This window comes from Uliginosibacterium gangwonense DSM 18521, assembly GCF_000373965.1.
Taxonomy (GTDB): domain Bacteria; phylum Pseudomonadota; class Gammaproteobacteria; order Burkholderiales; family Rhodocyclaceae; genus Uliginosibacterium; species Uliginosibacterium gangwonense.
Genome location: NZ_KB892864.1, coordinates 173,015 through 264,169, shown reverse-complemented (window position 1 = coordinate 264,169; position 91,155 = coordinate 173,015). Strand labels below are relative to the sequence as shown.

Sequence of the window (91,155 nt, the reverse complement as noted above, 5' to 3'; positions counted from 1 at the left end):
GCAGATTGATACAGCCCCTTGAGGGTGAGAAATACACTGGTGCCGTAGCTCGCCAAAGTGGTGTTTGATGTTGTCATAGTCTTTCAATCCCAAAGATTGACCGTTGCCGCCGTCGTGGTCGTATTGCTTCCCGTTGTAGAGGTGGCCGGGTCAGGCATCACCACCTGGGTGCCGTGAGGGAGAAACGGCCCCAAGGCAGCCATGCCGGGGTTATCCACTAAAATCTGTTCGACATAACCAGCCGTGGCGCCATACATGCGCCAGCACAGAGCGTCCAGTGTTTCGCCTTGGCGGGCCGTGGCAATCATGTTTTTAGACTCATCTGATCCATCAAATTAACTCCACCGTGGTACGCCCACGGCCTTGGATATCTGCGAGCGCCCAGGCCGCATCGCGGCGCAGATCCTCAATCGGGGACTCCACCAGTTCCGCATGCCGGGCACCGGCCCCGGTGGCATCAAAGCCCCGGTAACGTTCCGCGAGGTTGGCAGCGGCCATGCAATGCACAGCGCGCAAGAAGCGATGCACATGAATGGATTCGCCATCCACCTGGGGGGCAGGCACTTGGGCCAGCGCGGTGAAGCCTTCAGCAAGGCAGGCAAACTTCCAGTCGGAAAGCGTTTCAATGGCCGATATCGCCGCTTCCACCAAAGCCGCCCGCAAGCGTTCTTCCAGTACCGTGCCATCCAGGCGCATGGCCAGACGTGCCTTGCGTGGATCAACGACAGGCCAGAAGGGGCCGGTATCAATGACGCCACCGGATACCCCCGCAGGGTCTGCGCCCACACTGACGACGGGGCTTGAGCCGAAGGGATTTGTATTCATGCCAAGAGGATTTACTGTTGTCATATCCGTTCAGCCTTTCTTGTTGTGTGCTGGCAGTGGGGTGTGAGTGGGGTGTCTATGGGGGGCGGTGGTCAGGGCAGAAGATTTTGACAATGGCAAGCCATGTCTCCACCTTCGCCCTGAGCCGCCCAGGTGCGGGGTGCGCCCGGTGTGGGAGACTCAGGCGGTCAGCCTGAGCCTTCCAGGTTCTTCAATTCGCGTTCAATGCGCTCAATGTCCTTTTTCACGCCCACGCGCTCATAGAGTTGCAAGGCACGCTGTAGCCACGCGAGACACTGCCGCAATCGATCCGGGGTGACTCGCTTCTGCGCCAGCATGGCATAGGCCGCTGCCTTGTGCAGCGTGGCGCGCACCTCATCGGGCATGTCTTCATGGGCGGTCAAGGCCATGCAGTCCGCCAAGCATTCGGCATAGTTGGCCTGATCGACTGTGTTAGCCCGTAAGGTGGTCTCGGCCATTTCTTCGGCGATCAGGCAAGCCACCGTGCGCTTGAAGCGATCCGGCATCACGAGCTTGTAGGTGAGCGCATAGCGGGCGAGCGTCAGGGCAGAAGCGAAGTCGGCCACATCGATGTGCCAGAGCATCACCATCATGAACACATCATCTTGCACCCCGGATTTTCCGGCGAGCACCCCTTCCACCCACGCGGCATACTCGGGCAAGAGTTCGCGCTTGACTGCGATTTTGCGTTGGGTGGATTGAATCTGATGCAGGCGCCGCCGGTCTTCATCCAGCTTGGCCAACATCAACTCGTAACCGGTCGCGTGGTGGCGGGCGTTGGCCACGCCCTGCTTGGCCGCCAGGGCGGCCAAGCAGCGCTCCATATGGGCTTTGGCGTGGTTGATCATCAGGCACCCGTTGTAGCGGTACTGGCCGGGGCGGTCGCAGCATTCCCCTGTGACGCCGGATCTTCGATGATCTGGATGTTTTCAGCGGCGGCGATGCATTCGTAATTCTCGATCACGTAGGCATCATTGCTCGACTCATAGTTGGCGATGCGGTCGCGCTTGGGCTCATCGAGCACGGCACGGCGACGCCCACCTTCCTGATAGTAGATCGACAGATTATCCAGGCGTGTGACCAGCAAGGTGTTTTCAGGGAAGAAGGGCACGGTCACCGCCTGCAGGCCGCCCACACGCTTCTGGCTCATGATCACATCCGTGGCGAGCACATCGGTGGCGCGTTGATCCCGATTGACCAGGGGGAAGTATTTGTCTTCCAGCAGGCCGCGCCCCATGATCACCACCAGCCCCGGGTCTTCACGGTGCCAGGGTTTGATGTTGTTGCTGACCAAGTGCATGACCAGGGCATCCAGATTCTTGTAGCCATCATACTTGTCTACGCTGTTGCCGATTTTGACTGTACCGGAACCGGCCTTCGCCTCTGTCATGAAGAGCGCGCCATTGCTGTATTCACGGATGAGCTGCAGCCAGCCCTTGTTCACGTCCTGCAGGAGCGGGTTTTTCGTCAGATCGGTTTCCACCGCAGCACGGACGCCGTTCCAGCCGATCATGATGCGGTCCAGTGCCTGACGCGTGACGATCAGATCACGGATGCGGGTCTGGAAATCCGGGAACTTGGCCCAGGCATCGAGCTTGGCGTAGGTCAGGTGCGTGTCATAGTTGGTCTGCACGCATTGGTAGCCGCGTTCATCCATCGTGGTGATGTCGCGCGTGCTGCGTTCCTTCTGCGTGGTGTCCGTCCGGGAAGCAATCGGCCCGCCCACTCCCAGGCCCAGGATCTGGCCGGATTGTTCAGTCACCCCCATGATGTTGATCTTTTGCAGGAAGGCGCTGCTCTCCTGCATTTTGGTTTCCAGCTTCTGCTGCACGGTGGGCGTGACGGCAAATTTTTCAGCCGCATTGGGCACACCATTCAAGGTGGCTACCTGGGCGGTGAAGGCATTAAAGACTTTGCGGGTTTCGTTACGCATGGCGGTGTTTCTCCATTGTCATTTTTGGGTGTCTGTCGGGGTTGGCGGTGTCGGCTTGGGGTTTCAGCAATCGGTCTGAATTGCACCCGTGCCACCGGTGGCGTGCGGACGTTCAGGGCTGCCTTGCTGGCCTGAGAGTTGCACCTTGAGCGCGGCAAACTCCTGAGCGAGCTTTTCATGGGCGGCGGCAAGCACTTCGACCTTGGCCACCCCGGCCCCGCATTGAGAAAGCCTGGTTTCCACTTCCACCACCTGGGTGGCAATGGTTTCCACCGCGCCGTGCACATCGGCAAAGCGGGCGTCATCCCCTTGTTCGCGCCGGGCAAACATTGTCTTGATGCGCTCCACCAGACCGGGAATCGTGGTGACGTCTTCAAACTCCATCACGGTTTCAGCGGCAGAGCTAAAGAGGTTATGCGGGTGGGTTTTACGGACGGCCAGCGGATTGACTGTTGCTTGAGCCGAGAATTGCAGCATTTCAGTCCCCAGGCTTGCCGGGTTGTCGGTCACGGCCAGCCCCACCAGATAGGCTTCCCCGGTTTCGGCAAAGTTCGTGTTGATCTCGCAGGAGGTATACACCTTCTGGCGCGCCTTATTCAGTGTGACCAGATCATCCGTGGGGGAGATTTGCGCCAGCAGACGCAACTTGCCGTCCGCTTCTTCCGTACTCAAGGCCAGCACATCGCCATAGGCACCAAAGGGGGAGCCGGGCAGTGGCATCACCCCCTTGATGTGTTCCAGATTCACACGGGCGCCATACGTTTGCGGGTTGTAGTTCTTGGCCATCTGCTCGATCCAGGCGCGCTCAATCGTGCGCCCATCGGTGGTGGCCCCTTCGGTGGCGATACGGAAATACTTGGATTGCTTCTTTGCTTGCCCGGCCATGTCGGTGTCCTGTGTGCGTGATGTTTGCGATGGACACAGTGTCGGCCAGCAAGGCTTTTGCCTCAATGAAACCCTGTTGTAAAACAGGCGTTATACGTTTTGCATTGATGGTACAGGGGCGGCGAGACAGGCACATTGGGGCGATGGATAAGACCAATACTTCCCCCTTCAGTGATCACCATGCCGCTGCTGCTGCAACTCCTGACATGGCCCAGGCCGCAGCGACTGATGACACGCTCCAGGCACGGGCGCGTGACCTGTACTACCAGGGCTACCGGGTTTCAGAGATTGCCCGGCGTCTTCAGGTGCGCGCTTCTACTGTGCACAGTTGGAAGCGTCGTGGCAAGTGGGATGAAACCGACGCGCTTACCCGCATTGAATATGTCACGGAAGCCCGCTTGAATCTCCTGATTGCCAAGGACGCAAAATCCAATTCAGATTACAAGGAGATCGATGCCCTGGGCCGACTCTTGGAGTGCCAAGCCCGCATCAAACGCTATCAGGGCACAGGTCGAGAAGGCGACTTGAACCCGGCGATTGCCGAACGCAATAAGGGCAGCACACGCAAGCCGCCCGAGCGCAATGCGATCAGCGAAGAACAACAGCGGAGGATGGAAGACGCCTTCATGGATGGCCTGTTTGGATACCAAAAGCATTGGTACAGGGCTGGGCAGCAGGAGCGCATCCGCAATCTGTTGAAGTCTCGCCAGATCGGCGCAACTTTCTACTTTGCGCGTGAGGCGCTGATTGATGCCCTGAAGACCGGGCGCAATCAAATCTTCCTGTCTGCCAGCAAAGCCCAGGCGCACCAGTTCAAAAGCTACATTCAGGAGTTCGCCCGCACGACCGCTGACGTGGACTTGCGCGGCGAAAAAATCCTCTTGCCCAATGAGGCGGAATTGATCTTCCTGGGCACGAATAGCCGCACGGCGCAGAGCTACCACGGCAATTTGTACCTTGATGAGTATTTCTGGATTCCGAAATTCCGCGATCTTCGCAAGGTGGCCAGCGGCATGGCCAGCCAGAAGCGCTGGCGCCAGACCTACTTTTCTACACCGTCGACTCTCACGCATGAGGCGTACCCGTTTTGGGCGGGGACACTTTTCAACAAGGGGCGGCCCAAGTCTGAGCACATCGAGCTGGATGTCCGCCATGAAGCCTTGGCCGGTGGGCGGCATTGCGAGGATGGCCAATGGCGCCAGATTGTCACGATTCTGGATGCTGCGGCCAGCGGTTGTGATCTTTTCGATATCCAGCAATTGCGCTTGGAGTACTCGCCGGAAGAGTTCCTGCAGCTTTTCATGTGCCAGTTCATTGACGATGGCAAAAGCGTTTTTCCGCTCTCGCTGCTGCAACGCTGCATGGTGGATTCCTGGGAGGTGTGGGAAGACTTCCGCCCCTTCCATGCCCGGCCCTTTGCCGATCGCCCGGTCTGGATCGGTTACGACCCCAGCCACACGGGGGATTCTGCCGGGCTGGTCGTGGTCGCGCCCCCGATGGCCCCTGGGGGCAAGTTTCGCGTGCTCGACCGGATGCAGTTCCAGGGGCTGGATTTTGAGGAACAGGCCAAGCGCATCGAGATGCTGACCCACACCTACAACGTGCAGCACATCGCCATTGATACCACCGGCCTGGGGCAGGGCGTCTATCAGTTGGTGCGCCAGTTCTTCCCCATGGCCGTGGGTCTCAACTACTCGCCAGACCTGAAAGTCAGGATGGTGTTGAAGGCTTTGAACATCATTGAGCGCGGGCGCCTTGAGTTTGACGCGGGCTGGACAGACTTGGCCGCCGCCTTCATGGCCATCAAGAAGACCACCACCGCCAGCGGGCGACAAATCACCTTTGAAGCCGGGCGCAGTGAAGAGACGAGCCACGCCGATCTGGCCTGGGCCTGCCTGCATGCACTACTGAACGAACCCCTTGAAGGGGCCACGACCACCAACACCGGATTTATGGAGATTTTTGGATGAGCCGCAAGACACGAAACAAGACTGAACACCTGAGCACCAATGGCCTGCCGGACTCACGCCCGCTATCTTCTGGCGAGTGGGGCGCCTTCAGCTTTGGCGATCCGCTCCCCGTGCTGGATCGGCGCGAACTGTTTGATTATCTGGAATGCGTCGGCAATGGCAAATGGTATGAGCCGCCCATTTCCATGCATGCACTGGCCCAGGTTTTCCGGGCCACGGTGCATCACGCCAGCCCCATGTACGTGAAGCGCAATATCCTTGTCAGCACGTTTCAACCGCACAAACTCTTGAGCCGGGCAGAGTTCAGCCGCTTTGTGCTGGATTACCTGACCTTTGGTAATGCCTACATGGAGCGAGTCAGTAATCGCCTGGGTGGCACGCTGCAACTCAAGACGAGCTTGGCCAAATACACCCGGCGTGGGCTGGATCTGCAGACCTACTACTTCCTGCGCGCGGGCCAACTGGATCATGAGTTCGCCCCTGGGGAAGTGTTTCACCTCATGGAGCCGGATATCAACCAGGAGGTTTATGGTTTGCCGGAATACCTCGCGGCCATGAGTAGTGTATTGCTCAACGAATCGGCCACACTTTTTAGGCGCAAGTATTACCTCAACGGAAGCCACGCCGGGTTCATCTTCTACATGACCGACCCCGCGCATAACCAGAAAGATGTCGACAACTTGAGAGATGCCCTACGCAACTCCAAGGGGCCGGGCAACTTCAGGAACCTGTTCATGTACGCCCCAGGCGGCAAGAAAGACGGGCTGCAACTACTGCCAGTCAGCGAGGTGGCCGCCAAAGACGAATTCCTGCACATCAAGAACGTGACACGGGATGACCAACTGGCCGCCCACCGCGTACCGCCGCAACTGCTAGGCATCATCCCGCACAACACCGGGGGATTTGGCGATGCCGCCCAGGCCGCCGCCGTGTTTGCCGCCAATGAAGTGGCCCCGCTGCAATCCCGCATGCTTGAAATCAATGATTGGCTGGGGGAGGAGGTCGTGAGCTTCACGCCTTATGCCTTGGCCATCAATGCAACACCATAAGTCTAAACAAGAGAAACGCCTATGAAAAAACAAATCAATGCAAACATGAACAGCAGCCCGATCATCCCTTGGATCGGCGGCAAACGACGGCTGGCCAAACACATCCTGCCTCTGTTTCCAGAACACACCTGCTATGTGGAACCCTTCTGCGGGGCTGCGGCCCTGTTCTTCATGAAGGATGCCAGCAAGGTGGAAGTGATCAACGATATCAATGGCGAACTGGTCAATCTGTACCGGGTGGTGCGCCACCATCTGGAAGAACTGATCCGTCAGTTCAAATGGGCACTGAGCAGTCGCCAGATCTACAAATGGATGCAGGCGACCCCCGAAGAAACCCTGACCGATATCCAGCGGGCGGCGCGCTTCTTCTACATCCAGAAATTGGGGTTTGGTGGCAAGGTAGAAGGGCGCAGCTTCGGGACGGCCACGACAACGGCCCCCAGGCTTAATCTGCTGCGACTGGAAGAGGATCTATCCTCCGCCCATCTGCGCTTGAGCCATACCTATATCGAGAATCTGCCCTGGGCGGATTGCATTGAACGCTACGACCGCGCCCACACGCTGGTGTACTGTGATCCACCCTACTATGGCACGGAAGGTTACGGGGTGCCCTTTGACTTGGCTGAATACGACCGCATGGCCGAACGGGCCCGAACGATGAAGGGCCGGATGGTAATCTCGGTCAATGACATTCCCGCCATGCGAAAGGCATTCAAGGGTCTGACCTTCCGAGAGGTGGCGATCAACTACAGCGTAGGTGGGGGAGGGAACAGCATGACCAAAGCAAAAGAGCTGATCATTACCAACTTCTAGCCCTGGCTGGATGAGAAGAAATGACAAAGCCGCCCGAGGGCGGCTTTTTGATGATGGGGTGTTGAGGGGCGAGATCGACCCGATTCGGTCGGTGGAGACAACCGAAACAGCCATAACGGGGAGGCACGCAAAATTGAAAGCGGTCGGCTAGACCGGAAATCAACTAAATCAACCGAGACGATTATCCACAGGCGATGATGGTCATTGGAATCGCCTGTCTAGCCTTCCGCCCTCTGCAAGAAAGGGGGACAATTCTCAGCTTTGGTGGTTGTTCAGGCTTTTTAGGATATTTTGAATTTTATAATCACTCAGCAAGAGCGTATGCCCCTAAACAACTATTTCACTTCCATGAACACTGGAACAACATTCTTCCCCTCGAGCATGGCATCAATCTGATCCAGATGGGAGAAAAACTCTTTGGGACCAACCTTTGAGTAACTCCATGCTGAGAAGACTCTCTGAGGAATCCTCCTCATAGACTCTCGTGCTCTTAAAATGCAAGATTTTGCTTTTTCGACGTTGCCGAGAATTGTATATGCTATAGCCATGCACTGAAGATAGTTAATGCTCGGATCATTGCTGAGCGTACCTTCTCGATCCTCAATTTGAGCTACAGTCTTAAAATGCTCGATACTTGGTTGGCGATCCATTCCCCACGTCGCCATAGCAAGATTAAATGCATCAGCTATAGCAAGAGTCTCTTCTGGCACTCCTTCTGATCTTAGTAGATCAGCAGCTGCCGCAAAATCACCCGCACCAATGCTCGCCAGAGCAAGCTCATGCGCAAGATAGCTGTCAGAAGCAACTCCAGATTCTGTATCTATAGCGTCCTCTGGATACTTTCTAAGGTGCTTCAAAATCTCTGCATTGGCTCGAAGTTGGTTCTTATTTCCCTCAGACTGAGTAACGAAGAACAATCTATCCTTGGCCGTTAGCGACAAGAATGCCTTTGACGTTGGCAAAGAACTATAAAGATCAGGGGCTACCTGATCTATGATAGGAGCAGTTTCAAGAAATGACTCTAGGTCAATATTAGTGGAATCAAGCATCGACCTAAGATCTTCAATTGCGTCGTCTATGTTCCCGAGTTTGTGATTTATGCCTGCGCGAGCAGCAAACATCGAACCCGTGGCATAACCATTCTGTACGGCCTCGGACGACAATAGACTTAAAGCATCTTTGCTACTGCCGATTTGCTCCTGAAGTCTTGCTAGGAAATAGCATACTTCACCGTCTTGGCCGAAATTATCTTGAATCAGGTTTATTCGCTTCAATAACTCCCTTGGACCAATTGAGTTTAGTGTGTCTGAAATATCACGGTGAGCATCCTTTAAAAATGCTAGTACAGCATCTCTATCCTCATTGTTACGACTTCGAATGGCGGTTGTTAGTTTTCTATACTCTGTTGTTAATCGACTATTGGGGCGGTTTAAGGAAAATATTTCTTGGGTAAGCAGTGACAAGCTGTTGTAATGATGTATCTCAGACGAAAGATTTATGTATCCTAATTCTTCGCTAAAACGTTGTAATGTGCTACTAAGAATATGATCCTCGTCATCGAGATCAGGAACATTAGAAACGGCAAAATGAAGGCTTATAGGCTTTGTGGTTGAATCTATTCTATAAGACCGGATATTTGAAACAATCCGTTTTAACCCTTGGAGGTTTTGCTCATTTGGGAAGAACAGAAGACAGACTGCATCTGGCAGTTGTCGTGTACATACTCCTTCCACATCACTGTGTCCTGTCCTTGAGTCAATGAGAACATAGTCAGGAGCAAGCGTATTTTTCCATTGAACCTTCAAGTCTTCGAAAAAAAGATAGCCCGATTGCTCCCCATAAAGCTTTCGCCAATCAATTGAGTTGAGCCGTTGTGAATATGTACTGTTTTGAAGTCCTGCCGGCATTACCCAAAGGCCACCACGTTCAAACTGTTCTGATTTATATATGTACTTCGCTACATCAGGAGATTCTCCAGTGGTTATGTACTGTGTTACGTACTCAACGACCCCAGAAGCGTCGCCCTCCGGTTTGGATAAATTGAAAGTGGGCAAACCAGGCGCTTCAAGATCAAAATCCACCAATAAAACCCTACGACCTGCTTGCGCAAGTTGAATGCCGACATTAACAAGCGACATGGACCTGCCTACGCCGCCCTTAAAGGAATAAAACGTAACAACGTACATATTTACCCAATCATTGCTTCAGGGAACAACTCAAACCGCTCGGCTTCACGCTGCATGCGATCTATGTCAGTTTGCGGAAGAGCTCTAAACCTGGGACGAAATGGCACTACATTTTTCGTCAAAGAATTTGAATGATCAGTTTGAATTCGCCGCCTTTCTCTTAAACGAGTGACGTTATCGCAGAAAGTCAGTAGGAATAAAAGGTTATCATTGGCTTGGTTTTGAATGAGCACCCCGCTCTCCCAGCGCGCCAAAGATGCTTTGCCAATTTTTGACAGTTCAGAAAATTCACCTTGGCTCAACCCATAGTGCTCTCGCACACTGCGCACTTCATTTGGCGTCATAACTCCTAGGTGTCGGCACACTGCATCATGCTTTAACTCACTGGCTTCCTCGGTAGTGAACGAGAAACCGCACGATGCACAGTGATGAACACGAATCGAAACAGAGAGTGTTGGTGCATCGTACTTGTCACCATATTGAAAATTTTCAACTTCGCTCGTCGCCGAGATATTGCTTGCCCCACATGAAGGGCATTCCAAGCAAGACTGGCCTGGCATGTTATCCATCTGATTTTTCATGAAGTAACATAGTCCTTAATAACGGTCGCTGTAATGAAAGCTTCGTCCAATCGCCATGTTTCCTTTTCCAATTTGGAGCTTGATATATAGAAGCGGGTCGTCCGGGGTGACTTTAACCTCCATTACCAAAGCTAAGGCTCCAGCGGGGTTATCTAAGACGATTTCCGTGAACGGATGGTTGGCTTGAAGCTGGTCTGCAATAAATTCCCATGCACCTGCCTCCGTGAAATAGAAATCTCTGATTTCGGGATGCCTTATGCGACTTGGATTCCAATCCCTTGGAAAGCCAAGCGTGCGCCGATCTTTACGGCGACAACTAGCAATTAACTGCTTAAGCGCTTCGGAGTTCACCGTTGCCAACTCCGAAGATAAAGAATCCATCCTGTACTATTGATATCATATGGATCGAATTAATCATAAGTCAACAAAAAAATAGGGCCATGAACTCATATGATTCCATGTTGTTTTCATGGTTATAGGCGGTTGAGCCGCAATATGTTACTCCGTGGTCGGGTCAGTTGCTGACCGATTACAGAAAAACGCGGGCGGCTCCAAAATTATTGATCACAACCTTAAGTATGGTGATTGTGGCTGCACAAGGGGACTCCATACCATCTTCTAAGCCATAGCGGCCAAGTTTGCAAATGGAGTATCTAGAAGAATAGCCCCCTAGTTCCTTAGCCGGCATAAGTCCGTCGCAGCTGTAAGGGAAGGACTACGTGGTGTTGCCGGTGATGGCTGCCCTTAAGGTTTTTCTGCACAATGCCATGGTGGAGAAGGGCTGGCGCAAGGTGGATCTGGCACGGGCTACAGGTTGGACAAACACGATGGTGGAGCGTGCGCTTGACCCACGGTATCAGTCCAAGGTGCCCGCCTTGGAAAAGGCACTCCACAAGTTGGGTAAGGTGGTGGTGGGGCGCACGGTGGATATCTGATTGCCCCCTGTTGCCCGGCATTCAGGCCCGCCATGTGCGGGCCTTTTTCTTGGTGCCAAGCCACGGCGCGGCCATGCCCCTGTAAGTCTCTATATGGGCGTTTGAGAGCGCCACCCCGCAGGCGACCTTGCGCCTGTCCGTTACACGTTCTCGTTTCCAGCGCCCATTGCCACCCCTTGGCGCCCCGATTTGCGGCAAAGACAGGGAGGGCCGGGCTGCCGTTTTAGCCCTCCGCGCGCGGTCGTACCCCCGCCACGCCCGCCCGGTAAAAGGGGCGCTTTTTATGCACTCATGCACCCAGGCCAAAGCCGCCCGGTGGCTGGGCTGAAGGCCATTTTTCAGGATGTGAAAAAACTTGCACTTTTACGCGTTTTTGTGCGTTTTTATGCACTGAAAAATGGGGTGCCAGTCAAGCTGGGGTTTCGATGAGCTTAGCCATACACGTAGTGAATGGCTTGTTTATACCCAAACTCCCCGATGGTGAATGGATAGCTCGCTACATCGAGCATTCTGTGGAGGCCAGTAGAGTGGTTTGCTTCTTCGTAATGTACTTGGCACGAAGCGCCATCGAAGAAGGCTCGTAGCTTCTCTCTGACGATGGATACAATCTCTACAGAACAACCGACAGAGAAAGTTACGATGTCCATTTGGTCAGTGAGGTCACGATACATATCGATCGCAAAGACATTCTTGCTGCCTGGAGCTGGCTGAAATACAAAAACATCACCGGCCCCTATTTTGGTTTCTTCGAAGTAGGTTCGGTATAACTCCGTAAGACTTTTCGAAACACCAAGAGTACTGAGCAAAGCCTGTAAATTTTGTTCTGGAATAGGAGTCTCGTTTCCATCGTCCGGCCAAGTGACGACATCATCCATGGAAACGGCAAGATGGAAATCGCAAGCAGGGATAGCTCTCATGACGATTAACAGTTATTCAGACGCAAAAACGTTCGGGTGATTGCTAATAATATGGACACGGCCGAATAGTCCGCAAGCCAATGAATGACATGTAATAGTGTTCTGAATTCCCCGGGCACTATCGGCTGGCCTGAAAATTAAACGGAATTGGGTCAAAAAATGTTGACCAAAATGTTGACCAAACAGCCTCAAAAAACCCAAAAAAATGGCCATCTTTCGATAGCCGTTTTTGTCTAACCTGTTGATTTTACTGCGTATTGGTGGTGGAGGCGGCGGGAATCGAACCCGCGTCCGAAAGTTCTCTACAACTGGATCTACATACTTAGCCGCTCTATTTTAATTTAACCCTGCGCTTAGCCGACCGGCAGGCCGACGCGGGGCGAGTCACCTTGGTTTTAGCTCCGTAACAAGTAACCCGTTACGGCACGAGTCTCTGTGAATGACGCTGCTGTGGGTTGCCCCACCTGGCCCAGAGACCTACCAGTGCAGCGGCTTAGGCCTTAAGCGGCCAGAGCGAATTGCTCGTCGTTGGCGAGTATAAATTTCCAGCTTATTTACGAGGTGACTGGGCCTCGGTATGCACCAAGCTGCTTCGCAACCCCCGTCGAAACCAGGTCGCCCCCACATCTGATGAGTTTTGATTGTAACCCGCCTGGGGCGTGCCGTCTATGAACACCGCAGATATAAAAAACGCCCGTTGTTGGCAACGGGCGTTTTTGGGTTGTGCGCTGCGATCTGTTAGAACACGGGGTGTCCGTTGATCACTGAGGGCAGCCAGGTGGAGAACGAGGGGACGTAGGTCACCAGGTTGATGGCGGTCCAGATGGCGAGGTAGTAGGGCCACACGGTTTTCATGACTTGGCCGATAGGTACTTCGCCGATGGCGCAGCCAACGAACTGCACGGTTCCGACGGGTGGGTGGACCAGGCCGAGTGCGCAGTTGAGGAGCAGCATGACGCCGAATTGCACCGGGCCGACGCCCATCTTGATGGCCAGCGGCAGGAACAGCGGTGCCGTGATCAGGATGTGGGCGGCCATGTCCAGGAAGATGCCCAGGAAGATCTGGATGAGGTTGATGTACAACAGCATGATCCAGGGAGTCTGGGTAGCAGCCAGCAGCATGCTTTCCATCGCCTCAGGGATTTCCAGCCAGGTCATCTGGAAGCGCAGCATGTTGGATACGCCGATCAGCAGCAGGATGACGCCCGTGGTTTTGGAGGCGCGGGCCAGTGCTTTGAACAGCTTTTCCTTGTTCAGCGTGCGGTAGATGATGCCTGTCAGGACCAGTGAGTAGGTCACGGCCACGGCTGCGGATTCCGTTGCGGTGGCAACCCCCTTCATCACCGCGATCAGGATGATGGCGATGATGAGCAGTCCTGGCACGGCAGCTACCATTGAGCGCAGCACGGCATTCCAGCCCGGGAACGGGGTGATCATGGATTTGCCGTCGGCACTCTTGGGGAAACCGTACTTGACGGCTTGGTAGTAAGCGGCGCAGAGGCAGCAGGTCATGATCCAGAAGCAGGGAACCAGACCGGAGAACATCAGGTCGCCAATCGACACGCCCTTGATGACGGTGTCCCCGATCATGCCGGATGCCGTGGAGGCTGCAAAGGCATAGATGATCATGTTGTGGGAGGTGGGCATCAGTGCGCCAGACAGTGAGGCGTGGGTCGTGACGTTGACCGCGTAGTCTGCGCTATAGCCTTCCCTCTTCATGATTGGGATGAGCACGCCGCCCATGGCGGAGGTATCTGCCACCGGGGAGCCGGAAACGCCACCGAACATGGTACATGCCACCACGTTGGCCAGACCTAGACCGCCACGCCAGTGACCGACGAGGTTACGGGCGAAGGTGACGATCTTGTCGGCGATGCCGCCGTGGAGCATGAGCTCACCCGAAAAGATGAAGAATGGGATCGCCAGGAAGGAGAAGATGTTCATCCCAGAGATCATGGTCTGGAATGCACCTGCTGCGGTGGACATGACTGCGTCACCAAAGGTTTGGTGCAGCAGGATGGCCTTTTCGGCGCCTTCTATGCCGTAGGCAATCAGGCAGCTCATGCCGATGGAGAAGGCGACCGGGACTCCCAGCAGGATGAATAGGATGAAGCTGATACAAAGAAGTGTCAGTGCCATGACGAAACCACCTTTTCATTCTTGAACATGGCAATCAGGTGCTCGATCGAGAAAGATGTAATGAGCACGCCGGCGATGATGGGGGGGATATAACGGAAAGCCTCTGAAATACCGAGTGTCGGAATGGTGTGTTCAAAGGTTTCACGCACCATGACACTGCAACCAATCAGCAGGCAGACGGCGAACAACCCCGTCAGGCTGCCTGCAGTGACGCCAATCCAGAAACGCAGCTTTTCCGGCAGCAAGGCCACCAGGGAATCCACACCGATGTGGCCAGCATCGCGCACGCCGGCAGAGGCGCCGAACATGGCCACGCAAATGCTCAACAAGAGAGCGACTTCTTCCATGAAGGGTGGTGCTTGATGGAATGCATAACGCATGACGACACCGTAGTCGACGTCAACCACGAGCCCCAGCACGCACGCACTGGCCGCCCACATGGCCCAGCGCGATAGCCTGGAATTAATAGCTGTAAGCCATTGCATTGATCTACTCCTAAAGTTGGCTCGCTGCGAAATGCACGCGCCGCGAGCCAGGGTGCTACATGGACCGAGGCCCCAGCTTATTTGGCGTTAACGATGTCTTGAACCAGTGCCTTGAGTTCAGGCGTGTTGGCGAACTTGTCCCACACCGGCTTTTCAGCGGCCACGAAGCCCTTGTGGTCAATTTCAGCGGCCGGAACAATCTTGGCGCCGCCCTTGATCACTGCTGCCTTGGATTCTTTTTCCTTGGCTTCCCACAGCTTCACGTAGTAGGGGATGGAGTCCTTGGCTGCCTTGCGCAGAGAAGCTTGTTCTTCCTTGGTCAGGGTGTCCCAGACCTTCTTGGAGAACACGACGACTTCCGGTGACATCACGTGCATGGTTTCGCTATACACGGGAGCCGATTCGTAGTGCTTGGCTTCGTCATAGGACGGGTAGTTGTTTTCTGCTGCATCGACCAGACCCGTCTTCAGGCCGGTGTACACTTCAGCCATCGGCATCGGGGTGGGGCTGGCACCCAGGGCGCTCACCAAGCTGACCCACAGGTCGGATTGTTGCACGCGGATCTTCAGGCCCTTCATGTCAGCCACAGTCTTGATGGGCTTCTTGGCGTACACAGAGCGGGCGCCGGATTCATACATACAGAGGGCCACGAAACCAGCCTTGTCGAAGGCGGCCAGGATCTTGTCGCCTTGCGGACCGTACATGGTCTTGCGGAAGTGGCTGATGTCGCGGAACAGGAAGGGCAGGGAGGGGATCATCGATTCGGGCACGATGCCGTGGAAGGCAGCGGTGCTGACGCGAACCATGTCCATGGTGCCGATTTTGACCTGTTCAACGGTATCCTTTTCGGAACCCAGCATGCTGTCGCCGAATACCTTGATGGTGTCCTTGCCACCGGTGGCCTTGGACAATTGGTCACCCATGTAGGCGACTGCCATATTGGTGGGATAGTCCTTGGCGTGCACGTCGGCAGAGCGGAATTGGCGTGCAAATGCGCCGGTGCTCGGTACCGCCATCACTGTGGCAACTGCAACCAGAGTAACCAGTTTGTTGAGCTTGAACTTCATAACTTCTCCTCCAAAAAGGATGGAATGACGATGAGTCTTCCAAGGAATGCGCTGCACTCCACATGGATGGCAGCAGGCAAATCTATATTGGGCAGGCAGGCAAATTAGTCACTATGTCTGACTTTTGGGCATATTCGCCCCCTTGTACTGCGAAATCGGTTAAGCGTGATTAGGCGTGAATAGGGCCTTCGAACAGACGTCGTCGGGCGTTGGCAAGATGGAAACGCATGGCTTCTGCTGCATCAACAGAAGATCCTTTTTCAATGGCGGCCATGATGTCGCGGTGTTCAACCTGTACCAACTCACGCCATACGCGTTCGCGCTCCAGCGAGAGGTTCAGGGCTAGACGCATGCCCACCCGCATCTGTTCAATGATCATTTCCAGCGAGGTCACGAAAAATACGTTTTGTGAGGCACGGGCAAGTGCCAGGTGGAACTGTAGATCGTGGTCGACGAAAGCAACATTTTCATCACGCGTGCGTGCTTCTTCCATCAGGTCGTAAGCGCGTGCAATCTCGTCAAGGTCACGGCTGGTGCGGTATTCCGCAGCAAGTCCGGCAGAGGTGGATTCGATGGCGATACGGAAGGCAAAGCATCGTTGCACGTCGGCAATGCTCTCAATCGGCGCAAAACGTTTGATGTTGCGATCCGGGCGACGCAGCATGTAACTGCCAGAGCCACGCCGGGATGCGATCAGGCCATCCAGGCGCAGGCGGGAGAGCGCTTCACGCACAGTGGGGCGGGAGACTCCGTATTTTTGGGCAAGCTCGGTCTCTGTCGGCAGGCGTCCGTTTTCTGGATATTCGCCGTTTGACATGGCCTCAATGATGCCCGCGTAGACAACATCAACCCGATTGGTGCCGGGTACGCGAGCAGGTTGCTTGTCATTCATTTACTTATGTCCCCTTCCATATTTCTTATATTTTGCCTTACATATTCGAAGAGTTGTTAATGTTTTCTTTGCAACCTTGTTAAAAAGAGCAAGAGTTTGATTTAAAGTGAATTTGTACAGGTTTCTACTTACTATAACGCGGATCGGCGTTCTCCGCATAAGCAATTCGGGTGGTTGAATACTGGACCACATAAGTCGGTTTGGCTTGGAGGCGAAGGGGGATTTCTCCAGGGGGCCGTGCCTTGTCTTTTAAAGGACATGCAGGGCACTTCACCAAATGGAATCGCCCGAATGGGCCGTTATTCATAGATAGACGGCGCACTCGGGCGAGCATTGGAGGAGGCGGGAATCAGCTTTGGGTGATGGCCCGATGCATGCGCTGGAGGGCTTCGCTCAGAAGTGCCCGGCTGCAACCAAAGTTCAGGCGTACATAACCTTCCAGCCCAAAGTCTTTACCATTCGACAGACCCACCCCGGCTTGCTCAAAGAAGCGTTGCGGGTGGGTTTGGCCCAGTTCCTTGCAGTTGATCCAGGCCAGATAGGTGGCTTCTATCGGTGTGGTGCGTAGCCCCGGTATGTTGTTTACGCTTTGGGCAAGCAGGCTGGCATTACCACGCAGGTATTCAAGCATGGCCTGGCGCCATGTGTCGCCGTGGCGATAGGCGGCTTCGGCGGCAACGAGTCCGAGTACATTGGGGCTGGCAACCAGGCCTAGTGCAGCGTGTTGATATTGCTGACGCAACTGTGCATTGGGGATGATTGCGAACGCGGCTTGCAATGCCGGGATGTTCCATGTCTTGGAAGGCGCCATCAGGGTGATGGTGCGCTGCGCCAAGGATTCATCCAGCGAGGCAATGGGGCGGTAGGGGGTGGCCGGGTTGAGCACCAGGCCGCAGTGGATGTCGTCCGAGCAGATCAACCAGTCATTGTGTTCAGCATAGCGGGCCAGGCGAACCAATTCTTCTTGCGTCCACACGCGGCCAACCGGGTTGTGTGGGTTGCAAAGCAGCAGCATGCGGATGGCTTTGTGATCCAGTGCGGCGAGATGATCCCAGTCGATGCCCCAGCGGTTGTCGGTTTCAACCAGATCACTGCGCACCAGACGTCGGTCGTTGTTGGCGGCAGCATGGAGCATTGGCGGGTAGACGGGCGGAAAAGCCAGCACCCCTGCACCGGGGTCGCCCGCAAGACGGCAGGCAAGGTTGAAGCCGGGCACAACACCGGGCAGCCAGACGATCCAGTCCGCCTCAATCTGCCAGTTGTGATCACGTGCAATGCCTTCGACCACGGCTTCATTCAAGGACGGCCAAGGGTCGGCGTAGCCAAATACCGGGTGTTGCAGACGGGTCTGAAGGGCTTCCAGCACGGGAGGCGGGGCGGCGAAGTCCATGTCGGCCACCCACAGGGGGAGTACATCGCTATCTTGATAGCGGCGCCATTTGATGCTGTCCGTGTGGCGGCGTTCCGGGGGAGTATCGAAGAGTTCGTTCATGATGTGTTCTGCGCAATGTTCAAAAATCGGGTCTAGCGTTTGTAAGAAGCCGGTCATGGTGCCATGGCAAAGTGAGCGTGTGAAATGGCTCCTGACGTGCTTGGTTCTAGCACCCGTGCCAATGCCCGTGCGGCGTAATAGCGCTATCTTGCCAAAAATGGCGACTTTGTGCTGCGGAAGAATAGGTGCCCGCGCCTGAGATGCCGCTCGCGCCGTCCATTCAGGGACGCAGGTTGGCAGGGGGCGTGCCACTCATCTGCGTAGCTTGGCTTTTGGGGAAAGCTCTGCTGTACTAAGCGGATGGCCGGTTGGCTGCTGGTTGTTGCTTTAGGCATGACAAACAGGCAGCATGCCGAAATCGTTTTGGGCAGGGGGACGCATGTTTGCCAGGAGCCTATTACGATTCGTTGATGTGCATTTTTAGGAGATATTACAGTGGCAAACGAAATTTCTGCAGAAAGCAAACAACTCGCGCTGTTGATTTGGGTGGGTTCTATCATTTTCGGCTTCATTCCCAGTCTGATTTTGTTCCTGACCAAGAAGGATGATGAATTCGTTCTTGATCAGTCCAAAGAAGCACTGAACTGGACAATTGTGGTTGCCATTGCACTCGTTGTGCTGTCGGTTGTTGCCCGTATCATTCCTTTTGTCGGGCTGCTTTCACTTTTGGTTTGGGGCGCCAGCGTGGTCTTCTGCATCATGGGTGCCGTTGCAGTGAATAAGGGTGAAAAGTATCGCCTGCCGTTCTCGATTACCATCATCAAGTAATTTTTTGAGTAGTATTTTGTCGGCTGGATTGAGAGCGACACAATACTCCAATTGAGTAAAAAAGGCGCCCAAAGCGCCTTTTTTGTTGAATGCCATTTGATTTTTATGGTTTTGCGATCTTCTGCCTCTCAGATCAAACGGCCAGATGTTCGTACAGGGCAGTTGATAGGTAGCGCTCACCAAAGCTGGGAACAATCGCCACGGTGGTCTTGCCCTTGTTTTCAGGGCGACGGGCAACTTCCAGCGCAGCCCAGATTGCGGCGCCCGAAGAGATTCCGACCAGCAGACCTTCTTCGGTTGCAGCCCGGCGGGCCGTGTCGAAAGTATCTGCATTGCCTACGCGTATGATTTCATCATAGATTCCCGTGTTCAGCACGCTGGGGATAAAGCCCGCCCCGATGCCCTGGATGGGGTGAGGGCCCCGTGGGCTGCCGGAGAGCACCGCGCTGGCATCCGGCTCTACGGCGAACACTTTCAGGCTTGGTTTGTAGGCTTTGAGCACTTCGCCGACCCCCGTAATCGTGCCACCCGTGCCAACCCCGGCAACGAACAGGTCAACGGTGCCGTCGGTATCGCGCCAGATTTCTTCCGCCGTTGTCTTGCGGTGGATTTCCGGGTTGGCCGGGTTGTCGAATTGCTGCGGGATAAAGTAGCGCGAATCGCTGGCGGCCAATTCCTGTGCGCGGCGGATGGCGCCGGGCATGCCTTCCGACCCAGGGGTGAGGATCAGTTCCGCGCCATAGGCCTTGAGCAGCAGGCGACGCTCACGGCTCATGGTTTCCGGCATTACGAACGCGGCTTTGTAGCCTTTGGCTGCACAGACCATGGCCAAGCCAATCCCGGTGTTGCCCGAGGTCGGCTCCAGGATGATGGTGTCGGGGCCGATCTTGCCTGCTTTTTCGGCGGCCTCGATCATGGAGGCTGCAATCCGGTCTTTCACGCTATGGCCGGGGTTGAAGTATTCCAGCTTGACCAGAACCTGCCCATCGATACCCGCAGCCAGTCGATTGAGGCGAACGAGAGGGGTGTTGCCGATCAGTTCGGTGACGTTGTTGGCGATACGCATGTCGAATTTCTCCTGATGGGGTAGATGGAACTATTCTATTCTATGAAAAATGAAATAAGGAAAGAACCAAAACTCAGAAACAAGCATAAGCAAAAAGGGGCCGCAGCCCCTTTGTTTGAATCATTGCTGAAGCGTATTCTCAGGCCCCGCTTTCGGGTTTTTTCATTCCGTCCCGAATCAGATTGCCCAGCAATACATCCACCAGGGTGCCGCCACTGCCACTCCCGCCGCCCGCAACAATATCCGGCACCAGCTTCACGCCTGCCTTGGCCAATGCTTCAGCCACCTGCACCATGGCATAGTTACCTGATTCCATCGAAGCAATCTTGAGCTTGATGACCTGTGCTTCCGCGCCACCCACTGCCTGAGTTTTGGCAGCTTCCGCCTCACCCACGGTGCGCAGCACGTTGGCATCGGCTTCGGCGTTGATCTTTTTGGCCTGGGCCTGACCTTCAGCAGATTTCACTGTAGCCTTGGCGTTGAATTCTGCAATGGTCACCTGCCGTTCCGCGTCCACCACGCGGGCCTGGGTGGCAGCCAAGGCTGTAGCCTGTTCGAGTTGCTGCTTGATGTCTTGCGCCTGACGCTGGGTATCGTAGGTCACGCGCTCCTGTTCCGCGATCTTGCGATCCGTGAGTGTCTTCATCAATTCGTCCGGCGGCACGATGTCACCAATCAGCGTGTCGACCGCACCTACGTTGTATTCCTTGAGCGCGGTGGCAATCGCTTCGCGTGCCTCATCCTGCCGCTTGGAGCGGTTTTTGAGGAAGTCGATCACATCCGAACTTTGCGCCGCGTTGCGGAAGTAGTTGCCAATGGTTGGCTCTAGCACCTGTGTGACCAGGGCCGACATGCTGCCGAAGCGGGCGATCACCTTGGGGGCGTCGTTGCGTGGAATATGGATGATCTGAGAGACATCCAGGTCGAACTTGAAGCCGTCGGCCGAGCGCACCGTGATGGTCGACAGGTTCGCATCTAGGTTGTGTGCTTCGGTCTTGCCGGTGGCCCAGTTGAGCACGACGTTGGCAGTGGGAACGTTGCTGACCTTGTGGGTGTAGGGGTTGATGGGGTATTTGCCAGGGTCGAGCGGATCGACCCACACCCCTTTTTCGCCTTTGCTGACTAGATTGCCGTGGCGGAACGATTCTCCGGTGACGTCATGACCTTCTCGGCCAACGTAGGCAATGACCACGCCAACATGGGCAATGGGTACCTCGGCCATATCTACGACTTCAACCGTGGCAAAGCGCGGGTTGATAAAGTAGCGCCCTGCCAACAGAACTTGTTCCTGCAGCCCCTTGCAGCCACCGTTGTCGACGAAGGATTGCGGGTTCTGGAACATGTTGTGACCATCAATCTCGGCCCCGGCAATCTCGCCTGTGGCGAGTGGTTTGCCTTCCTTGGTGGTGACGATGCCGACCTTGTTTTCGGGGATGTCGACGGCCTCCGCAAGCTGTACCTTGAAGAGCATCGGGTTGATGCGATAGGTCCCCGGTGTGATTAAGCCCATTTGTGGGCCACGTTCGCCACCGGCAGAGAGGAAGATGTTGCCATCCTGATAGGCGTTGCATTCAACTTGGCGGGCGATGATGCGTCCAGAGGGGAGCGCTTTGCCATCCAGCGCCTCGACCACGCCAATTTTGCCTTGTGGGATACTGGTTGCGTCGTTCAGCGTTACGCTGAACAACAGGGGGTTGATCCGATAGGTTCCTGGGGGGATGACCGCCATCTGCGGGCCGCGTTCGCCACTGTTTTGCAGGAAGGCGCGGGCATCCTGATAGGTGTCGCAATCGACCTGGCGGGCGATGATGTGACCGGAGGGCAGGGGCTGACCATCGCAGGATTCAACGACACCAATCTTGTTGGGTGGCACGGTGAAGAATTTCACCAGTTCCACAGTGTACTGCCACGGCCACAATGCCATGTGCAGCCCAGGGGGCAGGGTATCGGCCTGGAAACCCGCTTCGCCATTTAAGGCGATGATGCGGCCATCGGGCAGGTTCTTGTGGGCACCGAACAGCACGAATTTTTTGGTGACGACGCCCAGACTGTCATCGGGGACGATGATGACGCCAAACAACCAGAACACCCATTTGTAGCTAACCAGCAAGATCACCACGACAAGCGCGATGAGTACGGCATTCAAGTGCGCAAAAATGAAGTCCACGGCATACCTTTCTATAATTGTTGCGTTGCAATAAAACGCAGGAATGCGGGGAGGATTCTACGCGGATTGAATGGCGGGGCCAGAAAAGGCGATTGGCGGGGAGTGCGCCCCGCCAGGAGTGATGCTTTTTTGCTACAAGGCTCAGAATCTGTTCATGATCTTACTGCGAGGCTGTGATCGGGGCTCATGCGCTGCTCGAAATCCTCATTTATCAAACATAAACTCCGGTTTCTGCGCTGCTCTTCGCGCCGCTGACAGCCTCTCGCTACAGATCCTAAACAGGTTCTCAGAGCGCGCGGATCTTGCCCAAAAGCGCCGTGGTGGAGCGATCCACTTCAAAGGGGATGGAGTGCACACTGCCCCCCCAGCCGAGTACCTCTGTATACCCGACGATCTTCTCCACGGGCCAGTCTCCCCCTTTGACCAGGATATTGGGCTGGCATTCCAGGATGCGGGCGATGGGCGTGTCTTCATCAAACCAGGTAACCAAGTCGACACAACCCAAGGCTGCCATCACCGCAGCGCGGTCTTCCAAGGTGTTGATGGGGCGGTCATCCCCTTTGCCTTGACGGCGCACCGAGGCATCGGTGTTCAAGGCCACCACCATGGCAGCCCCCAGTGCCCGCGCCTGCCCCAGATAGGTGACGTGACCACGGTGCAGGATGTCAAAACAGCCATTGGTAAATACCAAGGGGCGCGGCAATGCAGCCAAACGGCTGGCGAGTTGCTCGGGAGGGCAGATCTTGCTTTCAGAAAGCGGGCGTGGGTATTTCATGCCGGAAACCAGTCAGATTCAAAACAGGTCTCTATATTAACCTGCATGGCGAAGTGCTTGCGATCAGTGGTTATGGTGCCGAGCTGCCTATGCGTGCAGTAGGGGTGATAGCCTGAGACTGTTGGCTTGATTTGTTGACCTATATCAAATGCGGGGCTATGTTAGCACCTGACTACTCTTCAAGGCCTGTCCCTCCCCCCTTGATATATCTGGAGAAAAAATAATGAATGCTCCTGAAAAGCTTCACCTGCCGGACGTCCAGTCTTCGGCAGACCTACGACAGCTTGCCATCCAGCGTGTGGGCGTCAAAGGGCTGCGCTACCCGCTCAATATCCGTACCGCTGAAGGTGAAGTTCATGCCTCCGTGGCCACGCTGGCCATGTATGTTGCCCTGCCTGCCGAGGTCAAGGGTACGCATATGTCGCGTTTTGTCGAGGTGCTGGAGCAGGACCGCGAGGCGTTGGATCTGGGCGGAATGCGCCAGATGCTCACCCAGATGCTGGCTCGGCTGGAAGCCGAGGCTGGGCGGATTGAGGTGAAATTCCCCTATTTCATCAAGAAGCATGCTCCTGTCTCGGGTGTGGCCAGCCTGCTGGATATTGATGTGGAACTGCTGGTGGAAAAGCTGGCAGGGGCAGCGGTTGAAGCAACGCTCAAGGTGGTGGTGCCTGTGACCAGCCTGTGCCCGTGCTCCAAGAAGATCTCTCTATATGGTGCACATAACCAGCGCTCCCACATCACCATCACGGCGACTCTGCGCGAAGACGTGCTGATTGAGGAACTGGTGCGTTATGCGGAGGAAGAGGCTTCTTGCGAGGTGTTCGGCCTCCTCAAGCGTCCCGACGAAAAATGGGTGACCGAGCGTGCCTATGACAACCCCAAGTTCGTTGAAGATATTGTCCGCGATGTGGCGCTGCGCTTGAAGGCGGATAGTCGGGTGGCACGCTATGTGGTGGAGTCCGAGAACTTTGAATCCATTCATAACCACTCTGCCTATGCCCTGATTGAGGGTGAGAACGTTCTTTGAGAACCTGGAGTGACCCGGCCATACCGATGATGGGCCGTCATGGCTGATCTGCTTGGGTACCCCAGGGTTTACCAAAATGCCTGATTCCCTGCCGCTTGCTAGAAGCGGCAGACTGCTTCTGCCTGCCAAACCGCTTGCCCTTTAGTCGGGGGCGTGCTGCCTGTCTTGCCTTGTTGCTTGCCCCTGATCGCGGGTGGGCGCAAGAAACATCCAATTCCTGAATGAAATTTCATGCATATGGTATTCGTTTCTTGGCGTAGGGGCTGATATATCACATTGGCGTTAAAAGGCGCACGCCCTCTTCTTGAGCGGCTTTTTCATTGTCAATTGAGTTCATGTTATGCCTTTTGATTATTTTGCCGAAGTGCATAATGTCAGCTCATTCGTCCATCCGGTTGCACCGGGCGTGTGCATGTTTGAAGGGCAGACATGATCATTTGCATCCAGTGCTTTGGCGCGGCAGGGGCGGTCAGGATTGGCATAAATAACGAGTTGGTGATTTGACGCATCCTTACAGCAAAAAATTGGGTTAATCTTCTTCTCGTCCCACCCACTGAGGGGTGTCTGTGGAAGGCGCGCAACCATGAACGTGTTTGCCCGAAATATCCTGTTGGTCGATGATCATTCCTTGTTGCAGCATGCTTTGAAGGCCATACTTGAGCCACTGCTGGCAGGCGGAGAAATCCATTGCGCCTCAACGGCGCAAGACGCAGTATCAGCGCTGCGGTCTGGCAGAATTTTTCATCTCGTTTTGCTGGACCTGAAATTGCCGGATAGCGATGGCATGCGTCTGATGACGCTTTTACGCCGTGAGGCGCCAAATGTCCCTGTGGCAATCTTTTCTGGTCAGGATGCACCTATCTATCGTCAGCTTGCGCGCGAAGCAGATGCCGACGGTTTTCTCGGCAAGTCGATGGACCCGGTGGCCCTGGTCGATGGTGTGCGCACGCTCTTGTCTGGACGCCGCTTCTTTGACGATCAGCAGGAGCGCACCCGTGGCTTGCCGCATGGCGAGGCCCGGCCACGCCCCAAACTCAGCCCGAAGCAGGAGCGCGTGCTGTGCTGCCTGATGGAAGGGCTCTCCAACAAGGAGATTGCCCAGCGGCTTGATCTTTCAGAACGAACCGTCAAGATGCATCTGACATCGGTCTACCATGTGCTGGGGGTAAACACCCGGTCTCAGGCCATCTTGGTTGGTCAGACCCTGAATCTGACCATGCCGCCAGAAGACGGCTAAGTGTCATGACGGAGCATACGGCAAGGCGGCCCTACCGGCTGGCATTCAGCGTGGTGCTGCTGGCCTTGGGCCTGCAGGTGATCTTGCAGGATATCCTCATGCGCGGGGCATGCTTCGCGGTGGGGGGGCTTGCCTTGGCATGGATCGTATGCAGGCAGGGTCGCGGCTGCGAGCAGGCTGATGTGGCACTCCCCGCTTCAGATGTGGTGGAGGACCAAACATCTCAGCGGGATATCCTCTTGGGCGCTGGGCATGATTTGCGTCAGCCGGTGCAAGCCATCTCGCTCTTTGCCGCCAGTCTCGCTGCTTATCCGATGCAGGATGCTCATCGCAAGCTGGTGGCGGGGATTGAGTCTGGGGTGCATTCCCTCTCAGGGATGTTGGAGGCTGTTTTTGGCATTGTCAAACTGCAAGCTGGCCGCATCGCATGCCAGACGCAGATAGTGGTGTTGGAAGACGCCCTGGCGCAAGCCGTGGATGACAAGCTGGATCTTGCCCACGAACGCCAATTGCATTTACGCCATGCCACCACGCGTCGTCAGGTTCAGGCTGACCCAAGCCTGTTGAAGCTGGCGTTGGGTAGCATGCTTGAACATGCTCTGGCACAGACTCCGGGCGAGGGCGGTGTGCTGCTGGGAAGCCGCAGACGGGGCGATGAGGTGTGGATCGAGCTGCGTCATGGTGGCAAGGCAAAGCTTGCCATGCAGCAGGATGTGTTTATCCCGGGGGAAGGGTACTGCGATACGCTCACCGACAAGGGCTATGGTCTGGCATATGCCGAAGGCTTGGCGCGCTTGATGGGGGGGCGGCTTGAGGTATTTGTTATGCCTGAAAAGGGGTGCCTGTTGCGGCTGAGTTTGCAGGCAGCATAAGAGATATTGAAGAATAAAAAAGCCTCCCCGCACGCGTTGGTGCCGGGAGGCTTTTACGTTTACTTGCCGTTGGCATTCGATACCGGGGCGGGTGTTTCTCCCGTCAGGCGTGCGATTTCTGCCGGGCTGACCACTTCCATCACACGTACCACGCGTACGACGTTCTTGGTGGTGCGGGCGATTTCAGTGGCGATGTTGGCCTCGTTCTCGGTGACGATCCCCATCAGGTAGACCACGCCATTCGAGCAGATCACGTCAAAGTGGTTGGCCGAGATTTCCTTGCTGTCGACCAAGCGGGCCTTGACCTGGGTGACGACCCATCTGTCGCTGGTGCGAACGCCGAAAGGCAGCGGATAGCCGATGGCGATTTCGTTGAACACTTCTCGGATGTTGGGCACGTTACGGGCCAGTTGTTCAACGTCGGCCTTGGCTTTTTCATTGTTGGCCCGACCCGTCAGCAGTATCCAGCGGTTGAACGCGTTGGCGGAAACCTGGGTGTTTTCTTCCAGGGCCACCGGGAAGTTGTGATTGAAGCGGCGCTCAATTTCGGAATCCTGGATCTGGACGCCGTAGGAGCGGCGATCCAGCGTCGAGGCCACGCCGGTTGCGCCCACCCCGGCTGCAACCAGGGGTACGCAGGCGGGCAGGGTGGTGCACAAGCTGATTATGGCAAGCAGTGTGTATAAACGACTATGTTTCAAGGTTCTTCCCCCATCAACAAACAGTCTATGCCATCGCATAAACCGTGGATAACCAAAAGGTGGACTTCCTGGATGCGTGCTGTTCTGTCGTGCGGCACGCAGATCTGGATGTCCTCGTCGCGGAGCATGGCGGCAAGTTGCCCGCCCTCCTTGCCAGTCAGGGCGATGATGCGCAAATCCCGCTCCTGTGCGGCTTCAACAGCCGTCAGGACGCTGGAGGAGTTGCCGCTGGCCGAGATCGCCAACAGGATATCGCCTGGTTGCCCCAATGCTCTGACCTGTTTGGCGAACACTTGTTCCCACGCGTAATCGTTGGCGATGGCACTGAGTACCGAACTGTCGGTGGTCAGCGCAATAGCGGCAAGCTCCGGGCGTTCACGCTCGAATCTTCCTTGCAACTTGGCGGCGAGATTTTGCGCGTCTGCGGCAGAACCGCCATTACCGCATGTCAGAATCTTGCCGTTGGACAACAGGCAGCGGACCATTTCTTCGGTCGCTGCGGCAATTGGGTGTGCCAGCATTTCGGCCGCGCTGATGGTGGCCTGGATGTTGTCTTCGAAATGCTGGTTGATACGTGCAATCAGGTCCATGCTCAGGCCGACAGAGAGGTCGATTCATCAAGACCCAGCATGATGTTCATGCACTGGATGGCTGCACCTGAGGCGCCCTTGCCCAGATTGTCGAAGCGGGCGCTGAGCAGGATATGCTCTGCGTTGCCAAACACGAACAATTCGGCGCGGTTGGTGCCATTGCAGGTGGTGGCGGGCAGAAAGCCTGCATCCAGTGTCTCGCCGCCGCCCAAAGGCATGACGCGCACAAAGGTCTCGTTGTCGTAATACTCAGCCAGCTTGGCATGCAGGGTTGCGGCAGTGGGCTTGCCGGGCAGCACACGAGATTGCAGCGGTACGGACACCAGCATGCCCTGTGCGAAGTTGCCGACGATGGGCGTGAACAGCGGCTTGTACTGCAAGCCGCAGATGGCCTGCATTTCGGGCAGGTGCTTGTGCGCCAGGCCCAGTGCGTAGAAACGCGGGCTGAGCATGCTGTCGGGCAGAGACGGGTCGGTTTCGTAGCTGGCAATCATTTCCTTGCCACCGCCCGAATAGCCCGTCACCGAATAGGTGTTGAACGGAAAATCAGCCGGAATCAGCCCCGCAGCCACCAGTGGTTGCACCAGTAGGATGAAGCCGGAGGCATGGCAGCCGGGCACGGCGACCCGTTGCGAGCTGCGGATACGCCCGCGCTGACCATGCAGCTCAGGCAGGCCATAGACCCAGTCCGGGTGGGTCCGGTGTGCCGTACTCGCATCCAGGAAGCGCGTGCGGGTATTATCAGGCGCCAGCAGGGCTACTGACTCGCGTGAGGCAGCATCGGGCAGACACAGGAAAACCACGTCGGCTGCGTTGATGAACTCGGCCTTGACGGCTGTGTCCTTACGCTTATCCTCAGGAATGGTGAGGATTTCGATGTCCTGGCGGCCAGCCAGCCGCTCGTCAATCTTCAGACCGGTAGTACCGTGCCGGCCATCGATGAATACCTTGAAAGTCATGTCTGCCTCGATAGAACTGCAAAACTGCAAGCTTGAGGGCGTGATTGTAGCCGAGAACCCGTCTGTGATCTTGTTGCAAAGCGGTGGGGCGGATTGCCCAGGCCGTTAAAAGAAAACCCCCTCCGGGTGATCGGAGGGGGTTTTCTGGTCAGAACAGGATGAGGACATGCGCGAGGCATGCCCTCACAACAGGTTCTTAGCGGGCTTGCCAGCCACCATCCACATTGATGATGGTGCCGTTCAGGTAGTCCGAAGCGGCGGAAGCCAGGAACACAGCGGTGCCTGCCAGATCTTCCGGCTGGCCCCAACGGCTGGCGGGGATGCGGTCAACGATGGCCTTGTTGCGGGCTTCGTCGGCGCGGATCGGTGCGGTGTTGGCAGTGGCGATGTACCCTGGGGCAATACCGTTACAGTTGATGCCTTGGGAAGCCAGTTCGTTGGCGATCAGCTTGGTGATACCGGCAATACCGTGCTTGGAAGCGGTGTAGCCCGGCACCAGGATGCCGCCTTGGTAAGACAGCATGGAGCAGATGTTGATGATCTTGCCCTTGGCTTTGCGAGCCAGCACGTGGCGGCAGAAGGCTTGGGACAGGTAGACCGGTGCGTACAGGTTGATCTTCATCACGAGATCAAAGTCAGCTTCGGTGTGCTCAATGAACGGAGCGCGGCGGATGGTGCCGGCAACGTTGGCCAGGATGTCGACTTGACCGGCAGCCGCGATGGCTTCATCCAGCACGCGTTGCGGCGCGCCTGGCTCGGTCAGGTTGGCTTGAACGTAGTAGTACTTGCGGCCTGTGGCTTCCAGACCTGCGACGGTTTCGGGCAGCATGGCACCGAAGTCGGCCACAACGATGGTGGCACCAGCTTCAGCCATCTTGATGGCGATTGCAGCGCCAATGCCTTGGGCAGCGCCGGTGATGAGGGCGACCTTGCCGGTCAGATCGAAAGGATTGCTCATTGCAGTTGTTCTCCAGTTTTATATCAATGCCTGCCCTGGCTTGGGGCAGTGTGCTCAGGTGCTCATTCTTCGGCTTTTCCCGCAGGCTGTCCTGTTGCAATAACGACGCCAGGGAAGTGGCTAAAATTGGTCAGGCCACCAAACCTGATTCCTAGAGTTTAACCGCTGTCTGAAAAAAAACAAACTGCTTCTTGCACAAGGCATCCCAAGCCTTCGTTTGGATAGAATTTCTCAATCTTTTCCGGCGCTTGCAGCCAGTGGAGCAAGGATCTCGATCTCCACCCTGCGCCTGGGGTCGGGGGCGTCGCGCAGGTGCCCGATCCGCGCAGACAGAGGCTGTTTGGCATCTAGGGCACGGGCAATGGCACCATTGCGGGTGCGGGGCAGATAGCCCAGTGTCTGCTTGTGCCAATCTACGCGCACGGCTTGCGCATCATAGGGGTTGCTTGTTTCAAGCACCAGTTGCAAGGCGTCTCCTTCACGCAACTGATCCCATACCGTTTGGGCCGCATGGTGGGTGAAGCCTGCCAGCGGGGTACGCTGCACAACCATGCTTTGCGCGATGCACACGTCTGGAGTGGTCAGCGCCAGCCAAGCCAGCAGCCCATACATTTGAAGCCGTTGCATCAGTGCGCTTCCATGAAGGCGGCGCGAATCCATTTGCAGCCTGAGCCTGTGAGGTCGTTGAGCAGCAAGGCATCGAAGCGGCACGGGTGGCGGGCATAGCGGCGGCCCTCACCATGCAGCCAATGGCGGGCGGCCAGTATGATGCGTTTCTGCTTGGGCCGGGTGATGCTGGCGGCAGCGCCGCCAAAATCAGCATTTTGGCGAAGTCTGACTTCTACGAACACAAGCGTTGTGCCCTCCAGCGCGATCAAATCAATCTCGCCACCTTTGCAGCGCACATTGCGGGCAAGGATCGTGAGCCCCTTTTGGCGCAGGAATTTTTCTGCAAGGCGTTCGGCCAACTGGCCATCGGATACCGGTAGCGCTTGCTCTGTGGGCCTACGCAGCAGACAATCCCAAGTCTTGCCTAGCCACTGTTTGAACGCATCCATGTCTGACCTCAATCCGCTCCACGCTTCCGCCGCATTGTATGTGGTTGCCACCCCATTGGGGAATCTGCATGACATTACCTTGCGTGCGCTGGAAATCCTGCGTGTCGTCGATGTGGTCGCTGCCGAAGATACGCGCCACTCCCAGCGCCTGCTGGCGGCGCATGGGCTCAGCCCGCGCATGCTGCCGGTGCATGAGCATAACGAGCAGGAAGGTGCTACCCGCATCATTGCGCTGCTTGAGGCCGGGCAGCATGTCGCCTTGATCACCGATGCAGGCACCCCGGCAGTCTCTGACCCCGGCGCCCGGTTGGTGGCGCGTGTCCAGGCGGCAGGTTTCCCCGTGGTGCCGGTGCCGGGGCCTTGCGCTGCCGTGGCGGCCTTGTCAGTATCCGGGTTGGGCGTCGGGCAGTTCCGTTTCGTGGGTTTTTTGCCGACCAAGCCGACGGCGCGACGTGCTGCCCTGGAGGCTTTGCGCAGTGATGAGGCCACCTTGATCTTCTACGAAGCCCCGCATCGGGTGCTGGAGTGCGTGGAAGATATGGCTGCAACGCTGGAGCCGGAACGTGAGATTGTGTTCTGCCGCGAACTGACCAAACTCTTTGAGCAGATTGAGCGCATGCCTCTTGCGCAAGCGCTGGATTGGATCAAGGCGGATGCCAACCGCCAGCGCGGCGAATTCGTGCTGCTCCTGGCGCCTGCGCCGGTGGCCGAAGGGGTTCCCGCCCAAGCTCGGCATGTGCTGGAACTGTTGCTGGCCGAGGGGCTGCCGGTGAAGTCCGCTGCCAAGCTGGCCGCCGAGATCAGCGGCACAGCGCGCAACCCGCTGTATGATCTCGCATTGGAACTGAAAGCAACCCGCAACTGAAAGATTATGTGACATGAGCATCCAGACCCTGAGCCTGATCCGCCCTGACGATTGGCACCTGCACCTGCGCGATGGCCAAGCTTTGCAAACAACTGTCGCGGATGCGGCGCGCCAATTTGGCCGCGCGTTGATCATGCCCAATCTGCGCCCGCCTGTCACAACGGTTTCACAGGCTTTGGCCTACCGTGAGCGGATTCTGGCGGCGCTGCCCGAAGGTCTCAAGTTTGCGCCCCTGATGACGTTGTATCTGACAGACAACACCCCTGTTGACGAAATCGACCGCGCCAAGGAAAGTGGGGTTGTCCACGCCGTCAAACTCTATCCCGCAGGGGCGACGACGAATTCGGATGCCGGGGTGACTGCAATTGAAAAGGTCTATCCGGTTTTGGAGCGCATGCAGGCGCTTGGTTTGGTGCTTTGTGTTCATGGCGAGGTGACCCATGCTGATGTTGACATGTTCGATCGCGAGTCTGCTTTTATTGACCGCGTACTTGCGCCGCTCGCAACGCAATTCCCGCATCTACGTGCGGTCTTCGAACACATTACAACGGCGGAGGCGGCGCGATTCGTAAGCCAGGGCGGGCATAGCATCGCGGCTACGATCACTGCTCACCACCTGTTGCTCAACCGCAACGCGCTGTTTGTGGGCGGCATACGGCCCCACCACTACTGTCTGCCGGTGCTCAAGCGGGAAACCCATCGTCAGGCGTTGGTGGCGGCTGCTGTTTCCAGCAATCCCCGTTTCTTCCTCGGCACCGATTCCGCGCCCCATGCCAAAAGCACCAAGGAGGCCGCCTGTGGCTGCGCCGGGTGCTACACCGCCCATGCTGCGATTGAGCTGTATGCGGAAGCCTTTGAGCAGGCGGGAGCGCTTGATCAGCTCGAAGCCTTTGCCAGCCTGAATGGCCCCGCCTGGTATGGCGTACCCCCCAATGCTGAGCGCATTACCCTGCGTCGTGAGGCATGGACGGTGCCAGCGACCCAGGATTACCTCCCCGGTGATCCGCTTGTGCCATTGCGGGCTGGAGAAAAGATCAATTGGCGCTTATCCTGAAGGCATCAACAATAACGAAAAGGTAGGGCGTGATGACAAACAGATCCTGGCTGATCCTTGCTGCGTTGAGCCTGAGCTGCCTTGCCGGGTGTGAAAATCAGGCCGCTTCCTACATGGTCGGTGGTGACAAGAACCACTCCATCTCCTTCCTGCGCGAGCAGCGTTGGTTCTGGAGTGGGGAGGTGGAACAGCGCATCGTCGTGGCCCGCTTTCCGGAATGCCAGCGTCGTTATGATCTTGATCTGGGTACAAAGCCCATGGCGGATTTGGAACTCTACGAAGTCCGCCCTATGCTGTATGCCGCACACCAGGGGAATACCTGGTACGCATTGGGTACGGAGCAATGCCAGGTGCAAAAATTTGATCAGGCACCCAACCCCATGCCTGGGGTCTTGCTCGGCCGTTTCAAGCAAAAGGGTGATGCGCTGGCTTTTGAGCCGAATCAGTCGGCCCCAGCCAAGTAGTTTGTCTCTGGCCCTACCGGTGTCTACATCACGGATGCCTGGATGTATTGGATAAAGCGCTGGGTGTCTCGGCCATGCTTGGCCGGGTCTTCGTGTGCAATGATCCGGTCTGCACCGCCGCTGCCCATGGGGCGGGAGAGGTCTAGATCGTAGGGCTCCACGGGGTTCTTTGTCTTGGTGTTGAAGACGATCTTGACGCGGGGCTGCAACAGACTCGTGTCGTTTTGCTCAATCACCACCGCCAGCCGCCCTGACTCCAGCCGTACCAGCGAGCCGACCGGGTAAATCCCCACGCAGCGGATGAATGCCTGCACCAGCACCGGATCAAAGTGGAAGGAACTCCATTCATGCAGTTTGCGTAAGGCATCCGTTGCCGGGATGCCACGGTGGTAGCAGCGATCTGCCGTGATGGCATCGTATACATCAACAATGGAAGACATGCGCACCAGTTGCGGAATCTGTTCGGGCTTCAGTTTGTCCGGGTAGCCGTTGCCATCCATGCGTTCATGGTGGTGCAGCGTGATATCCAGCGGGATAGGGCCGATCTCCGGCGATTTAAGCAGAATCTCGTAGCCATCGCGCGGGTGGCGCTTGATGATCTCAAACTCTTCATCGGTGAGCTTGCCGGGTTTGTTGAGCACCTCATCAGGCACCAGCGCTTTGCCGGTGTCATGCAGCAGCCCGCCGGTCCCAGCCAGCCGGGTGGTTTCCGAATCCAGGTTCAGGGTGCGGCAGAATGCCACTAGCAGGGCGCAAACGCTCACACAGTGCAGGAAGGTGTAATCGTCCTTGTTCTTGATCGTGAGCAGCCCGACGATGGCGCCGCTGTTGCGCAGAATGGATTCGGTGATGCTCTCCACCATGCCGTCGATTTGTTCCATCTCTACCGCACGGCCCAGGCGCGCATCGGCCATCACGTTGCGCACCAGTTGCTGGGCACGGCCCTTGATGGCGCGCGCACGCTGCATCTCTTCTTCGTGGGAAACACGGATGATCCCAGGCGCAGGCGCCGTGGCAATCTCTATGATCTCTTTCTGGAGCGTTTCGCGTACTTCCTCTTCAGTCGGGGCGTCTGGCACGTCCAGGCCACGATCTGTGTCGATATAGACATAGTGGATGCCCGTGTCGAGGATCTTCTGGATCTGTTTGTCAGTGCTGAGCTTGAATTGGTTTTTCAAGAACGGGTGGGTCAGCCAGTCGCAATCAAGCTCGTGGATGAACATGCCCACCTTGAGTTCTGAGGCAGATATTTTCTTGATCATGGGTGTAGATGCGACATGTGCATGACTGCTGCTGCCTATTATCGGCGGAATCGCCCGGAAACTGAATACAGTGTTGGCAATCGGGAACCTTATTTCACAGAACCTGTTCATAATCTTACTGCGAGGCCGTGATCGGGGCTCATGTGCTGCTCGAAATCCTCATTTATCAAACATAAACTCCGGTTTCTGCGCTGCTCTTCACCCCGCTGACGGCCTCTCGTTACAGATTATGAACAGGTTCGCAGAACTACCCGTATAATGGCGTCGGGAAGTTCGTCAGGCAGTCGCGCTGCGCCTTGTGCGCACCGAGGAAAGTCCGGGCCCCGCAGGGCAGGATGCCGGCTAACAGCCGGGCGCTATAAGTCGAAAGACCCAAGGCGACGGAAAGTGCAACAGAAAGCAAACCGCCGATGGCTCCGCAAGGAGATCAGGCAAGGGTGAAACGGTGTGGGTAAGAGCCCACCGCTGTCCTGGTAACAGGGCAGGCACGGCAAACCCCATCCGGGGCAAGGCCAAATAGGGGGGCGTTGATGCGGCCCGCAGAGCCCCCGGGTAGGCTGCTAGAGCTCCATGGTAACGTGGCGCCGAGAGGAATGACTGCCCCGCATCCGCAAGGGTGCGCGACAGAACCCGGCTTATCGACGAGCTTCCCAACTCATTCTTTGTGTCCCTTTGTCCGCCCCATGGCTACGAACGCCTGTTCGTAGCCATGGGGCGTTCTGTTTTCTTACGCCTTGTTCCTGCCCCCAAATTCTGATTAACGCATGCCCTGTCTGAAGGGCGATTGCGTCGTCCACAGACTGTCTGGGCGGTCCGCTCAGTAAGGGTACGCTGGCCTGGGCCGAAAAACATCTGCCCCACCCTTGCCTGTGTTACGGCGAGATGAAAAAGCTTCCGTTTGTCGGGGTATTTGCTAAGTGATTGAGGCTATTTGGTTTTCAGACGAAAGCCTGCTTGACGCACGGAATCTTCTTATCTAGAGTGGTGCAAAGTGGTGGAAAATGGATAATAGTGGGTAAGCGTGGTGTACCGAGTGCGGTGTAGCACTATCGTAATAATTGGGTGGAGGTCGAATGTTCCAGGGCGCTGCGGCGTTGAGTCTCGATGCGAAGGGTCGCTTGGCGATCCCGGCGCGGCATCGTGACGCCCTGGTCAGCCAGTGCGGCGGCAATCTGGTGGTGACGGCTCACCCCCACGGCTGCCTGCTGGTCTACCCCTTGCCCGATTGGGAACCCATCCGTGACCAGGTGCTGGCTGCACCGGGGCTGAATCCGCAATCTGCCGCGCTCAAGCGCCTGCTGGTTGGGAATGCACGTGATGAGGAAATGGACGCAGCCGGGCGGGTGTTGATTGCCCCCGAACTGCGGGAATGGGCAAAGCTGGATAAACAGGTGCGTTTGGTGGGGCAAGGCAAGCATTTCGAATTGTGGTCTGACGCGGCCTGGCTCAAGCAACAGGCAGATGCGGCGGCATTGTTTGCCAGCGGTGAGCTGCCGGCTGGTTTTGAGAATCTGGCGCTGTGAGTGCAAATCTGAATCACATCACAGTGCTGCTGCATGAAGCCGTGGATGCGTTGGCGATCCGTCCAGAGGGCGTCTATGTGGACGCCACTTTTGGCCGGGGTGGGCATAGCCGCCGCATCTTGGCTGCACTGGGGCCGCAGGGCCGCCTGATTGCGTTTGACCGTGATCCGCGTGCCATTGAGGCCGGGCGTGCCTTGCAGGATTCGCGGCTGAGTCTGGTGCACGAGCCTTTTTCGGCCTTTGATGCACAGCTCGATGCGCTGGGGATTGAAACGGTCGACGGGGTGTTGATGGATCTGGGTGTGTCTTCTCCCCAGCTCGACGACCCGGAGCGTGGCATGAGTTTCAGGTTCGATGCGCCGCTGGACATGCGCATGGATACAACGCGGGGGGAATCCGCCGCGCAATGGCTGGCCCGGGCAACCGTGGCTGAAATTTCAACTGTGCTGAGGGAATACGGTGAAGAACGGTTTGCTCATGCGATTGCAAAGGCGATTGATGCTGCTCGGGCGGGGGGGGATGTCGCAACCACTGGACAACTTGCCGCGCTCGTGGAGAAAGTCGTCTATACGCGCGAGCCGGGGCTGCACCCAGCGACGCGCACCTTCCAGGCTTTACGGATTTGCGTTAACCGGGAACTTGAGGAGCTCTCGCTGACCCTGCCACGGGCAGCAAGGCGATTGGTGCCAGGAGGGCGCTTGGTGGTGATTGCCTTTCACTCGCTGGAAGACCGGATCGTGAAGCGTTTTATGCGCGATCAATCACGCCCGCCTGCGCTACCCAAGGGCTTGCCGGTGCGTGAGGCGGATCGCCCTCGTCCGATGCTGAGTCTGGTAGGGGATGCAATCAAGCCCAGTGCGGCCGAAGTGGCCGCCAACCCGCGTTCACGCAGCGCCATCATGCGCGTGGCCGAACGTACCGCAGCACCGTTTGCTGCCTTGGCAGGAGATGCGTAATGGCCCGCCTGACGGCCGTGCTGATTCTGGCATGTCTGGCCAGTGCCCTGGGAGTGGTGGCCTCCCAGCACCAGTCGCGCAAACTGGTAACGGCCATTGAAAAGGAACAGGCAAGAACCCAGGCGCTGAAAGTCGAATGGGATCAGTTGCAATTGGAGAGCGGGGCCTTTGGCGCCCGGCAACGTGTAGACAAGATTGCAAGGGAGAACCTCAAGATGGTTCCCCCGGAGCATAACAACCAGATTTCGCTTGAGCCTCTTGGGGGGCACTTGCAATGAAAAAAGCATATACCTTCAACCATAATCCTCTGCTTTCAGATCGCCTGCCTGAGTGGCGGGCACGCGTCGTTCTGGTTGCCCTGCTGACGGGCTCGGTGGTCTTGAGTGCCCGTGCCATGTACCTGCAAGGCGTCAACAAGGATTTTCTGCAGCAAAAAGGTGAATCCCGCTATGCCCGTACCCTGGTGATGCCTGCCAACCGTGGCAAGGTGACAGATCGGCATGGTGAGTTGCTGGCTGTCAGCACGCCGGTTAAGTCGATTGCCGCCATTACCGACATGGCCCAGCTTGATGCCAGCCAGATTGCTGCGTTGGCCAAGACCTTGGGGATGAACCCTGCGGAAATCAGCAAGCGTCTGGCTTCCAAGCGTGATTTCGTCTACCTGAAGCGCGAAGTGCCGCCCGATGAAGCCGCCCGTGTGGCGAACCTGAAACTGCCCGGTATCCAGGAGCAGGAAGAGTCCCGCCGTTTCTACCCGGTGGGCGAAGTGGCATCCCACCTGATCGGCTTTACCGATGTGGATGACAAGGGGCAGGAAGGGATCGAGCTGGCACTGCAGTCCGAACTGGTCGGCCAGCCGGGCTCCCGTCGGGTGATTCGTAACCGCCGTGGCGAGATCGTGGAGGACGTGGAGTCCATCCGCCAGCCCCAGGACGGCAAGGATGTTCCGCTCGCACTTGATGCCAAAATCCAGTATCTGGCCTATAGCGCACTCAAGCAGGCGGTGGATGCCAACAAGGCCAAGGCAGGTGCTGCGGTGGTGCTGGACGCGAAGACCGGTGAGATCCTGGCCCTGGTCAACGAACCTACTTACAACCCGAACAACCGTGTGAAGCTCACGGGTGAGCAGGTGCGTAACCGGGCGTTTACCGATTCGTATGAGCCGGGCTCGATCATGAAGCCCTTTGTGATCAGCATGGCGCTGGAGTCGCACCGCTATCGCCCGGATACGATCATCGACACCAACGGTGGGCACCTGACCATCAACGGCGCCACGATCGGGGATTCGCACGCACACGGGGCACTGACGGTATCCCAGGTGATCCAGAAGTCATCCAACATTGGTACGGCCAAGATTGCTCTGACTTTCCCGCCAGAGCAGATGTGGCAGCTTTATAACGACCTGGGCTTCGGGCAGCCACTCAAGATGGGCTTCCCCGGTGAAGTAGGCGGGCGCATGCGGCCCTACAAAACCTGGCGTCCGATTGAGCAGGCAACCATGTCTTATGGTCATGGCATTTCGGTGACCCTGGTGCAACTGGCCCACGCCTATCTGGCTTTTGCACGGGATGGCGATTTGATCCCCTTGTCGCTGACCCGGGTGGATTCTCCCCCCATGCATGGCAAGCAGGTGTTCAGCCCCGAGGTCGTCAAGCAGATGCGCCTCATGCTCGAATCCGTGGTGGGCGAGGGCGGGACTGCGCAGAAGGCGGCCGTGCCGGGTTACCGCGTGGGTGGCAAGACGGGGACAGCCTACAAGCTGGAAAACGGACACTATGTGCGCCGCTACGTAGCCTCTTTTGTAGGGGTGGCGCCGATGTCAAATCCGCGTGTGGTTGTCGCAGTCATGTTGGATGATCCCCTAGGCGGGCAGCACTTTGGGGGCGATGTGGCAGGGCCTGCGTTCTCGCAGATCATGGGTTCTACATTGCGCTGGATGGGTGTGTCGCCAGATGCCCCGATTGCGCCCACGCAGGTTGCGCGTGTGGGCAAGAGCAAGGAGAACATGTGACATCCGATCTCGCCAACGCAATCATGGCCTTGATCCGCGCTGAGGGGGGGACCCCTCAGCGCGTTTGTGCTGATTCCCGCAAGGTAGAACCGGGAGACGTGTTTCTGGCCTATCCGGGGCATGCCAGCGATGGGCGCCAGTATATTCAGGATGCGGTCAAGCGCGGCGCGGCTGCCGTTTTGTGGGAACGCGAAGGTTTTGAGTGGGATACCCGCATCAAGGTGAGCAACCTGCCGGTTGATCGTCTGCGCTGGTTGGTGAGTGATATCGCCGACGAGGTCTGTGGTCGTCCGTCCGATCAACTGTGGATGGTGGGGGTGACCGGCACAAACGGCAAGACCTCCATTTCCCAATGGGTGGCACGGGCGTTCATCAACCTGGGGCGCGGCTGTGCTGTGATTGGCACGATTGGCTCCGGTTTTCCCGGGCGCCTTGCCGATACCGCCAATACAACCCCGGATGCCATTGTCTTACAGCAGGATCTGGCTCGTTTTCTGGCAGAAGGCGCTCAGGCGGTGGCGATGGAAGTCTCTTCCATCGGACTTGACCAAGGCCGCGTGGCCGGGGTTCGTATGGATGTGGCAGTGTTTACCAACCTGACACGGGATCATCTGGACTACCACCATACCATGGAGGCTTATGCCGCCTCCAAGGCCAAACTCTTTGATCATCCCGGTCTGAAGTCTGCCGTGCTCAATTTTGATGATCTTATGGGGGTGGTGCAGGCACGTCGTCTGGCTGGCAAGGATCTGAACGTGGTCGGCTATACCGTGGTGCCAGACAACGCTTCGGCGGCGCCAGCCAAATACGTGGTTGTCGCCGAGCAGTTGCGCTCCACCGCCCATGGCATGCGCTTTGTGGTGCGGTGTGGTGAAAAACAGGCCGAAATGTCGGTGGGGTTGGTTGGGCAATTCAATGCTTCCAACCTGTTGGCCGTGATTGCCGTGTTGCTCGAATCCGGTGTCAGCTTTGAGCAGGCTATCGAAGCAACCCGGACACTGACGCCACCGGAAGGGCGCATGCAGACCCTGGGTGGGGTGGGTGAGCCCATGATCGTGGTCGATTATGCTCATACCCCGGATGCGCTGGAACAAGCCCTGAAAGCGCTCCGAAGTACCGTGGTGTCGCGCCACGGCCAACTGGCATGCGTGTTTGGCTGTGGTGGTGATCGTGATCCCGGCAAGCGTGCGCTGATGGGCGAGGTGGCAGTGCGGTTGGCACACAAGGCGATCATCACCAGCGACAACCCACGCAGCGAAGATCCCGAGACCATCATTGCCCAGGTGGCAGAGGGCGCGGCCCAGGCCGAGAGGATGGTTGACCGCGCCGAGGCGATCCAGCGTGCGGTTATGGAAGCTCATACCAATGATGTGATTCTGATCGCAGGCAAGGGGCACGAGACGTATCAGGAAATTGCTGGCAAACGCCACCACTTCAGTGATGCAGAACATGCCAGCGCGGCTTTGAACGCCTGGCGCGCCAAACATGGGGCGAACAATGATGAAATTGAGTGAAGCAGCCCAGGTGCTTGGTGTTGAACTCAGCGGAGCGGATACCGAATACACCGCTATCGGGCTGGATACCCGTGAGGATCTGACAGGCAAACTGTTCGTTGCCTTGCGCGGGGACAATTTTGATGCCCACCGCTTTTTGGCCGATGCGGCTGCGCGGGGTGCGGTTGGCGGCATCGTCAGCAAGCACAACGAGTTTGCGTTGCCAGCAGCTTGGCCGGTGATTGCTGTGGAAGACCCGCGTCTTGCCCTGGGAACTCTCGCTTCCGCTTGGCGCAAGCGCTTCGCGCTGCCCTTGATTGGGGTAACGGGTAGCAACGGCAAGACCACAGTCAAGGAAATGTGTGCCGCCATCCTGCGCGCCTGGGTGGGGGATGCCCCAGAGCAGGTGCTGGCCACACAGGGCAATCTGAACAATGATATCGGCATGCCGCAGATGCTGCTGCGTCTGCGCCCGGATCACCGTGCTGCGGTGATTGAAATGGGGATGAACCACCCCGGCGAGATTGCCTATCTGGCCAAGCTGGCCGCGCCAACCGTGGCGGTGGTGACCAATGCCCAGCGCGCCCACCTTGAAGGCATGGGGGCGCTGGATGCTGTGGCCAAGGAAAAGGGCGAGTTGTTTGCCGCCCTGGGGCCGGACGGCATTGCGGCCATCAACGCCGACGATGCCCACTGCAGCTATTGGCAGACTCTGTGCAAGAACAAGCGGGTGATCAGCTTTGGCTTCGACGCGGCGGCCCAGGTGCGGGCCAGCTATCAGGCGCTGCCTTTCGGCAGCCGCGTGGTGTTGCACACGCAGCAAGGCAAGGCGGAGTTTCAGCTGGATGTGCCAGGGCAGCACAATGTGCGTAATGCCGCTGCGGCCGCTGCGGCCACATTGGGGGCGGGCGTTTCGCTGGAGGCGATCGCCAAGGGGCTGAACAATTTCTCTGGCGCCAAGGGGCGTTTGCAGGTGCGGCAGGCGAAATCGGGTGCCACCGTGCTGGACGATACTTATAATGCCAATCCCGATTCCGTTCGGGCTGCCATTGATGTGTTGGCCGCATCGACCGGTCAGAAAATCCTGGTTTTGGGGGATATGGGTGAAATCGGTGAGATGAGCGCCCAGTATCACGACGAAATTGGCGGTTACGCCAAAAGCCAGGGGATCGACCGGCTGTATGCCTTGGGTGAGCACAGCGCCTTGGCGGCACACAATTTTGGAGCGGGGGGGGAGCATTTCGACTCGGTTGAGGCTCTGGTGGCGGCGTTGGAGCCTGCGCTGGGGCCAGACCGGGTGGTGCTCGTAAAAGGTTCGCGCTTCATGCGCATGGAACGGGTGGCCGACGCGTTGGCGCTGCCGCTGCCGTCCGACAATTATTCAAGGCATAAATAATGCTGCTCAAACTGGCTCTCTGGCTCGGTCAGGACATTCGTACCTTCAATGTTTTTGGCTATATTACTCTGCGTACCATGCTGGCGGCATTGACTGCGCTGGTGATCTCCTTTGTGTTCGGCCCTGGGCTGATTCGTTGGCTCGCCGCCAAGAAGATCGGTCAGGCCGTGCGTGACGATGGCCCCAAGTCGCATCTGACCAAGGCGGGTACGCCGACCATGGGCGGCGCGCTGATCCTGATCTCCATCACCATCACCACCTTGTTGTGGGGAGATCTGTCCAACCGTTACCTGTGGGTTGTGCTGGCGGTGACTCTGGGTTTTGGTGCGGTAGGCTGGGTGGATGACTGGCGCAAGGTGGTGTACCGCGATCCCAAGGGGCTGGCGAGTCGCTGGAAGTATTTCTGGACTTCGGCCATTGCCGCAGCTGCGGCAATTTACCTGGGCACCACCGCAAGCAACCCGGCGCAGACCATCCTGATTGTGCCATTCTTTAAGACAGTGTCCTACCCGCTGGGCGTAGTGGGTTTCATGATTCTGAGCTATCTGGTGATCAACGGCACCAGCCATGCGGTGAACCTCACGGATGGTCTGGACGGGCTGGCGATCATGCCGACCGTGATGGTGGCTGCGGCCCTGGCAATCTTTGCCTACGTGGCCGGGCACTTTGGCTTCTCGCGCTATCTGTCCTTGCCGTTTGTGCCGGGCGCAGGTGAGCTTGCCGTATTCTGCGGCGCGATTGCGGGAGCTGGTTTGGGCTTCTTATGGTTCAACGTCTATCCCGCCGAGGTATTCATGGGGGATGTGGGTGCGCTGGCGCTGGGCTCTGCCCTGGGAACCATTGCGGTGATTGTGCGTCAAGAGATTGTGCTCTTCATCATGGGTGGGCTATTTGTGGCCGAAACCATGTCCGTGATGTTGCAGGTGGCATATTTCAAGTGGACTGGGGGCAAGCGCATCTTCCGTATGGCGCCTTTGCACCATCACTATGAACTGGGGGGCTGGAAGGAAACCCAGGTCGTGGTGCGGTTCTGGATCATTACCATCATGTTGGTGCTGTTTGGGTTGTCGACTCTGAAGCTGCGCTGATCAGGATTCAAAAATGCTGTACGCCGATCAACAATTTCTGGTTCTGGGCCTCGGTGAATCGGGGCTTGCCATGGTGCGCTGGCTCACCCGCCAGGGCGCACGCGTGCGCGTGGCCGATACGCGTGCCACGCCGCCAGGGCTGGATCAATTGCGGCAGGATTGCCCGAATGCCGAAGTCATCTGCGGGCCATTTGCTGATGCCTTGCTTGAAGGCGTGGCAACCGTGGCCCTCAGCCCAGGTGTGTCGATCAACGAATCAGTTGTGGCGCAAGCCCGCCAGCGTGGCCTGCGGGTGACTGGCGAGATCGAATTGTTTGTTGATGCACTCAATGCGCTGGATTTGCGCAGTCGATGCAAGCTGATTGCAATCACCGGCACCAACGGCAAGACCACCACCACCACGCTGGCAGGTGAGTTGGTTCGTGGCGCCGGACTGGATGCCGCCGTGGCAGGCAACATATCACCCGCCGCACTTACGGAATTGATGGCGCGAATCGATAGCGGCCATATGCCAGATGTATGGGTGCTGGAACTCTCCAGTTTCCAGTTGGAAACAACCGCCGCGCTGCGTGCCGACGCGGCGGCGGTGCTGAACCTGACTGACGATCACCTGGATCGGCATGGCGATATGGCTTGCTATGGCAAGGCCAAGGAGGCGGTTTTCAACGGTGCGCCGGTACGCGTCCTCAATCGGGATGATCTGGCTGTCATGGAGATGGCGAAATCCGCCAAACCCGGCGTGCAGGTCTTGTCTTTCGGCCTGAATCTGCCCGAAGCCGGGCACTACGGTGTGCGCAACATCGCGGGCGAGAGCTGGCTGGTGTGTGGCAGCAAATCGCTGATGGCACGCAAGGGATTGCGGCTGGCAGGAGACCACAACGTAGCCAATACCCTGGCTGCATTGGCACTGTGCGAAGCGGTTGGTGTGCCGATGGCTGCCATGCTGGAAACGCTCAAGCATTTCAAGGGGCTTCCCCACCGGGTGGAATGGGTTGGCACGCGTGAAGAAGGTGTCGATTATTATGACGACTCCAAGGGTACCAACGTCGGTGCCACCCTGGCGGCACTGCAAGGTTTGGGGCGCCCGGTTGTGCTGATTGCCGGGGGCGACGGCAAGGGGCAGGATTTCTCCCCCCTGCGTGACGCATTGGCCAAGCATGCTCGTGCGGTGGTGCTGATTGGCCGCGATGCTGGCTTGATCGAAGCCCAGACGACCAATGCACAGACTGTGTTTGTTCATGCTAAAGACATGGATGAGGCAGTTACCCGCGCCAATGAGCTGGCCCAGGCGGGGGATGCCGTATTGCTGTCACCCGCATGTGCCAGTTGGGACATGTTCCGCAATTATGCGCACCGTGCCGAGGTGTTTGTGGCGGCTGTGCGGCGTATTGCTGGGGTGAAATCATGAGGGCTTCTGCCATGGCTTCCTGGTTGCCTGGATTCCGTTTTGGTGGCAATGCCCGCTTGAATGGGACGCCGCAAGTGTCTGAACTGGATGGCCTGCTGTTCTGGTCAGCCGCCAGCCTGATTCTGTTCGGCCTGGTGATGGTGTATTCGTCTTCCATTGCAGTGGCAGAGGGCAGCCGCATGTTTGCCCACCAGCCTTACTATTTTCTGGTACGGCATACCATTTTTGTATTGATTGCATTGGCGGCAGGGGCTTTTGCCTTTCGCGTACCGATCCGTACCTGGCAAAGCCTGTCGCCCTACCTGTTCATGGCGGTGCTCGTATTGCTGATTGTTGTATTGGTTCCGCATATCGGCCGTGAGGTCAACGGTTCCCGGCGCTGGATTCCCCTCGGTTTCGGCAATCTGCAACCCTCCGAATTGGCCAAGCTGTTTGTGGGGCTTTACGCAGCGGACTACACCATCCGCAAGCTTGCCGTGATGAAGAGCTTTCGCCATGCGTTCCTGCCGATGGCTTCGATGATTCTGTTTGTCGGCTTCCTGCTGTTGCGCGAGCCAGACTTTGGCGCCTTCGTTGTGATCTGCTGCATTGCCTTTGGCATTCTCTTCCTCGGTGGGCTGAACGCACGTATTTTTGCCCTGCTGATGATCGTTGCAGTGGTTGGTTTTTTGTTGCTGATCTGGCTCTCCCCTTATCGTCGTGAGCGGCTCTTCAATTTTGTCGATCCCTGGAAGGATTCCTTGGGGAGCGGCTACCAACTCTCTCACGCCTTGATCGCATTTGGGCGGGGTGAGTGGTTTGGTGTGGGGCTGGGGGCGAGTGTGGAAAAACTCTTCTACCTGCCTGAAGCACATACCGACTTTTTGCTTGCCGTGATTGCAGAAGAGCTTGGATTTGTCGGGGTGCTGACCGTGGTTGTGCTGTTTGCCGTGATGGTGCATCGGACCTTTGCAATCGCCAAGCGCGCCCACTTCGTCGGGAATTATTACGCGGGCATGGTAGCCCAAGGCATTGGTTTGTGGTTTGGGGTGCAATCATTCATCAATATGGGTGTGAACATGGGCTTACTGCCCACCAAGGGATTGACATTGCCGCTGATGAGCTATGGTGGTTCGGGCATCGTCGCCAACTGTCTGGCCCTGGGCATCCTCCTGCGGATTGATTGGGAAAATCGCCAGATGAGGCGTGGGGCGCCTTTGGGGGGTGACGCCGGGGTTCCGCCGCGTTACAGCCAGAGCCGCCTCCCCAGACAAGGAGATCAATGATGCCGACATTGCTGGTGATGGCAGGGGGCACAGGCGGACACATCTATCCTGGCGTAGCCGTGGCGGAAGCTTTGCGCGCACGGGGCTGGAAGGTGGCCTGGATGGGTAATGCAACGGGCATGGAAGGCCGCCTCGTTCCACCCTTGGGGTATGAGTGCGTATGGATTCGCTTCGGCGCCCTGCGTGGCAAGGGGCTGCTGCGGATGCTGGCGCTGCCCTTCAACCTTTTGCGTGGATTCTGGCAGGCGGGTTGTGCCATGCGGCGTGTCAAGCCGGATGTGGTCTTGGGCATGGGCGGCTATGTCTCATTCCCTGGTGGGGTGATGGCGGTTTTGAGCGGTCGCCCGTTGGTACTGCATGAGCAGAACTCGGTTGCCGGGTTGGCGAACCGTGTGCTGGCCAAGCTCGCACGCCGCATCGTGACCGGCTTCCCAGGCGTGTTTCCCAAAGGGGAATGGTTGGGTAACCCGGTGCGGCAGGAGATTGCGGCCATTGCATCGCCAGAAGAGCGCTACGCTGCCCGAGGGGATCAGCCCTTGAATATCCTGGTGGTGGGCGGCTCTCTGGGCGCGCAAGCCCTGAATAGCGTGGTGCCCCAGGCTTTGGCCCTGCTGCCGCAGGAAAAGCGCCCACGAGTCGTGCATCAGGCCGGGGCCAAGCAGATTGATGCCTTGCGTCAGGCCTATGCGGACGCGGGGGTAGAAGGGACTTTGCTGGATTTCATCGAAGACATGGCGGGCCGCTATGCAGAGGCGGATCTGGTGATCTGCCGCGCTGGCGCGCTGACGGTGGCAGAGCTTGCAGCAGCGGGGGTGCCCAGTATTCTGGTGCCTTTCCCGCATGCGGTGGATGATCACCAGACAGGCAATGCGAAATTTTTGGTCGACGGTGGGGCTGCGGAGTTGATCCCGCAACCTGAGCTATCTCCTGCCGGGTTGGCGGAGCGCTTGCGTCAGCTGGATCGTGCCAGTTTGCTTGAACGTGCCCAAAAGGCTCGGAATTTGGCTCGACCAGAGGCCGCCAAGGCTGTAGCGGATTTGTGCCAATCCTTGTGCAGCAAGTGATGGCAGATGTTTTTAGGGCGCGGGGCGCATGTTGCCGTGAGCGTGTGGCGCTCAGGCAGGAGGGCTGCGGAAGAGAGCATCCGCGCTCCTTCGTCAAGACGTGTATTGCAGCGCAGAATTTGTAACACTAAGCCATTTTATCGGGTGGCAGAGAAAGTTGAAGCAATGAACATTGTAGGGCAGGGAATGCTGAGCCCTTGTAGCCGGAGCGTAGCCCAAGCATGAAACACAAGGTCAAACGGATTCACTTCGTCGGGATCGGTGGCGCAGGCATGAGCGGCATTGCCGAAGTGCTGCGCAATCTGGGCTATGCCGTCAGCGGTTCGGATATCGCTGCAGGCGCAGTGACGCGCAGGCTGGAAGAGCAGGGCGTGAAGGTGACCATCGGGCATGCGGCCGAGAATGTGCTCGATGCCGATGCTATTGTCGTATCCACCGCAGTCAAGGGGGATAACCCCGAGGTGATGGCGGCACGCGCCCATCAGATCCCCGTGGTGCCCCGCGCACAAATGCTGGCGGAATTGATGCGCCTGAAGCAGGGGGTAGCGATTGCCGGAACCCACGGCAAAACCACCACCACCAGCCTGGTGGCCAGCATTCTCGCCGAAGGCGGGCTGGACCCGACCTTTGTGATTGGTGGGCGGCTCAATTCTGCCGGGGCGAATGCCAAGCTGGGCAGCGGGGATTTTCTGGTGGCCGAGGCGGATGAGTCCGATGCCTCCTTCCTGTTCCTGAGCCCCGTGATCTCGGTCATCACCAACATCGATGCCGATCACATGGAAACCTACGGTCATGACTTTGCCAAGTTGCGTCAGGCCTTTGTCGATTTCCTCCATCGCCTGCCGTTTTATGGCGTGGCGGTGTTGTGCGTGGATGATCCGCATGTGCGTGAGATCATCCCCTTTGTTTCCAAGCAGGTCTTGCGCTATGGCACCGATGCCTCTGCGCATTTCCGTGCCGAGAACATTCGCGCTGTGGGCAGCCAGATGCACTTTGACTGCATCCGCCACAATGGCGTTGAGCCCAAGCTCGCCGTGGAACTCAATCTGCCGGGCATGCACAACGTGCTCAATGCGCTTGCTGCTATTGCTGTGGCAACCGAGCTGGGGGTGGCCGATGCGGCAATCCTCAAGGCGCTTGCCGAATTCAATGGTGTGGGGCGACGCTTCCAGCGCTATGGCGAAATTCCTGTGGCAGGTGGCGGCAACTACACACTGATCGATGACTATGGGCATCACCCGGTGGAAATGGCTGCTACCCTGGCTGCGGTACGCGGTGCGTTTCCGGGGCGGCGCCTTGTATTGGCATTCCAGCCGCATCGCTATACGCGCACGCGGGATTGCTTTGAAGATTTTGTAAAGGTGCTGGGCACGGTAGATGCCTTGCTGCTTGCGGAAGTCTATGCTGCAGGCGAGCCGTCACTGGTGGCCGCTGATGGACGGAGTCTGGCGCGGGCCTTGCGTGTGGCGGGCAAGATTGAGCCTGTATTTGTGGAAGATATTGCGGATATGCCCCGGCAGATTGATGCCTGCGCGCAGGCGGGTGATGTGGTGATTACCATGGGCGCCGGATCGATTGGGGTAGTACCGGGCAAGGTGGTTGCAAACCATGCCTGAAACAACTGGAATTGCGCAGGAGCAGGCCAAGAATATGCAATTGGGTAAAGTTGCGGTGTTGATGGGTGGGCATTCCGCCGAGCGGGAAATCTCGCTGATTTCAGGCAAAGCGGTGTTGGAGGCCTTGCGTTCGGCAGGTGTCGACGCGCATGCATTCGACCCAGCTGAGACGCCTGTATGGCGGCTCAAGGAAGAAGGTTTTCAGCGGGCATTTATTGCCCTGCATGGCCGCTTTGGTGAAGACGGAACGGTGCAGGGGGCTTTGCAGGTGCTGGGCATTCCCTATACCGGCAGTGGTGTGATGGCCTCTGCTCTGGCCATGGACAAATGGCGTACCAAGATGGTGTGGCAGGCTGCGGGTGTGCCTACCCCAAAGTTTCGTATGCTGACGCCGGGAATGGACTTTGCCGCTGTCATCGATGAACTTGGGCTGCCGCTGATTGTGAAGCCTGCCCGTGAAGGCTCATCAATTGGCGTCAGCAAGGTGGAAAACGCCGCACAGTTTCGTACTGCCTTTGACGCGGCCTACAAGCTCGACCCCCTGGTGATTGCCGAGGAGTTTGTGGCCGGGCGTGAAGGCACGGCTGCAGTGTTGGGAGATCAGGCCCTGCCCTTGGTGTACATCGAGCCTTTGGCTGTCGCCTACGATTACCAGAACAAATATTTTACCGACAAGGTGCGCTACCACTGCCCGGCAGGTTTTGCGCCTGAAGTGACTGAAGCGATCCAGGCCGATGCGGTCAAAGCCTTCCGTGCGCTAGGGTGTCGTGGTTGGGGGCGGGCCGATTTCATCGTGCGCGAGGATGGCAGCTACACCTTCCTCGAAATGAATACGGCGCCGGGCATGACAAGCCATTCGCTCGTCCCCATGGCAGCCAATTCAATTGGCATTGATTTCCCGGCTTTGTGCCGACGCATTCTGGAGATGGCAAGCCTTGACTGATCATCAACCCGCTTTCGGCAAGACGCCCGTGGCTGCGCATGGCGCGCCAGGGGGACGTGCGCGCCCTGAGAGCGGGTTCTGGCACCGGCCGGAATGGATGAATCTGGTGGCGGATGCTCTGGTGGTGGTCGCCACAGTGGGGCTGACCTATGCTGTCGTCAAGGCGGTGACCCGGTTGCCCGTGTTCCATCTGCAAGAGTTGGTGGTGACTTCCCCACTGAATCGGGTGACGCGGGCGCAGTTGGAGTACGCCGCGACTTCTTCGATGCAGGGCAATTTTTTTACCGTGGATCTGGAAAGCGCGCGCAAGGCGTTTGAGAACCTGCCCTGGGTGCGCCATGCCCAATTGCGCAGGCGCTGGCCCGGTGTGATTGAAGTCTCGCTCGAAGAGCACGAGGCAGTGGCCTATTGGCACAGTGTGGACTCGGGCGACACGCGGTTGATCAACAATTATGGTGAGATGTTTGACGCGGCCAGCAATGCTGATATGCCCGTATTCAGCGGGCCGACCGATGCGGGCGTATTGATGATCGAGCAAAGGCATCACTTCGATGATCTGCTCAAATCCACGGGGCTGCACGTTGTAGCGCTGACGCTGTCCGGGCGGCACGCCTGGCAGATCAAGCTTGACAACGGTATGCTCATGGAATTGGGGCGGGACGACGACAAGGCGCCGCTGGACGCGCGTCTGACACGATTTATTGCAGCATGGCCGCAGTTACAGGGCCGTTTTGACAGGAAAATAGTGGTCGCAGATCTGCGCTATCCAAGCGGATTTGCGGTTCGAACCACCGATAATGATCAGCGCAAGGGTGTGCAATGAGCAAGGACAACAAGGATTTGATCGTCGGCCTCGATGTGGGCACCTCCAAGGTGACCGCCATGGTGGCCGAGTTGCGACCTGATGGCCGCATCGATGTGATCGGGGTTGCCACCCAGCCTTCAGCAGGGCTCAAAAAAGGGGTTGTGGTCAACATCGAGGCCACGGTGGACGCGATCTCGCGCGTGATCCAGGAAGTGGAACTCCTGGCCGACTGCAAGGTGCGTGACGTGTATACCGGAATTGCCGGCAGTCACATCCGCAGCTTTAATTCCAATGGCATGGTGGCGATCAAAGACAAGGAGGTCACCCCGCTGGATGTGGAGCGGGTGATCGAGGTGGCGCGTGCTATGCCGATCCCGGCAGATCAGCAGATTCTGCACATCCTGACCCAGGAATTCATCATCGACGGGCAGGATGGGGTGCGCGAACCAATTGGGATGAGTGGCGTCAAACTCGAAGTGAAGGTGCACATCATTACGGGTGCCGTTTCTGCTGCGCAGAACCTCATCAAGTGCGTGCGTCGCTGCGGGCTCGAAGTGATGGACCTTGTGTTGCAGCCCCTGGCATCCAGTTTTGCTACGTTGTCGGACGATGAAAAGGAACTGGGTGTGTGCCTGGTTGACGTCGGCGGCGGCACGACCGACTTGGCTGTATTTACCCAGGGCGCGATCCGGCACACGGCGGTGATTCCTATTGCCGGGGATCAGATTACTAATGACATTGCCATGGCGCTACGCACCCCGACCATTGAGGCCGAAGAGATCAAGCTGCACCAAGGGGTGGCCATGCAAAGCCTGGTTGACCCGGCTGAGACAATCGATGTTCCCAGCATTGGGGACCGTGCGCCGCGTCGGCTCTCGCGCGAGAGTCTGGCTGCAGTGGTGCAGCCCCGCGTGCAGGAATTGTTTGAACTGGTGCAGGCCGAATTGCGCCGCAGTGGTTACGAAGAACTGCTTTCTTCTGGGCTTGTGCTCTCTGGCGGGTCTGCGCAACTGGAAGGAATTTGCGAATTGGGCGAGGATGTTTTCCATGTGCCCGTTCGTATTGGTTTACCGGTTTATCACGGCCCATTGGCCGATGTGGTGTGTCAGCCACAATACGCCAATGTGATGGGCCTGATCATGGAGGGTGCGGCACAGCGCCGACGTGGTCTGATGGCACGCGAAACGCGTAGCGTGCGTCATACATTTGAGCGCGTGAAGGCGTGGTTGGAGAAGAACTTTTAACCGCCGGTCAATTTTTTCCGGACGAACGGGAATAGTTGTACTCCAATCATTTATTTAGTAGTAAACTCCGCAACGAATACTATATTTAGAAGCATTCTGCAACGCCTATTAGTAGTGACATGTGTCACAGCTCCTATATGTAGGGGATCTTCCGCGATAGAAGAATGTTTCTAAGGTAGCCAAGGGGAAATACATGGATCTGGTCGAGATCGTTGAGAAGGAAACTAAAGGGACCGTCATCAAGGTGGTAGGCGTCGGCGGTGCTGGTGGCAACGCGGTTGACCACATGATTCGGGAAGGTGTGCAGGGGGTTGAATTCGTCTGCGCCAATACCGATGCCCAGGCACTCAAGCGCTCCCTGGCGGCCTGCAAAATCCAGCTTGGCAGAAGCGGGTTGGGCGCAGGTGCGAAACCTGAAGCGGGCCGTGCGGCTGCGCTGGAAGAACACGACGCAATCGCCAATGCCCTGCGTGGCGCACACATGGTCTTCATCACCGCCGGTATGGGCGGTGGTACGGGCACGGGTGCAGCACCGGTGGTGGCCGAAGTCGCCAAGGAGCTTGATATCCTGACCGTGGCGGTGGTGACCAAGCCCTTTGATTTTGAAAACCGTTACCGGATTGCCGATAGCGGGATCGAAGAGCTTTCCAAGCATGTTGATTCGCTCATCGTGGTGCTCAACGACAAGCTCATGGAAGTCTATGGTGATGATGCCAGCATGGAAGAATGCTTCCACAATGCTGACGACGTGCTGCGTAAAGCTGTAGGCGGCATTGCCGAAATCATCAATGTGCCCGGTCTGGTTAACGTTGACTTCCAGGACGTGCGCACACTGATGGCTGAGATGGGCCGTGCGATGATGGGCTCTGCCGAAGCTTCTGGCCTGGATCGTGCCCGCATTGCTGCCGAGCAGGCCGCTGCCAGCCCCTTGCTGGAAGGCGTTGAACTCTCGGGTGCCCGTGGTGTGCTGATCAACATTACCGCCTCCCGCTCGCTCAAGATGTCTGAAGTGCGTGAAGCCGTGCAGACCGTGCGCGCCTTTGCCACCGAAGATGCCACCGTGTTCTACGGCACCGTGTTTGACGATGCCATGGAAGACCGCATCCGCGTTACCGTGTTGGCAACTGGCTTGGGCGCTGCGCGCACCATGGCCCGCCAACCGGTGATCCAGATGGTGAAGACCGGGACGGATAACGTTGGTGTGGAAGTCAACTACGGTGATCTGGACATGCCCGCTGTGATTCGTCGTAATACCCGTAACACGGTGGAGGCGATGAGCGCAAACGGCTTTGGCACTTATGACATTCCTGCTTTCCTGCGCAAGCAGGCAGACTAAGAGGCCGTAACCAAATGGTTCTGGCGGTGTTGCGCCGCCTTGCCGTACTAGCTGTACTGTCTGCGGCGGCGCGCCTAGCCAGAACCGTTGCGCTACGCTGCACTCCATTTTGTTGCGACCTCTACGGCATGTCCAGCCAGTCGGTTTGATGGCGCAAGCTCAATAAAGAAGGCCGGGCCTCGTTACCCGGCCTTTTTCTTTGTGCAGACTGCGAAAGTGAGCGTTTGATGAGCAAGTTCTTTGCAATTGTTCCTGCTGCAGGCAGTGGCAGCCGCATGGGCTCCCAGATGCCCAAGCAATATTTGAGTCTGGCGGGCAAACCCATGCTGTGGTATGCGCTGTCTGCGCTACTGGCGGTGCCTGCAATTGAAACGGTCACCGTGGTCTTGGCGCCAGACGATACATGCTGGCAGGATTTTGACTGGTCGGGTTTCGGGCCGCGTCTGCAGGTGTTGCGTGTTGGCGGTGCCACGCGTGCAGCCAGTGTGACCCAGGCGCTCGAAGCGCTTAAAGACAGTATTGGTGACGAGGAGTGGGTTCTGGTCCATGACGCTGCCCGGGCCTGTCTCCTGCCCGAGCAGGTTGAGGCGCTGATTGCCACGCTCAAGGATGATCCGGTAGGCGGGCTGCTTGCAGTGCCCGTTGCCGACACGCTCAAACGTGCCGATTCCGTAGGGCGTGTGGCGGATACGATTTCCCGTGAAGCAATGTGGCAGGCGCAAACCCCGCAGATGTTCCGCTATGGCCTGCTTCTGCGTGCTCTGACTGCCACAGGCGGCGTCACTGATGAAGCAGGCGCAGTGGAGGCGCTGGGCATGCCCCCCAGGCTGGTGGCGGGCGACATCACCAATTTCAAGGTTACCTATCCTCAAGATATCGCGCTGGCAGAAATGCTGTTGCGCGCACGGAGTGTATGACATGGGCGTACCGTTTCGCATCGGCCAGGGCTTGGATGTACATCGTCTGGTAGAAGGGCGCAAGCTCATTCTCGGCGGGGTTGAGATTCCTTATGACAAAGGCTTGCTTGGTCATTCTGACGCAGATGCGCTGCTGCATGCCATTACCGACGCACTTTTGGGGGCGGCAGGGCTGGGCGATATCGGCCGCTTGTTTCCGGATACGGATGAACGCTTCAAAGGGGCAGATTCCCGGGTATTGCTGCGCGAAGCCTATGCGCGTGTACGCGCTGCAGGGTGGGAAGTGGTGAATGTGGATGCCACCATCATTGCCCAGGCCCCCAAGATTGCGCCCCATGCGCCAGCGATGGTGGCTAATCTGGCCTCGGATCTGGCACTGGCGCCCGATTGCATCAACATCAAGGGTAAGACCAACGAACGCCTCGGGCACCTGGGGCGTGGCGAAGGGATTGCCACCCAGGCAGTTGTGCTGCTTGGGCGCCCCGCATAACCGTGGTGGCACGGTGGCTTCACCGTGCTTTCACACGACTTCACCTTCCGCCCCTCATCTGCTCATGGTGCAGCCTTAGCCTGTTGATATTGCATATCGATAGGCTTCGGTTCTGCCATGTTTATTGCCCATCTTCCGGCTGGCTATATCGCCAGCCATATGTTGCGTGATCGTCTGCGCGTAACGCCAAAGGACTATTCCGCTTATGTATGGGCTGCGCTCCTGGGGTCGGTTGCGCCGGACTTTGATCTTTTCTACTTTTATCTCTTCGATCATCGCTGGCACAATCATCATACCTATTTCACCCATTTTCCTGTGGTGTGGTTATCCTTGCTGCTTGGAGCCGGATTTGCCTTGTGGTATGCCAAGCGCAAGTTCACTCCTTTGCTGGCCTTCATGTTCTCGCTCAATGGCTTGATCCACATGGTGCTGGACTCTGTGTTTGGTCACATCTGGTGGCTGGCGCCCTGGTCCGATTACTCTTTCAACATGTTTTCCGTGCGCAAATTCTACGATCACTGGTGGCTCAATTACCTTTTCCACTGGGGCTTGGCGGTGGAGTTGCTGATCGTGTTGTGGGCGTTCCATTTGTGGCGCAAGAGCGTGAGCAGGCAAAATTGCTTTGCAAGCGTCACGACGCCCTGAAACCCAGGGCTGCTCTCACCCAGGGCCAAGCCTGGATCTGCACGGCGGCTACGACCAGCCATGCGCCCGAAGCCAGCCAGAGCGCTGGAACAATGCGGAAGCCACGCACACTGAAATAGAGGGCGAGCAGGAAGCAGAAATAAGGCAGGAGCGAGAACATGCCAAAGACAATTGTCTCCTGCAAGGTTTCCACAGAATGGTTCTGCCCGACGAAGTAATACGAGAACAGCGCCATGGAGGGGAAGAGCGGCAGCAGGGCAGACAGGTAATACCATTTGCTGCGCGCTGCCAACTGGATCAGCAAAACCAGAAAAAAGCCGATGCTGGATTTTGCAAGCACTGAAAGTTCCATGATGGCTGGGGCCTCTGCGCCCTGTATTGTTCAATCTGATGTTTCCCATTGCAACAGAAAGCACCGCCTTTGCCAAGGGGCTGTCATTGTGTCTGTACAAGGATGGCACGCTCCATGCGTTGATCCGCTGTGTGTGCCACTTTTGTCTTTGTGCCGATGCAGGATTTGCCGCTATCGGCACATGGCGCGGCAGTTTTTGCCGTCTGGCGGCAGGTTTGACTGTTATGTGTTGTTCGCTTCCGAAGCGGTTCATTTGATGTGTATGTCAAATGAGTTGAATTGGAAATGGAATAGGGAGTCATCATGAACGTCTCCGCTGTAGATCAATCATTGGGCCCGCTGCGTTCTCGTCCGAATGTGCAGCAGGCAAGGTCGGATTTCGACCAGCTGGTGCAGTCTTTGCAGAACGGCAATTTGGGTGCAGCCCAGCAAGCCTATGCTGATTTTCAACGCGTCCAGGCGAGCTTTGCACCCCGCCAGACTGCGGCGCCAGATGCTACGACGGCAGCTCCCGGTGTAACGGCAGCGGCCAGCACCTCATTGCGTGCCAGCCAAAGCCCTGTGGCGACCGATTGGGCTGCCTTGGGGCAGGCGTTGCAAACGGGCAGTCTGGGCCAGGCGCAAAATGCGCTGGATCGGCTGGAAGGGGACGCGCAGACAGTCTGGCAGAGCCATCTGCAACAACAGATTCAGAATGCCCAATCCGTGTATGCCTTGATGCAAGGGGCCAGCCAGGAGGCGATGGCTTTGCCGACACAGGCAGGGACTGCGAATGGGGGCTTGAGTACCAGTGTGCAGACCGATCTGGCTTCGCTGGGGCAATCGATACAGTCCGGGGATAATGGCGCTGCACAACGGTTGTTGAGCCAGCTTGAGCAGGATATCAAGTCCATGTCGTTGGCATCCGGGCCCGCTACGGGCCATCTACGGAATTTTTCTGCCACTCCTGCCGATAGCACAGGAGCGGTCGCAGCCAGCGCCACGCCTACCGCCAGCACTCCGTCTGTTGCCAATACCATCACCGCGCTGGACGGCCCGCATCCGAACAATATTGCCAAGGTGGCTAGCGCCCTGAGTGCAGCCGGTGTACAGAGCGCCCGGCCAATCGGGATTACGCCGCCTGCACCACCTACACCGCCCTCATCATCTTCACCGGTTACGACAGCATCTGCCGCAACAGCGAACTCCGGCAACGCCACCAGCGGGAGCACTGACACGCACGCGTCGCACAAGGCACATGCGCACAAACCAGATAAGCATATCGCCTGATGCTGCGCTGCGCAGAGAGGATTGAAAAATGACAATTTCATCCGTAAACCCCGCTTCCTACACCACCTTGCTCAACAAGGTTTCCAATGAGGTCAACGGGGGCAAATCGAATGGCAAGGATGGCACTGCGAAGCTTGGCGATGACCAGTTGCTGGCTTTGGCAAAATCGCTGGTGGAACAGGGCGCAACGGCTTCCTCGTCATCCGACCCGGTGTATCAGGATCTGGTGTCGCTGGGCAATGCGGCCCTGGGCAAAACCGAATCAGATAATGCACTCTACAATGCCAAGGGGCTTTTGCTGAAGGTACAAAGCTCCATGCAGCTGTATGGGCCAGAGAGTCAGGCCGATTCCAGCAGCCTTTCTGCCTTGGGTCAGAGCAATGCGCTCAATGACAGCGTGTTTTCTGCGCTCAATGCGAATGCGGGCACAGACTCATCCTCCTCGTCGCTTGCCGATCTGTACAGCAGCTATTCTGGTACGTCTGGCAAGCTTTCGATTTTGGGGTGAGTTGAAAAGGGCTGCTTGCTGCGTTGATCAATCGCGCCGAGCTTGCCTTGCGCCGGATGTGGGTAGGCTTGCCAGCCCTTGGCGTGTGGGCGTTGTCCGCGCTTGAACTGATAATTGCCCTGGTGGTCTGTATCTGCTTTGCTGATCCAGACCTTGAGCCGGGGCATGAAAGTTTTGGCATCAATCACATATTCGGCGTAGTTACCTCCTGAGCCATTACCCAGATATTTGGCATAGTGGTATAGGGAGTGCGTTCTGGCGTCGAAATCACGTAGCGTGAGCCTTGCCGTGTAATGCAGCCGCACGTGATTTCCTGAGTATTGGATTTCAGGGAACCACAATAATTTCGGCTGGGCGGGGTGGGGCCTATCCTCGTAAGTGAAAACCAGGTAGTCGGTGTTGTAGGCGCCCTGGCTGCATGCCAGCGCGATCAGAAAATGCCCTCTCCCCAAAGGGAGGAAGAGCAGCTTGTCTACGCCGATTTCACTGCTGCCAGGGGTTTGCTCATAATAGGAGCCCAGATTCTCCAGGCCCGGCAGAATATTACGCTCGCATTCATCCCGCCATGTACTGTGCCGGAGCATCTGGCCGATTGTTTCCAGATGCCGAGCGCAGGCATTTTCAAGCACGAAATCCGTGGGCTTTTCCGCCGCCAGGAAATTGCAGGCCTGCTCCAGGCGGGTGATCTGCGTGCGCGGCAGTGGGGGTGTCTGGGACGTTTGCGCCTGGGAGTTGACGGAAAACAGGACGGAAAATAGGACAGCAAGCAGGGCTGAAGACAACCCGGCCAGAACGTTCGGCCGGGCCAGCAGGCGCAGCCCTGCGCCCAAAGGGTCAGGCTTCTGGGTTCTGGGCGGGCTTGCCAAGCAGCTCACCGATACGGGAATCCTTCTCTTTCCACAAATCATTGAGCCAACGCTGGATGAGTGCCCGTGCCCGTGGGTCACCAGAGGCCGCACCTTGGATGTGTTCGGCTGGAATCTGGATGGATTTGACCTCGATTACCACCTTGCCCATTTGGCCACACATCACCTGCCAGAAAGTCGGGGTGCCACCGGGGTACACAATGGTCACATCCAACATGGCATTGAACAGGTCACCCATCGTAGCCAGCGCAATGGCGGCACCCCCGCTCTTGGGCTTAAGCAAATGCTGGTAGGGAGAATGCTGGGTGGCATGTTTGGCCGCCGTAAAGCGTGTGCCTTCCAGAAAGTTGATGACCGAAGTGGGGATATGGCGGAATTTTTCGCAGGATTTGCGTGCTGTGGCAAGGTCTGCCGCAGCCGTGGCCAGGGTTTTGCCGCCTCGGCGCATGAAGGGGAAATCCAGCGCCCACCACGCGAAGCCGATGACGGGAACATAGATCAGCTCGCGCTTGAGGAAGAATTTGAGAAAGGGGATATGCCCTTGCAGGACGCGCTGCAGGATCACGATGTCCGCCCAGCTCTGGTGGTTGCAACTCACCAGATACCAGCCACGCGGATTCAGGTCCTCAAGGCCGCTGACATGCCAATCCAGTTTTTGCACCGCAGTCATCCAGCCGTGGTTGACGCTGACCCAGGCATTGGCGAGCCAGATCAGGCAATGGTCTGTCAGCTTGCGGATTGCCGGGACTGGGATCAGCAGCTTCACCAGCGCAAACGGGATGAAGAATATGCATACCAGAAGGGTGTTCAAGCCGATGATGATCGAGGCAGCAACGCCCCGGGCGGTTGCCGGAAGCCAACGCAGCATGGAAGGAGGAATCCTGATTGATAAAGAATCCATTGTACCGATGTGTGTTGGGTTGTGGCGAAGCAGTTGCACAGGCTGCGGTAGAGACTTTGAACCTTTTTGGATTGTGGGCATTCAAATCAAGATATTTTCGTAACGCCCGGTATGGGATAATGCACGCATGGTTTCCGTACAACACTCTGTCGCCAATACAGATGGCGCCACCCCGGTTCCCGAGCTGCTTGCAGCCGGTCTTGGCCCCGATGCGCTGCCTGCCTTGCAGCAGGCAGTGGAATGGGCTCAGGCCCTTTACGCTGGGCGTCAGCTCGGCAGCGGGGAAGAGGCCTGGCAGCATGCCCTGGGTATTTCGCTGATTGCCGTCTCGCTCAAGCTTGATCTGGATGCCCGGATTGCCGCTTTGCTGTTTGCGGTGCCGGAATACGAAGAGAACGCCAGCGAACGTATTGCCGAGCGCTTCAGCCCGCTTGCGGCCAAGCTGGTGGAAGGCTTGCGGCGGCTCAATCGCCTGCATATGGTGTCTCATTCCAACGGAACGGCGGCAGACCTGCATTCGCAAAACGAAGTGCTGCGCAAGATGGTGCTGGCGCTGGCTGAAGATATCCGCGTGGTTCTGCTGCGGCTGGCTTCGCGGGTGCAGACCCTGCGCTTCTTTACGGCCAATCGTGAGAGCGTATCGCTCGATATCGCCCGCGAGAGTATGGATCTGTATGCCCCGCTGGCCAACCGGCTGGGGGTGTGGCAACTCAAGTGGGAGCTGGAAGATCTCTCTTTCCGCTTCCTTGAGCCGGATACCTACAAGCGCATCGCCAAGCAGCTTGATGAGCGCCGGGTGGAACGTGAAGCCTTTATTACCGATTCCATCGCCCGCCTCAAGCTTGATGTGGCTGCCATTGGCGTAAAGGCCGAAGTCTATGGCCGCCCCAAGCACATCTACAGCATCTGGAACAAGATGCGCAACAAACACGTCGACTTCGATCAGGTCTATGACGTGCGGGCCTTGCGCGTGCTGGTTGATGAGGTGCGCGACTGCTATGCAGTGCTGAGCCTTGTGCATGAGCTGTGGGAGCCGATTCCCAAGGAATTTGACGACTACATCCTCAAACCCAAGGGCAACAACTACCAATCCCTGCATACCGCCGTACGTGCGGCGGACGGGCGGGCGATGGAGGTGCAGATCCGCACCTACGAGATGCACCGCCACGCCGAGCTGGGTGTGGCCGCCCACTGGCGCTACAAGGAAGGTGCCAAGCAGGGCGGTGGCGCCTACGACGAAAAGATTTCGCTGCTGCGCCAACTGCTGTCCTGGCGTGATGAAGTCACCGATGCTTCCGTCTGGGAAGAACACACCCGTCAGGCTGCACTGGATGACACCGTGTATGTCGCCACGCCGCAGGGCCGGGTGATCGACCTGCCTACCGGGGCGACGGCCATCGACTTTGCCTATCGCCTGCATACCGATCTGGGCCACCGGTGCCGGGGCGCCAAGGTGGATGGGCAGATGCTGCCGCTGGATCGCCCCCTGGTCAGTGGTCAGGTAGTCGAGATCATCTCTGCCAAGCAGGGCGGCCCTTCGCGTGACTGGCTCAACCCGCAGCTGGGTTATCTGGTGACTTCCAACGCCCGCGCCAAGGTGCGACGCTGGTTTGTGCAACAGGAAGAGGATGAGACTGCCGCGCAGGGTCGCGCCATTGTGATCCGCGAGCTGCAACGCAGCGGCCTGACCCAGACCAACCAGGAAGATCTCGCCGCGCAGCTGGGCTTCAAGGACACCACTACCTTCTACCTAGCCGTGGGGCGTGGAGATGTGAGTGGCCGCCAGATCCACAACGCCTTGCAGCCGGTGGTGCCGATTCCGCCTGCGCCAGAACTGGTGATCAGCGAGCGGCGCAAGGCCGTTGATCAGGATGATCGGGTGCTGGTCGTGGGCGTGGGCCGTTTGCTCACCCAGTTGGCCCGCTGCTGCAAGCCCGTGCCGCCCGATACTATCCAGGGGTTTGTGACGCGTGGCCGAGGCGTATCGATCCACCGTGAAGATTGCAAGAGTTTCCTGAATTTGGCTCACCGCCACCCGGAGCGGATCGTGCCTGCCGAATGGGGGCATCTGGCCACCGCCAAGGATGCGCGGCCTGAGGCGTTCTCGCTCGACATCATGGTCGAAGCCATGGATCGCCCTGGCCTGCTGAGGGATATCTCCGATGTCTTCACCAAGGACAAGCTCAACGTAACGGGCGTGAATACCATCTCCAAGGCTGGGCGGGCGCATATGCGCTTTACCATCGAAGTCTCTGGCGGAACCGTGGCCCAGCGTGTGCTGCAACAGATTGGCGAGATTGATGGGGTGATCTCCGCTGTGCGGGCCTGAACCTGTCGGTTTGGGCGCAAGCGACTGCAATTTCCTGATTATCGTGGCCTGTATGGCATGATGAGGCATTAATAGACCAATTTTCGGATGCTGATTTGATGGCTGATATCCTGCAAAAAATTCTGGCGACCAAGCGCGAAGAAATCGAACTGGCGGTGCAAAGCGTGTCATGCACCGCAATTGTGGAGGCTGCGGGCAAAGCGCTACCCGTGCGCGATTTTGTTGGCGCCATCCGCAGCAAGATCGCCGCAGGTAAGGCTGGGGTGATTGCCGAGGTCAAGCGTGCCAGCCCCTCCAAGGGGGTAATCCGGGCGGATTTCCAGCCTGCTGAGATTGCTGCATCCTACGAACGCGGTGGTGCGGCCTGCCTGTCGGTACTCACCGACCGGCAGTATTTCCAGGGCTGCCCGGAATTTCTGCAAGCCGCGCGTGCAGCCTGCGCATTGCCAGTCTTGCGCAAGGATTTCATCATTGATGAATACCAGGTGTATGAAGCCCGTGCGATGGGGGCCGATTGCATCCTGCTGATCGTCGCTGCTTTCCTGCCACCGGAAGGCGTGACCGGTGCCGCAGCGGCAGAGGCCGCGCAGCGCCGCCTGCTGGAGCTGGAGACCCTGGCCCATCAGTTGGGGCTGGCGGTTCTGGTGGAGGTGCATGACGCTGCCGAACTCGATATTGCCCTGCATCTGCGCACCCCGCTGCTTGGGATCAACAACCGCAACCTGCGTACCTTCGAGGTGTCGTTGGACACGACGCTTGGCCAACTGGGGCGGATCGGAGCCGAGCGCATCGTGGTGACTGAAAGCGGCATCCGGGGGCCGGAGGATGTGGCGCTGATGCGCTCGCATGCCGTCAATGCCTTCCTGGTGGGCGAAGCCTTTATGCGTGCGGCTGATCCCGGCGCAGAACTGGCCCGGCTCTTTGCCTGACGTCTCTGCTGGCAGGCTCAGCATGCGCCAGCCTTTCTTGCGAACGCTTCAAGGTGCGGCAATCACCGTATTGGCGATTGGCTTGTCCATCATATGGGCGACGGTGGCCTGGATTGTCGGGAGTGAATCCGGAGGGCGTTTCGCTGCGGCACGGGTGAGCGCAGTCTCTGGCGGCGTGCTGCGCCTTGAGGGGTGGCATGGGCGCCTGCTGGATCGTTGGCAACTGGATAGCCTCCGCTTTGCCCAGCCCGGTTTGCAGCTGGATATCCAGGGGATCAAGGCTGCCTGGCATCCGTTTCGTTTGGGCCAGCACTTGCTGGATGTCGACACGCTGCATATCCAGCAAGTAGCACTCTGGCGCACGCCATCAAATTCATCCGCGCCCGCACGTCTGCCTGTCAGCCTGAAATTGCCTCTGGATGTGCGGCTGGCGGATGTGCAGGTATCCACTTTCCGCCAAGGTAGTCTGGCGGCTGACGGGCAAAGTACGCAGGAAAGCCTTGCCTTACAGGATATTCACGCCCAATTCCAAAGTCATCGTGGCATGCTCGCACTCGATGGGCTGCAGATGCGAACCCCTTTGGGCAAGCTGGATGGACGCCTGAGTTTGGCAGATTCGCCCCCCTTTGCCCTGTCTGGCCAGATCGGGTTGCTGGCAATGCTGCAGGCACGGCCCGCCCGTATTGACACCCGTCTGCAAGGTTCCTTGGCGCATATCCAGGCGCATCTTGCCGCAAAAGAAGTTGCGGGTGAGGCCAGTGGTGCGCTCCAGGGCGAAGCGGATGTGGTAATCAAACCCTTTGAGCCGATGCCTTTGTATAGTGCCCGGCTTGCCATACAGGGACTGAATCCGGCGGCATTTTCTCCGCAGGCGCCCAAGGCCATGCTGGATGTCAGCGCACAGTTGCAGCCACGCCTGAGTGCGACGGGAAAGAATGGCCCTGCGGATTGGCAGGTCAGTGGCCCGATTGCTATCACCAATCATGCTCCTGGCAAGATCGATGAAAATGCCTTGCCTGTTGCAGCGTTGCAAACCCAGCTTGAGTGGGCAGATGGGCGGCTACGCTTGAGTCAGTTGCAAGCGCATCTGCCGAATAAAGGCATGATAATGGGGGAATTGGCCTGGATGCCCGGCAAGGCGGGGGGAACTGCTGAAGCAGCCTTGAAGCTCAAGGCAGTGAACCCGGCTCAATTCACCAGCCATGCCCAGGGCATGTTGGTGGATGGGGAGGCCCATGCGCGTGGCAACGCGCAGGCGCAGCAGTTTGGTGTTGATCTTGCCGCGCAGGGCATGCGTCTGGTGGCCGAAGGCAGGCAAGAAGGCAATGTGCTGAAAATCAGTCGGGCAGAGCTGCAGGCACGCGAGGCCAGTGCTCGCTTCTCTGGCCGACTGGCCTTGAACGGAAGCCGCGCCTACGCAGTGCAGGGGGAAGTGGAGCGCCTTGACCCGCATGCCTTCCTCAAGGATGCGCCCGCCGGGCAGATTAGTGCCAGCCTGACAAGCAGCGGTACATTGTCGCCCGCGCCAAGCGGGCAATTCGATTTGACGCTCGCCCCCAGCAAACTTGCAAATTACCCATTGCAGGGGCACGCGAAAGCTCGTTTCTCGCCAGGACGCTTGCATGAAGCGGATGTTGATGTGGATGTCATGGGCAACCGTGTGCATCTGACCGGGGCCGTTGGTGCACGCACCGATCAACTCCAGTTTCTCGTGGATGCGGCTTATCTGGAGCGCCTGGGTGGGCAATTTGGCGGTCGCGTGCATGCCCAAGGCTATGTTGGTGGCATTCCAGATGATCCGGTAGGCTCACTCAGTGCAGAAGCCTACCAGCTGCGTGCTCCAGGAGGATGGCAACTTGCAGAACTCAAGTTCAAGGCTGATTTGCAAGGCGGTGCGGGAGGGCGAACCGACGCGCATGCCCAATTACGCGATCTGGTGCAGAGTAGTGCTGCCGGTGCGCAAACCCTGCTTGCCAAGGCGAGTGTGGATTTGAGCGGTAATCGCAGCAATCACCAGTTGAGCGTGGAAGCGAGTCTGCCTCATGAGGCCAGCCTGAGTGCCAGCGCCAGCGGGGGGCTGCGCGATGGGAACTGGAATGGCTGGCTCCAGGGATTGAGCCTTACCGGGCCACTGCGGTTTGCGTTGGAAAAACCGGCCACTCTTGCTGTGTCATCCCAGCGTGTTGCCTTGGGCTCGGCACGCCTGATCAGCCAGGGGGGCGAGCAAGGGCGCATCGAATTGATGCAGACGGAATGGACGCCAGAACGCCTGTTGGCCAAAGGTAAACTCTCTGGCGTGCAACTGGGCTTCTCGCTCGACGAATATCAACGCACCGTGTTCCGTGGACGCAGCCTTCAACTGGGGGCAGAATGGGACGTGGACTTGGCGCGCCAGCATGCCAAAGGGTTAGTGCATGTTTTCCGTGAGGGCGGGGACTTTATCTTGCAGGGCGACTCCCCTGTTGCGCTGGGGTTGGAAAACCTTGACCTGAACGCGGCGATTGAAGATCAACGTCTGGCTTTGTCGGCATTGGCCAACGGGAGTCGGATCGGTGCTTTCAACGCAGTGGCCACACTGGCGCTGAGTGGGCAGGGAGCGGATACCCGTATCGATATGCGTGCACCGATGGTTGGGGTGCTGAATGCTGATATGCCCTCGATTGCCTGGTTGGGGCCGTTCGTAGATCAGAACATGCGTACCTCGGGCAGTTTGCATGGCTTATTCAACCTCACCGGCACGCCTGAAAATCCGGTGGGGGCGGGCTACCTGAAAGGCGAGGGGCTGGGGATTGTGCTCGCGGAGCAAGGCACGCGACTGGATCAGGGGAATATGCTGATCAATTTTGATGCTGCGCGGGTACGCTTGGAAAACCTGAGCTTCCGTGCCGACAACCGCATGGCTCCGCCGGACAAACGCCTGGCGGCGCCGCCTGCTGTCGGGGCTTTCAGTGGCAGCGGGGAGATTGCCTTGCCTTCGGGCAAAGGGGATTTCCAGTTCAAGCTGGATCATGTGGCTGCCTTGCAGCAGCCAGGGCAGTGGCTGATCGTGTCGGGTGATGCGCATGCCACCAGTACTTGGGATGGCCTGGATATCAACGCACGCCTGCACAGCGATACCGGGTTTGTTGGCATGGCCAAGAGTGGTGCGCCCAAGCTCTCGGATGACGTGGTGGTGCGCGGTCGGCAAAAGCCCCCACAGCGTATGCATTTGAACGCGGATATCGGCTTTGATTTTGGCGATGCATTTATACTTAAAGCATATGGCGTGGATACATGGCTGGCCGGTCAGTTGCGTATTGTGCTGGCACAAGGGGTGGTTCCGCGTGCCACGGGGTCGATCCGTACCCGCGATGGGGTGTTCAATGCGTATGGGCAACGCTTGGCCATTGAGCGGGGTGCGGTCAATTTTCACGGCTCGCTGGATGATCCAGCGCTCAATATTCTGGCCTTGCGAAAAGGTCTGGAAGTGGAGGCAGGGGTGGAGGTGACGGGTTCTGCCCAACGCCCCAAGGTCCGTCTGGTATCTGATCCGAATGTGCCTGAGCAGGAAAAACTAGCTTGGATTCTGTTTGGGCGTGCCTCTGAGGGGAGTGCTGCGGACATTGGCATGTTGCTCTCCAGCGCCGGGGCCAGTCTGGGTAGCGATGGGCCAGATTTGAGTACGAGAATTGCCAATGGCATTGGGCTGGATAGCGTGAGCATTGGCAGCGCCACCAGTACCACGCGTCGGGCTTTGCAAAGTGGTGTGGCCAACAATGCCACATCCGGGGGCTCCAGCCTGAGCAGTTCCACTTCCACCACAAGCACCAATGCAGGCGATACGATGAGTAGCCAAGTGCTGACAGTGGGCAAGCGTCTTTCAACGCGGGCGTATCTGAGCTTCGAGCAGAACTTTCTGGGGACTGAAAGCGTGGTCAAGCTCAGCTATGCGCTGTCTCGCTTTGTATCCGTTGTTGCGCGGGCGGGGACTGTAAATGGTCTTGACCTGAACTATTCGATCAGCTTCCGGTAGCTGCCGTTCAATCGTCTGGACATTTCCGGATGCATTTGAATGGTTAAGTTGTATGGCATAAATCCGTTTCAAGCGCGTGCGGCGTATCAAGTGATACGTGGCCGGCCCCGGGGTTTGCTCTGCATTTCCAGCACACCTTCGGCCTGCATGCTGACCAGGGTGCGGGAAACGGTGCTGACCGTCAGGGCTGTGATATCGGCCATGTCGCGCAGCGAGGGTAGGGTGAAACGCGATATGCGTTGGGGGGCCGTGCGCCCGGCAAGCAGCCCCACCAGACGCCGTACACGGGCAGCCGCGTCGCCACAACGCAGGGCAATCGCATCGGCGCAGCGTCGTTCGGCATCGGCCAGTGCTTTGAGCAGGGTGCCGGCTTCCGGTTGGGTTTCTGCGCCCGGCCAAGGGACGAGCACGCAGTCGGACAAGGCCGTGGCGGTGTAACTATAGCTGCCCAGCAGCAAGGTTTCAGCACCCAAGATATCGCCTTTGAGGGCGATGCCGGCAAAGGTAGCCTCGCCACGATCCTCTGTACGATCCAGGCGCACCGAGCCACTCAATATCAACCACGCAGAGCCGGTGCCGGACGCGGTGTAGATTAGCTCGCCGGTGGAGGCTTGGCGGGGAGGACTCTGATCGGAATGGAAAAAAGTGGGGCGCATGCGTTCCAGACCTCCAAGCAACCACCTGCCCCTGTTGTGGGGCGCGAAGTGTTTACCACAATTCTACCCGATTTGTTGATCATGATAAGAGGGCATGATTTCAGGTGCGGAATTCTGTCTGGTTCGTGTGAACATGTGCGATAGATCCTCTCAGCCGGCAAAGGAAAGCAAAATGAAAGAGTGGATAAGCGGTGGGTTGTCGGGGATACGCGGCAGAGGTATGGTTTTGACATGCTTTGTGGCGGCTAAACCTTTCGTCTGAATGAATTGGACGACGCCTGATGTGTGCACATAGACTGGCTTAAACAATACTAACAAGATGGGTATTGCGCCCACGTACAGTTTGGATGCGATCAGTGAAATCAAGGGGAACAAGGTGAAGAAGCATGTATTGTCTGGCATATGTGCGCATTGGCCGGGGGGCTATGCCAGCAGGTCTGGTTCGGCGGTATCGTCCCTGTTATGCTGTATAACGCTTGCCGCCTTGGTGGCGTGTGGCGGCGGCGGCGGGGCCTCGGATGGCAGTGCTGGCTCAAGTTCGAGTTCTGGCGGTGGCACGCCGTCAGGTACGACATCGAAAAATGCCATAGGGATGAATACGTGGTTCCTGAATGATTGGGATGGCAGCTTTGCCTTTGCGGACGCCATCAAGCATGCACGCCCCTGGAAGGACGCGGCTGACTGGAACAACCCCGTGGCGGGTGTCGATGCGCTGGGCTGGCCCACTGCAGATGCATCCACGGTGTTTTTCACCGGTTCTCCTAGCCAGGTCAATGGCACGTACAAACTGGTCTTCAAGGGCAAGGCCGATGTGTCTTTGCTTTGGTATACCGGTTCGGTGAGCAACAAGGTCTATAACGCGGCAACCAATACCACGACGGCAGATGTCACGATCAATAATACCGTGACGGGGTCTGGCGGCCTGGTGTTCAAAAATACACAACGTACCGCAGCCAGCGCGATCAACACGGGTTTTACCGATGTGCATTTCTATCGCCCTGGTTATCCCAGTGATGGTAGCGCAGTGTTCACGACCCCCTTCCTGAATGCTTTGGGCAAGGCCAGCGTGGTGCGGATGATGGATTGGTCTGCGACCAACCAGAATTTGACCCGGCTGTGGGCGGATCGGATCACGCCGCTGCATATGTCCAAGACCGATGTGACCTATACCACAGTGGGCGGCGTACTTGCCAATGGTTCGCTGACGACAAGTTCCACCTACGCCTCGGTGGCCGGAGTGCCGTTGGAGCATCAGATCCAGCTTTGCAATAAGCTGAAGGTGGATTGCTGGATCAACGTCCCGGTGGTGGCAGACGATACGTATGTGCGCAACATGGCCCTGGCACTGCGCTATGGTACTGATGGTACGAATCCTTACACCAGCGCACAGGCCAACCCTGTGTATCCTCCCTTGGATGCTGGCCTGAATCTGTATCTGGAATATGCAAATGAGATTTGGAATAGCGCAGGTGGCTTCAAGTGTTTCCCGGTGATCCTGGATTTGGCTGGCAATGCACCAGCAACAAGTGATTTGCTGGTGCCCGCCACCACCAGCATCTGGACCAAGATGTGGCGCTATCCAGCGTTCAGAATGTCTCAGGTCAGCAGCATTTTCCGCTCGGTGTATGGGGATGTGGCGATGATGACGCGGGTGCGTCCGCTACTCATGACGCAGCAAGGCAATGGTCAGGGCACACTTGCCGATGCCTTGAATTGGCTTGATGCGTATGCCAAACGCCAAACGCCTGCACACTCAGTCGATTATTACGTTTATGGGGCAGGGGGATCAGGGTATTACGGTGTCAATACCGAACCCGCGAACCATACAGACCTGGATGGCTTTTTCGCCAGCGGCAACTATCCCAAAACGCAGAATGTGAAGGGCTTCGGTGTTGACGCAATGTGGGCGAATAATTTCGGCCTCCAGCGCATTGCCTATGAAGGCGGGCCGAGCCTGGATAACTATACCAGCGCAGAATCACGCGCCATCAATGCCGATGCGCGGATGCAGGATATGGTGGTGAAAACCCATGATGCATGGTCAGCGCAGGGTGGCGGCTTGTTGATGTACTACACGTTGGTGGGGGCTGGGCAGTGGGAATTCACCCCGGATTTGAGCGTGACGAATTCACCCAAAATGGCGGCTCTTAATCAGTTGAACTCGCAATCTCGTGTTCCCGTCACGCTTGGGCAGGCATTGCCAGGAAGTATCATTGCAAGCAATTGGCATGACAGCTACATGGTTCGCAGTGGTTTCGATTATACCGTGACCATTGGCGGCTTGCCTTGCATAGCAGGCAATAACACGGGGTTCTGGCTGGCGTTCCCGGCGCATGCCGATCAGGCCTTTACCGGTAAACTGGTGGTCAAGGGGGCTGCCAGCAGTGCGACAAGCCTAGCGGTGTGGATCAATGGCACAAAGAAGGGGACGGTGAACCTGGCGGGGGGGAGCAGTAGCAGCCTGGTCGATAGCGCGAGCCTGGATGTGGATATCCCCTCAGGTTTCGTGGCGGTTCGCCTGGAAGTGCTCAGCGGCGGCTTTTCGCTGTACTCCATCACGGTGAATTGAGCGTTCCACGCCGCACAAAAGCACAAACCGGGGCATGCCCCGGTTTGTTGTCTTGCGTCTCCAGTATGTATTTGGCTTAAGCCTTTATTCGCCCTTGGGGGCGGAAATCATGACGTGCTGCACCAACTCGGCCAGCGAGTTGACGCCCATCTTTTCCATCACCCGGGCGCGATGGACTTCCACGGTCTTGATGCTGATGCCCAGGTCATCGGCAATCTGCTTGTTCAGCCGTCCCGCCACGATGAGTTCGAGCACTTCACGCTCACGCGGCGTGAGCTGGTCGATGCGCCGTTGCGCGTCCGCTTCCTGGCGATGCAGCTCAAACTGCTTTTGCTCGGTAGCCAGCGCATTGCGGATCAGGGCAACCATGTCTTGGTCATTGAAGGGTTTTTCAATGAAGTCGACAGCGCCTTTCTTGAGCGCGGAGACAGCCATGGGTACGTCTCCGTGGCCGGTGATGAAAATGACGGGCAGGGCCGAATGCATGGCAATCAGGCGTTCGTGCATCTCTAGCCCGCTCATGCCCGGCATGCGGATATCCAGCACCAGACAGCCGCGCATGTTGGCATGCCAAGCAGCCAGGAAGGCTTCTGCTGAAGAGAATGCGTGCGCCTTCAGGCCGGTGGATTCGAGCAGCCAGATGAGCGAATCGCGCAAAGCTTCATCATCATCGACGATATAGACGAGTTGTTCTGCTTCTGTGTGTAGAGGGATGTCTTTAGTCGAAAGAGGCATGGTCAAGGATCTTCTCCTGCGGCAACATAAACCGGAAGATACTCCCTCCGGATGGATTCGGGTCAACCCACAGACGGCCATTGTGGTATTCAATGATACTACGGCAGATGTTCAGGCCCATGCCCATGCCTTCGGGCTTGGTGGTAAAGAAGGGCGAGAACAGATTGCCCAGCTGTGCCGGGGCAATGCCGCAGCCGTTGTCGGTGACCGCAACTTCGATATAGCCTTCAACGAGCCTGGCGGCTACGTTGATATGGCGCTGTTCCATGGGGACTTTCTGCATGGCTTCAGCGGCATTCTTTACAAGGTTCATAAGAACCTGTTCAATCATGATCCGGTCTGCCATCACCATCGGCAATCCGTCTGGAATCTGGGTGTTGATTTTGGAACCCAGGCGTTTGGCTTCAATGCCTGCTATGCCAAGAGCCTCCTCAATGATGGTGGGGATGGCGACCAGGGAGCGCTGGGGCTCGCTCTTGCGCACAAAGTCCCGTACCCGTCGCACGATGTCGCCTGCCCGTGCAGCCTGGGTGCTGGCTTTTTCCATGGCACTCAGGATGTCTTCCTGGGGGCAATTGCCTTGGCGCAGACGGTTGACGCTACCCATGCAGTAATTGGAGATGGCCGATAGGGGTTGGTTCAGTTCGTGGGCCAATGTCGAGGCCATCTCACCCATGGTAATGAGCCGGGAGGTGCTTTGCAGCCGTGCTTCCTGCTCGTGGGCCAGTTGTTCTGCGTGTTTGATGGTGCTGATGTCGGTGGCAACCGCCAGACGCACAATGCGCCCGTCCACCCAGCGTAGTGCCCGTTCGCGCAGGTGGAACCAGCGCCCGGATTTGTCTTGTAGTTCGCCATCAAACAGTTCAAAGGGTAGGTCGCGGTTGGTCAGGTTGCCGGGCAGGGCCAGATATTCATCGGGCGAGGGCTGCGGCAGGGCGATGGCTTCATCGCTATCCTCGGGCTTGCCTTGGGCGGCCAGGGCGCGGTTGGCGTAGAGCAGATCGCCGCTCACTGCATCAAGTACCCCCACGTAGGCATCTAGCCCATCCAGCACTGCGATGAAGCGCTCCTGCGCGGCTTCAAGCTGGGCGCTGGCACGGCGGGATTCGGTTATATCCGTCATCGCCGTCATCCAGCCGGTTTGGTTGCCGTGAGCGTTGATCAGTGGTGAAACATGTAGGCGGATGTCCAGGCGCTTGCCATCGTCGCGGCGGATGCGCATGTCTGCCCCATCTGCCGGGGCGTCCCCAGCCAGGCTTTGGCGCAGTACCTCCCAGTTGGCGCGCATGTCACGTTCATCCCAGAAGCTAAATGGCGGGCTCTGGCCGATCAACTCTGCCGAGGGGAGGCCGGTGAGTTCGGAGAACGCACGGTTGATGTAGATGATGCGCCCAGCCATGTCGATAGCGCCCAGCCCGGTGAGCACGGAGTCTTCCATGGCCTTGCGGAAGGCGAACTCGGATCGCAGGGCATCTTCGGCAGCCTTGCGGTCGGTGACATCGTGGGCCACCGCGTAGATACGGTGTTCGCCCAACTGTGGATTGGCGCTCCAGTGCAGCCAGCGGTGGCTGCCATCGCCGCAGCGGCAGCGCACTTCGAAATTGGCGGACTGCCCCAGGGCCAGCTTTCTGAGCCCCGACCGGGCGAGGCGGTGGTCTTCCTGATGAACAAGATCAATCAGCGCTGAGCCAATCAGTTCATCCGGCTTCAGGCCCAGGATGTTGAGGAAGGCCGGATTGGTGCGTTCCAGGTGGCCGTCCAGGCTCATCACACAAAGAATATCGAGCGAGAGGGCGAAGATCAGGTCACGTTCGCCCTCCATTTCCCCGGCGCGATCATTTTGGCTCTTGGCCTTGAACAGACTCCAGGTTGCAATCACCCCAAGCGAGATCACCACGATGGCCGATAGCCAGAGCATGTCCGGGTTATTGCCCAGATTGCTGGGGAGTGCCGCGAACCAGATGACGCACAATACTACCGCCAGCAGCAATACCGGCACCGCCGAGGGGTGCCTGGAGAACAGACTGATGGCTTCCGGTTCTTGTTCGGGTTTCATCAAATCGAACGAGTTTGAGTGTGAGATTACAAAAAATATACAGGCTAACCCGTATATTGGCGCAAAATGGAGGGCTCTCTGTCAAATCTCATGCCCGTATTGCCGTGTGTCCCCGCGTTATTTCTTTTTTGAACATGGTAAGTGTTCTTGGCGCAGGATTTTACACATCGTCAGGCAGAGTCATTGAGTGTTTTGCGACAAATGCCACGCTTATCGTATAGGCGGGGGGTGATGCAGGTGTTCGCAGCAAGCGGCTGAATTATCAAGAAAAGTTGCCAGACAAAGCCTCCCAGCAACTCTTGGTGCGATGCAACATACTGATTTCGTTTTGTTTTCTGACCATTTTCCTGACAAAAAGAGTCGATTTTTTGTTGCGTATGGTGAATGGCTGTTTTATATTGTGAAAAACGCGGCTCGCCTCACTCATGTATAAGAGTTGAATGTGTGTTTGTGAGGGTGTGTGAAATGAGCTGCCAAGAGATTACAGGCTGTGTGGCCCCTGTCCAGGTAACTGGCTGGGGCCGTTCCCTCTGCGACCGTGTGTGGCGCTGTTGGCCCTCCGGTGCGTTAAAACCCAAAACAAGGAGAGAAGTCGATGGCAGCTGTGCCCCATGTGCTTCTGCAGTCCGATGCGGACCGTCAGGAGACTCAGGAATGGTTGGACGCGCTCAGTGGCGTAATTACCCAAGAGGGCAAGGAACGTGCCCGTTACCTGATTGAACGCTTGATTGAAGATGCGCGTGAAGATGGGGTGGACATTCCATACAGCGCCAGCACGTCTTACCTGAATTCAATCGCCACGGTTGATCAGCCCAACTACCCCGGCGACCCGGAAATCGAACTGCGTATCCAGGCCTATCTGCGCTGGAACGCGGTGGCGATGGTGGTACGTGCCAACAAGCACACCAACGTGGGCGGGCACATTGCTTCCTACGCTTCGTCCGCCACGCTGTACGACGTTGGCTTCAACTGGTTCTGGCATGCTCCGTCTGCTGAACACGGCGGCGATCTGGTCTACTTCCAGGGTCACTCCATCCCCGGTATCTACGCTCGCGCCTTCCTGCTGGGCCGTTTGACCGAAGAACAACTGGAAAACTTCCGTCAGGAAGTGGGTGGCAAGGGCTTGTCCTCGTACCCGCACCCTTGGCTGATGCCGGATTTCTGGCAATTCCCCACCGTGTCCATGGGTCTGGGCCCGCTGGCCGCCATCTATCAAGCCCGCTTCATGAAGTATCTGGAAGCGCGCAACCTCGCCAAGACAGCCAACCGCAAGGTGTGGGCCTTCATGGGCGACGGCGAAATGGACGAAGTCGAATCCCGTGGCGCCATTGGTGTGGCGGGGCGCGAGAAGCTCGACAACCTGATCTTCGTGATCAACTGTAACCTGCAGCGTCTGGATGGCCCAGTGCGTGGCAACGGCAAGATCATTCAGGAACTGGAATCCGAATTCCGTGGCGCTGGCTGGAACGTGATCAAGCTGGTGTGGGGTTCCGCATGGGATGCCCTGTTTGCCCGTGACCCGCAAGGTCTGCTCAAGCAGCGGATGATGGAAGTGGTCGATGGTGAATACCAGACCTACAAATCCAAGAACGGCGCTTGGGTGCGTGAGCACTTTTTCAACACGCCGGAACTCAAGGCCCTGGTGGCCGATTGGTCTGATGACGACATCTGGCGTCTGAACCGTGGCGGTCATGACATCGTCAAGATTTTCGCGGCCTACAAGCAAGCCGTGGAGCACAAGGGCCAACCGACCCTGATCCTGGCCAAGACCATCAAGGGCTTTGGCATGGGCGAATCTGGCGAAGCCCAGAACACCAGCCACCAGCAGAAGAAGATGTCGCTGGATGCGCTGCGCGCCTTCCGTGATCGCTTCCACATCCCGGTGCCGGACGACAAGATCGAAGAGCTGCCCTTCATCAAGTTTGAAGAAGGCTCGCCGGAACTGAACTACATGCGCCAACGGCGCATGGAGCTGGGCGGCTACCTGCCTGCCCGTCGTCGTACTGCCGAAAAGCTGGCTGTGCCCGAACTGCCCGCATTTGAAGCCCTGCTGAAGGCTTCCGGCGAAGGCCGTGAGTTCTCCAGCACCATGGCGCTGGTGCGGATCTTCAACACCCTGCTCAAAGATAAGCAGATTGGTCGCCACGTGGTGCCCATCGTGGTGGATGAATCCCGTACCTTTGGTATGGAAGGCATGTTCCGCCAATACGGCATCTGGAACCAGGGTGGCCAGCAATACGTACCGCAAGACCATGACCAGTTGATGTTCTACAAGGAAAGCGTCGACGGCCAGATCCTGCAAGACGGTATCAACGAAGCAGGCGCCATGGCTGACTGGATTGCCGCCGCCACCGCATATTCCGCCCATGGCGTGCCGATGATCCCGTTTTACATCTTCTACTCGATGTTCGGCCTGCAACGCACCATGGACCTGTGCTGGGCTGCCGGGGATTCGCGCGCACGCGGCTTCCTCATCGGGGGCACAGCCGGGCGCACCACGCTGAACGGCGAAGGTCTGCAGCACGAAGACGGTCACTCTCACGTGCTGGCTCACACCATCCCGAATTGCAAGAGCTACGACCCGACCTTCTCCTACGAAGTCGCGGTGATCTTCCAGGATGGTCTGCGTCGCATGTACGTGGAACAGGAAGATGTGTACTACTACCTGACCGTGATGAACGAGAACTACGAGCACCCGGAGATGCCTGCCGGTGCCGAAGCCGACATCATCAAGGGCTTGTACAAGTTCAAGAGTGGCGTGGCCAGCAAGGCACCGCGCGTGCAACTGATGGGCTCGGGCACCATCTTCCGCGAAGTGATCGCCGCTGCTGACCTGCTGCGCACCGACTGGGGCGTGGAATCCGACATCTGGGGCGCACCGAGCTTCAACGAACTGGCCCGTGATGGTCAGGACGCCGAACGCTGGAACATGCTGCACCCGCTGGAAACCCAGCGTCTGCCGCACGTCACCGCCAAGCTCAAGGATGTACAAGGCCCGGTGATCGCCGCGACCGACTACATCCGCCTGTATGCCGAACAGATCCGTGCCTATGTGCCGGGCAAGTTTGTGGTGTTGGGTACCGACGGTTTTGGCCGTTCCGACACCCGCGAAGCGCTGCGTCAGCACTTCGAAGTCAACCGCCACTGGGTGGTGCTGGCTGCCCTCAAGGCGCTGGCCGACGAAGGCAAGATCGAACGCGAGAAGCTGGCCGCTGCGATGCTCAAGTATGGCATCGACGCCAACAAACCGAACCCGATGACCGTATGAGTTAAGGGATGAACTGTGCGCCGTGGCGGCTGTGACCGCCAGGGCGCACAGGTACATTTGCGCCATCCCTCCCTCATCACTTAGGAAGAGAAGAACACATGAGTCAACTCATCGAAGTTAAAGTACCCGATATCGGCGACTTCAAGGATGTGCCCGTCATCGAGGTACTCGTCAAGGTCGGTGACACCATCCAGGCAGAAGACCCGCTGCTGACCCTGGAATCCGACAAGGCCACCATGGAAGTGCCGTCTTCGGCTGCTGGTGTGGTCAAGGAAGTACGCGTCAAAGTGGGTGACCGCGTGGGCGAAGGCCACGTGGTTGTGGTGCTGGAAGCCGCAGGCGCTGCTGCTGTTGCAGCGTCCGCTCCGGCTGCCGCCCCTGCACCTGTCGCAGCACCCGCAGCAGCAGCTCCGGCGGCGCCCGCTGCTGCCCCGGCCGCAGCTTCTGCAGTTGTGGAAGTGAAGGTCCCCGATATCGGGGATTACAAGGATGTTCCCATCATTCAGCTGTACGTGACAGTTGGCAGCACGATCAAGGTGGATGAGCCGATTGCCACGCTTGAATCCGATAAGGCCACGATGGATGTGCCTTCGACGGTGGCTGGTGTGGTCAAGGAAGTACGCGTCAAGGAAGGTCAGCGTGTAGGCGAAGGCCACGTGCTGGTGCTTGTAGCTACAACAGGTGCCGCCCCCGCAGCAGCTGCTGCGCCAGCCCCGGCTGCCGCTCCGGCCACGGGTGCAGCGATGGCTGCTCAAGCCGCTGCTCCTGTGAGCGCACCGCGTGCCACTGCCGAAGCTGGCAAGACCCACGCCAGCCCGGCGGTGCGTCGCTTCGCCCGCGAACTCGGTGTGGATGTCAGCAAGGTGCCTGCCACGGGTCCGAAGGGCCGTCTGCTGCAGGAAGACGTGCAGAACTTCGTCAAGGGTATTCTGGCGCAAGTCGCGTCGGGCGCCTTGTCTGCCGCTCCTGCGGGTGGTGTTGCAGGCGCTTCGGTGGGGGGGCTGAGTGTGCTGCCCTGGCCGAAGGTCGACTTTGCCAAGTTTGGCGAAGTGGAAACCAAGCCGCTGTCGCGCATCAAGAAGATTTCCGGTGCGAACCTGCACCGCAACTGGGTGATGATCCCGCACGTCACCAACCATGACGACGCAGACATCACCGAGCTGGAAGCCTTCCGCGTGCAGATGAACAAGGAAAACGAGAAGAGTGGCGTCAAGCTCACCATGCTCGCTTTCATGATCAAGGCTGCCGTGGCTGCACTCAAGAAATTCCCCAGCTTCAATGCCTCGCTCGATGGCGATAACTTGGTGCTTAAGAAGTTCTATCACATCGGTTTTGCGGCAGATACACCCAATGGCCTGATGGTGCCGGTCATCAAGGATGCGGACAAGAAGGGCGTGATTGAGATCGCCAAGGAAATGGGCGAACTCGCCAAGCTGGCCCGCGAAGGCAAGCTCAAGCCCGACCAGATGCAAGGCGGTTGCTTCTCCATCAGCTCGCTGGGCGGGATTGGTGGTACGTATTTCACCCCGATCATCAATGCGCCTGAAGTGGCGATCATGGGCGTGTGCAAGTCGCAAACCCGCCCGGTGTGGGACGGCAAGCAATTCGTGCCGCGTCTGATCCTGCCGTTATCCCTGTCTTGGGATCACCGCGTGATCGACGGTGCCGAAGCCGCCCGTTTCAATGCCTACTTTGCCGGTGTGCTGCAAGACTTCCGCCGCGTGATGCTTTGAGGATCGAGACAAGATGAGTCAATTGATTGAAGTGAAAGTCCCGGATATCGGGGACTTCAAGGATGTTCCTGTCATCGAGGTGTTCGTCAAGCCAGGTGACTTCCTCAACGTCGATGATCCGATTGCCGCGCTGGAATCCGACAAGGCTACGCTGGAAGTGCCTTCCACCGCAGCCGGTACGATCAAGCAGGTTTTGATCAAGGTCGGTGACCGTGTGGGCGAAGGCAGCGTGCTGCTGATGCTGGATGCCGTCTCCGGCGCTGGTGAAGCCAAGCCCCAAGCTGCCACGGCCCCTGCGCCCGCACCTGTGGCCGCCTCCCCGCTGGTTGCGCCTACTGCTGGCAGCTATGCCGGTACGGTGGATCTGGAATGCGAAATGCTGGTGCTGGGCGCTGGCCCTGGCGGGTATTCCGCCGCGTTCCGTTCGGCTGACCTCGGGATGAAGACCGTGCTGGTCGAACGGTATAGCACGCTGGGCGGGGTGTGTCTGAACGTGGGGTGTATCCCCTCCAAGGCACTGCTGCACGTGTCCAACGTGATTGAAGAAGCCTCGCACTTTGCCAGTGTCGGCGTGGCCTTTGATGCGCCGCAGATCGACCTGGATCGCCTGCGCAGCCACAAGGAAAAAGTCATCGGCAAGCTCACCGGCGGTCTGACTGGCATGGCCAAGGCCCGCAAGGTTGAAGTGGTGCGCGGCTACGGCAGCTTTATCGACCCGCATCACTTGCAAGTCGAACTGACTTCTGGTGAAGGGCAGGATCGTTCCGGCGAGAAGAAGGTGATCCGCTTCCAGAAGGTGATCATCGCTGCGGGTTCCCAATCCGTGAAGCTCCCCTTCCTGCCGGAAGACCCGCGTATTGTTGATTCCACCGGCGCGCTGGAACTGCGCTTTGTGCCCAAGCGCATGCTGGTGATCGGCGGCGGCATTATCGGCTTGGAAATGGCGACGGTGTATTCCTCGCTCGGCGCCAAGATCGACGTGGTGGAAATGGGCGACGGCCTCATGGCTGGTGCTGACCGCGATCTGGTCAAGGTGTGGGAAAAGCTCAACCTGCAACGTTTTGAGAAGATCATGCTCAAGACCCGGACGGTGGGTGTGACCGTGCGTCCTGATGGCTTGCTGGTCAAGTTTGAAGGCGAACAGGCTCCTGCCGAAGAACAGAAGTATGACCTCGTGCTGGTAGCCGTCGGCCGCAGCCCGAATGGCAAGAAGATCGGCGCTGAAAACGCTGGTGTGATCGTGACGGATCGCGGCTTCATCCCGGTCGACAAGCAACAACGCACCAACATTGCCCACATCTTCGCCATTGGCGATATTGTGGGCCAGCCCATGCTGGCGCACAAGGGCGTGCATGAAGGTCACGTTGCGGCGGAAGCCGCTGCGGGCGAGAAGGCGTTCTTCGATGCCAGCATCATTCCTTCGGTAGCCTACACCGAGCCTGAAGTGGCCTGGGTGGGCGTGACCGAAATCGAAGCCAAGAACACTGGCCGCAAGATCGGCGTTTCCAAGTTCCCGTGGGCAGCTTCTGGTCGTGCGATTGCCAACGGCTGCGATTACGGCTTTACCAAGCTGATTTTCGACGAAGAAACTCATCGTATCGTGGGCGGCTCGATTGTCGGCCCCAATGCGGGCGACATGATTGGCGAAATCGCGCTGGCGATTGAAATGGGTTGCGACCCCGTGGATATCGGCAAGACCATCCACCCGCACCCGACACTGGGTGAAACGGTGGGGATGGCCGCCGAAGTCTTTGAAGGGGTGTGTACCGATTTACCGCCGATGAAAAAGAAATAGCCTGGTTGATCAAAATCAAAAAAAAGCCGCTTTAAGCGGCTTTTTTATTGTCTATTGATTGATGAAGTTGAGGTTGAGATTTTTTATAAGTATTTGTTTCAAGTATTCATTTGTATATATTTATTTTTAATTAAAGTTATTACTTTCGGGGTAGTTAAAGTAATCAATTCATATGCTTTTGGTTTTGAAATCGTTGCCAAAGGCATTTCAAAATAGTTGTAAATAAATATTAATTAAAGTAAGCGCAAAGTCATACTTTTTTGCCATATTTGTAAGGTACTATTTAAATGTGATGTGGGTTGTTTATTTGTATGGCATATAAAGGGGGCGTTATGATTTTGAAGTGGAAATTGGCACTGGTCATGGGGGGCGTTGTGGCGCTGTCGGCCTGCGGAGGTAGTTCGGGGGGCGATAGTGCTTCTTCTGCGCAGGGCGGTGTTGCGACCAGTAGCGCGAATGTGCCTGCGCCGGGTAACGTTGTTGCGGCAAGTGCAGACGTTCGCCAGAAGGTGTTGGTGCAAGGTAATGCCAATGGATTTGTGGCTGAAAAGCTGGTTGCCGCATTGCCTGCGGGTAATATCAGTGATTATGACATCCTTGTTGTGCAGGCCACAGGCTCCCTGGACAAAAGCCAATTGGCTCAGGTCAAGAGTGCGCTCGCCGCTGGCAAAGAGGTTGTGCTGGATGGCGATGGAAGCAAGACATTGAAGGAATCGGCGTTGCTCAAGGAGATTACGGGGACGACAATTGATGTTGAAGCCGTACGCATTACTCAGGATCAGGAGGGGCGTGGGTATTACGTGACACCGGTGCAGACACAGGCCAAGGCCGTTATCCAGGCATCGGCGCAGGGCGCATTCATGACGAACGCAGAAGTAGTCAAATCGATGAACACTGTAGAGAATGTCTTTGGTATTTCTGCGAGTGGAGGTGCACAATGAAATACAGTAACATCGTCAAGACCTGCGTGCTTACCCTTTCCTTGGTGCTGAGCGCTTGGAGCGCCCAGGCTGATGAGTGTGTGCCATATCATGCCACCCGTGCCTCAGCGTTTGGCAAGAATGATTCTGGTGCATATATTCAGCAACAGGCAAACAATACCTGGGATGATTGGGTGTGGCGCGGCCCGTCCTTTTTCTGTAATTCTGGCGGTGGCGGTGGAGGTACTTGCACCTATGCTTGGACCCAGGCTAAAACTACTGGATATCAGTGGACGGTCGGCATTTCTGTCGATTTGAAAAACATTCCGGTATTGGGCTCCGGTTTCAAGTGGTTGTCCTATCTGGCACCTTTTGGTGTAAATGGTAGTTATAGCCAGAGCAGGTCTTACACGGAAACTTTTGGTTGGACCCAGGTGATCAATCAGGGCTATTATGCCCAGCCAGTCCAAGTGATACGCCGTCGCTGGGTGTCTGGTAATTACCGCGGCATGGATGTGGATACAGGCAGGTATTGCTCGACAACTATCGATAGCAGTGGCGATGGGCACATGTACCGCTGGGATGGTAACCGTTCTTTCGGCTATTGGTCAGGCAATATCGAAGTCACTCGTTTCGGCATGTACCACATCTGGAAGTAAAACGGCAGGTTCGTAGGGTGATTCGCCCAGGTGGATGCCTGGGCGTTTGCGTTATATGCCTCTAATTGAATAGCCCTTTGATCGCCTTGCCAATGCCCTGGGTGACGGAGCTTGCGCCTTTGCCCAGGCTCTCGAAGCCAATCCCCAGTGTTTCTGCCAACGCACTCCCGATACGGGTGTAGAACTCTTCGTTCAGGGAGAACTTGGGGTCATCCAGATCGCCCTTGAGTACAAAGTTCAGGTCAATCTGTTCGCTTCGGTCACGTAGCAGGGCCAGTGCTGTGTCTCGGGCGATGCCTCCCAGCATGCCGCTGCCACTGAGTTCCATGTGATCAAGCACCAGTTTGCCGGGGGCGTTGAGTTTGCGCTCGTTGACCTTGGAGTCGAGTTCCAGCGAAAAACTGCCCCGCTTGACGTGGGTGTCCGCCGCCTTGACGAGATAAGGTTCGATCAGGGTCAGGGAGACATCCTTTAGATCCAGTTTGAGCTGCGAATCCAGGTTGCCAGGGGTCAGCCAGCCCTTTAGGGCAATACGTCCTGGGTGATGCTCGCCCACCTCTGCCTGGATATCCAGCGCCGACTTTTCATCCATGTCGGGTAGATGGAAGTCATCCAGGTGTGCTTCGATGCGCCTCAGTGGGATGAGGTGCGGTTTGTGGCTGACGGTGGCATCGTAGAAGTCGATCTGGCTGTCGTGTAGGGCGATGGTGCCGAAGCTGATTTTGTGCTGGGCCTTAGGCTTGCTTTGGTCGGCATCCTCTTTATCATCATTTTTGGGTGCGTGAAGGCCCGGCACGATCTGTAATCCCTTGGTGGTGCGCATCATGGGCAGCCAGCCACCGTCGATATCAATTGAGCGGACGACCACGGTGTCAGTCAGCAGGCTGCGCAGGTCTGGCACCACGCGTACCTTGTCGGCGCGCAATTCATCTGCGGCAGGCCAGCCCATACGCTTGTGCAGAGCGCTCCCGGCTTTGACGCGCAGCCCGCGGATTTCGATGGCGTGCAGCGATACCTCGATGGATTGAACCTCACCCTCTGGCCCCAAGGCGCTGACGATCTGTTGTTTGAGCAGGCGCAAGGCTGCCCCATAGGCCAGCGCCAATGCTGCGACAAGGAGGAAGCTACCGATGAGTATTCTGAAGACTATTTTTTTGGAAAACATACGACCGTGTACTCGCAGCCAAGGGGCTGCTTGATTGAATGGGGAGGATATTTTAATCCGTGTCGGGTTTCTTTGCTTTCATCTTGCGGGGCTGCGGATGCAGGGTGCGGCGCACGGGCGGAATATGAAAAGAAAAGTGAACCGGCAATTTATCTGCATGCCTGGGCTCTGAGACCATGTATTGCTCTTGGAGTTTCACATTACCTTTCATTTATGGGTGTGTGCTGCGTGCCGGTATCATGCCCAAAGCTTTGAGGGGGGCTTGAAAAGTCCTGTTGCCGTCCTTATCTGCGAAGACATGAGACCCGCCCAACACTATTGCCGAGGCGGATTTTCCCTCGAAAGGAGCACTGCATGTTCAGAACCTTGTTTCCCAGCGACTGGCTCGCCGAGCTTGACCGGCTGCAACGCGAACTACCACGCTTTGGTGGGGCCGCAGGGAGTATTCGTGGCTCGGGGCGGAGTGGTTTTCCTGCCTTGAACGTGGGCAGTTCGCCTAATGCTATCGAGATATATGCTTTTGCCCCCGGGCTTGATCCAGCGAGCATTGACGTGAGTATCGAACGTGGTGTGCTCAAGATTGCAGGCGTGCGCAAGAGCGAATTGCCGCAGGATGACGCAAAAAATACCGTGCATATCAACGAACGCTTTGCCGGGGCTTTTCATCGCAGCGTCAACCTGCCAGAAGGCGCTGATGTCGAGCAGGTCGCGGCCCGTTATGTCGACGGGGTGTTGCATATCAGCGTCAAGCGCCGTGAGGTGACCAAGCGTCGCCAGGTCGCCATTCAATAAATGCGCAGGAGAGAGACCATGAATACGACTCAAGAAACACGTAGCCCCAAGCCTTCAAGCCTGGATGAGCACAATATGCAGCCGCCTGTTGATGTTGTGGAAGATGCGGATGGCATCACCTTGTTTGCCGATATGCCCGGGGTGCCGCGTGAAAAGCTGAGCGTCCGGGTTGAGGCCGACACACTCATCATCGAAGGGGAGTTGAGCTTGCCTGTGGTGCCCGAATTGCAGCCCGGCCATGTTGAAGTGGTGGTGCCGCGTTATTACCGTGCCTTCACGCTCGGCCCTGGTGTGGATGGCGACAGGATTGCTGCTGAGTTGAAAAATGGCGTGCTGACCCTGCGGATACCCAAGGCGGAGAGGGCTCGGCCCCGCAAGATCGAGGTACGGGTGCAGTAAAAAGTGCCAACCGGCTCCTCCTTCGAAAACACCGCTCCTGTTGGGCGGTGTTTTTGTATCTGCCGGAAGGGGCAATGTAGGTTTTTGTTTTTTTAGGTTAACGGAACAACAAGGTCGGCAGAGCCTTTGCCCGGTATAATGGTTAGTTAGTATTTTTCAGCATACGAAACGGCACAAAGGAGCTGCCCCGGGACATGAAGATATTGATTCGCATTGACCATGTGCGAGCACAGGCTCACCAGGGCAGAGGTGCGGCTTGGGAATCCCGGCCAGGGGTTGTTTCTGGCGGGGGCAACACTGTGCTTGAACGTCGCTAAGGCGAACTGTCCCTTATGAAACTACGCAGCCTTGGTGCTTTTCTTGCCTGCCTGAGTTTGAGCGCCTGCTTGAACGTTTCGCCGCCGCCATTGCCGCAGGAGCTGCCTGCACGTTGGCAACAGCAGCCAGCGGAGGTGGGTGATGTGCCCCCTCCCGTTGATTTGCAGGGGTGGTGGAAGTCTTTCAATGATCCGGTACTTGATGATCTGGTGCGCGCCGCCATGGATCAGAACCTTGGCTTGGCACAGGCACAGAGCCGTCTGCGTCAGGCCCGGCTGCTGGCACACGAAAGCCGGGTAGCCTATCTGCCGAACGTTATGGCAGGGGCGCATAGCGTCGACAACCCTTCAGGTGAGAAATCCTATTTTCAACTGACCCTGAATGCGGTGTGGGATCTGGGGCTGTTTGGCATGAAGGATGCTGCCAAGCTCCGCTCGCAAGGGGAAATTCAACGCGCCCTGGCCGATGTCCAGGCCGCACGCGTGAATGTGGTTGCAGAGATCGTGCGCAACTATATTGAATTGCGGGCGGCACAGGCGCAGATTGCTTCGACCACGACCCTGAGTGCAGTGGACGATGAACTGGCGAACCTGACCGAGGTCCGGATCGACGCCCACCTGATGGCCAGGATCGGCAAGGAGCCTGTCCTCAAGCGCCAGCAGCAAAACAAGCTGGCCCTGGCGGGGCAAAAACTGGCAGAGCTGCGTGCAGCCCAGGCCATTGCGGTGCTGCTGGGCAAGACTGAACCTGATCCGGCCTGGTTTCAGGCGGCGTCCCAGCCCCTTGCCCCAGATTTCAAGCTGACCCAGTTGCCCGCCGACCTTTTGCGTACCCGACCAGAAATCTGGCGGGCCGAGGCGGATGTCAACGCGGCTGCGGGGGAGGCCGGTATTGCCCGCGCCCATCTGTATCCCCACGTGGCATTGGGAACTTCCTACCTTCTGGCGTATGACTTGTCGACTCGGCAAAGAAGCCATTTCGATTTTTTCCCGCTGATTGGCCCGGCCATCGACATTCCTGTTTTTGATTTTGGCGGACGCAAAGCCAGCTCAGACGCGGCCAACGAAGCCCTGCAGGCTTCCGTGCTGGCTTATCGGCAGGCTCTGGTGGAGACGGTGGGGCAGACTGAGGTGGCGCTTGCCACCCTGAATTACCAGTGCACCGTGTTGAATCAGGCGGAAGATGATGTCGGCGCTTTTAAAGATCAGGCCCAGCGGCAGGCCGCCCTGATCAAGCTGGGGGTTTCCAGCCCCTATGAGCGGGCCTTGTTCCAGCGTGAGCAACTACAGGCAGACGCCACGCTTATCGATGCACGCGCAGCACAGGCGATGGCGATTGTGACGCTGTACAAAGCCATTGGCGGCGCACCTTTGCCGGAAGCGAAGGAGGCACCGTGATTTCCCTGGCGCGTCAATCCCTCATTCATGAATGGCGTAAATTCCTGCCTGCGGTCATGGCGGTGGGGTTCTCCGGGCTGTTGCTTCTTGTCCAGGCCGCCCTGGTACTCGGGATTTTTGGTAGCGCTGCCGTGTATGTCACCCGTTCTTCCGCTGATGTGTGGGTGGGCTACCCTGGCACCCAGAGTGTGAACTTTGGCCGCAGCATTGGCGGGGATGTTGCCATGCGCCTGCATTTGGACCCAGGCATTGCTGCGGTGGAACCCTATGTCTGGGTGGAGGGGGATTGGCGTGGGCGGGATGACACGCAGGGGGCCGCCTCCGTGTTTGTCTCCGGCATCAACACCTCGCCGGGGGCAATGATGTTTTCGCAGGTGTTGCCGGATGATCTGCGCCTACGCTTGCGTGAGCCGGGTGCGGTGATTGTTGATCGCGCCGACCTTGAGCAACTGAATGCTGGCGTGGGCGGAGAGGCGTGGATCAATGGCCGACTGGTGCATGTGATTGGTGTGGTGGATGGCTTGCGGGGCCTGGGCGGTGTTAACGTGCTGGCCTCGCTGGATAGCGCCCGCATGCTCGATACCTCGAACGCTTCCCCTGGTAGTGCAACCTACTTTGTGGCGAAGTTGCGCGATCCTGCAGAGATTGAAAGCGTGCGTGTCCGGATCAAGCCGGAGTCTGCCTTTGGGCCGTTTGAAGTGTGGTCCGCCGACGAATTTGCCAGCCGATCCCAGCGCTATTGGTTATTCGATACGGGGGCCGGGGTGGCCGTTCTGTTCATGGCGGTGATTGTTTTTGTGGTGGGCGCTGTCATTACCAGTCAGTCCTTGCTGGCGCTGGTGGTGGCTTCTGCGCGCGAGTACGCAACGCTCAACGCACTGGGGGTGAGTTTCACCTCACTGGCCAGGGTGTTGGTGGAGCAATCGTTGTGGGTTGGGGCAATCGGGCTTGTGATCAGCGCTTTGTTCGGTGCGGCGCTGCTGTGGCTGGCAGGCCATCAGGGGGTACCAGCCGACATGAATCCGGTTGTTGCCATTGCTTGTGCCGTGCTTGTCATGGGCCTGGCTTTTGTGTCGGGGCTGGTGGCTACACGTGGTTTGTGGCGTGCCGATCCGGCCATGCTCTTGAGATAAAGGCCGCCTGATGAACAAGCAAGTACAGAACTGGCAGGGCCATAGCATCGAAGCACAAGGGCTGTGCAAGTCCTTTATGAGCGGAGAGGTTACGATCAAGGTGCTCGATGGCGTCTCAATCGGGATCGCTGCGGGGGAGCTGACCTTGATTTCCGGGCCTTCGGGTTGTGGGAAAAGCACACTCCTGTCGCTGCTGAGCGCCTTGCAGAAACCCGATGCCGGCAGGGTACTCATCCTGGGGCAGGACATTACAGCACTGGGGCAGAAAGATCTGCAGCGTTTCCGCCTTGAACATACCGGGTTCATCTTTCAGGGCTTCAATCTGTTTGGTGCTTTGACTGCGCTGGAACAGGTGCAATTGCCGCTTGGCTATCTTGGTTTGTCCGATAAGCAGGCGCGCGAACGCGCAATGCAGGCGCTTGAGGAAGTGGACATGCTGCATCGAGTCGCTTCGCGCCCGGCCCAGCTTTCAGGTGGGGAGAAGCAGCGCGTGGCGATGGCCAGAGCATTGGCCAAGCGCCCCCAGTTTCTGTTTGCAGATGAGCCCACCAGCGCACTGGATGGTGAGAATGGACACAATATTGTGGATATTCTGCATCGGGTAGCCCGGGAGCATGGGACCACTGTTTTATGTGTAAGTCATGATCCGCGCCTCATCGGTAGTGCGGATCGGGTATTGGCAATGGAAGATGGGCTGATAGGCCGGGAGTGGCGCCCTGAAAAATCCGCTCATGGTGAATCGAATGCAGTCAAATAAGGGAAACAGCATGACTTTCAAAGTCCGTGTCATTGGCATGCTTGTTTGTGTTGGAATGCTGGCGGGATGCTCAGCGGAGAAAGTGCCTGCTCCCAAAGCGGCTGCTGCCCCTGTAGCTGCGGTGGCCATTGCGCGTGGCAAGATCGATACCCAGAAGGGAATTCTGGATATCTATGCGCCGGTTGAAGGCGAGGTTGACGCCGTTGCGGTAACGGAAGGCGCCTCCGTCAAACGGGGGCAGGAGCTGTTGCGCTTGCAGGCTACTGCCGCAGAGCTGGATCTTTCACTCTTGCAGGCGGAGATCGGGCAGACCGAAGTGGCACTCAAGGGGCAGCAGGAAAGCCTGACGAGGCTCACCCAGCAGACCAAGCGCTTGCAGGAAGCCGCCAATCTCGGCGCGACCGAGATGCAGAAGGTCGACGAAGCCCTGGCCCAGCAGAAGCAGGCCGAGACAGCGGTGGCCATGACTCGTGCAAATCTGGAAATCCTGCAGAAACGGCAAGCCATTGCGCAGTGGCAGATTCAGCGGCTGGTGATCAAGGCGCCTGCCGATGGGCGTGTACTCAAGGTTTATGCACAGGCCGGTAGCCGGGCTGGGGCGGGTAAGCCCGTTATCACGTATCTGCCGGATGGGGCACTGGTTGTGCGTGCCGAGGTGAATGAAAGCTTCGTGGTCGGGCTCAAGGAAGGGATGCTGGCAGATATCGTGATCGAATCGCATCCTGATGCAAAACCCCTTGTAGCACGGCTGAAGAAGATCGGGCAGGTCTATCGTGCCGCGCAGCTTGATGATGAATCCCAGGTGCGTACCAATGTGCGCGTTCTTGAATGCGTACTGGAGTTTGAGCAGCAACCTGATTTGCGGGTGGGGCAGAATGTGAGGGTGAGCTTTCGCAAGCAGCAATGACAAATCATTGTTAGGTGTTTTGCCCACGAAACACCGCATGATGTCGTTCTGCGATGCCGGCCTGGTTGAGGTGGGATGAATAGAATATTGTCTCCTTTCTTTGAAGCCGGGAAGGGATTTGTGGGATTGTTTGTGCACCGTTTGTCTGCGCTGGATCGGCAAATCGGTTTGAAGATGTCAATATGACGTCATGGCATCTTGCCACCGTCGCCCGAGGCGACGATCCAGAACGGGGCAGGGTGAATCTGTCATTCTGCCTATCCATTCCGCTGAATATGTGAGTCTGGGCTCTTCACGATTCTGTGACCGACAGGATTGCGACAGGTAGGTCTCCGTAAAATCATGGCGAAACGTAACAAGGAGGAGCCTTACATTGGCTACCTGGTCTATTTTGTGTGATTTCGACGGTACGATTTCCGTCGATGATGTAACCGATGTGCTCTTGGAGCGCTTCGGCAAGCCCGGTTGGGAAGCGCTTGAAAAGCGCTGGCGTGATGGTGAGATCAGCTCCCGCATGTGTATGCAGGCGCAAATCGGGATGCTGGACGCGAGCAAGGCAGAGCTTGACTCTGCCATTGACGAGATTCGTATCGACCCCGCCTTCCCCGCGTTTTTGCGTGCAGTGCAGCGTCGCGGTTGGCCACTTGCCATCGTCAGCGATGGGCTCGACTATGCCATCCGCCGCATCATGGCCCGCCATGGCATTACCGATGTGCCCGTGCTGGCCAACAAGCTGATGCCCAGTGGCTCGCGTGGCTGGATGCTGGAATCCCCCCATGCCAACACGACCTGCAAGGTCGACAGCGGCACCTGCAAGTGTGCCTGTGCCCGCCGCGAGCAAAGCAAGACCCAGCGTGTTTTGCTGATTGGCGATGGCGCCTCTGATTTTTGTGCTGCAGGCAGTGTAGACTTCGTGTTTGCCAAGTACCGGCTCAATGAGTACTGCCGGACACATGCCATACACCACACCTCGATTCTTGGCTTTGCCGAAGCAATCGAATTGTTGCCAGCGCTGGCTGGTGAAACGGACGACCTGAACGTCGCTCCTCAATCCTTGGAGTTAAGAGTAGATGCGAGATTCTGATTTGTTGGCGGATGAGGCCAAGTATTGTTCCTTTGGCGATACGGTGCATTACGCTGATCCGCCCAAGATTTTTGATCGTTGCGAAGGCAGCTATCTGTTTGATGCGGAAGGCACGCCTTACCTCGACTTGCAGATGTGGTATTCCGCCGTCAACTTCGGCTACTCCAACCCGCGCCTGAACAACGTCCTCAAGCATCAGATTGACACGCTGCCGCAGGTGGCCAGCCAGTATCTGCACCCGACCAAGATTGAGCTTGCCAAAGTCATCGCGCAAGATATGGAGAAGAAGTTCGGCAACGCTGGCCGCGTTCACTTCAACGTGGGCGGTTCGCAGTCGATTGACGACTCCCTGAAGCTGGTGCGTAACGCCACCCAAGGCAAGAGCCTGATGTTCGCCTTCGAAGGCGGCTACCATGGCCGTACCCTGGGTGCGTCTGCCATCACTTCCAGCTACCGTTACCGTCGCCGCTACGGCCACTTTGGTGACCGCGCCTACTTCATCCCCTTCCCTTACCACTTCCGTGGCCCGAAGGGCATGAGCAAGGAAGAGTACGGCGAGCAATGTGTTGCCCAGTTTGAACGCCTGTTCGAGAGCGAATACAACGGCGTGTGGGACCCGAAGGTTGGCCAAAGCGAATACGCCGCCTTCTACGTCGAGCCGATCCAAGGGACCGGTGGCTACGTGATCCCGCCCCCGAACTTCTTCAAGGGCATCAAGCGTGTGCTCGATGAGCGCAACATCCTGTTGGTGGTCGATGAAATCCAGATGGGTTTCTACCGTACCGGCAAGCTGTGGTCGATTGAGCACTTCGGCGTCAAGCCTGACGTGCTGGTCTTCGGCAAGGCACTCACCAACGGTCTGAACCCGCTGGCTGGTCTGTGGGCGCGTGAAGAACTCATCAACCCGACCATCTTCCCGCCCGGGTCGACGCACTCCACCTTCGCTTCCAACCCGCTGGGTACGGCTGTGGGTCTGGAAACGATGAAGATGTTGGCCGAAACAGATTACGAAGCCATGGTCATGGGCAAGGGCGCCCACTTCCTGGCTGGCCTGAAGGATCTGCAGAAGCGTCACCCGGAAATCGGTGATGTGGATGGCCTGGGTTTGGCACTGCGTGCTGAATTGTGTGAAGCCGACGGCTTCACGCCGAACAAGCGTCTGCTCGACAAGATGGTTGACATCGGTCTGGCTGGTGGCTTGCAGCACAAGGGCAAGAAGTGTGGCCTGGTGCTGGACGTGGGCGGTTATCACAAGAACGTGATCACCTTCGCGCCTTCGCTGCACATCAGCACTGAAGAAATCGATCTGGGGATCGAACTGCTGGATCAGTTGCTCAATCTTGCCAAGCGTGCCTGATTGACTCGCGCCAAAAAGGAGCCTCCTCCTTTTTGGCGATGCAATGATCATGCAGCGAGAAAAAACAAGGGCCGTTCGAGAACGGCCCTTTTTATGTCAGCAACGTGTCAATTGCGATGAAATCAGCCTGCCATCTGGCGAACCTTCCGCTCCCGCTGGGCCTGCTTGTTGGCAACGACACGCTTGAAGAAGTCTGCCGAGCGGGCCACGACCTGTTCCTTCTCCTGATCCACGGTGATCATGTGGTAGCTGTCGGTCAGCACCACGGTTTCTACGGGGGCAGAGGTCTTGCGCTGGATCAGTTGGGCGTTGCGCAGGCTCGCCACGTCATCTTCACGGGCATGCATCGCCAGGGCAGGGGCGGTGACGCGGTGCAGATTGCGCTGCACATCGTGAGACAAGCGGTAGAACTCGGCGAGCGAGGGCCAGGGATTGCCCGGCAGGCCCGCAGCTTCGCTGTCGCCCGAGAGCATCTTTTCGGATACGGAGCGACGCAGGCGCTCGTTCTTCAAGCCATACGGAAAGGTTTCGATGAAGGCTTTCTTGCGGCCAATCCCCAGGCGGTCAAAAATCGGCAACAGGAAGGACAGGCGCCCCACGGCGGGAATGCTCCAGCCATCGTAGAAGAATGTGGTGCCATACAGCCCCAGACCGCTGACCTTGTCCGGGTGTTCGATGGCATACTTGATCGACAGCACAGAACCCATCGACAAGCCCGCCACGAAAAGGTGATCCACTTCCGCAAGGAGCTTGTCCGCCGCCTCTTCAACGCTGGCAAACCAGTCGCGCCAGCCGGTATTGAGCAAATCTGCCTCGGTGCCGCAATGCCCGGCCAGTTGCACGCAGTGCGTGGTAAAACCTGCACGGGTCAGGCCCTTGGCCACGTAGCGCATTTCATTGGGCGTTCCGGTCAGGCCGTGAATCAACAGCACACCGGCAGAGTCCCCGCCAGAGAGGGGTTCAGATACGATCGACATGGTGTCAGCCACCTATTTTCATCCTCTACAGCCCGCAAGCGCCACTTGCAGGCTTCTTGTTACATGTCTGCCAAACGTAATTTGGCAGAATCCGGCGTGATTATCGCAAGAAGCAGCTGTCTTGATCCTGTCACCGCGCATGATTTAATAAATCTGTCAGAAACCGTAGCGTACAAGCGTCTCAAACTATGAAATCCTTATATGTAGTGGCCCTCTGGGGCATGAATCTGCTGGTCGATTCCGCAGGCCATCTGGCCTTCAAGGCTGCCGCGATCGAAAATGACACGGCGACCGGCTGGGCACATTGGCGTCATATGCTGGCCCGACCCTGGCTCTGGGTGGGGATTGTCTGTTTTATCGCAGAGTTTGTCCTGTGGCTGGCGTTCCTGTCGGTCGTGCCGTTGTCGCAAGGCGTGCTCCTGGGGATGCTCAGTATCGTCATCATCATGATCGGCGGGCGGATCTGGTTCCATGAGCACTTTACCCGCCTGCGGGTCATCGGGGTCGCCTTGATTGTACTGGGCGTGGCATTGGTTGGGGGAGCAGGGTGATGAGCGATATCCGTCGTTTCTATTTTGTGGGTTTCCTGATGTTGTTGGTGATGGATACCTTCTCGCAGGTCTGCTTCAAGATCGCTGCCAACCATGCCGAACCTTTCGTCCTGAATTTTGCATGGTTGCTGCGGGTGCTGACCGAACCCTGGGTGTATGGCTCAATCATCGGCTACCTGGGGGCCTTTGTGATCTGGATGACCCTGTTGCGCAAGGTATCGGTCGGGGTGGCATTTGCGGCGTCCCACCTGGAAATCATCGGCGTCATGATTATTTCTGTGCCGTTGTTTGGCGAACATCTCAACCTTGTCCAGTATCTGGGTGCGCTCCTCATTCTGGCCGGGGTCGTGTGTCTGGCCTATAGCGAACCGAAGGAGCCTCAGACGCATGCTTAAGGCTTGGCGTGAGATTCCCCCTACGGCGGGGCTGCCGCTACATCTGCGCGATCTTCTGCCCGTGCGGCGGGGGGATTTCGCTACGCAGGCGGCGCGTTTTTTGGGTGTTTCTCGCGCGGGGCTGGAATGTTCCGGCACGGCCTGCCTGATCGT

General features: G+C 57.5%; 82 protein-coding genes, 2 other RNA genes and 1 pseudogene (1 of these 85 running past the window's edge). 52 read left to right on the top strand and 33 right to left on the bottom strand.

From position 1 onward, the window contains the following. Positions 1–83: 83 nt before the first annotated feature. The 5 genes from B145_RS0118725 to B145_RS0118705 form a co-directional block, all read right to left on the bottom strand. Positions 84–308: a tail protein X gene (locus B145_RS0118725; RefSeq protein WP_018609412.1), complete on the bottom strand. Its 225-nt coding sequence runs from the start codon at positions 306–308 to the stop codon at positions 84–86. 22 nt (positions 309–330) lie between these two features. Beyond that, entirely contained in the window at positions 331–825 is a 495-nt protein-coding gene (locus B145_RS0118720; RefSeq protein WP_018609410.1) for a head completion/stabilization protein, read from the bottom strand. Positions 826–1,013: 188 nt separating this feature from the next. Next, a complete protein-coding gene (gene gpM, locus B145_RS0118715) occupies positions 1,014–1,694 on the bottom strand; it encodes a phage terminase small subunit (protein WP_018609407.1) in 681 nt (226 codons plus the stop codon). Next, entirely contained in the window at positions 1,694–2,779 is a 1,086-nt protein-coding gene (locus tag B145_RS0118710; protein WP_018609405.1) for a phage major capsid protein, P2 family, read from the bottom strand. The genes gpM and B145_RS0118710 overlap by 1 nt, the downstream gene beginning before the upstream one ends. Positions 2,780–2,842: 63 nt before the next feature. Next, on the bottom strand, positions 2,843–3,664 hold the full coding sequence (locus B145_RS0118705; protein WP_018609403.1) for a GPO family capsid scaffolding protein: 822 nt from the start codon (positions 3,662–3,664) through the stop codon (positions 2,843–2,845). Positions 3,665–3,807: 143 nt separating this feature from the next. Here B145_RS0118705 and B145_RS0118700 point away from each other — a divergent pair, with 143 nt between their 5' ends. From B145_RS0118700 to B145_RS0118690, 3 genes are read left to right on the top strand one after another with little or no spacing between them, the layout of a single operon-like run. Beyond that, positions 3,808–5,634 (top strand): terminase ATPase subunit family protein, encoded by a 1,827-nt coding sequence (locus B145_RS0118700; RefSeq protein WP_018609401.1) that lies wholly within the window; start codon positions 3,808–3,810, stop codon positions 5,632–5,634. Continuing rightward, positions 5,631–6,683 (top strand): phage portal protein, encoded by a 1,053-nt coding sequence (locus B145_RS0118695; protein ID WP_018609399.1) that lies wholly within the window; start codon positions 5,631–5,633, stop codon positions 6,681–6,683. Before B145_RS0118700 ends, B145_RS0118695 begins: the two co-directional genes overlap by 4 nt. A 21-nt stretch (positions 6,684–6,704) precedes the next feature. Next, entirely contained in the window at positions 6,705–7,496 is a 792-nt protein-coding gene (locus B145_RS0118690; RefSeq protein WP_018609397.1) for a DNA adenine methylase, read from the top strand. Between the two features lie 335 nt (positions 7,497–7,831). Here the strand turns inward: B145_RS0118690 and B145_RS0118685 are convergent, their stop codons facing one another. The 3 genes from B145_RS0118685 to B145_RS0118675 are packed head-to-tail and all read right to left on the bottom strand — an operon-like array spanning position 7,832 to position 10,614. After that, positions 7,832–9,682: a tyrosine-protein kinase family protein gene (locus B145_RS0118685; protein WP_018609395.1), complete on the bottom strand. Its 1,851-nt coding sequence runs from the start codon at positions 9,680–9,682 to the stop codon at positions 7,832–7,834. 2 nt (positions 9,683–9,684) lie between these two features. After that, positions 9,685–10,263, bottom strand: a complete 579-nt coding sequence (locus tag B145_RS28235; protein ID WP_083917811.1) for a type II TA system antitoxin MqsA family protein — start codon at positions 10,261–10,263, stop codon at positions 9,685–9,687. A 15-nt stretch (positions 10,264–10,278) separates the two neighbouring features. After that, the gene (locus tag B145_RS0118675; protein WP_157288504.1) at positions 10,279–10,614 is read right to left on the bottom strand and encodes a hypothetical protein; all 336 of its coding nucleotides are present in this window, start codon (positions 10,612–10,614) and stop codon (positions 10,279–10,281) included. 383 nt (positions 10,615–10,997) lie between these two features. Between B145_RS0118675 and B145_RS26270 the strand changes: the two genes are divergently transcribed. Further along, positions 10,998–11,198, top strand: a complete 201-nt coding sequence (locus B145_RS26270) for a hypothetical protein (protein ID WP_157288503.1) — start codon at positions 10,998–11,000, stop codon at positions 11,196–11,198. A 431-nt stretch (positions 11,199–11,629) separates the two neighbouring features. On the opposite strand, the gene B145_RS0118660 is transcribed toward B145_RS26270, so the two are convergent. From B145_RS0118660 to B145_RS0118635, 7 genes are all read right to left on the bottom strand, one after another. Continuing rightward, a complete protein-coding gene (locus B145_RS0118660) occupies positions 11,630–12,073 on the bottom strand; it encodes a hypothetical protein (protein WP_157288502.1) in 444 nt (147 codons plus the stop codon). 303 nt (positions 12,074–12,376) lie between these two features. Then, positions 12,377–12,738: a transfer-messenger RNA gene (gene ssrA, locus B145_RS28230) on the bottom strand. A gap of 115 nt (positions 12,739–12,853) precedes the next feature. Next, positions 12,854–14,254: a TRAP transporter large permease gene (locus B145_RS0118655; protein WP_018609387.1), complete on the bottom strand. Its 1,401-nt coding sequence runs from the start codon at positions 14,252–14,254 to the stop codon at positions 12,854–12,856. Further along, entirely contained in the window at positions 14,245–14,739 is a 495-nt protein-coding gene (locus tag B145_RS0118650; RefSeq protein ID WP_026259284.1) for a TRAP transporter small permease, read from the bottom strand. Before B145_RS0118650 ends, B145_RS0118655 begins: the two co-directional genes overlap by 10 nt. Positions 14,740–14,816: 77 nt before the next feature. Beyond that, positions 14,817–15,806 (bottom strand): TRAP transporter substrate-binding protein, encoded by a 990-nt coding sequence (locus B145_RS0118645; RefSeq protein WP_018609385.1) that lies wholly within the window; start codon positions 15,804–15,806, stop codon positions 14,817–14,819. A gap of 169 nt (positions 15,807–15,975) precedes the next feature. Beyond that, positions 15,976–16,698, bottom strand: coding sequence for a FadR/GntR family transcriptional regulator (locus B145_RS0118640; protein ID WP_018609384.1), 723 nt, complete (start codon positions 16,696–16,698; stop codon positions 15,976–15,978). A 349-nt stretch (positions 16,699–17,047) separates the two neighbouring features. Then, positions 17,048–18,190, bottom strand: coding sequence for a MalY/PatB family protein (locus B145_RS0118635; protein WP_026259283.1), 1,143 nt, complete (start codon positions 18,188–18,190; stop codon positions 17,048–17,050). 435 nt (positions 18,191–18,625) lie between these two features. Between B145_RS0118635 and B145_RS0118630 the strand changes: the two genes are divergently transcribed. Beyond that, positions 18,626–18,958: a DUF4870 domain-containing protein gene (locus tag B145_RS0118630; RefSeq protein WP_018609382.1), complete on the top strand. Its 333-nt coding sequence runs from the start codon at positions 18,626–18,628 to the stop codon at positions 18,956–18,958. Between the two features lie 133 nt (positions 18,959–19,091). On the opposite strand, the gene cysK is transcribed toward B145_RS0118630, so the two are convergent. From cysK to rfaE2, 3 genes are all read right to left on the bottom strand, one after another. Continuing rightward, complete coding sequence (cysK, locus tag B145_RS0118625) at positions 19,092–20,024, bottom strand: cysteine synthase A (protein WP_018609381.1); 933 nt, start codon at positions 20,022–20,024, stop codon at positions 19,092–19,094. 139 nt (positions 20,025–20,163) lie between these two features. Beyond that, on the bottom strand, positions 20,164–22,191 hold the full coding sequence (locus B145_RS0118620; protein ID WP_018609380.1) for an SPFH domain-containing protein: 2,028 nt from the start codon (positions 22,189–22,191) through the stop codon (positions 20,164–20,166). A 286-nt stretch (positions 22,192–22,477) separates the two neighbouring features. Further along, positions 22,478–22,966: a D-glycero-beta-D-manno-heptose 1-phosphate adenylyltransferase gene (gene rfaE2, locus B145_RS0118615; RefSeq protein WP_018609379.1), complete on the bottom strand. Its 489-nt coding sequence runs from the start codon at positions 22,964–22,966 to the stop codon at positions 22,478–22,480. Positions 22,967–23,189: 223 nt separating this feature from the next. Between rfaE2 and folE2 the strand changes: the two genes are divergently transcribed. The 3 genes from folE2 to B145_RS0118590 all read left to right on the top strand — a co-directional run bounded on the left by folE2 (position 23,190) and on the right by B145_RS0118590 (position 26,102). Continuing rightward, positions 23,190–23,993: a GTP cyclohydrolase FolE2 gene (gene folE2, locus B145_RS0118610; RefSeq protein ID WP_018609378.1), complete on the top strand. Its 804-nt coding sequence runs from the start codon at positions 23,190–23,192 to the stop codon at positions 23,991–23,993. 583 nt (positions 23,994–24,576) lie between these two features. Further along, complete coding sequence (locus B145_RS26265; protein ID WP_018609376.1) at positions 24,577–25,230, top strand: response regulator transcription factor; 654 nt, start codon at positions 24,577–24,579, stop codon at positions 25,228–25,230. Between the two features lie 5 nt (positions 25,231–25,235). Then, on the top strand, positions 25,236–26,102 hold the full coding sequence (locus tag B145_RS0118590; protein ID WP_018609375.1) for a sensor histidine kinase: 867 nt from the start codon (positions 25,236–25,238) through the stop codon (positions 26,100–26,102). 59 nt (positions 26,103–26,161) lie between these two features. Here the strand turns inward: B145_RS0118590 and B145_RS28790 are convergent, their stop codons facing one another. From B145_RS28790 to B145_RS0118555, 6 genes are all read right to left on the bottom strand, one after another. Continuing rightward, the gene (locus B145_RS28790; RefSeq protein ID WP_018609374.1) at positions 26,162–26,803 is read right to left on the bottom strand and encodes a BON domain-containing protein; all 642 of its coding nucleotides are present in this window, start codon (positions 26,801–26,803) and stop codon (positions 26,162–26,164) included. After that, a complete protein-coding gene (locus tag B145_RS0118580; protein WP_018609373.1) occupies positions 26,800–27,393 on the bottom strand; it encodes a phosphoheptose isomerase in 594 nt (197 codons plus the stop codon). The genes B145_RS28790 and B145_RS0118580 overlap by 4 nt, the downstream gene beginning before the upstream one ends. A 2-nt stretch (positions 27,394–27,395) precedes the next feature. Continuing rightward, complete coding sequence (gene argC / locus B145_RS0118575; protein WP_018609372.1) at positions 27,396–28,352, bottom strand: N-acetyl-gamma-glutamyl-phosphate reductase; 957 nt, start codon at positions 28,350–28,352, stop codon at positions 27,396–27,398. 196 nt (positions 28,353–28,548) lie between these two features. Further along, positions 28,549–29,310: an SDR family oxidoreductase gene (locus tag B145_RS0118565; protein WP_018609370.1), complete on the bottom strand. Its 762-nt coding sequence runs from the start codon at positions 29,308–29,310 to the stop codon at positions 28,549–28,551. Between the two features lie 231 nt (positions 29,311–29,541). Beyond that, positions 29,542–29,937 (bottom strand): HIRAN domain-containing protein, encoded by a 396-nt coding sequence (locus B145_RS0118560; RefSeq protein WP_018609369.1) that lies wholly within the window; start codon positions 29,935–29,937, stop codon positions 29,542–29,544. Then, positions 29,937–30,368, bottom strand: a complete 432-nt coding sequence (locus B145_RS0118555) for a YraN family protein (protein ID WP_018609368.1) — start codon at positions 30,366–30,368, stop codon at positions 29,937–29,939. Before B145_RS0118555 ends, B145_RS0118560 begins: the two co-directional genes overlap by 1 nt. On the opposite strand from B145_RS0118555, the gene rsmI reads away from it, so the two are divergent. Genes rsmI through B145_RS0118540 form a run of 3 tightly spaced genes read left to right on the top strand, consistent with a single transcriptional unit; the run spans position 30,367 to position 32,751 of the window. Next, positions 30,367–31,233, top strand: a complete 867-nt coding sequence (gene rsmI / locus B145_RS0118550; RefSeq protein ID WP_018609366.1) for a 16S rRNA (cytidine(1402)-2'-O)-methyltransferase — start codon at positions 30,367–30,369, stop codon at positions 31,231–31,233. The genes B145_RS0118555 and rsmI overlap by 2 nt on opposite strands. Positions 31,234–31,246: 13 nt before the next feature. Beyond that, entirely contained in the window at positions 31,247–32,287 is a 1,041-nt protein-coding gene (pyrC, locus tag B145_RS0118545; RefSeq protein ID WP_018609364.1) for a dihydroorotase, read from the top strand. A 32-nt stretch (positions 32,288–32,319) separates the two neighbouring features. Beyond that, entirely contained in the window at positions 32,320–32,751 is a 432-nt protein-coding gene (locus B145_RS0118540; RefSeq protein WP_018609363.1) for a hypothetical protein, read from the top strand. A gap of 23 nt (positions 32,752–32,774) precedes the next feature. Here B145_RS0118540 and B145_RS0118535 read toward each other — a convergent pair whose 3' ends face one another. Beyond that, positions 32,775–34,013, bottom strand: coding sequence for an HD-GYP domain-containing protein (locus B145_RS0118535; RefSeq protein WP_018609361.1), 1,239 nt, complete (start codon positions 34,011–34,013; stop codon positions 32,775–32,777). Positions 34,014–34,281: 268 nt separating this feature from the next. Between B145_RS0118535 and rnpB the strand changes: the two genes are divergently transcribed. The 19 genes from rnpB (at position 34,282) to B145_RS0118445 (ending at position 54,213) form a co-directional block, all read left to right on the top strand. After that, positions 34,282–34,667, top strand: an RNA gene (rnpB, locus tag B145_RS27725) — RNase P RNA component class A. 419 nt (positions 34,668–35,086) lie between these two features. After that, positions 35,087–35,536: a division/cell wall cluster transcriptional repressor MraZ gene (mraZ, locus tag B145_RS0118530; protein ID WP_018609358.1), complete on the top strand. Its 450-nt coding sequence runs from the start codon at positions 35,087–35,089 to the stop codon at positions 35,534–35,536. Next, a complete protein-coding gene (rsmH, locus tag B145_RS0118525; protein WP_018609356.1) occupies positions 35,533–36,492 on the top strand; it encodes a 16S rRNA (cytosine(1402)-N(4))-methyltransferase RsmH in 960 nt (319 codons plus the stop codon). Before mraZ ends, rsmH begins: the two co-directional genes overlap by 4 nt. Next, on the top strand, positions 36,492–36,770 hold the full coding sequence (gene ftsL / locus B145_RS0118520) for a cell division protein FtsL (RefSeq protein WP_018609354.1): 279 nt from the start codon (positions 36,492–36,494) through the stop codon (positions 36,768–36,770). The genes rsmH and ftsL overlap by 1 nt, the downstream gene beginning before the upstream one ends. Beyond that, positions 36,767–38,503, top strand: a complete 1,737-nt coding sequence (locus tag B145_RS0118515) for a peptidoglycan D,D-transpeptidase FtsI family protein (RefSeq protein WP_018609351.1) — start codon at positions 36,767–36,769, stop codon at positions 38,501–38,503. The genes ftsL and B145_RS0118515 overlap by 4 nt, the downstream gene beginning before the upstream one ends. Continuing rightward, the gene (locus tag B145_RS0118510; protein ID WP_018609349.1) at positions 38,500–40,017 is read left to right on the top strand and encodes a UDP-N-acetylmuramoyl-L-alanyl-D-glutamate--2,6-diaminopimelate ligase; all 1,518 of its coding nucleotides are present in this window, start codon (positions 38,500–38,502) and stop codon (positions 40,015–40,017) included. Before B145_RS0118515 ends, B145_RS0118510 begins: the two co-directional genes overlap by 4 nt. Then, complete coding sequence (locus B145_RS0118505) at positions 40,001–41,392, top strand: UDP-N-acetylmuramoyl-tripeptide--D-alanyl-D-alanine ligase (RefSeq protein ID WP_033407586.1); 1,392 nt, start codon at positions 40,001–40,003, stop codon at positions 41,390–41,392. Before B145_RS0118510 ends, B145_RS0118505 begins: the two co-directional genes overlap by 17 nt. Further along, the gene (gene mraY, locus B145_RS0118500) at positions 41,392–42,480 is read left to right on the top strand and encodes a phospho-N-acetylmuramoyl-pentapeptide-transferase (protein WP_018609345.1); all 1,089 of its coding nucleotides are present in this window, start codon (positions 41,392–41,394) and stop codon (positions 42,478–42,480) included. Before B145_RS0118505 ends, mraY begins: the two co-directional genes overlap by 1 nt. A 13-nt stretch (positions 42,481–42,493) precedes the next feature. Next, positions 42,494–43,888 (top strand): UDP-N-acetylmuramoyl-L-alanine--D-glutamate ligase, encoded by a 1,395-nt coding sequence (gene murD / locus B145_RS0118495; RefSeq protein ID WP_018609343.1) that lies wholly within the window; start codon positions 42,494–42,496, stop codon positions 43,886–43,888. 11 nt (positions 43,889–43,899) lie between these two features. Beyond that, entirely contained in the window at positions 43,900–45,153 is a 1,254-nt protein-coding gene (ftsW, locus tag B145_RS0118490) for a putative lipid II flippase FtsW (protein WP_018609340.1), read from the top strand. Beyond that, positions 45,153–46,217 carry an undecaprenyldiphospho-muramoylpentapeptide beta-N-acetylglucosaminyltransferase gene (gene murG / locus B145_RS0118485; protein ID WP_018609338.1) on the top strand — a complete coding sequence of 355 codons (1,065 nt, stop codon included), beginning with the start codon at positions 45,153–45,155 and terminating at the stop codon, positions 46,215–46,217. Before ftsW ends, murG begins: the two co-directional genes overlap by 1 nt. Before the next feature lie 221 nt (positions 46,218–46,438). Continuing rightward, positions 46,439–47,833 carry a UDP-N-acetylmuramate--L-alanine ligase gene (murC, locus tag B145_RS0118480; RefSeq protein ID WP_018609336.1) on the top strand — a complete coding sequence of 465 codons (1,395 nt, stop codon included), beginning with the start codon at positions 46,439–46,441 and terminating at the stop codon, positions 47,831–47,833. Beyond that, positions 47,826–48,776 (top strand): D-alanine--D-alanine ligase, encoded by a 951-nt coding sequence (locus B145_RS0118475; RefSeq protein ID WP_018609335.1) that lies wholly within the window; start codon positions 47,826–47,828, stop codon positions 48,774–48,776. The genes murC and B145_RS0118475 overlap by 8 nt, the downstream gene beginning before the upstream one ends. Continuing rightward, on the top strand, positions 48,769–49,599 hold the full coding sequence (locus B145_RS0118470; protein WP_018609333.1) for a cell division protein FtsQ/DivIB: 831 nt from the start codon (positions 48,769–48,771) through the stop codon (positions 49,597–49,599). Before B145_RS0118475 ends, B145_RS0118470 begins: the two co-directional genes overlap by 8 nt. Then, complete coding sequence (ftsA, locus tag B145_RS0118465; RefSeq protein WP_018609330.1) at positions 49,596–50,825, top strand: cell division protein FtsA; 1,230 nt, start codon at positions 49,596–49,598, stop codon at positions 50,823–50,825. The genes B145_RS0118470 and ftsA overlap by 4 nt, the downstream gene beginning before the upstream one ends. Positions 50,826–51,024: 199 nt before the next feature. Beyond that, complete coding sequence (ftsZ, locus tag B145_RS0118460) at positions 51,025–52,161, top strand: cell division protein FtsZ (protein ID WP_026259278.1); 1,137 nt, start codon at positions 51,025–51,027, stop codon at positions 52,159–52,161. 227 nt (positions 52,162–52,388) lie between these two features. Beyond that, complete coding sequence (gene ispD, locus B145_RS0118455) at positions 52,389–53,078, top strand: 2-C-methyl-D-erythritol 4-phosphate cytidylyltransferase (RefSeq protein ID WP_018609327.1); 690 nt, start codon at positions 52,389–52,391, stop codon at positions 53,076–53,078. Between the two features lies 1 nt (position 53,079). After that, positions 53,080–53,568: a 2-C-methyl-D-erythritol 2,4-cyclodiphosphate synthase gene (ispF, locus tag B145_RS0118450; protein ID WP_018609326.1), complete on the top strand. Its 489-nt coding sequence runs from the start codon at positions 53,080–53,082 to the stop codon at positions 53,566–53,568. A gap of 117 nt (positions 53,569–53,685) precedes the next feature. Further along, complete coding sequence (locus B145_RS0118445) at positions 53,686–54,213, top strand: metal-dependent hydrolase (RefSeq protein WP_018609325.1); 528 nt, start codon at positions 53,686–53,688, stop codon at positions 54,211–54,213. Here the strand turns inward: B145_RS0118445 and B145_RS0118440 are convergent. Then, positions 54,200–54,553 carry a GlpM family protein gene (locus tag B145_RS0118440; RefSeq protein ID WP_157288499.1) on the bottom strand — a complete coding sequence of 118 codons (354 nt, stop codon included), beginning with the start codon at positions 54,551–54,553 and terminating at the stop codon, positions 54,200–54,202. The genes B145_RS0118445 and B145_RS0118440 overlap by 14 nt on opposite strands. A gap of 315 nt (positions 54,554–54,868) precedes the next feature. On the opposite strand from B145_RS0118440, the gene B145_RS0118435 reads away from it, so the two are divergent. Together B145_RS0118435 and B145_RS0118430 are read left to right on the top strand one after the other, a co-directional pair. Then, entirely contained in the window at positions 54,869–55,834 is a 966-nt protein-coding gene (locus B145_RS0118435; RefSeq protein ID WP_018609323.1) for a hypothetical protein, read from the top strand. Between the two features lie 28 nt (positions 55,835–55,862). After that, on the top strand, positions 55,863–56,342 hold the full coding sequence (locus tag B145_RS0118430) for a hypothetical protein (protein ID WP_018609322.1): 480 nt from the start codon (positions 55,863–55,865) through the stop codon (positions 56,340–56,342). On the opposite strand, the gene B145_RS0118425 is transcribed toward B145_RS0118430, so the two are convergent. Together B145_RS0118425 and B145_RS0118420 are read right to left on the bottom strand one after the other, a co-directional pair. After that, positions 56,303–57,208 (bottom strand): DUF1176 domain-containing protein, encoded by a 906-nt coding sequence (locus B145_RS0118425; RefSeq protein WP_018609321.1) that lies wholly within the window; start codon positions 57,206–57,208, stop codon positions 56,303–56,305. The genes B145_RS0118430 and B145_RS0118425 overlap by 40 nt on opposite strands. Beyond that, positions 57,177–58,076 carry an acyltransferase gene (locus B145_RS0118420; protein WP_018609320.1) on the bottom strand — a complete coding sequence of 300 codons (900 nt, stop codon included), beginning with the start codon at positions 58,074–58,076 and terminating at the stop codon, positions 57,177–57,179. Before B145_RS0118420 ends, B145_RS0118425 begins: the two co-directional genes overlap by 32 nt. A gap of 160 nt (positions 58,077–58,236) precedes the next feature. On the opposite strand from B145_RS0118420, the gene B145_RS0118415 reads away from it, so the two are divergent. The 3 genes from B145_RS0118415 (at position 58,237) to B145_RS0118405 (ending at position 65,379) form a co-directional block, all read left to right on the top strand. Continuing rightward, complete coding sequence (locus B145_RS0118415; RefSeq protein ID WP_018609319.1) at positions 58,237–60,438, top strand: RelA/SpoT family protein; 2,202 nt, start codon at positions 58,237–58,239, stop codon at positions 60,436–60,438. Between the two features lie 98 nt (positions 60,439–60,536). Further along, positions 60,537–61,367: an indole-3-glycerol phosphate synthase TrpC gene (gene trpC / locus B145_RS0118410; RefSeq protein WP_018609318.1), complete on the top strand. Its 831-nt coding sequence runs from the start codon at positions 60,537–60,539 to the stop codon at positions 61,365–61,367. 22 nt (positions 61,368–61,389) lie between these two features. Continuing rightward, positions 61,390–65,379, top strand: a complete 3,990-nt coding sequence (locus tag B145_RS0118405; RefSeq protein WP_018609317.1) for a translocation/assembly module TamB domain-containing protein — start codon at positions 61,390–61,392, stop codon at positions 65,377–65,379. An 86-nt stretch (positions 65,380–65,465) separates the two neighbouring features. On the opposite strand, the gene B145_RS0118400 is transcribed toward B145_RS0118405, so the two are convergent. After that, complete coding sequence (locus tag B145_RS0118400; protein ID WP_018609316.1) at positions 65,466–66,035, bottom strand: Crp/Fnr family transcriptional regulator; 570 nt, start codon at positions 66,033–66,035, stop codon at positions 65,466–65,468. Positions 66,036–66,411: 376 nt separating this feature from the next. Between B145_RS0118400 and B145_RS0118385 the strand changes: the two genes are divergently transcribed. After that, positions 66,412–68,604, top strand: a complete 2,193-nt coding sequence (locus B145_RS0118385; protein WP_211209876.1) for a hypothetical protein — start codon at positions 66,412–66,414, stop codon at positions 68,602–68,604. An 84-nt stretch (positions 68,605–68,688) separates the two neighbouring features. On the opposite strand, the gene B145_RS0118380 is transcribed toward B145_RS0118385, so the two are convergent. Both B145_RS0118380 and B145_RS26260 read right to left on the bottom strand, forming a co-directional pair. Beyond that, positions 68,689–69,339, bottom strand: a complete 651-nt coding sequence (locus B145_RS0118380; protein ID WP_018609312.1) for a response regulator transcription factor — start codon at positions 69,337–69,339, stop codon at positions 68,689–68,691. Beyond that, positions 69,323–71,395, bottom strand: coding sequence for a PAS domain-containing sensor histidine kinase (locus B145_RS26260; protein WP_018609311.1), 2,073 nt, complete (start codon positions 71,393–71,395; stop codon positions 69,323–69,325). Before B145_RS26260 ends, B145_RS0118380 begins: the two co-directional genes overlap by 17 nt. Before the next feature lie 595 nt (positions 71,396–71,990). Between B145_RS26260 and aceE the strand changes: the two genes are divergently transcribed. The 5 genes from aceE to B145_RS26255 all read left to right on the top strand — a co-directional run bounded on the left by aceE (position 71,991) and on the right by B145_RS26255 (position 79,770). Continuing rightward, a complete protein-coding gene (gene aceE / locus B145_RS0118370) occupies positions 71,991–74,663 on the top strand; it encodes a pyruvate dehydrogenase (acetyl-transferring), homodimeric type (RefSeq protein ID WP_018609310.1) in 2,673 nt (890 codons plus the stop codon). 98 nt (positions 74,664–74,761) lie between these two features. Next, positions 74,762–76,396, top strand: a complete 1,635-nt coding sequence (gene aceF / locus B145_RS0118365) for a dihydrolipoyllysine-residue acetyltransferase (protein ID WP_018609309.1) — start codon at positions 74,762–74,764, stop codon at positions 76,394–76,396. A gap of 13 nt (positions 76,397–76,409) precedes the next feature. Beyond that, on the top strand, positions 76,410–78,191 hold the full coding sequence (gene lpdA, locus B145_RS0118360) for a dihydrolipoyl dehydrogenase (RefSeq protein WP_018609308.1): 1,782 nt from the start codon (positions 76,410–76,412) through the stop codon (positions 78,189–78,191). A gap of 332 nt (positions 78,192–78,523) precedes the next feature. Next, entirely contained in the window at positions 78,524–79,132 is a 609-nt protein-coding gene (locus B145_RS0118355; RefSeq protein WP_018609307.1) for a hypothetical protein, read from the top strand. Further along, positions 79,129–79,770, top strand: coding sequence for a hypothetical protein (locus B145_RS26255; protein ID WP_018609306.1), 642 nt, complete (start codon positions 79,129–79,131; stop codon positions 79,768–79,770). Before B145_RS0118355 ends, B145_RS26255 begins: the two co-directional genes overlap by 4 nt. 61 nt (positions 79,771–79,831) lie before the next feature. Here B145_RS26255 and B145_RS26250 read toward each other — a convergent pair whose 3' ends face one another. Beyond that, positions 79,832–80,935, bottom strand: a complete 1,104-nt coding sequence (locus tag B145_RS26250) for a DUF748 domain-containing protein (RefSeq protein WP_018609305.1) — start codon at positions 80,933–80,935, stop codon at positions 79,832–79,834. Positions 80,936–81,289: 354 nt separating this feature from the next. Between B145_RS26250 and B145_RS0118335 the strand changes: the two genes are divergently transcribed. The 8 genes from B145_RS0118335 to B145_RS0118300 all read left to right on the top strand — a co-directional run bounded on the left by B145_RS0118335 (position 81,290) and on the right by B145_RS0118300 (position 89,079). Further along, the gene (locus B145_RS0118335) at positions 81,290–81,727 is read left to right on the top strand and encodes an Hsp20/alpha crystallin family protein (RefSeq protein ID WP_018609303.1); all 438 of its coding nucleotides are present in this window, start codon (positions 81,290–81,292) and stop codon (positions 81,725–81,727) included. A gap of 18 nt (positions 81,728–81,745) precedes the next feature. Beyond that, positions 81,746–82,126, top strand: coding sequence for an Hsp20/alpha crystallin family protein (locus B145_RS0118330; RefSeq protein ID WP_018609302.1), 381 nt, complete (start codon positions 81,746–81,748; stop codon positions 82,124–82,126). A 332-nt stretch (positions 82,127–82,458) separates the two neighbouring features. After that, positions 82,459–83,841 (top strand): TolC family protein, encoded by a 1,383-nt coding sequence (locus B145_RS0118325; RefSeq protein WP_018609301.1) that lies wholly within the window; start codon positions 82,459–82,461, stop codon positions 83,839–83,841. Then, on the top strand, positions 83,838–84,974 hold the full coding sequence (locus B145_RS0118320) for an ABC transporter permease (protein ID WP_018609300.1): 1,137 nt from the start codon (positions 83,838–83,840) through the stop codon (positions 84,972–84,974). Before B145_RS0118325 ends, B145_RS0118320 begins: the two co-directional genes overlap by 4 nt. Positions 84,975–84,984: 10 nt before the next feature. Beyond that, on the top strand, positions 84,985–85,731 hold the full coding sequence (locus B145_RS0118315; RefSeq protein WP_018609299.1) for an ABC transporter ATP-binding protein: 747 nt from the start codon (positions 84,985–84,987) through the stop codon (positions 85,729–85,731). A gap of 10 nt (positions 85,732–85,741) precedes the next feature. After that, entirely contained in the window at positions 85,742–86,638 is an 897-nt protein-coding gene (locus B145_RS26245; protein ID WP_018609298.1) for an HlyD family secretion protein, read from the top strand. Positions 86,639–87,011: 373 nt separating this feature from the next. After that, complete coding sequence (locus B145_RS0118305) at positions 87,012–87,722, top strand: MtnX-like HAD-IB family phosphatase (protein ID WP_051082622.1); 711 nt, start codon at positions 87,012–87,014, stop codon at positions 87,720–87,722. Beyond that, positions 87,709–89,079 (top strand): aspartate aminotransferase family protein, encoded by a 1,371-nt coding sequence (locus B145_RS0118300; protein WP_018609296.1) that lies wholly within the window; start codon positions 87,709–87,711, stop codon positions 89,077–89,079. Before B145_RS0118305 ends, B145_RS0118300 begins: the two co-directional genes overlap by 14 nt. 122 nt (positions 89,080–89,201) lie before the next feature. On the opposite strand, the gene B145_RS0118295 is transcribed toward B145_RS0118300, so the two are convergent. Then, the gene (locus B145_RS0118295) at positions 89,202–90,056 is read right to left on the bottom strand and encodes an alpha/beta hydrolase (protein ID WP_018609295.1); all 855 of its coding nucleotides are present in this window, start codon (positions 90,054–90,056) and stop codon (positions 89,202–89,204) included. Positions 90,057–90,241: 185 nt separating this feature from the next. On the opposite strand from B145_RS0118295, the pseudogene B145_RS0118290 reads away from it, so the two are divergent. The 3 genes and pseudogenes from B145_RS0118290 to B145_RS0118280 form a co-directional block, all read left to right on the top strand. After that, positions 90,242–90,607 (top strand): annotated as a pseudogene (locus tag B145_RS0118290) (EamA family transporter); the annotation flags it as partial. After that, positions 90,607–91,002, top strand: a complete 396-nt coding sequence (locus tag B145_RS0118285; protein ID WP_018609293.1) for a DMT family transporter — start codon at positions 90,607–90,609, stop codon at positions 91,000–91,002. The pseudogene B145_RS0118290 and the gene B145_RS0118285, both read left to right, overlap by 1 nt. Then, a protein-coding gene (locus tag B145_RS0118280; protein ID WP_018609292.1) for a DegT/DnrJ/EryC1/StrS family aminotransferase crosses the window boundary here: on the top strand, positions 90,995–91,155 show its beginning. 1,051 nt of this gene lie beyond the right edge of the window; the window shows 161 of its 1,212 coding nt (coding positions 1–161); the start codon lies at positions 90,995–90,997; its stop codon lies off the right edge, out of view. Before B145_RS0118285 ends, B145_RS0118280 begins: the two co-directional genes overlap by 8 nt.

Bases quoted from the DNA above. Each gene is read 5' to 3' on its own strand.
- B145_RS0118725 (WP_018609412.1), bottom strand. From the start codon at position 308: ATGATTGCCACGGCCCGCCAAGGCGAAACACTGGACGCTCTGTGCTGG.
- B145_RS0118720 (WP_018609410.1), bottom strand. From the start codon at position 825: ATGAATACAAATCCCTTCGGCTCAAGCCCCGTCGTCAGTGTGGGCGCA.
- gpM (WP_018609407.1), bottom strand. From the start codon at position 1,694: ATGATCAACCACGCCAAAGCCCATATGGAGCGCTGCTTGGCCGCCCTG.
- B145_RS0118710 (WP_018609405.1), bottom strand. From the start codon at position 2,779: ATGCGTAACGAAACCCGCAAAGTCTTTAATGCCTTCACCGCCCAGGTA.
- B145_RS0118705 (WP_018609403.1), bottom strand. From the start codon at position 3,664: ATGGCCGGGCAAGCAAAGAAGCAATCCAAGTATTTCCGTATCGCCACC.
- B145_RS0118700 (WP_018609401.1), top strand. From the start codon at position 3,808: ATGGATAAGACCAATACTTCCCCCTTCAGTGATCACCATGCCGCTGCT.
- B145_RS0118695 (WP_018609399.1), top strand. From the start codon at position 5,631: ATGAGCCGCAAGACACGAAACAAGACTGAACACCTGAGCACCAATGGC.
- B145_RS0118690 (WP_018609397.1), top strand. From the start codon at position 6,705: ATGAAAAAACAAATCAATGCAAACATGAACAGCAGCCCGATCATCCCT.
- B145_RS0118685 (WP_018609395.1), bottom strand. From the start codon at position 9,682: ATGTACGTTGTTACGTTTTATTCCTTTAAGGGCGGCGTAGGCAGGTCC.
- B145_RS28235 (WP_083917811.1), bottom strand. From the start codon at position 10,263: ATGAAAAATCAGATGGATAACATGCCAGGCCAGTCTTGCTTGGAATGC.
- B145_RS26270 (WP_157288503.1), top strand. From the start codon at position 10,998: ATGGCTGCCCTTAAGGTTTTTCTGCACAATGCCATGGTGGAGAAGGGC.
- B145_RS0118660 (WP_157288502.1), bottom strand. From the start codon at position 12,073: ATGGATGATGTCGTCACTTGGCCGGACGATGGAAACGAGACTCCTATT.
- B145_RS0118655 (WP_018609387.1), bottom strand. From the start codon at position 14,254: ATGGCACTGACACTTCTTTGTATCAGCTTCATCCTATTCATCCTGCTG.
- B145_RS0118650 (WP_026259284.1), bottom strand. From the start codon at position 14,739: ATGCAATGGCTTACAGCTATTAATTCCAGGCTATCGCGCTGGGCCATG.
- B145_RS0118645 (WP_018609385.1), bottom strand. From the start codon at position 15,806: ATGAAGTTCAAGCTCAACAAACTGGTTACTCTGGTTGCAGTTGCCACA.
- B145_RS0118640 (WP_018609384.1), bottom strand. From the start codon at position 16,698: ATGAATGACAAGCAACCTGCTCGCGTACCCGGCACCAATCGGGTTGAT.
- B145_RS0118635 (WP_026259283.1), bottom strand. From the start codon at position 18,190: ATGAACGAACTCTTCGATACTCCCCCGGAACGCCGCCACACGGACAGC.
- cysK (WP_018609381.1), bottom strand. From the start codon at position 20,024: ATGCGTATCGCCAACAACGTCACCGAACTGATCGGCAACACCCCTCTC.
- rfaE2 (WP_018609379.1), bottom strand. From the start codon at position 22,966: ATGAAATACCCACGCCCGCTTTCTGAAAGCAAGATCTGCCCTCCCGAG.
- folE2 (WP_018609378.1), top strand. From the start codon at position 23,190: ATGAATGCTCCTGAAAAGCTTCACCTGCCGGACGTCCAGTCTTCGGCA.
- B145_RS26265 (WP_018609376.1), top strand. From the start codon at position 24,577: ATGAACGTGTTTGCCCGAAATATCCTGTTGGTCGATGATCATTCCTTG.
- B145_RS0118590 (WP_018609375.1), top strand. From the start codon at position 25,236: ATGACGGAGCATACGGCAAGGCGGCCCTACCGGCTGGCATTCAGCGTG.
- B145_RS0118580 (WP_018609373.1), bottom strand. From the start codon at position 27,393: ATGGACCTGATTGCACGTATCAACCAGCATTTCGAAGACAACATCCAG.
- argC (WP_018609372.1), bottom strand. From the start codon at position 28,352: ATGACTTTCAAGGTATTCATCGATGGCCGGCACGGTACTACCGGTCTG.
- B145_RS0118565 (WP_018609370.1), bottom strand. From the start codon at position 29,310: ATGAGCAATCCTTTCGATCTGACCGGCAAGGTCGCCCTCATCACCGGC.
- B145_RS0118560 (WP_018609369.1), bottom strand. From the start codon at position 29,937: ATGCAACGGCTTCAAATGTATGGGCTGCTGGCTTGGCTGGCGCTGACC.
- rsmI (WP_018609366.1), top strand. From the start codon at position 30,367: ATGTCTGACCTCAATCCGCTCCACGCTTCCGCCGCATTGTATGTGGTT.
- B145_RS0118555 (WP_018609368.1), bottom strand. From the start codon at position 30,368: ATGGATGCGTTCAAACAGTGGCTAGGCAAGACTTGGGATTGTCTGCTG.
- pyrC (WP_018609364.1), top strand. From the start codon at position 31,247: ATGAGCATCCAGACCCTGAGCCTGATCCGCCCTGACGATTGGCACCTG.
- B145_RS0118540 (WP_018609363.1), top strand. From the start codon at position 32,320: ATGACAAACAGATCCTGGCTGATCCTTGCTGCGTTGAGCCTGAGCTGC.
- B145_RS0118535 (WP_018609361.1), bottom strand. From the start codon at position 34,013: ATGATCAAGAAAATATCTGCCTCAGAACTCAAGGTGGGCATGTTCATC.
- mraZ (WP_018609358.1), top strand. From the start codon at position 35,087: ATGTTCCAGGGCGCTGCGGCGTTGAGTCTCGATGCGAAGGGTCGCTTG.
- ftsL (WP_018609354.1), top strand. From the start codon at position 36,492: ATGGCCCGCCTGACGGCCGTGCTGATTCTGGCATGTCTGGCCAGTGCC.
- B145_RS0118515 (WP_018609351.1), top strand. From the start codon at position 36,767: ATGAAAAAAGCATATACCTTCAACCATAATCCTCTGCTTTCAGATCGC.
- B145_RS0118505 (WP_033407586.1), top strand. From the start codon at position 40,001: ATGATGAAATTGAGTGAAGCAGCCCAGGTGCTTGGTGTTGAACTCAGC.
- mraY (WP_018609345.1), top strand. From the start codon at position 41,392: ATGCTGCTCAAACTGGCTCTCTGGCTCGGTCAGGACATTCGTACCTTC.
- murD (WP_018609343.1), top strand. From the start codon at position 42,494: ATGCTGTACGCCGATCAACAATTTCTGGTTCTGGGCCTCGGTGAATCG.
- ftsW (WP_018609340.1), top strand. From the start codon at position 43,900: ATGGCTTCCTGGTTGCCTGGATTCCGTTTTGGTGGCAATGCCCGCTTG.
- murG (WP_018609338.1), top strand. From the start codon at position 45,153: ATGCCGACATTGCTGGTGATGGCAGGGGGCACAGGCGGACACATCTAT.
- murC (WP_018609336.1), top strand. From the start codon at position 46,439: ATGAAACACAAGGTCAAACGGATTCACTTCGTCGGGATCGGTGGCGCA.
- B145_RS0118475 (WP_018609335.1), top strand. From the start codon at position 47,826: ATGCCTGAAACAACTGGAATTGCGCAGGAGCAGGCCAAGAATATGCAA.
- ftsA (WP_018609330.1), top strand. From the start codon at position 49,596: ATGAGCAAGGACAACAAGGATTTGATCGTCGGCCTCGATGTGGGCACC.
- ispD (WP_018609327.1), top strand. From the start codon at position 52,389: ATGAGCAAGTTCTTTGCAATTGTTCCTGCTGCAGGCAGTGGCAGCCGC.
- ispF (WP_018609326.1), top strand. From the start codon at position 53,080: ATGGGCGTACCGTTTCGCATCGGCCAGGGCTTGGATGTACATCGTCTG.
- B145_RS0118445 (WP_018609325.1), top strand. From the start codon at position 53,686: ATGTTTATTGCCCATCTTCCGGCTGGCTATATCGCCAGCCATATGTTG.
- B145_RS0118435 (WP_018609323.1), top strand. From the start codon at position 54,869: ATGAACGTCTCCGCTGTAGATCAATCATTGGGCCCGCTGCGTTCTCGT.
- B145_RS0118430 (WP_018609322.1), top strand. From the start codon at position 55,863: ATGACAATTTCATCCGTAAACCCCGCTTCCTACACCACCTTGCTCAAC.
- B145_RS0118420 (WP_018609320.1), bottom strand. From the start codon at position 58,076: ATGCTGCGTTGGCTTCCGGCAACCGCCCGGGGCGTTGCTGCCTCGATC.
- B145_RS0118415 (WP_018609319.1), top strand. From the start codon at position 58,237: ATGGTTTCCGTACAACACTCTGTCGCCAATACAGATGGCGCCACCCCG.
- trpC (WP_018609318.1), top strand. From the start codon at position 60,537: ATGGCTGATATCCTGCAAAAAATTCTGGCGACCAAGCGCGAAGAAATC.
- B145_RS0118405 (WP_018609317.1), top strand. From the start codon at position 61,390: ATGCGCCAGCCTTTCTTGCGAACGCTTCAAGGTGCGGCAATCACCGTA.
- B145_RS0118400 (WP_018609316.1), bottom strand. From the start codon at position 66,035: ATGCGCCCCACTTTTTTCCATTCCGATCAGAGTCCTCCCCGCCAAGCC.
- B145_RS0118380 (WP_018609312.1), bottom strand. From the start codon at position 69,339: ATGCCTCTTTCGACTAAAGACATCCCTCTACACACAGAAGCAGAACAA.
- B145_RS26260 (WP_018609311.1), bottom strand. From the start codon at position 71,395: ATGAAACCCGAACAAGAACCGGAAGCCATCAGTCTGTTCTCCAGGCAC.
- aceE (WP_018609310.1), top strand. From the start codon at position 71,991: ATGGCAGCTGTGCCCCATGTGCTTCTGCAGTCCGATGCGGACCGTCAG.
- aceF (WP_018609309.1), top strand. From the start codon at position 74,762: ATGAGTCAACTCATCGAAGTTAAAGTACCCGATATCGGCGACTTCAAG.
- lpdA (WP_018609308.1), top strand. From the start codon at position 76,410: ATGAGTCAATTGATTGAAGTGAAAGTCCCGGATATCGGGGACTTCAAG.
- B145_RS0118355 (WP_018609307.1), top strand. From the start codon at position 78,524: ATGATTTTGAAGTGGAAATTGGCACTGGTCATGGGGGGCGTTGTGGCG.
- B145_RS26255 (WP_018609306.1), top strand. From the start codon at position 79,129: ATGAAATACAGTAACATCGTCAAGACCTGCGTGCTTACCCTTTCCTTG.
- B145_RS26250 (WP_018609305.1), bottom strand. From the start codon at position 80,935: ATGTTTTCCAAAAAAATAGTCTTCAGAATACTCATCGGTAGCTTCCTC.
- B145_RS0118335 (WP_018609303.1), top strand. From the start codon at position 81,290: ATGTTCAGAACCTTGTTTCCCAGCGACTGGCTCGCCGAGCTTGACCGG.
- B145_RS0118330 (WP_018609302.1), top strand. From the start codon at position 81,746: ATGAATACGACTCAAGAAACACGTAGCCCCAAGCCTTCAAGCCTGGAT.
- B145_RS0118325 (WP_018609301.1), top strand. From the start codon at position 82,459: ATGAAACTACGCAGCCTTGGTGCTTTTCTTGCCTGCCTGAGTTTGAGC.
- B145_RS0118315 (WP_018609299.1), top strand. From the start codon at position 84,985: ATGAACAAGCAAGTACAGAACTGGCAGGGCCATAGCATCGAAGCACAA.
- B145_RS26245 (WP_018609298.1), top strand. From the start codon at position 85,742: ATGACTTTCAAAGTCCGTGTCATTGGCATGCTTGTTTGTGTTGGAATG.
- B145_RS0118300 (WP_018609296.1), top strand. From the start codon at position 87,709: ATGCGAGATTCTGATTTGTTGGCGGATGAGGCCAAGTATTGTTCCTTT.
- B145_RS0118295 (WP_018609295.1), bottom strand. From the start codon at position 90,056: ATGTCGATCGTATCTGAACCCCTCTCTGGCGGGGACTCTGCCGGTGTG.
- B145_RS0118285 (WP_018609293.1), top strand. From the start codon at position 90,607: ATGAGCGATATCCGTCGTTTCTATTTTGTGGGTTTCCTGATGTTGTTG.